General features: G+C 67.3%; 107 protein-coding genes and 1 other RNA gene (1 of these 108 running past the window's edge). 45 read left to right on the forward strand and 63 right to left on the reverse strand.

What is annotated here, in order from left to right; all coding sequences use genetic code 11:
* The first annotated feature begins 276 nt into the window (after positions 1-276).
* Complete coding sequence (locus HAV18_RS34075) at positions 277-1908, forward strand: S41 family peptidase (RefSeq protein ID WP_407062451.1); 1632 nt, start codon at positions 277-279, stop codon at positions 1906-1908.
* 18 nt (positions 1909-1926) lie between these two features.
* Here HAV18_RS34075 and HAV18_RS34080 read toward each other — a convergent pair whose 3' ends face one another.
* The 4 genes from HAV18_RS34080 to HAV18_RS34095 form a co-directional block, all read right to left on the reverse strand.
* A complete protein-coding gene (locus tag HAV18_RS34080) occupies positions 1927-3204 on the reverse strand; it encodes an MFS transporter (RefSeq protein WP_166964727.1) in 1278 nt (425 codons plus the stop codon).
* Positions 3205-3386: 182 nt separating this feature from the next.
* Complete coding sequence (locus HAV18_RS34085) at positions 3387-3968, reverse strand: YceI family protein (RefSeq protein ID WP_021156367.1); 582 nt, start codon at positions 3966-3968, stop codon at positions 3387-3389.
* Positions 3969-4032: 64 nt separating this feature from the next.
* On the reverse strand, positions 4033-4593 hold the full coding sequence (locus HAV18_RS34090; RefSeq protein ID WP_166964729.1) for a YceI family protein: 561 nt from the start codon (positions 4591-4593) through the stop codon (positions 4033-4035).
* 8 nt (positions 4594-4601) lie between these two features.
* A complete protein-coding gene (locus HAV18_RS34095; RefSeq protein WP_166964731.1) occupies positions 4602-5162 on the reverse strand; it encodes a cytochrome b in 561 nt (186 codons plus the stop codon).
* 258 nt (positions 5163-5420) lie between these two features.
* Here HAV18_RS34095 and HAV18_RS34100 point away from each other — a divergent pair, with 258 nt between their 5' ends.
* The 6 genes from HAV18_RS34100 to HAV18_RS34125 all read left to right on the forward strand — a co-directional run bounded on the left by HAV18_RS34100 (position 5421) and on the right by HAV18_RS34125 (position 13108).
* A complete protein-coding gene (locus tag HAV18_RS34100) occupies positions 5421-6083 on the forward strand; it encodes a paraquat-inducible protein A (protein ID WP_166964733.1) in 663 nt (220 codons plus the stop codon).
* Positions 6080-6709, forward strand: a complete 630-nt coding sequence (locus tag HAV18_RS34105; RefSeq protein ID WP_166964735.1) for a paraquat-inducible protein A — start codon at positions 6080-6082, stop codon at positions 6707-6709. Before HAV18_RS34100 ends, HAV18_RS34105 begins: the two co-directional genes overlap by 4 nt.
* On the forward strand, positions 6702-8321 hold the full coding sequence (locus HAV18_RS34110) for an intermembrane transport protein PqiB (protein ID WP_166964737.1): 1620 nt from the start codon (positions 6702-6704) through the stop codon (positions 8319-8321). The genes HAV18_RS34105 and HAV18_RS34110 overlap by 8 nt, the downstream gene beginning before the upstream one ends.
* Positions 8318-9043 (forward strand): membrane integrity-associated transporter subunit PqiC, encoded by a 726-nt coding sequence (locus tag HAV18_RS34115; protein ID WP_166964739.1) that lies wholly within the window; start codon positions 8318-8320, stop codon positions 9041-9043. The genes HAV18_RS34110 and HAV18_RS34115 overlap by 4 nt, the downstream gene beginning before the upstream one ends.
* Before the next feature lie 473 nt (positions 9044-9516).
* Positions 9517-11640: a site-specific recombinase gene (locus HAV18_RS34120; RefSeq protein ID WP_166964740.1), complete on the forward strand. Its 2124-nt coding sequence runs from the start codon at positions 9517-9519 to the stop codon at positions 11638-11640.
* 166 nt (positions 11641-11806) lie between these two features.
* On the forward strand, positions 11807-13108 hold the full coding sequence (locus tag HAV18_RS34125) for a class I SAM-dependent RNA methyltransferase (RefSeq protein ID WP_166964742.1): 1302 nt from the start codon (positions 11807-11809) through the stop codon (positions 13106-13108).
* Positions 13109-13204: 96 nt separating this feature from the next.
* Here the strand turns inward: HAV18_RS34125 and HAV18_RS34130 are convergent, their stop codons facing one another.
* Both HAV18_RS34130 and HAV18_RS34135 read right to left on the reverse strand, forming a co-directional pair.
* Positions 13205-13669, reverse strand: a complete 465-nt coding sequence (locus HAV18_RS34130; protein ID WP_166964744.1) for an SRPBCC family protein — start codon at positions 13667-13669, stop codon at positions 13205-13207.
* Complete coding sequence (locus HAV18_RS34135; protein ID WP_166964746.1) at positions 13662-13994, reverse strand: helix-turn-helix transcriptional regulator; 333 nt, start codon at positions 13992-13994, stop codon at positions 13662-13664. Before HAV18_RS34135 ends, HAV18_RS34130 begins: the two co-directional genes overlap by 8 nt.
* A 169-nt stretch (positions 13995-14163) precedes the next feature.
* On the opposite strand from HAV18_RS34135, the gene HAV18_RS34140 reads away from it, so the two are divergent.
* Positions 14164-14568 carry a VOC family protein gene (locus HAV18_RS34140; protein WP_166964748.1) on the forward strand — a complete coding sequence of 135 codons (405 nt, stop codon included), beginning with the start codon at positions 14164-14166 and terminating at the stop codon, positions 14566-14568.
* A 73-nt stretch (positions 14569-14641) separates the two neighbouring features.
* The gene (locus tag HAV18_RS34145) at positions 14642-15328 is read left to right on the forward strand and encodes a YafY family protein (RefSeq protein ID WP_166964750.1); all 687 of its coding nucleotides are present in this window, start codon (positions 14642-14644) and stop codon (positions 15326-15328) included.
* Positions 15329-15415: 87 nt separating this feature from the next.
* On the opposite strand, the gene HAV18_RS34150 is transcribed toward HAV18_RS34145, so the two are convergent.
* Positions 15416-16339 (reverse strand): carbon-nitrogen hydrolase family protein, encoded by a 924-nt coding sequence (locus tag HAV18_RS34150; RefSeq protein WP_166964752.1) that lies wholly within the window; start codon positions 16337-16339, stop codon positions 15416-15418.
* Positions 16340-16419: 80 nt separating this feature from the next.
* Here HAV18_RS34150 and HAV18_RS34155 point away from each other — a divergent pair, with 80 nt between their 5' ends.
* Positions 16420-17340, forward strand: coding sequence for a LysR family transcriptional regulator (locus HAV18_RS34155; protein WP_166964754.1), 921 nt, complete (start codon positions 16420-16422; stop codon positions 17338-17340).
* A gap of 88 nt (positions 17341-17428) precedes the next feature.
* Here the strand turns inward: HAV18_RS34155 and HAV18_RS34160 are convergent, their stop codons facing one another.
* Genes HAV18_RS34160 through HAV18_RS34165 form a run of 3 tightly spaced genes read right to left on the reverse strand, consistent with a single transcriptional unit; the run spans position 17429 to position 20355 of the window.
* Positions 17429-18883, reverse strand: coding sequence for an NAD(P)(+) transhydrogenase (Re/Si-specific) subunit beta (locus HAV18_RS34160; protein WP_166964755.1), 1455 nt, complete (start codon positions 18881-18883; stop codon positions 17429-17431).
* Entirely contained in the window at positions 18880-19197 is a 318-nt protein-coding gene (locus HAV18_RS39745) for an NAD(P) transhydrogenase subunit alpha (protein ID WP_208102235.1), read from the reverse strand. The genes HAV18_RS34160 and HAV18_RS39745 overlap by 4 nt, the downstream gene beginning before the upstream one ends.
* An 18-nt stretch (positions 19198-19215) precedes the next feature.
* Entirely contained in the window at positions 19216-20355 is a 1140-nt protein-coding gene (locus HAV18_RS34165) for a Re/Si-specific NAD(P)(+) transhydrogenase subunit alpha (protein WP_208102236.1), read from the reverse strand.
* A gap of 276 nt (positions 20356-20631) precedes the next feature.
* On the opposite strand from HAV18_RS34165, the gene HAV18_RS34170 reads away from it, so the two are divergent.
* Entirely contained in the window at positions 20632-21141 is a 510-nt protein-coding gene (locus HAV18_RS34170; protein ID WP_111941371.1) for an NUDIX hydrolase, read from the forward strand.
* On the forward strand, positions 21138-22286 hold the full coding sequence (gene mnmA, locus HAV18_RS34175) for a tRNA 2-thiouridine(34) synthase MnmA (protein ID WP_166964757.1): 1149 nt from the start codon (positions 21138-21140) through the stop codon (positions 22284-22286). The genes HAV18_RS34170 and mnmA overlap by 4 nt, the downstream gene beginning before the upstream one ends.
* 65 nt (positions 22287-22351) lie before the next feature.
* Here mnmA and HAV18_RS34180 read toward each other — a convergent pair whose 3' ends face one another.
* Positions 22352-22726 carry a helix-turn-helix domain-containing protein gene (locus HAV18_RS34180; RefSeq protein WP_166964759.1) on the reverse strand — a complete coding sequence of 125 codons (375 nt, stop codon included), beginning with the start codon at positions 22724-22726 and terminating at the stop codon, positions 22352-22354.
* Between the two features lie 74 nt (positions 22727-22800).
* On the opposite strand from HAV18_RS34180, the gene HAV18_RS34185 reads away from it, so the two are divergent.
* Together HAV18_RS34185 and HAV18_RS34190 are read left to right on the forward strand one after the other, a co-directional pair.
* Positions 22801-23571, forward strand: coding sequence for an NAD(P)H-dependent oxidoreductase (locus HAV18_RS34185; protein ID WP_166964761.1), 771 nt, complete (start codon positions 22801-22803; stop codon positions 23569-23571).
* A gap of 191 nt (positions 23572-23762) precedes the next feature.
* On the forward strand, positions 23763-25382 hold the full coding sequence (locus HAV18_RS34190; RefSeq protein ID WP_166964763.1) for an FMN-binding glutamate synthase family protein: 1620 nt from the start codon (positions 23763-23765) through the stop codon (positions 25380-25382).
* Positions 25383-25490: 108 nt separating this feature from the next.
* On the opposite strand, the gene HAV18_RS34195 is transcribed toward HAV18_RS34190, so the two are convergent.
* A complete protein-coding gene (locus tag HAV18_RS34195) occupies positions 25491-26102 on the reverse strand; it encodes a glutathione S-transferase family protein (RefSeq protein WP_166964995.1) in 612 nt (203 codons plus the stop codon).
* Positions 26103-26287: 185 nt separating this feature from the next.
* Between HAV18_RS34195 and HAV18_RS34200 the strand changes: the two genes are divergently transcribed.
* From HAV18_RS34200 to HAV18_RS34245, 10 genes are all read left to right on the forward strand, one after another.
* Complete coding sequence (locus HAV18_RS34200) at positions 26288-27673, forward strand: aminopeptidase P N-terminal domain-containing protein (RefSeq protein ID WP_166964764.1); 1386 nt, start codon at positions 26288-26290, stop codon at positions 27671-27673.
* A gap of 40 nt (positions 27674-27713) precedes the next feature.
* Positions 27714-28901: a UbiH/UbiF/VisC/COQ6 family ubiquinone biosynthesis hydroxylase gene (locus tag HAV18_RS34205; RefSeq protein WP_166964766.1), complete on the forward strand. Its 1188-nt coding sequence runs from the start codon at positions 27714-27716 to the stop codon at positions 28899-28901.
* Positions 28902-29025: 124 nt separating this feature from the next.
* Complete coding sequence (gene dusB / locus HAV18_RS34210; protein WP_166964768.1) at positions 29026-30093, forward strand: tRNA dihydrouridine synthase DusB; 1068 nt, start codon at positions 29026-29028, stop codon at positions 30091-30093.
* On the forward strand, positions 30090-30323 hold the full coding sequence (locus HAV18_RS34215) for a Fis family transcriptional regulator (protein ID WP_006476892.1): 234 nt from the start codon (positions 30090-30092) through the stop codon (positions 30321-30323). The genes dusB and HAV18_RS34215 overlap by 4 nt, the downstream gene beginning before the upstream one ends.
* 44 nt (positions 30324-30367) lie before the next feature.
* Positions 30368-31933, forward strand: coding sequence for a bifunctional phosphoribosylaminoimidazolecarboxamide formyltransferase/IMP cyclohydrolase (gene purH / locus HAV18_RS34220; RefSeq protein ID WP_166964770.1), 1566 nt, complete (start codon positions 30368-30370; stop codon positions 31931-31933).
* Positions 31934-32084: 151 nt separating this feature from the next.
* Positions 32085-32627, forward strand: a complete 543-nt coding sequence (gene ruvC, locus HAV18_RS34225) for a crossover junction endodeoxyribonuclease RuvC (protein ID WP_085041738.1) — start codon at positions 32085-32087, stop codon at positions 32625-32627.
* 164 nt (positions 32628-32791) lie between these two features.
* A complete protein-coding gene (ruvA, locus tag HAV18_RS34230; RefSeq protein ID WP_166964772.1) occupies positions 32792-33373 on the forward strand; it encodes a Holliday junction branch migration protein RuvA in 582 nt (193 codons plus the stop codon).
* Positions 33374-33481: 108 nt separating this feature from the next.
* Positions 33482-34552 (forward strand): Holliday junction branch migration DNA helicase RuvB, encoded by a 1071-nt coding sequence (gene ruvB, locus HAV18_RS34235; RefSeq protein ID WP_166964774.1) that lies wholly within the window; start codon positions 33482-33484, stop codon positions 34550-34552.
* A 24-nt stretch (positions 34553-34576) separates the two neighbouring features.
* Complete coding sequence (locus tag HAV18_RS34240) at positions 34577-35530, forward strand: oxygenase MpaB family protein (RefSeq protein ID WP_166964776.1); 954 nt, start codon at positions 34577-34579, stop codon at positions 35528-35530.
* Positions 35531-35682: 152 nt separating this feature from the next.
* Positions 35683-36810, forward strand: coding sequence for a ParB/Srx family N-terminal domain-containing protein (locus tag HAV18_RS34245; RefSeq protein WP_166964778.1), 1128 nt, complete (start codon positions 35683-35685; stop codon positions 36808-36810).
* Between the two features lie 67 nt (positions 36811-36877).
* Here the strand turns inward: HAV18_RS34245 and HAV18_RS34250 are convergent, their stop codons facing one another.
* Genes HAV18_RS34250 through tyrS form a run of 3 tightly spaced genes read right to left on the reverse strand, consistent with a single transcriptional unit; the run spans position 36878 to position 39260 of the window.
* Positions 36878-37540 (reverse strand): histidine phosphatase family protein, encoded by a 663-nt coding sequence (locus tag HAV18_RS34250; protein ID WP_166964780.1) that lies wholly within the window; start codon positions 37538-37540, stop codon positions 36878-36880.
* A gap of 23 nt (positions 37541-37563) precedes the next feature.
* Positions 37564-38022: a D-aminoacyl-tRNA deacylase gene (dtd, locus tag HAV18_RS34255; protein WP_166964782.1), complete on the reverse strand. Its 459-nt coding sequence runs from the start codon at positions 38020-38022 to the stop codon at positions 37564-37566.
* On the reverse strand, positions 38019-39260 hold the full coding sequence (gene tyrS, locus HAV18_RS34260) for a tyrosine--tRNA ligase (RefSeq protein ID WP_166964784.1): 1242 nt from the start codon (positions 39258-39260) through the stop codon (positions 38019-38021). The genes dtd and tyrS overlap by 4 nt, the downstream gene beginning before the upstream one ends.
* A gap of 142 nt (positions 39261-39402) precedes the next feature.
* Here tyrS and HAV18_RS34265 point away from each other — a divergent pair, with 142 nt between their 5' ends.
* Complete coding sequence (locus HAV18_RS34265) at positions 39403-40551, forward strand: anhydro-N-acetylmuramic acid kinase (protein WP_166964786.1); 1149 nt, start codon at positions 39403-39405, stop codon at positions 40549-40551.
* Positions 40552-40657: 106 nt separating this feature from the next.
* Here the strand turns inward: HAV18_RS34265 and erpA are convergent, their stop codons facing one another.
* The 3 genes from erpA to rplM all read right to left on the reverse strand — a co-directional run bounded on the left by erpA (position 40658) and on the right by rplM (position 42079).
* Positions 40658-41029 (reverse strand): iron-sulfur cluster insertion protein ErpA, encoded by a 372-nt coding sequence (gene erpA / locus HAV18_RS34270; RefSeq protein WP_011350956.1) that lies wholly within the window; start codon positions 41027-41029, stop codon positions 40658-40660.
* 218 nt (positions 41030-41247) lie between these two features.
* Positions 41248-41640 (reverse strand): 30S ribosomal protein S9, encoded by a 393-nt coding sequence (rpsI, locus tag HAV18_RS34275; RefSeq protein WP_006476904.1) that lies wholly within the window; start codon positions 41638-41640, stop codon positions 41248-41250.
* A 10-nt stretch (positions 41641-41650) separates the two neighbouring features.
* Positions 41651-42079, reverse strand: a complete 429-nt coding sequence (rplM, locus tag HAV18_RS34280; RefSeq protein ID WP_041490553.1) for a 50S ribosomal protein L13 — start codon at positions 42077-42079, stop codon at positions 41651-41653.
* Positions 42080-42390: 311 nt separating this feature from the next.
* Between rplM and HAV18_RS34285 the strand changes: the two genes are divergently transcribed.
* Together HAV18_RS34285 and HAV18_RS34290 are read left to right on the forward strand one after the other, a co-directional pair.
* Positions 42391-42696: a DUF1090 family protein gene (locus HAV18_RS34285; protein ID WP_166964788.1), complete on the forward strand. Its 306-nt coding sequence runs from the start codon at positions 42391-42393 to the stop codon at positions 42694-42696.
* 409 nt (positions 42697-43105) lie between these two features.
* Complete coding sequence (locus HAV18_RS34290) at positions 43106-43570, forward strand: OsmC family protein (RefSeq protein ID WP_166964790.1); 465 nt, start codon at positions 43106-43108, stop codon at positions 43568-43570.
* Between the two features lie 70 nt (positions 43571-43640).
* On the opposite strand, the gene rnpB is transcribed toward HAV18_RS34290, so the two are convergent.
* From rnpB to pyrC, 3 genes are all read right to left on the reverse strand, one after another.
* An RNA gene (gene rnpB, locus HAV18_RS34295) (RNase P RNA component class A) lies at positions 43641-44052 on the reverse strand.
* 12 nt (positions 44053-44064) lie between these two features.
* Entirely contained in the window at positions 44065-44955 is an 891-nt protein-coding gene (locus HAV18_RS34300; RefSeq protein WP_407062449.1) for a DUF3025 domain-containing protein, read from the reverse strand.
* On the reverse strand, positions 44952-46016 hold the full coding sequence (gene pyrC / locus HAV18_RS34305) for a dihydroorotase (RefSeq protein WP_166964792.1): 1065 nt from the start codon (positions 46014-46016) through the stop codon (positions 44952-44954). The genes HAV18_RS34300 and pyrC overlap by 4 nt, the downstream gene beginning before the upstream one ends.
* Before the next feature lie 206 nt (positions 46017-46222).
* Between pyrC and HAV18_RS34310 the strand changes: the two genes are divergently transcribed.
* Both HAV18_RS34310 and HAV18_RS34315 read left to right on the forward strand, forming a co-directional pair.
* Positions 46223-47131 carry a class II glutamine amidotransferase gene (locus HAV18_RS34310; protein WP_166964794.1) on the forward strand — a complete coding sequence of 303 codons (909 nt, stop codon included), beginning with the start codon at positions 46223-46225 and terminating at the stop codon, positions 47129-47131.
* A gap of 643 nt (positions 47132-47774) precedes the next feature.
* Positions 47775-53033, forward strand: a complete 5259-nt coding sequence (locus tag HAV18_RS34315; protein WP_166964796.1) for an autotransporter outer membrane beta-barrel domain-containing protein — start codon at positions 47775-47777, stop codon at positions 53031-53033.
* An 85-nt stretch (positions 53034-53118) separates the two neighbouring features.
* Here the strand turns inward: HAV18_RS34315 and HAV18_RS34320 are convergent, their stop codons facing one another.
* The 6 genes from HAV18_RS34320 to HAV18_RS34345 all read right to left on the reverse strand — a co-directional run bounded on the left by HAV18_RS34320 (position 53119) and on the right by HAV18_RS34345 (position 58972).
* Positions 53119-53844, reverse strand: coding sequence for an amino acid ABC transporter ATP-binding protein (locus HAV18_RS34320; protein ID WP_011350949.1), 726 nt, complete (start codon positions 53842-53844; stop codon positions 53119-53121).
* A complete protein-coding gene (gene gltK / locus HAV18_RS34325) occupies positions 53841-54518 on the reverse strand; it encodes a glutamate/aspartate ABC transporter permease GltK (protein ID WP_166964798.1) in 678 nt (225 codons plus the stop codon). The genes HAV18_RS34320 and gltK overlap by 4 nt, the downstream gene beginning before the upstream one ends.
* Positions 54518-55258, reverse strand: coding sequence for an amino acid ABC transporter permease (locus HAV18_RS34330; RefSeq protein WP_011350947.1), 741 nt, complete (start codon positions 55256-55258; stop codon positions 54518-54520). Before HAV18_RS34330 ends, gltK begins: the two co-directional genes overlap by 1 nt.
* Positions 55259-55342: 84 nt before the next feature.
* Positions 55343-56236, reverse strand: coding sequence for a glutamate/aspartate ABC transporter substrate-binding protein (locus HAV18_RS34335; RefSeq protein WP_166964800.1), 894 nt, complete (start codon positions 56234-56236; stop codon positions 55343-55345).
* A 218-nt stretch (positions 56237-56454) separates the two neighbouring features.
* Positions 56455-57741, reverse strand: coding sequence for a Glu/Leu/Phe/Val dehydrogenase (locus HAV18_RS34340; protein ID WP_166964802.1), 1287 nt, complete (start codon positions 57739-57741; stop codon positions 56455-56457).
* A gap of 277 nt (positions 57742-58018) precedes the next feature.
* Positions 58019-58972 (reverse strand): LysR substrate-binding domain-containing protein, encoded by a 954-nt coding sequence (locus HAV18_RS34345; protein WP_166964804.1) that lies wholly within the window; start codon positions 58970-58972, stop codon positions 58019-58021.
* 231 nt (positions 58973-59203) lie between these two features.
* On the opposite strand from HAV18_RS34345, the gene purB reads away from it, so the two are divergent.
* Positions 59204-60592 (forward strand): adenylosuccinate lyase, encoded by a 1389-nt coding sequence (gene purB / locus HAV18_RS34350; RefSeq protein WP_166964806.1) that lies wholly within the window; start codon positions 59204-59206, stop codon positions 60590-60592.
* A gap of 75 nt (positions 60593-60667) precedes the next feature.
* On the opposite strand, the gene HAV18_RS34355 is transcribed toward purB, so the two are convergent.
* Positions 60668-62089, reverse strand: coding sequence for an FAD-binding oxidoreductase (locus HAV18_RS34355; protein ID WP_166964808.1), 1422 nt, complete (start codon positions 62087-62089; stop codon positions 60668-60670).
* A gap of 276 nt (positions 62090-62365) precedes the next feature.
* On the opposite strand from HAV18_RS34355, the gene HAV18_RS34360 reads away from it, so the two are divergent.
* The 4 genes from HAV18_RS34360 (at position 62366) to HAV18_RS34375 (ending at position 64651) form a co-directional block, all read left to right on the forward strand.
* Positions 62366-63031, forward strand: a complete 666-nt coding sequence (locus tag HAV18_RS34360) for a TetR/AcrR family transcriptional regulator (protein ID WP_166964810.1) — start codon at positions 62366-62368, stop codon at positions 63029-63031.
* 287 nt (positions 63032-63318) lie between these two features.
* Positions 63319-63846 (forward strand): PAAR domain-containing protein, encoded by a 528-nt coding sequence (locus HAV18_RS34365; protein ID WP_166964812.1) that lies wholly within the window; start codon positions 63319-63321, stop codon positions 63844-63846.
* Between the two features lie 3 nt (positions 63847-63849).
* Positions 63850-64395, forward strand: coding sequence for a DUF4105 domain-containing protein (locus tag HAV18_RS34370; protein WP_166964814.1), 546 nt, complete (start codon positions 63850-63852; stop codon positions 64393-64395).
* Positions 64396-64420: 25 nt separating this feature from the next.
* Positions 64421-64651: a hypothetical protein gene (locus tag HAV18_RS34375; RefSeq protein ID WP_243771822.1), complete on the forward strand. Its 231-nt coding sequence runs from the start codon at positions 64421-64423 to the stop codon at positions 64649-64651.
* A 182-nt stretch (positions 64652-64833) separates the two neighbouring features.
* Here the strand turns inward: HAV18_RS34375 and HAV18_RS34380 are convergent, their stop codons facing one another.
* From HAV18_RS34380 to edd, 4 genes are all read right to left on the reverse strand, one after another.
* Positions 64834-65337, reverse strand: a complete 504-nt coding sequence (locus HAV18_RS34380) for a gluconokinase (RefSeq protein WP_166964818.1) — start codon at positions 65335-65337, stop codon at positions 64834-64836.
* A gap of 13 nt (positions 65338-65350) precedes the next feature.
* The gene (locus HAV18_RS34385) at positions 65351-66712 is read right to left on the reverse strand and encodes a GntP family permease (protein WP_166964819.1); all 1362 of its coding nucleotides are present in this window, start codon (positions 66710-66712) and stop codon (positions 65351-65353) included.
* 220 nt (positions 66713-66932) lie between these two features.
* Positions 66933-67559, reverse strand: coding sequence for a bifunctional 4-hydroxy-2-oxoglutarate aldolase/2-dehydro-3-deoxy-phosphogluconate aldolase (gene eda, locus HAV18_RS34395; RefSeq protein ID WP_069247127.1), 627 nt, complete (start codon positions 67557-67559; stop codon positions 66933-66935).
* Between the two features lie 19 nt (positions 67560-67578).
* On the reverse strand, positions 67579-69435 hold the full coding sequence (gene edd, locus HAV18_RS34400; RefSeq protein WP_166964821.1) for a phosphogluconate dehydratase: 1857 nt from the start codon (positions 69433-69435) through the stop codon (positions 67579-67581).
* A 294-nt stretch (positions 69436-69729) separates the two neighbouring features.
* On the opposite strand from edd, the gene HAV18_RS34405 reads away from it, so the two are divergent.
* Entirely contained in the window at positions 69730-70578 is an 849-nt protein-coding gene (locus tag HAV18_RS34405; RefSeq protein ID WP_166964822.1) for a MurR/RpiR family transcriptional regulator, read from the forward strand.
* A gap of 103 nt (positions 70579-70681) precedes the next feature.
* Here HAV18_RS34405 and HAV18_RS34410 read toward each other — a convergent pair whose 3' ends face one another.
* From HAV18_RS34410 to HAV18_RS34450, 9 genes are all read right to left on the reverse strand, one after another.
* On the reverse strand, positions 70682-71104 hold the full coding sequence (locus HAV18_RS34410; protein ID WP_208102237.1) for a CopD family protein: 423 nt from the start codon (positions 71102-71104) through the stop codon (positions 70682-70684).
* Positions 71105-71123: 19 nt separating this feature from the next.
* Positions 71124-72395, reverse strand: a complete 1272-nt coding sequence (locus HAV18_RS34415) for a glutamate-5-semialdehyde dehydrogenase (RefSeq protein WP_166964823.1) — start codon at positions 72393-72395, stop codon at positions 71124-71126.
* Positions 72396-72530: 135 nt separating this feature from the next.
* Positions 72531-73625 carry a DNA polymerase III subunit delta gene (gene holA, locus HAV18_RS34420; protein ID WP_166964825.1) on the reverse strand — a complete coding sequence of 365 codons (1095 nt, stop codon included), beginning with the start codon at positions 73623-73625 and terminating at the stop codon, positions 72531-72533.
* Between the two features lie 18 nt (positions 73626-73643).
* A complete protein-coding gene (gene lptE, locus HAV18_RS34425; RefSeq protein ID WP_166964826.1) occupies positions 73644-74198 on the reverse strand; it encodes an LPS assembly lipoprotein LptE in 555 nt (184 codons plus the stop codon).
* A gap of 38 nt (positions 74199-74236) precedes the next feature.
* Positions 74237-76831 (reverse strand): leucine--tRNA ligase, encoded by a 2595-nt coding sequence (gene leuS / locus HAV18_RS34430; RefSeq protein ID WP_166964827.1) that lies wholly within the window; start codon positions 76829-76831, stop codon positions 74237-74239.
* 292 nt (positions 76832-77123) lie between these two features.
* Entirely contained in the window at positions 77124-77585 is a 462-nt protein-coding gene (locus HAV18_RS34435) for a biopolymer transporter ExbD (RefSeq protein WP_166964829.1), read from the reverse strand.
* A gap of 24 nt (positions 77586-77609) precedes the next feature.
* A complete protein-coding gene (locus HAV18_RS34440) occupies positions 77610-78278 on the reverse strand; it encodes a MotA/TolQ/ExbB proton channel family protein (RefSeq protein WP_166964830.1) in 669 nt (222 codons plus the stop codon).
* Between the two features lie 18 nt (positions 78279-78296).
* Positions 78297-79094, reverse strand: coding sequence for a 4-hydroxy-tetrahydrodipicolinate reductase (gene dapB / locus HAV18_RS34445; protein WP_166964831.1), 798 nt, complete (start codon positions 79092-79094; stop codon positions 78297-78299).
* Between the two features lie 62 nt (positions 79095-79156).
* A complete protein-coding gene (locus HAV18_RS34450; protein ID WP_166964832.1) occupies positions 79157-79957 on the reverse strand; it encodes an outer membrane protein assembly factor BamE in 801 nt (266 codons plus the stop codon).
* Between the two features lie 142 nt (positions 79958-80099).
* Between HAV18_RS34450 and fur the strand changes: the two genes are divergently transcribed.
* Positions 80100-80528: a ferric iron uptake transcriptional regulator gene (fur, locus tag HAV18_RS34455; protein ID WP_034182711.1), complete on the forward strand. Its 429-nt coding sequence runs from the start codon at positions 80100-80102 to the stop codon at positions 80526-80528.
* 232 nt (positions 80529-80760) lie between these two features.
* Here fur and HAV18_RS34460 read toward each other — a convergent pair whose 3' ends face one another.
* The 3 genes from HAV18_RS34460 to HAV18_RS34470 form a co-directional block, all read right to left on the reverse strand.
* The gene (locus tag HAV18_RS34460) at positions 80761-81285 is read right to left on the reverse strand and encodes an ureidoglycolate lyase (protein ID WP_166964833.1); all 525 of its coding nucleotides are present in this window, start codon (positions 81283-81285) and stop codon (positions 80761-80763) included.
* 14 nt (positions 81286-81299) lie between these two features.
* Positions 81300-82307, reverse strand: a complete 1008-nt coding sequence (gene alc / locus HAV18_RS34465) for an allantoicase (protein WP_166964834.1) — start codon at positions 82305-82307, stop codon at positions 81300-81302.
* Positions 82308-82415: 108 nt separating this feature from the next.
* Entirely contained in the window at positions 82416-83738 is a 1323-nt protein-coding gene (locus tag HAV18_RS34470; RefSeq protein WP_166964835.1) for a C4-dicarboxylate transporter DctA, read from the reverse strand.
* A gap of 212 nt (positions 83739-83950) precedes the next feature.
* Between HAV18_RS34470 and HAV18_RS34475 the strand changes: the two genes are divergently transcribed.
* On the forward strand, positions 83951-84673 hold the full coding sequence (locus HAV18_RS34475; protein WP_166964836.1) for a FadR/GntR family transcriptional regulator: 723 nt from the start codon (positions 83951-83953) through the stop codon (positions 84671-84673).
* 45 nt (positions 84674-84718) lie between these two features.
* On the opposite strand, the gene cynR is transcribed toward HAV18_RS34475, so the two are convergent.
* Complete coding sequence (cynR, locus tag HAV18_RS34480) at positions 84719-85609, reverse strand: transcriptional regulator CynR (RefSeq protein ID WP_166964837.1); 891 nt, start codon at positions 85607-85609, stop codon at positions 84719-84721.
* Between the two features lie 313 nt (positions 85610-85922).
* Between cynR and HAV18_RS34485 the strand changes: the two genes are divergently transcribed.
* Positions 85923-87122, forward strand: a complete 1200-nt coding sequence (locus HAV18_RS34485) for an MFS transporter (RefSeq protein ID WP_166964838.1) — start codon at positions 85923-85925, stop codon at positions 87120-87122.
* Positions 87123-87229: 107 nt separating this feature from the next.
* On the opposite strand, the gene HAV18_RS34490 is transcribed toward HAV18_RS34485, so the two are convergent.
* The 4 genes from HAV18_RS34490 to HAV18_RS34505 all read right to left on the reverse strand — a co-directional run bounded on the left by HAV18_RS34490 (position 87230) and on the right by HAV18_RS34505 (position 91689).
* The gene (locus HAV18_RS34490) at positions 87230-88288 is read right to left on the reverse strand and encodes an L-idonate 5-dehydrogenase (RefSeq protein ID WP_166964840.1); all 1059 of its coding nucleotides are present in this window, start codon (positions 88286-88288) and stop codon (positions 87230-87232) included.
* Between the two features lie 10 nt (positions 88289-88298).
* A complete protein-coding gene (locus HAV18_RS34495; protein ID WP_166964841.1) occupies positions 88299-89255 on the reverse strand; it encodes a 2-hydroxyacid dehydrogenase in 957 nt (318 codons plus the stop codon).
* Between the two features lie 69 nt (positions 89256-89324).
* Positions 89325-90773 carry an MFS transporter gene (locus HAV18_RS34500; protein ID WP_166964843.1) on the reverse strand — a complete coding sequence of 483 codons (1449 nt, stop codon included), beginning with the start codon at positions 90771-90773 and terminating at the stop codon, positions 89325-89327.
* Between the two features lie 142 nt (positions 90774-90915).
* The gene (locus tag HAV18_RS34505; protein WP_166964845.1) at positions 90916-91689 is read right to left on the reverse strand and encodes an SDR family NAD(P)-dependent oxidoreductase; all 774 of its coding nucleotides are present in this window, start codon (positions 91687-91689) and stop codon (positions 90916-90918) included.
* 151 nt (positions 91690-91840) lie between these two features.
* Here HAV18_RS34505 and HAV18_RS34510 point away from each other — a divergent pair, with 151 nt between their 5' ends.
* On the forward strand, positions 91841-92731 hold the full coding sequence (locus HAV18_RS34510) for a LysR family transcriptional regulator (RefSeq protein WP_166964847.1): 891 nt from the start codon (positions 91841-91843) through the stop codon (positions 92729-92731).
* Between the two features lie 89 nt (positions 92732-92820).
* On the opposite strand, the gene gap is transcribed toward HAV18_RS34510, so the two are convergent.
* Together gap and tkt are read right to left on the reverse strand one after the other, a co-directional pair.
* The gene (gap, locus tag HAV18_RS34515; protein WP_166964849.1) at positions 92821-93831 is read right to left on the reverse strand and encodes a type I glyceraldehyde-3-phosphate dehydrogenase; all 1011 of its coding nucleotides are present in this window, start codon (positions 93829-93831) and stop codon (positions 92821-92823) included.
* Positions 93832-93918: 87 nt separating this feature from the next.
* Positions 93919-95991: a transketolase gene (gene tkt / locus HAV18_RS34520; protein ID WP_166964851.1), complete on the reverse strand. Its 2073-nt coding sequence runs from the start codon at positions 95989-95991 to the stop codon at positions 93919-93921.
* Between the two features lie 215 nt (positions 95992-96206).
* Here tkt and speE point away from each other — a divergent pair, with 215 nt between their 5' ends.
* From speE to HAV18_RS34535, 3 genes are all read left to right on the forward strand, one after another.
* Positions 96207-97064: a polyamine aminopropyltransferase gene (gene speE / locus HAV18_RS34525; RefSeq protein ID WP_166964853.1), complete on the forward strand. Its 858-nt coding sequence runs from the start codon at positions 96207-96209 to the stop codon at positions 97062-97064.
* A gap of 161 nt (positions 97065-97225) precedes the next feature.
* Positions 97226-97642: a glyoxalase/bleomycin resistance/extradiol dioxygenase family protein gene (locus tag HAV18_RS34530; RefSeq protein WP_166964855.1), complete on the forward strand. Its 417-nt coding sequence runs from the start codon at positions 97226-97228 to the stop codon at positions 97640-97642.
* Positions 97643-97659: 17 nt separating this feature from the next.
* Entirely contained in the window at positions 97660-98427 is a 768-nt protein-coding gene (locus HAV18_RS34535; RefSeq protein WP_166964857.1) for a 16S rRNA (uracil(1498)-N(3))-methyltransferase, read from the forward strand.
* 57 nt (positions 98428-98484) lie between these two features.
* Here the strand turns inward: HAV18_RS34535 and HAV18_RS34540 are convergent, their stop codons facing one another.
* From HAV18_RS34540 to HAV18_RS34565, 6 genes are all read right to left on the reverse strand, one after another.
* A complete protein-coding gene (locus HAV18_RS34540; RefSeq protein ID WP_166964859.1) occupies positions 98485-99315 on the reverse strand; it encodes a hypothetical protein in 831 nt (276 codons plus the stop codon).
* A 62-nt stretch (positions 99316-99377) separates the two neighbouring features.
* Positions 99378-100133, reverse strand: coding sequence for a hypothetical protein (locus tag HAV18_RS34545; RefSeq protein ID WP_243771823.1), 756 nt, complete (start codon positions 100131-100133; stop codon positions 99378-99380).
* Between the two features lie 35 nt (positions 100134-100168).
* Positions 100169-100906, reverse strand: coding sequence for a hypothetical protein (locus HAV18_RS34550; protein ID WP_166964861.1), 738 nt, complete (start codon positions 100904-100906; stop codon positions 100169-100171).
* A gap of 210 nt (positions 100907-101116) precedes the next feature.
* A complete protein-coding gene (locus HAV18_RS34555; RefSeq protein WP_166964863.1) occupies positions 101117-101680 on the reverse strand; it encodes a barstar family protein in 564 nt (187 codons plus the stop codon).
* A 16-nt stretch (positions 101681-101696) separates the two neighbouring features.
* Positions 101697-102128 carry a ribonuclease domain-containing protein gene (locus HAV18_RS34560; RefSeq protein WP_031398890.1) on the reverse strand — a complete coding sequence of 144 codons (432 nt, stop codon included), beginning with the start codon at positions 102126-102128 and terminating at the stop codon, positions 101697-101699.
* Between the two features lie 376 nt (positions 102129-102504).
* Positions 102505-104847 carry an NADP-dependent malic enzyme gene (locus HAV18_RS34565; RefSeq protein WP_279573967.1) on the reverse strand — a complete coding sequence of 781 codons (2343 nt, stop codon included), beginning with the start codon at positions 104845-104847 and terminating at the stop codon, positions 102505-102507.
* 134 nt (positions 104848-104981) lie between these two features.
* Here HAV18_RS34565 and thiL point away from each other — a divergent pair, with 134 nt between their 5' ends.
* Genes thiL through HAV18_RS34580 form a run of 3 tightly spaced genes read left to right on the forward strand, consistent with a single transcriptional unit; the run spans position 104982 to position 107083 of the window.
* On the forward strand, positions 104982-106016 hold the full coding sequence (gene thiL, locus HAV18_RS34570; RefSeq protein WP_166964867.1) for a thiamine-phosphate kinase: 1035 nt from the start codon (positions 104982-104984) through the stop codon (positions 106014-106016).
* The gene (locus tag HAV18_RS34575; RefSeq protein WP_166964869.1) at positions 106006-106551 is read left to right on the forward strand and encodes a phosphatidylglycerophosphatase A; all 546 of its coding nucleotides are present in this window, start codon (positions 106006-106008) and stop codon (positions 106549-106551) included. Before thiL ends, HAV18_RS34575 begins: the two co-directional genes overlap by 11 nt.
* A gap of 31 nt (positions 106552-106582) precedes the next feature.
* A complete protein-coding gene (locus HAV18_RS34580; protein WP_039352991.1) occupies positions 106583-107083 on the forward strand; it encodes a CinA family protein in 501 nt (166 codons plus the stop codon).
* A 36-nt stretch (positions 107084-107119) separates the two neighbouring features.
* Here the strand turns inward: HAV18_RS34580 and HAV18_RS34585 are convergent, their stop codons facing one another.
* From HAV18_RS34585 to araG, 6 genes are all read right to left on the reverse strand, one after another.
* Complete coding sequence (locus tag HAV18_RS34585) at positions 107120-108178, reverse strand: haloacid dehalogenase-like hydrolase (RefSeq protein WP_166964871.1); 1059 nt, start codon at positions 108176-108178, stop codon at positions 107120-107122.
* Between the two features lie 222 nt (positions 108179-108400).
* On the reverse strand, positions 108401-109228 hold the full coding sequence (gene pyrF / locus HAV18_RS34590) for an orotidine-5'-phosphate decarboxylase (protein ID WP_011350899.1): 828 nt from the start codon (positions 109226-109228) through the stop codon (positions 108401-108403).
* A gap of 39 nt (positions 109229-109267) precedes the next feature.
* Positions 109268-110329 (reverse strand): aldose 1-epimerase, encoded by a 1062-nt coding sequence (locus tag HAV18_RS34595; RefSeq protein ID WP_166964873.1) that lies wholly within the window; start codon positions 110327-110329, stop codon positions 109268-109270.
* 49 nt (positions 110330-110378) lie between these two features.
* A complete protein-coding gene (locus tag HAV18_RS34600) occupies positions 110379-111185 on the reverse strand; it encodes an SDR family NAD(P)-dependent oxidoreductase (RefSeq protein WP_166964875.1) in 807 nt (268 codons plus the stop codon).
* Positions 111186-111214: 29 nt separating this feature from the next.
* Positions 111215-112231: an L-arabinose ABC transporter permease AraH gene (araH, locus tag HAV18_RS34605; RefSeq protein WP_166964877.1), complete on the reverse strand. Its 1017-nt coding sequence runs from the start codon at positions 112229-112231 to the stop codon at positions 111215-111217.
* Positions 112232-112301: 70 nt separating this feature from the next.
* On the reverse strand, positions 112302-112577 hold the 3' end of the coding sequence (gene araG / locus HAV18_RS34610) for an L-arabinose ABC transporter ATP-binding protein AraG (protein WP_166964879.1). It continues 1236 nt past the right edge of the window; 276 of the gene's 1512 nt are visible here — the last part of the coding sequence; its start codon lies off the right edge, out of view — the gene reads right to left on this strand; it ends in the stop codon at positions 112302-112304.

Genomic DNA, 112577 nt, shown 5'->3' on the forward strand with positions numbered 1-112577 from the left:
AGCAACCCAGTGCCTGAAGTGCCTTGCGATCGAGCAATTCTGCCTCCTGACCTCCATAAAGTCAGGCATCAGGTTACGCAATCGCTCTCCAAGGCTCCACGGTTTCCTGCGATGAACCTTTTTTTTGCCCGCGCCGCCGCAGTGCATCGCGCAGTCCGCTCGCCCTGCCCCGTCACACGTGTCGGCTACAATCGTGACCGTCCCGCCGCGCTGCACGCCGGCCGCGCGTCGGCGGGACAGCACCTTCGCCCTCCGTTCCAACGTGCGGTCCCGATGATGCCTCCCACGCGTGCCGTTCTTCGCCTTGCCGTTTGCGCAGCCGTCACGGCCGCGCTCCTGCCGTGCGCGTCACCCGTCGATGCGCAACAGCCGGCATCCGCCCCGCCCGCTTCCGCACCCGCCGCACCCGCCGCCTCATCCGCCTCATCCGCCTCATCCGCCTCATCCGCCTCATCCGCCTCATCCGCCTCATCCGCCTCATCCGCCTCATCCGCCTCGCCCGCCACCGCCCACCCGCCTTCGCCCTGCCCGCCCGACTGGGAGCCGCAGATCTGCGAGCTCAAGGCGGCGGTGGAAGTCCTGAAGCGGCAGCACCTGACCGACGTCGACATCGGCGCGCTGCTCGACGCAACGACCCACGCGGGAATCAAGACGCTGCCGTACGCGCGGTTCTTCGATGCGAAGGAGGAGCAGGAGCGGCGAGAAGACGAGCGGCGCGCGCGCGACGGCACGCCCGGCATCGGCATCGTCTTCGAGACGCGGCCCGACGGGCTGCACATCGTCGACGTGATTCCCGACGCGCCCGCGGAAAAGGCCGGCTTGCGCCCCGACGATCTCGTCGTCGCGATGAACGATACGAGCGTCGTCGGCATCGACGCCGGCGATCTGACCCGACTCGCCAAGGGCGACACGGGTGTGCCGCTGAAGCTCACGGTACAGCGCGGCCCGTCACACGCGATGCTGAGCTTCGCGCCCGTGCGGGCGATCATCAAGCCGCATCCGGCGACCGCGAAGCGGCTCGGCGGCGACGTCCTGTACACGCGGCTGTCGAGCTTTCCGGAACCGGCGGTCGGCGACTACATCGACGCGGTGCAGGCCGCCCGCCGCGCGGGGCCGCCAGTGAACGGCCTGATTCTCGACCTGCGCATCAACGGCGGCGGCGCGCTCAATGCGGCGATCGGCATCACCGCGCTGTTCGCGGGCCGCGATCGGACCGCGATGGTGACGGTCGAGCGCGGCGACGCCAACCGCCGCCGCTACACGACCAACTGGCCCGATTACGCGCTGCCGGTCATGCACGGGCAGGATCCGCTCGCGCCGCTGCAGGCCGACGACTGGTGGCGCACCGTGCCGCTCGTCGTGCTCGTCGACGGGCAAAGTGCATCGGCCGCCGAAGCGACCGCGGCCGCGCTGAAGGATCTCGGTCGCGCGAAGCTGCTCGGCATGCCGACCTACGGAAAGGGGCTCGCGCAGACGGGCGTCGACCTGATCGACGGCACGCGCCTGAATTTCACGTTCGCGCGCAACCTGCGGCCGAACGGCTGCCCGATGGACGGCTACGGCGTCGTGCCGGACTGGCTTGTGCCGCCGCGCCGCGACTCGGACGTCGATGGCGTGCTGCTGTGGTACCGGGAAGCCGATCTCGCCCGCGCGCCGTATGCGGACCGGCTGGCGCCCGATCCGTTCGCGAAGGTGCGCAAGGAGCGGCAGAAGCTGCGCGAGCAGCGCGCGCTTGCGAAGATCGATACGGCGAAGAGCGCGGCGCTGCCGCAGCGCGAATTCGGCACGGCAACCGACTGGCAGCTCGAGCAGGCGCTTGCCGCGCTCGCGGGGCGGACGGTGCGCACCGTCGACGCGCCGACGCAGCTGATGCCGACGCAGCCCGTGTGCGAGCGCGGTGGCAGCTGACGCGCGCCGCCGGCCCCCTTACCGGAAACCGAACCGCCGGCGCAGCACGAACAGCGCCGCGAGGCTCAACACGGCCGCGAACATCAGGTAGAAGCTCGGCGCGGTCTTCATCCCGGTCGCCGTGATCAGCCACGCGATGATGAACGGCCCGAAGCCGCCGAAGATCGTCACCGCGACGTTGTACGCGAGCGACATCCCGGTCGTGCGCGTCTGCACCGGGAACACCTCGGACAACAAGCCTGGCAGCGCCGCGAAGTAGCCCGTCATCAGGAACGCGAGCAGCACCTGCAGGGCGATCAGCGTGCCGAAGCCCGGATGGGCGACCAGGTACGCGAATGCCGGATAGATCAGCACGAGGAAGCCGACGGCCGGCGCGATCATCACGCGCACGCGGCCGTAAGTGTCCGACCAGTGGCCGACGAGCGGTGCGAATACCATCTGGATCACGCCGACGACGAGGATCGCCGCGAACGCGGCCGACGGCGCGAGGCCGAGCTGCTTCACGCCGTAGGTCGGCATGAACAGCACGAGATAGGTGGCGACGGTGCCGAGCACGACCACGCCCATCGCGGCGACGAGACGCGCCTTGTGCGACGTGAACGTGTCGCGCAGCGGGTTCGCGGTGCCTTCCGCCGCGAGGAATTCGGGCGTCTCGTCGACCTTCGTGCGGATGTAGTACGCGACCGGCCCGAGCAGCAGGCCAAAGAAGAACGGCACGCGCCAGCCCCACGACGCCATCTGCGCGGCCGAGAGCTGCGCGTTCAGCACGGTGCCGAAGCCGGCGGCGAGCAGCGTCGTGAGCCCCTGGCTCGCGACCTGCCAGCTCGCGAAGAAGCCGCGCCGGCCCGGCACGTGTTCGGCGAGGAACGCAGTCGCGCTGCCGAACTCGCCGCCGGCCGAGAAACCCTGCATCAGCCGCGCGGCGACGAGGATCACCGGCGCCGCGACGCCGATCGTCCCGTAGGTCGGCAGCACCGCGATGATCAGCGTGCCGGCCATCATCAGCAGGATCGACAGCGTGAGCGCGGCCTTTCGCCCCACGCGGTCGGCATACGCGCCGAGCACGATCGCGCCGAGCGGGCGCATGAAGAACGACACGCCGAACGTGCCGAGCGTGAGCAGCAGCGACACGGTGTCGTTGCCGGCCGGGAAGAACAGCTTCGAGATCGTCACCGCGAAGAAGCCGTAGACGACGAGATCGAACCACTCGAGCGCATTGCCGATCGACGCGGCGACCACCGCGCGCCACACGCGCGGCGACGAGGCAATGGAACGGGACTGCGTGACGGCATGCATCGGCGATCTCCTTGTCGTTGTACGTTCTGTTCGAGGCGGCCGCGCGCGCCGTCGGCCTGCCCGGCGCCGCGCACGGCGCTCGGGCGATTATAGGCGCGCAAAAAAACCGCCGCGCCCGTGGAACGGGAACGCGGCGGTTGGCGCGCGACGGGCCGGCGCGGCGGCCGGCCCGGCCGGCGGCGTTACTGCTGCTTGACGGCTTCGGCCGTGATCAGCAGCTTCGTCTTCATCTTGAAGCCGTACTGCTTGCCGTAGTCGAGGCCGAAATCGTCGCGGCTGAATTCGCCGACCGCGTCGACGCCGCACACTTCACGCTTGAGCATCGGATGCGGCATGCACTTGAACGAGTCGATCTTCAGCGTCACCGGCTTCGTGACGCCATGCAGCGTCAGGTTGCCGACCACCGACACCGGCTTGTCGCCGTCGAACTTGATCGTGCCCTTGTAGTTCGCTTGCGGGAACTTCGCGACGTCGAAGAATTCGTTCGTCTGCAGGTGCTCGTCGAGCTTCGCGCTGCCGGTGTGGATCGACGCGATGTCGGTCGTCACGTCGACCGTACCCGTCTTCGCCGCGCGATCGAGCGTCACGGTGCCGCTCGACTTGTCGAACTTGCCGCGCCAGACCGACAGGCCGCCGAAGTGGTCGGCCTCGAAGCTCGGGTACGTGTGGGACGGATCGAACTGGTAGGTCGCGCTGTCGGCGAATGCCGAGAACGACAGCGTGGCAGCCAGTGCGCCCGCGGCGATCATCAGATGCTTTTTCAACTCTTTCTCCTTGGAACGGCGCCGCGCCCTCGCGCGGCATTCGGGTGATGCGATGGTCCGCCGCTTACTTCGTGGCGACGAGATGGAACTTGATCTGCACTTCGTCCGCGACGACCGACGTGTCCTTCCACTCGCCGGTGCCGACGCTGAACGTCGAACGCTTGATCGGCAGCACGCCGTCGAAGGTCTGCGTCGCGCCGCTCTGCGTGACCGTGACGGGCACCGTGACGGTTTCGGCCTTGCCCTTGATCGTCAGCTTGCCGGTCACGTTGTACTTGTTGCCGCCGGCCGGCGCGATCGCCGACGACACGAACGTCGCCTGCGGGTAAGTCTTCGCGTCGAACCAGTCCTTGCCGGCGACCTGGTCGTTGTACATCTTGTCGCCGAGGTCATAGCTCGCGACGTCGATCGTCATTTGCGCGCTGCCCTGCGCGGCTTTCGCCGGATCGAACTTCACCTGCGCGGAAAACTTCTTGAACGCGCCTTCGGTCGGCACATTCATCTGCTTCGACACGGCGGACACCTTGCTCTTCGCGAGATCGACATCGGCGAGCGCCGCGCCCGACGCGACAAGTGACACCGCGGCGAACGCGGTCAGCATGGAGCGGGAGAAAGACACTTTCATGGGATCCTTCATTTGGCAAAGGGAAGCATCCGCGACAGCAGGCCGTCGCGGTCCAACAACTGGTGCTTGAGCGCCGCGACCACGTGCAGCGAGACGAGCGCAAGCAAAATGTAATTCAATGACACGTGAAGTGTCTTGAAGGTTTCCTTCAGCACCGGATCGGGGTCGATCAGGCGCGGGAGCGGCACGATGCCCAGGTAGACGACCGGGATGTTCGACGCCGAGCTGTACAGGTAGCCCGTCACCGGAATCACGATCATCAGCACGTACAGCAGGATGTGCACGCCATGCGACGCCGCACGCTGCCACGCCGGCGTACCGCCCGGCAGCGCCGGCGGCACGTGGGTCGCACGCCACAGCACGCGGACGACGACCAGCGCGAATATCGTCACGCCCATCCACTTGTGCCACGAGAAGTACTTCAGCTTGGTCGGCGTGAAGCCGGGGATGTCGGTCATCACCCAGCCCATCGCGAACGCACAGACGATCAGCAGCGCGATCAGCCAGTGCAGCGCGATCGCCGTCTGCGTATAGCGTACCGGCCTGGCCGGCAGCGATTTCGATGCCATCTTGGATTCCTCAGTTCAGCGAACGGCCGCGCCGGAAGTTCGTCCGACGCTTGTCAAGGGCGCCATGCTACCGCAACCTTTTGACATGCGCGGACTCTGAAGACAGGCACGCCAGCCGGCTGACGGTTCCCTGTCATGTTACCGACCAGTCACCGAATTAGCGATCGTTGACACGCCGAAAAAGGCCTTTTGGTAAGATTGGCGCGGGTTCCGGCCCCGTCGACGCGTCTCCCCAGCCGTCGCACAACTGCCTTTTCCATGCAACGAAACGACCTGATTGCCTGTCACGAGTGCGACGCACTGTTGCACAAACCGCGCCTGAGCGGACGTGAATCCGCGCGCTGTCCGCGCTGCGATGCGCTGCTCTATCGCAACAGCGCAGCGCAGATCGAGCGGATCTGCGCGCTCGCGCTCGCGGCGCTGATCACGTTCACGATCGCGCAAGTGTTCCCGATTCTCGAAATGGACGTGAACGGCAATCGCGTGCAAACGACGCTGATCGGCGCGATCGACTCGCTGTGGCATCAGGACATGGCGATCGTCGGCGTGATGGTGTTCTGTTCGACCGTGCTGTTCCCGCTCGTCGAGATGGCCGCGCTGCTGTACCTGCTGCTGCCGATACGGCGCGGCGTCGTGCCGCCGGGCTTCAACCTGGTGCTGCATGCGATCGAGCTCGTGCGGCCCTGGGGGATGATCGAGGTATTCATGCTCGGGATCCTCGTCACGATCGTGAAGATGGTGAGCCTCGCGCGCGTCGTGCCCGATGCCGCGCTGTTCGCGTTCGCCGCGCTCACGCTGATGATCGCCGTCGTGCTGATGTTCGATCCGCGCACGCTGTGGGATATCGCCGACGACCTGCGCGCCGGGCGCTCGCCCGAGCAACCCGACGACGCCCCGTTGCCGGAAGCCGCCCGCCGATGACGATCCCGACCGCCGCCCGCGAGGGCTACGCCAGCTGTCACACGTGCGGGCTCGTGCAGACGCTCGACCATCCGCACGCGCATTGCGCGCGCTGCGGCAGCGCGCTCCATTTCCGCACGCCGAACAGCCTGATGCGCACGTGGGCGCTGCTGCTCGCGGCCGCGATCCTGTACATTCCGGCGAACCTGCTGCCGATCATGCGCACCGCGTCGATCGTCGGCTCGCAGGAAGACACGATCATGAGCGGCGTGATCTATTTCTGGATATCCGGCGACTGGCCGCTCGCCGTCGTCGTGTTCGTCGCGAGCATTCTCGTGCCGATGCTCAAGCTCGGCGTGCTGCTGATCCTCGTGATCAGCGCGCAGCGCCGCACCGCCTGGCGGCCACTGCAGCGCACGCGCCTGTTCCGGATCGTCGAGCGCATCGGCCGCTGGTCGATGCTCGACATCTTCGTCGTGACGCTGACCGTCGCGCTTGTCCATTTTCGTTCGCTCGCCACCATCACGGCCGGCCCCGGCGCGCTCGCGTTCGGTTCCGTCGTAATCCTGACGATGCTCGCGTCGATGCAGTTCGATCCCCGCCTGATCTGGGATCCAGTCGAAACCTCAGGGAATCACCATGAATAGTCCACAAGGCCCGCAGCACGACGCGCCCCGGCCGCCCGATCCGACGATCTCGACGAAAAGCGGCTGGCTGCCGTCGCTCGTCTGGCTCGTGCCGCTGATCGCCGCGCTGATCGGCATCGGCCTCGTGATCAAGTCCGTGCGCGAGCGCGGCCCGGAAATCACGATCAGCTTCCACAGCGCCGAAGGGCTCGAGCCCGGCAAGACCCAGGTCAAGTACAAGGACGTTGAGATCGGCATGGTCAAGACGATCAAGCTGTCGAAAGACCTGTCGCGCGTGCTCGTCCAGGTGCAGCTCAAGAAGGAAGCCGAGAACTTCGCGGTCAAGGGCTCGCGCTTCTGGATCGTGCGGCCGCGCGTCGGCGCGACCGGCGTGTCGGGGCTCGGCACGCTGCTGTCGGGCGCGTACATCGGCGTCGACGCCGGGCGCTCGGACGATACGCTGACCGATTTCACGGGCCTCGAGACGCCGCCCGCCGTCACGGGCGACCAGAAGGGCACGCAATACGTGCTGCGCGGCGATTCGCTCGGCTCGGTCGATATCGGCTCGCCGGTGTACTACCGCCGCGTGCAGGTCGGCCAGGTGGTCGGCTTCTCGCTCGACAAGGACGGCACGGGCGTCACGTTCAACGTGTTCGTCAATGCGCCGTACGACCAGTACGTCGGCGTGAACTCGCGCTGGTGGCAAGCAAGCGGCGTCGACCTGCGGCTGGACTCGAGCGGCCTGAAGCTGAACACGCAGTCGCTCGCGACGGTCATCCTCGGCGGCATCGCGTTCCAGACGCCGCCGAACCAGGGCTCCGGCACGACGGCGCCGAACAACACGACGTTCCGCCTCGCGTCCGACGAGGGCGACGCGATGCGCGACCCGGACGGCCAGCCGCTGCAGGTCGTGATGAACTTCAACCAGTCGCTGCGCGGGCTCGCCGTCGGCGCGACGGTCGACTTCCGCGGCATCGTGCTCGGCGAAGTGACGAACATCGGCATCGACTTCGATCCGAAGACGAAGAACTTCCTGATGCCGGTGACGATGAACGTGTATCCGGAACGTCTCGGCCGGCGCTTCCGCGAAACGATCGAGAGCAAGGGCGAACCGGCCCGCCGCGAGATCGTCGAGCGGCTCGTCCAGCACGGGCTGCGCGGCCAGTTGCGCACCGGCAACCTGCTGACGAGCCAGCTGTACGTCGCGCTCGACTTCTTCCCGAAGGCCCCGGTCGTGAAAATCGACACCACGCGCCAGCCGCTCGAGCTGCCGACCGTGCCGAACACGCTCGACGAGCTGCAGCTGCAGGTCGCCGACATCGCGAAGAAGCTCGACAAGGTGCCGTTCGACCAGATCGGCGCGAACCTGAACAGCGCGCTGTCGAACGCCGACAAGCTGTTCAAGCAGCTCGACACGCAGGTTGCGCCGGAAGCGCGCGACACGCTGTCGGCCGCGAAGCAGACCTTCTCGACCGCCGAGGCGACGCTGCAGCAGGATTCGCCGCTGCAGTCCGACGTGCGCGGCGCGCTGAAGGAGCTCACGCGTACGCTGCAATCGCTGAACGCGCTCGCCGACTACCTCGAGCGTCACCCCGAATCGCTGCTCAAGGGCAAGCCAGGAGATCAACAATGACGACACGCGTGAACGGTTTCGCGAGCGGCGCGGCGGCGGCAGTCGCCGCCCTCGCGCTCGCCGCGTGCAGCTCGCCGCCCGCGCGGTTCTACACGCTCAGCCCGGCCGACGCCGCAACGCCGCTGCGCACCGCGCCGGCCAACCCGGCATTCCTGATCGAAGTGCCATCCGTCGGCGTGCCCGAGCAGGTCGCGAAGAACCAGCTGGTCGTGCAGAAGAACGCCGCGCAGGTCGACGTGCTCGAGCAGGAACGCTGGGCGTCGCCGCCCGCCGACGAGATCCGCCGCGCGCTGTCGGACGATCTCGCCACGCGGCTCGGCACGATCGACGTCGCGAATTCCGCCTACCCGCCCGGCGTGCCCGTGTATCGCATCAGTGTGAACGTGCAGCGCTTCGAGTCGTGGCCAGCCAAGCGCGCAGCGATCGACGCCGTGTGGAGCGTGCGCTCGCTCGCCACGCAGGCCGTGATGACCTGCCGCACGAGCGTCGCTGAACCGGTCGCCGACGGCTACGACGCACTCGTCGCCGGCCACCGGCGCGCGCTCGACGTGATCGCCGCGCAAGCCGCGGCCGGCGTGCGCGCGATGGCCGCGCGCCGCGGCGCACCGGCTGCCACGGCGCCCGCGGCCGGCGCCAAGACGGCCGCCGCGCCGGTCGTACCGTGCCCGGCCAATCCGGCGCCGGGCGGCGACGCCGGCGCGACGGGCAAGTCCGGCGCGTAAGCGTGTGGCGCGCAGGCGAACGCTCCAGGGCGTGCCCGCTTGCGCGGCTTCGTCGGGCGCGGCGCGTCCGCTAGCGCGCGCCGGCCACCGCTGGCGTTGTCCTGCCGCAGCCGGCCTCGCATCGCGCGCCCCGGCCGAACGGCTATTTGCATTGTTTGTCAAAATCGGCCGGAACCGGCTTCGTGCAACGCGGTCGGCTTGCGTTTTCCGGCCCGATTGACGATCCTACGCACTTTCAGGCTCGCGCCGCTCGTCGTGCGCGCCAGCTAGCGGCGCCGGGCCGCGTTCGGCCCGACCGCCGTGCCTCCCGGCGCCCGCACGCATTCGGCGTGCACCGCAGCGGGGCAGCCGCATCGCGGGTCGTCGCGCATCGTCCGGCAACCGGCCCCGTCTCACCCGTTCTCCCCGGCGCCGCGCCGTTTCCCCGGCCGGCATCCCGAACCCGCCCGCCGAGGGCTTTCGCTATTCCGTTTATGTTTCGTTCCCTGACGACCCTGATCAAGAAGTGGCGCGCGTCGCGCAATGCCGGTCACCAGCTCGATGCGCTGCTCGCGCACGCCGACGCCGATGCGTCGTACGCCGAGCGCAGCGAATGGCTGATCGAGCTCGCGCACTGGCTGCGCCGCACCGGCACGATGCAGGCCGCGCAGGACACCCCTGCCGATCGAGACGCCGATGCGCGCGCGTATCCGGCCCATGCGCGGTTGCGCTACCTGTTCCACGTGCTCGATCGCAACCCCGCATGGAAAGCGCACGCCGCGCGCATCCTGCGCGGCATCCTGCGCGAGTGCGACGGCATCTCGCTCCTGTGCGACGCCGGCATGCCCGTGCACTCGGGCTTCTTCGGCGCGCTGTTCGAGCGGATCGACTCGTCGCTGATCCCGCCGGCGCCGAACCGCCGCGAGCTGTCGGCGCTCTTCACGCTGATGTTCCCGACGCCCGAAGACGCGCAATGGATCGACACGCTGCCCGACGATCTCCTTGCGCGCCTCGCCGACCTGTTCTCGTTCGACATCACCGACGAAGAGCGCCACGAGCCGGGCTCGTTCTCGCGCGACCTGCTGGCCGCGCTGCACAACCTGACCTGCCAGATCAGCTCGACCGGCCTGTCGCAGACGGTGCGCAGCCGGCTCTCCGACGACGATGCCCGCAAGCCGCTCGAAACGCAGCCGTTCTACCGCCTCACGCGCGCGATGCTCGCGGTCGAGACCGCGCACGCTGCCGTCGAGGACGGCGGCGACCCGAGCAAGCTGCTGCACGAGGTGAACTACCTGCGCGTGCTGCTCGACGAATGCCGGATCGCCGTCGATGAAGTGTTCTCGCACCTGTACCGCAACGGCGTGTCGGTCGACATCGTGTTCCAGGTCGAGCGGATGCGCATGCGCATCCTGCGCGCCGAGATGCTGCTCAACGCGTGGATGGCGCGCGACGACCTGCACGGGATGGCGCACCTGACGGCCGAGCTCATCGACGCGAACCACAACAGCCAGAGCGTGTCGCACCTCGTGCGCAGCAACTTCTCGCTGTTCGCGCGCAAGCTCGTCGAAACCAACGCGGACACCGGCGAGCACTACATCTCGCGCGGCCGAGCCGAGTACCTGAAGATGCTGCGGATGGCCGCGGGCGGCGGCCTCGTCACCGTCGTGACGGTGTGCGTGAAGTTCGCGATCACGGGCGCGCACCTGCAGTCGATGCTCGAAGGCCTGCTCGCGGGCGTCAACTACGCGGCCAGCTTCATGCTGATGCACTTCCTGCACTTCACGCTCGCGACCAAGCAGCCTGCGATGACCGCGCCGACGCTCGCGCGCGAGCTCGACGACACGGGCCACGAGGAAGGCGTGAAGGCGTTCGTTTCATCGGTGATCGCACTGATCCGCACGCAGGCCGCCGCGATTTCCGGCAACGTGCTCGTCGTGCTGCCCGTGTGCCTGCTGGTGCAGCTGTTCGCGGGCAACGTGCTGCATGCGAACCTGATCTCGCCGGAGAAAGCGCACGCGACGCTGCACTCGTTCTCGCTGCTCGGCCCGACACCGTTCTACGCGGCGCTGACCGGCGTGCTGCTGTGGGCATCGAGCCTGCTTGCGGGCTGGGCCGACAACTGGTTCGTGCTGCACCGGGTCGGCGACGCGCTCACGTACAACCGCCGGCTGCGCCTCACGCTCGGCGCGGCCGGCGCCGCGAAGCTTGCGCATTTCTGCCGGTCGAACGTGGCCGGCGTGGTCGCGAACGTCGGCCTCGGCCTGATGCTCGGCCTCATTCCGGCGATCGTCACCGTGTTCATGTTCCCGTTCGAGGTCCGGCACGTGACGCTGTCGGCCGGCTCGATCGGGATCGCGCTCGGCGTGCTGGGCAAGGACGCGCTCGGCACGCCCGAACTGTGGTGGGCCGGCGCCGGCGTGCTCAGCATGGCGATCCTCAACGTGCTCGTGAGCTTCGCGCTCGCGTTCACGATGGCCGTGCGCTCGCGCAGCCTGCGCCCGACCAAGGTGCGCGCGCTCGTCGCCGCGATCGTCCGCACGGTGCTGTCGAACCCGCTCGCGCTGTTCTGGCCGGGCAGCGGCCAGGCCGCGCGCGCCGGCCAGCCGGGCTCGCACTGAGCCCGCGGCGGCATGGCGGTGCCCGCCGGGGCGCCGCCAAGCCGGCCTCCCGGCACGCATGCGCGGCGTCCGGGCCCGCGCCGCAGCACCGAAACACGACGCAACGCCGGCCCCGGCCGCCCGCGCCGCGTACAATAGTGGACTTTTGCACGTCCTCCCCCGCCTTATGTCCTCGCCCACCCTGTACGAATTCTTCGCCCCCTGCCCGCGCGGCCTCGAAGCGGCGCTTGCCGCCGAGCTGGCCGAAATCGCCGGCCGCCACCTGAACGGCGCGCCGTTCACCGCGGGCGCGCAGGTGCCGGGCGGCGTCCACTTCAGCGGCGGCTGGGCCGCCGGCATGGCCGCGAACCTTCATTCGCGGATCGCGAGCCGGGTCCTGCTGAAGATCGCGCACCGCGCCTACCGCACCGAGCAGGACGTCTACGCACTCGCGCTCGAGCAGCCGTGGGAGCGCTGGTTCGCGGCGACGCAGACGCTGCGCGTCGACATCACCGCGATCAAGTCGCCGCTGAAGAGCCTCGAATTCGCGACGTTGCGCGTGAAGGACGCGATCTGCGACCGGATGCGCGACAAGACCGGCGCGCGCCCGAGCATCGATACCGGTGCGCCGGACGTACGCGTGTTCGCCTTCCTGACGGCCAACGAGTGCACGCTTTACCTCGACACGTCGGGCGAGCCGCTGTTCAAGCGCGGCTGGCGTCTCGACAAGGGCGCGGCACCGCTGCGCGAGAACCTCGCGGCCGGCATCCTGCGCCTGACGGGCTGGACGCCCGGCACGGCGCTGTACGACCCGATGTGCGGCAGCGGCACGTTTCTCGCGGAAGCCGCGCAGATCGCGCTCGGCGTGGCACCCGGCGTCGAGCGCCGGTTCGGCTTCGAGAAACTCAAGCAATACGACATCACCGCATGGCAGGGGCTGAAGGTCCCGGCGCTGGACGCGAAGCGCGCGGCGCGCGGCAAACGCGGCGAAGCGCTCGGCGTATACGGCAGCGACATCTCCGGCGACATGCTCGAGAAGGCGCGCGCGAACCTCGAGCGCGCGGGCGTGCCGTCGGTATGGCTCAAGCAGGTCGACGCGCGCGGGATGACGCCGCCGTGCGACGGCCCGGGCATCATCCTCGCGAACCCGCCGTACGGCGAGCGGATCGAGGTGCGTGGCCGCAGCGCGCGCGGCGAGGTGCGCGAGACGGGCCGCAACCGCGGCAACGACGACGCCTTCCGCCGCACCCACACCGACGCACCGGACAGCGAGTTCTTCAACGCGCTCGGCGATGCGCTGAAGCAGCGCTTCACGGGCTGGCAAGCGTTCCTGCTGACGTCCGACCGTTCGCTGCCGGGCCAGCTGCGGCTGCGCGAATCGGCGAAGACGCCGCTGTTCAACGGCGCGCTCGAATGCCGGCTGTTCCGCTTCGACCTGATCGCCGGCAGCGTGAAGGCGCGCCCGGCCACGCCGGAAGGCGACGCGTAATTCGCATCATGGTCGCGCTGGGGCCGCCGATACGGCCCCAGCGCGGCAACCGGAACGCCGCCGTTACCGCACCCGCGGCAACGGCGGCGTTTCGTTTCAGTGCTTCGAGCACTCCCAGCGCCCCATCGTGAACGGCAGCGCCTGCCCCGTCTCGAGCAGCGTCTTGAGGCTCGACAGCACGACCGGCCACCCGCCGCGAATCCCGCGATCCATCTCCGAGCCCGGCACCAGCCCGTCGTGGGTGACCGTCAGCTTCACGACGCCCTCGTGCGGCTCGACGACGTAGGTCACGCGCGATTCCCCGCTCTCCCCCGACGGCGAGCGCCACGTGACGACCAGGCGGCGCGGCGGATCGTTCTCCACCACTTCGCCGACGATGTCGACCCGCGACGGATCGTCGTAGTCCTGATGTTCCCAGCGCGAGCCCGGCCGCCAGTCGGGCGACGCGTTGCGGTGCCGCACCCAGTAGTCCTTCGTCAGCTCGGCGTTGGTCAGCGCGTCGAACACGCGCTCGGGCGTCGATGCAATGAACGTCACGTACACAAAGGCGGGATTACTCATCGTCGTCTCCAGAATCGCGGGCCGCTTCCAGCCCGCGCTTGAGATCCGCCAGCGCCTGCAGGCGCTGACGCTCGAACTTGCCGATCCAGCGTTCCGCGATGTCGTGGATCGGCACCGGATTCAGGTAATGCAGCTTCTCCCTGCCGCGCCACGTCGTCGCGACGAGATTCGCGGCCTCGAGCAGCGCGAGATGCTTGCTCGCGGCCTGCCGGCTCATCGCGAGCCCGTCGCACAGCTCGGAGAGCGTCTGTCCGCTTTTCGCACGCAGCAGGTCGAGCAACTGACGGCGCGTGGCATCGGCCAGCGCCTTGAAAACGAGATCCATGCCGCTCCCGGGTCAATGGCCTTATTATGCAACCAAATAGTTGCATGTCAAGGATGACAACTCTACTGACAATACGGTGTCAGCAGGCCGCGATCACACTGCAATCCCGGCGCAATGCAAGGCTGGTTTCCGCACCGAACCCGAACAACAACGCAACAAGGAGCTCGTCATGACATCCGCAACTGCCACTGCCACCCTGGAGCGCGCGATCGCGTGGTTCGACATTCCGTCCCTCGATTTCGACCGGGCGATCCGCTTTTACGAAACCGTGCTGCAAACGACGCTGCAGCGCGAAGTCATCGGCGGCGTGCCGATGGCCACGTTCGACCGCGACGCATCGAGCACGGGCGGCAGCATCGTGTTCGATCCTCAGCAGATCAAGCCGAGCGCGAACGGCGTGCTCGTCTACCTGAACGCCGGCGAATCGGTCGTCGCGGCGCTCGAACGCGCGAAGCGCGCGGGCGGCGTCGTGCAGGGCTCGGTCGTCGAGCTGCCGAACAACTACGGCTACGTCGGCTACCTGATCGACACCGAAGGCAACCGCGTCGGCCTGCACGCGCCGAAATGCCACTGAGCGCAGCGGCCATCGGACTCGCGCGGCGCTATCATCGCGAAGTCCCCACTGCCGTTGGAGCCGAGGTGCCGTCATGACGCGCCGTGCCGACCGCCTGTTCCAGATCGCCGAGCTCTTGCGCGGACGTCGTCTCACGACCGCGCAGCAGCTGGCCGACTGGCTGTCGGTGTCGCCGCGCACGGTCTATCGCGACGTGCGCGACCTGCAACTGTCAGGGGTGCCGATCGAAGGCGAAGCCGGCATCGGCTACCGGCTGAACCGCAACGCGAGCCTGCCGCCGCTCACGTTTACGGCCGAGGAGCTCGCGGCGCTCGCCACCGGCGCGCGCATGCTCGAAACCTGGGGCGGTGCGCGCTTCGCGAGCGGTGTGCGCTCGGCGCTCGCGAAGATCGCGTCGGCCATGCCGGCCGACAAGCGCGCCGCGCTCGACCGCCTGCCCGTGTTCGCGCCGTCGTTCCACATCGACGAGACGTTTTGCGCGAAGGTCGATGCGATCCACCAGGCCATCGACACGCGCCACGTCGTCAGCTTCGACTACCGCGACCGGCTCGGCGCGCATTCGCAACGCCGCGTGTGGCCGCTCGGGCTCGTCTACTGGGGCGGTCGCTGGACGATCGGCGCGTGGTGCGAGCTGCGCGGCGATTTCCGTACCTTCGACATCGCGCGGATGGGCGACATCATCGTGCACGAACAGTTTCCGGACATGGAAGGACGGCGGATCGCCGATTACATGCGGATCGCGGAAGCGCCGATGCGCTGACGCGGTACGACGGCACGCGCACCGCGCGCGGCACGCCGTCGACGTCCATGTTCCGGGCGGCCGTGCGGCGCCCGGCCCTGCCTTTCCCTACGCGCCGAACACCACCGTCCGCTTCGGCCGCTCGTCGACGTGCAGCGAGAACACGTCGGGCCGCGCGTAATGCCCGACCACGTCGAAGTCGTAGCGCGCCCGCACGAGTTCGTCGGTATCGATACGCGCGGTCACGAGCCCGGCCGTGCCGATCAGCGGCTCCGTCAGCAGGTCGCCGAGCGGCCCGACGATCACGCTGCCGCCGCGGATCAGCGGCCGCTCCGGATCCCAACCCGGCACGTCGATGCCGAGCGCGCGCGGCGACGGCTGCACCTGGCACGCGCTGACGACGAAGCAGCGCCCCTCGTGCGCGATATGCCGCATCGAACTCTGCCAGACATCGCGCTCGTCGACGGTCGGCGCGCACCAGATCTGTACGCCCTTCGCGTACATCGCGCAGCGCAGCAGCGGCATGTGGTTCTCCCAGCAGATCGCGGCACCCGCGCGGCCCGCGGCCGTGTCGACGACAGGCAGCGTCGAGCCGTCACCCTGGCCCCAGATCAGCCGCTCGGTGCCGGTCGGCATCAGCTTGCGGTGCTTCGCGACGAGCCCGTCGCGCGGATCGAAGAACAGCGCCGTGCAGTACAGCGTGCTGCCGCCGCGCTCGATCACGCCGACCACGAGGCTCGCGCCCGTGCGCTGCGACAGCGCGGCCAGCTCGTCGGTTTCCGGCCCCGGCACGTCGATCGCCTGCGCGGCGTAGCGCGCATACGCGTCGCGCCCTTCGGGCAGCCGGTAGCCGAGCCGCGTGCCGAAGATCTCGCCTTTCGGATAGCCGCCCAGCACGGCCTCGGGCAGCACGACGAGCGACGCGCCGCTGTCGCGGATCGCGGTTTCGTAGCCGAGGATCGTATCGAGCGTGGCGCGCGTGCCGGCGGGCGATGCGCCGATCTGCAGCGCGGCGATGACTGACGTGGACATGAAGGCGTCTCCGGTGAATGGGGTAACGCCATCTTTATCGATATGATGTCATCGATCAAATCGATAGAACGATAAGTGTCATGAATGCAGATGATATCGCCGGCCTCGACCTGAACCTGCTGAAAGTGTTCGAGGCGCTGTACGAGGAAGGCGGCGCGAGCCGGGCGGCGCTGCGGCTCGGCCTCACGCAGTCGGCGGTGAGCGCGGCGCTCGCGCGGCTGCGCGTGATCTATGCCGCTCCGCTGTTCGTGCGCACCGGCCGCGGGCTCGCGCCGACGCCGCGCGCGGACGAACTGAAACCGATCCTGTCCGACGCGCTCGACCGTTGCCGCGAAAGCCTCGCGATCGCGGCCGACGGCGGCGACCGCATCGGCCGCACGATCTCGATCGGGCTGTCGGACGACTTCGAGATCGCGCTCGGCCGCGCGCTGATCGACGCCGTTGCGCGGGAGGCCGCCGGCATCCGGCTGATCTTCCGGCAAACCCACAGCGGCATCGCCGGTGACGCGCTGCTGCGCCACGGCGTCGACCTTGCGATCGCATCGGGCGGCTTCTCGGCGAACGGGCTCAGCCGGCGCGCAATCGCGACGGGCGGCTATGCGTGCCTGATCGACCCGGCCGCACGCCCACGGTCGCCGCGCACGCTCACGCTCGCCGATTTCCTGCGGCGCGACCACCTGCTCGTGTCGTCGGGCGGCGTGATCGGAATCGTCGACGAGGCACTGGCCACGCTCGGCCACAAGCGGCGCGTCGCGGCGTCGACCACGCATTTCGCCGCGTTGCCGTACCTGCTCGCCGGCTCCGACGCGGTGGCGACGATTCCCGCGCACGCGGCGCGCGTGATCGCGCACTCCACCCCGCTGCGCGCGCTCGCCTGCCCGGTCGACTTGCCGCACTACCCGGTCGAAATCGGCTGGCGCACGAGCACGCAGCGCGACCCGGCGATCGTGCGCGTGCGCGACACGATCGCCGCGTGCGTCGCGAACCTCGTCGCACCATGAAAACGGCCCGGCCGGCTTGCGCCGGTCGGGCCTGTCCTTTGAGGTTGCCCGTGAATCGAGGCGCGCAGCCGCGTAGCCGGCGCGTGCGTCAGTCGACCGCCTTCACCATGTCCTCGATGACCTTCTTCGCATCACCGAACACCATCATCGTCTTGTCCATGTAGAAGAGATCGTTGTCGAGGCCCGCGTAGCCGGCCGCCATCGAGCGTTTGTTGACGATCACCGTGCGCGCCTTGTACGCCTCGATGATCGGCATCCCCGCGATCGGCGATGCCGGGTCGTTCTTCGCGGCCGGATTCACGACATCGTTCGCACCGAGCACGAGCACGACGTCGACCTGGCCGAATGCGCCGTTGATGTCGTCCATCTCGAATACGATCTCGTAGGGCACTTCCGCTTCCGCGAGCAGCACGTTCATGTGGCCCGGCATCCGCCCCGCGACCGGATGGATCGCATACTTCACGTCGATGCCCTTTTCGACCAGCTTGTCGGTCAACTCCTTCAGCGCGTGCTGCGCACGGGCGACGGCCAACCCATAACCCGGCACGATCACGACCGTTTCCGCGTTGCCGAGCATGAACGCCGCGTCTTCGGCCGAGCCCGATTTCACCGGCCGCTGCTCCTTCGCACCTGCTGCGCCGCCCGCCGCCGCCTCGCCGCCGAAGCCACCGAGGATCACGTTGAAGAACGAACGGTTCATCGCGTGGCACATGATGTACGACAGGATCGCGCCCGACGAGCCGACCAGCGAGCCCGCGATGATCAGCATCGCGTTGTTCAGCGAGAAGCCGATGCCGGCCGCTGCCCACCCCGAGTACGAGTTCAGCATCGACACGACCACCGGCATGTCCGCGCCGCCGATCGGGATGATGATCAGCACACCGAGCGCGAACGCGATCGCCGTCATGACGATGAACGGCAGCCACGACTGCGTGATGAAGAACAGGATGCCGAAGCCGAGCATCGCGAGCGCGAGCATCAGGTTGAGCAGGTGCTGGCCCGCATACACGACCGGGGCGCCCTGGAACAGCCGGAACGTGTACTTGCCCGACAGCTTGCCGAACGCGATCACCGAACCGGAGAACGTGATCGCACCGACGAACGTGCCGATGAACAGCTCGACGCGGTTGCCGTACGGGATGAAGTTCGCCGCGACGGCATCCTGCGGCACGAGCCCGAACGCTTCCGGCTCCGATACCACAGCGTACGCGATGCACACGGCCGCGAGACCGATCAGCGAGTGCATCGCCGCGACGAGCTCCGGCATCTTCGTCATCTCGACGCGCGCGGCGACGAACGCCCCCACGCCGCCGCCGACAATCAGCGCACCGAGCACCAGCGCGAGGCCGAGCGGCAGGTTCGCGTCGAGCCACGCCGCCTGCTTGACGATCAGCGCGATCGTCGTGAGGATCGCGATGGCCATCCCGGCCATCCCGAACAGGTTGCCGCGCCGCGCGTTCTTCGGGTTCGACAGGCCCTTCAGAGCCTGGATGAAGCACACCGACGCGACGAGGTACAGCAGCGTGACGACGTTCATGCTCATCGCGCGCCCTCCTTCGCCGGCTTCGGCGCCTTCTTGCGAAACATCTCGAGCATGCGCCTCGTCACGAGGAAGCCGCCGAACACGTTGACGGCCGCGAGCGCGACCGCGAGCGTCCCGAACACCTTGCCGGCCGTGCCGACGGTGAGCGCCGCCGCGAGCATCGCGCCGACGATCACGATCGCCGAGATCGCGTTGGTTACGGCCATCAGCGGCGTATGCAGCGCCGGCGTGACGTTCCACACCACGTGGTAGCCGACGTACACCGCCAGCACGAAGATGATCACGTCGATCACCGTGTGATTGATGACTTCCATGGTCGCCTCCTCCCCCGGTTACTTGCGCGCGACTTCGCCGTCGCGGCACAAGAGCGTCGCGGCGACGATGTCGTCGGTCAGGTCGATGTTCAGCGTGCCTTCCTTCGTGACGATCAGCTTCATGAAGTCGAGCAGGTTGCGCGCATACAGCGCCGACGCGTCCGACGCGACCATCGCCGCGAGATTCGTGTAGCCGGCGATCGTCACGCCGTGGTGCACGATCACCTGGTCGGCGACCGTCAGCGGGCAGTTGCCGCTCTTGCGACCGTCGAATTCCGGGCCGCGGCCGGCCGCGAGATCGACCAGCACCGAGCCCGGCTTCATCGACTGCACGGTTTCGACCGAGATCAACGTCGGCGCCGGACGCCCGGGAATCAGCGCGGTGGTGATCACGATGTCGGCCTGCCTCGCGCGCTCGTGCACGAGCGCGGCCTGGCGGCCGAGCCACGACGGTGGCATCGGGCGCGCATAACCGCCGACACCCTGCGCAGCCTCGCGCTCTGCGTCGGTTTCGTACGGGACGTCGAGGAATTTCGCGCCGAGCGACTCGATCTGCTCCTTCACGGCCGGCCGCACGTCGGACGCCTCGATCACCGCGCCCAGCCGCTTCGCGGTCGCGATCGCCTGCAGGCCCGCGACGCCCGCGCCGAGGATCAGCACGCGCGCGGCCTTCACGGTGCCCGCGGCCGTCATCAGCATTGGAAAGAAGCGCGGATACAGCGCCGCGGCAACCAGCACGGCCTTGTAGCCCGCGATGTTCGCCTGCGACGACAACACGTCGAGACTCTGCGCGCGCGTCGTGCGCGGCGCGGCTTCGAGCGCGAAACCGGTCACGCCGGCCGCGGCGAGCTTCGCCGCCTGCTCGCCGTTGAACGGGTCAAGCATGCCGACCAGCACGGCGCCACGCTTGAGCAACGGCAGCTCGGCGTCGGTGGGCGCCTGGACCTTCAGCACGATGTCGACGTCGAAAGCGGCCGACTGGCCGGTCAGTTCGGCACCGGCGGCCGCATAGGCTTCGTCGGGATAACTGGCTGCGATGCCGGCCCCTTTCGCGATACTGACCCGATGCCCGGCCGCCGCGTATTTCTTCACGGTTTCCGGCGTCGCGGCCACACGCGCCTCGTTCGCCCGCGTCTCGGCAGGCACGCCAATATGCATCGCCGGTCCCTCCAGTCATCGCCGGTATGTCGTTTCTTGCGATTTCTGCTGCGCAACGAGCCGGGCAGGCTGACGACCGGCTCACGAGCAACGGCATTCACGTTTCACTTTAGGCGAAAGCGACGGTCGCGCCAGCCTTTGCGCACGATCGTGCGAGATCGAGGCGTCGGCCCGGCCGGCGTTGCCGCACATCGGCGGGACGGACGATTACGAGGGTCGGATTCGTCTGACCGAACGCCCGGCAGCGTTCGGGCGCAACCGGTAAAATGCCGAACCATGAAACCCGAAATCTGGACCCCGCATGTGACGGTCGCGGCGCTCGTCGAGCATGCCGGCCGCTTTCTCGTGATCGAGGAAGAAACCTCGTCGGGCCTGCGCATCAACCAGCCGGCAGGCCATCTCGAAGCCGGCGAAACGCTGGCCGACGCCGTGATTCGAGAGACGCTCGAGGAAACCGCGCACCCGTTCACGCCCGACGCGCTGGTCGGCGTCTATCTGGCGCACTACGACCGTCCCGGCACCGCCGGCGCGACCTACCTGCGCTTCACGTTCTGCGGCACGGCCGGCGAGCCGATCGCGGGCCACGCGCTCGACGACGGCATCGTCCGCACGCTGTGGATGACCGCCGACGAACTGCGCGCGTGCAGCGAGCGCCATCGCTCGCCCGCGGTGATGCGCTGTGTCGACGATTACCTCGCCGGGCGGCGCATTCCGCTCGATTTCGTGCACACGCATTCGGTCGCGCCGCGCCCCGAGGCATTCGAACGTCAGGCGGTCAACAAATGAGCAAGCGCCGTGTAGTGGTGGGCATGTCGGGCGGCGTCGATTCGTCGGTGACCGCGTGGCTGCTGAAGGAACAGGGTTACGACGTGGTCGGCCTGTTCATGAAGAACTGGGAAGACGACGACGACGGCGAATACTGCTCGACGCGCCAGGACTGGATCGACGTCGTGTCGGTGGCCGACCTGATCGGCATTGACGTGGAAGCCGTCAACTTCGCGGCGGAATACAAGGATCGCGTGTTCGCCGAATTCCTGCGCGAATACTCGGCCGGCCGCACGCCGAACCCCGACGTGCTGTGCAACGCCGAAATCAAGTTCAAGGCGTTCCTCGATCACGCGATGTCGCTCGACGCGGAAATGATCGCGACGGGCCACTATGCGCGCGTGCGCGAGCGTGACGGACGTTTCGAGCTGCTGAAGGCCTTCGATCATACGAAAGACCAGTCGTATTTCCTGCACCGGCTGAACCAGGCGCAACTGTCGAAGACGATGTTCCCGCTCGGCGAGATCCCGAAGACCAAGGTGCGCGAGATCGCCGCGCAGATCGGGCTGCCGAACGCGAAGAAGAAGGATTCGACCGGCATCTGCTTCATCGGTGAACGGCCGTTCCGCGATTTCCTGAACCGCTATCTGCCGACCCAACCCGGCCCGATGAAGACGCCGGACGGCAAGGTCGTCGGCGAGCACATCGGCCTCGCGTTCTACACGTTCGGCCAGCGCAAGGGCATCGGCCTCGGCGGCAGCAAGAGCGGTAGCGGCGAACCGTGGTTCGTCGCCGCGAAGGACATCGCGTCGAACACGCTGTACGTCGTGCAGGGCCACGATCATCCGTGGCTGCTGGCGCGCGAGCTCGTCGCCGGCAACGTGAGCTGGGTCGCCGGCGAGCCGCCGGCCGACGGCTTCGCGTGCGGCGCGAAGACGCGCTACCGGCAGGCCGACGCGGCATGCGCATTCGGCGCCGCCGCGCCGGGCCCGGCAGGCGAAGCACGCTTCTCGCTCGCGTTCGACGACGCGCAGTGGGCGGTCACGCCCGGCCAGTCGGCCGTGTTGTACGACGGCGAGATCTGTCTCGGCGGCGGCATCATCGAAAGCGCGGCGACCGGCGACCGACAGGCGCTCGACGTGCCGGCGCTCGCGGCCGCACGCTGACGCGCTGCCGGTGCCGCGCGAGCGGCGCCGGCAGAAAGCGGCCGCGCCCGCGGCCGCCCGCCTTTTCAACGCATCTGCTGCACGGCCGCATCGTAGCGCTCGCGCGCCGCGTCGAGCACGGGGAAATGCCGCTCGGCCCAGCGATCGAGCGCCGCGAGCGTGTCCACCAGCGATTCCGCCACCGGCGTCAGCCGGTACTCGACATGCGCGCGCCGCGCGGCGATCGCAATGCGTTCGATCAGCCCGTTGCGCTCCAGCTCGCGCAGTGTCTGCGTGAGCACCTTCTGCGAAATACCGCCGATGCGCCGCAGCAGCTCGCCGTTGCGCAGCGGCCGCCCGGCCAGCGCCGGCAGGATCAGCAGCGTCCATTTGCCGGCGATCAGCGCGAGCGCGTCGCGCGCCGAACAGTCCGCCGCGTAGACGTCGCCGGGAAAAGCCATGGTTACCTCCGGGTGCGTGATTGCGCGGCCCCGCTGCCGCCGGCCATCATCGTCGCATACTCACGGAGCCCGCCATGCATGCGCTGATCGTCGTCGCCCATCCCGAACCGCAGTCGTTCAACGCGGCTCTCTCCCATGCGGCGGCCGACGCATGGCGGGCGGCCGGCCATACCGCAACCATCGCGGACCTGTACGCCGACGCGTTCGACCCGAGCGAGGCGCCGCGCCATTACGCAGACCGGCTCGACACGACGCGTTTCGACGCGCAACGCGAGCAGCGCCACCACTGGGAACGCGGCACGCTCGCACCGGAGGTCGGGCATCACGTCGGGCTGCTGCAGCGGGCCGACGCGCTGATCCTGCAGTTCCCGCTGTGGTGGTTCGGCGCGCCGGCGATCCTGAAGGGCTGGATGGATCGCGTGTTCGTCTACGGCGGCCTCTACAGCAGCCGCCGGCGCCATGACAGCGGCGTGCTGCACGGGCGCCGCGCGCTGCTGAGCGTGACGACCGGATCGTCGGCTGACGCCTGCGCGCCCAACGGCCGCGAGGGCGACACGCGCCTGCTGCTGTGGCCGCTCATGTATGCGCTGCGCTACGTCGGCTTCGACGTGCTCGAACCGCACCTGATCCACGAGGTCCGTGGCGATCTGGCCGGCGACGCCGCACGGCACCGCGATGCGCGCCTCGCGCAAGCGCTCGCGGACTACCGCGCGCGACTGCGCGCCTGGCACACGTGGCCGCGGGTGCCGTTCAACCGCGACACGGACTTCGAAGCCGGCGTCACGCTGAAGCCCGACGCGCCCGCGTACGGCCCGTTCATCCGCCACGCCGGCACCGGACGCTGAGCGCGAACTCGGCAACGCGAGCTTCACTGGACCCGTAGTAGACTCTCGACCATCGTGGGCGCCGGCGGCGGCCAGGCACGGCTCGGGCACCCCGCCCGCCGGCCCGGCGCGACGTAGCGGGCGCCGACCTGCCGGCCGCCGCGCGACCGCTCGCGAGCGGTGGCCATCCAGATAATTACGACGGAGTCCCCATGTTTTCCCGACGCTATCTCGCGATGTGGTGCGCGGTCGTGCTGTTCGTGGCCGTCGCGGCGCTCGCCGCGCGGCACACGATCGCGTGGCTGTGGATCCTGATTCCCGCCGCCCTCGTCGCACTCGGCCTGTACGACCTGAAGCAGGACCGCCACGCAATCCTGCGCAACTACCCGCTCTGGGGCCACTTCCGCTTCCTGTTCGAATTCATCCGACCTGAAATCCGCCAGTATTTCGTCGAGGACGACACCGACGAGAAGCCGTTCTCGCGCGCACAGCGCAGCCTCGTTTACCAGCGCGCGAAGAACGTCGCGGACAACCGCCCGTACGGCACCGAGCTGAACGTGAAGGCCGTCGCGCACGAATGGATCAGCCACTCGCTCGCGCCGACGAAGCTGCCGAACCACGATTTCCGCGTCCGCGTCGGCGCGAATCGCGCGCAACCGTACGACATTTCGATTTTCAACATCTCGGCGATGAGCTTCGGTTCGCTGTCCGCGAACGCGATCCGCTCGCTGAACCTCGGTGCGAAGAAAGGCGGTTTCGCGCACGACACGGGCGAAGGCTCGCTGTCGAAGTACCACCGCGAGAACGGCGGCGACATCATCTGGGAAATCGCGTCCGGCTACTTCGGCTGCCGCAACGACGACGGTACCTTCAACCCCGACAAGTTCGCGAAGCAGGCCGCCGATCCGCAGGTCAAGATGATCGAGGTCAAGCTGTCGCAGGGGGCGAAGCCCGGCCACGGCGGCGTGCTGCCGGCCGCGAAGATCACGCCGGAAATCGCCGAGACGCGCGGTGTGCCGATGGGCAAGGATTGCATCTCGCCCGCGACGCACTCGGAATTCTCGACGCCGCGCGGGCTGCTCGAATTCGTCGAACGGCTGCGCACGCTGTCGGGCGGCAAGCCGACCGGCTTCAAGCTGTGCGTCGGCCATCCGTGGGAATTCTTCGGGATCGCGAAGGCGATGCTCGAGACCGGCATCGTGCCGGACTTCATCGTCGTCGACGGCGCAGAAGGCGGCACGGGCGCGGCGCCGCTCGAATTCACCGACCACGTCGGCGTGCCGCTGCAGGAAGGGCTGCTGCTCGTGCACAACACGCTCGTGGGAATCGGCGTGCGCGATCGCGTGAAGATCGGCGCGAGCGGCAAGATCATCACCGCGTTCGACGTCGCCCGCACGCTCGCGATCGGCGCGGACTGGGTGAACTCGGCGCGCGGCTTCATGTTCGCGGTCGGCTGCATCCAGGCGCAGACCTGCCACACGGGCCGCTGCCCGACCGGCGTCGCCACGCAGGACCCGGTGCGCCAGCGCGCGCTCGTCGTGCCCGACAAGGCCGACCGCGTGTACAACTTCCACCGCAACACGCTGCACGCGCTGCAGGAGCTCGTGCAGGCGGCCGGCCTCGCGCATCCGTCGGAGCTGCGCGCGCATCACATCGTGCAGCGCATCGCGCCGCACGAGGTCCGGCTGATGTCGCAGTTGCTGAAGTACCTGAAGCCCGGCGCGCTGCTCGACGGCAACACCTGCGGCTTTACGCTGTACGACAAGTGGTGGCCGATTGCACGCAGCGATTCGTTCACGCTGGGCGAGGCCGTGTACGCGTCGATCGAATGAAGCGAGCGCCCCCGCCGCGGGGCGGTCCGGCAAAAAGAAAAGCGCCCCGCGGGGCGCTTTTCTTTTGTCTGCCGAATGCGTAAATGCGTGTATGCGGCGTGGTGCGGCTCAGTTCTGCGGCAGCGTGTCGGCGAACGACGGCCGCTGCAGCAGCTTCACGAAGTGCTTGTCGAGGTTCGGGTGACGATCGCGCCAGTTGAGCTCGGGCATCCGGAAGTCGAGATAGCCGAGCGCGCAGCCGAGTGCGATGTCGGCGAGCGTGTAATGATTACCGACGCACCACGTCTTGCCGCCGAGCCCCTGCGACATCGCGACGAGAGCGTCGTCGATCTTGCGCTGCTGGCGCGCGATCCAGCTCGCGCTGCGCTGCGCTTCGTCACGCAGTGTGTATTCGAGGCGAATCGCCACGGCCGCGTCGAGCACGCCGTCGCCCAGCGCTTCCCAGCAGCGTACTTCGACGCGCTCGCGCCCCGACGGCGGAATCAGTTTGCCGACCGGCGACAGCGTATCGACGTATTCACAGATCACGCGGGAATCGAACACCGCGGCACCATCCTCCATCACGAGGCACGGGACCTTGCCGAGCGGATTCGATGCATGAATATCCGTCTCCGGCGCCCACACGTTCTCGAGCTCCAGCTTGTAGTCGATCTTCTTTTCAGCAAGCACGATCCGCGCCTTGCGGACGTACGGGCTGCCGAGCGAACCGATTAATTTCATCATCTGCCTTTTTTGGGGAACCGCCGAGAGTATACGTTGTCGCCGATCATAACCGGCCAGCGTCGCGTGATAGAAAATCGCCCGGCCGGCCTGTGGATGGTTTGCAACAGCCTCCGCGCGGGCCTCCCGGCGCGGCTTCCCGCCCCTCTCTCACGCGCGGCGCCCCGCGGCGCTACAATCGCACGATGAATGCGCCCCTCGATACCGCCATCGCCGTCGACGTCTACCGCCAGCGCCGTGAACGCGTGCTTGCCGCACTGCGTGCCGCCGGCGGCGGCGTCGCCATCGTTCCCACCGCGCCGGAACTGCTGCGCAACCGCGATACGACGTACCCGTACCGGTTCGACAGCTACTTCCACTACCTGACGGGCTTCACCGAGCCGGATGCCGTGCTCGTGCTGAACGCGGCCGCGCCGCACGGCGCGCCGGAGTCGATCCTGTTCTGCCGCGGCAAGAATGCCGACCGCGAGATCTGGGAAGGCTTCCATTACGGGCCCGAAGCCGCGCGCGACGCGTTCGGCTTCGACGCGGCGTTCGCGGTCGACGTGATCGATACCGAGATGCCGCGCCTGCTCGCCGACTCGGGCACCGTGCACTACCGGTTCGGCGCATCGGCCGACTTCGAGCGCCAGCTCGCGGGCTGGATCGATGCGGTGCGCGCACTGGCACGCACGGGCGTCGCCGCGCCGGACGCGATGCTCGACCTCACGCCGCTCGTCGACGACATGCGGCTCGTGAAGGACGAGCACGAGCTGGCGATCATGATGCGCGCCGCGCACATTTCCGCGCTCGCACACCGCCGCGCGATGCAGGCGTGCCGCCCCGGCATGCGCGAATACGAACTCGAGGCCGAGCTGCTGTATGTGTTCCGCAAGCACGGTGCGCAATCGCCCGCGTACGGCTCGATCGTCGCGGCCGGCGCGAATGCGTGCGTGCTGCACTACCCGGCCGGCAACGCAACCGCGAAGGACGGCGACCTGATCCTGATCGACGCCGCGTGCGAACTCGACGGCTACGCGTCGGACATCACGCGCACGTTCCCGGCCAACGGGCGCTTCTCGCCCGCGCAGCGCACGCTGTACGACATCGTGCTCGCCGCCCAGGAGGCCGCAATCGATGCGACGCGCGCCGGCGTGCCGTTCGAGGCGCCGCACGACGCCGCCGTGCGCGTGCTCGCGCAGGGGCTGCTCGACACCGGCATCATCCCGAAAACGCGCTTCTCGAACGTCGACGACGTGATCGCCGAGCGTGCGTACACGCGCTTCTACATGCACCGTACCGGCCACTGGATCGGCATGGACGTGCACGATTGCGGCGACTACCGCGAACGGCTCGCCGAGCGCGACGGCAACGGCGCGCTGCCGTGGCGCACGCTGAAGGCCGGCATGACGCTGACGGTCGAACCCGGCCTGTACGTGCGCGCAGCCGACGACGTGCCGCCCGAGTACTGGAACATCGGCATCCGTATCGAGGACGACGCGATCGTGCGCGAGCAGGGCTGCGAGCTGATCACGCGCGGCGTGCCCGTCGCGGCCGACGAGATCGAAGCGCTGATGCGCTCGCTCGCATGACCGGCTGCCGCCGACCGTTACCTCCGTTTCACGAATCAAGATGACGACCGCTTCCTCCCCGGCCACGCCGGACTACGACCTCGCCATCGTCGGCGCGGGCCCCGTCGGGCTCGCGATCGCCGGCTGGCTCGCGCGCCGCAGCGCCACGCAACACGCATCGATCGCGCTGATCGATGCGCGTGAACCGGCCGCGAGCGCAAACGATCCGCGCGCAATCGCCGTATCGCACGGCAGCCGCGTGTTGCTCGACACACTCGCGTGGCCCTCCGACGCGACACCGATCGAACATATCCACGTATCGCAGCGCGGCCATTTCGGCCGCACGCTGATCGACCGCGACGAGCACGACGTCGCCGCGCTCGGCTATGTCGTGCGCTACGGCTCGCTCGTGCAGGCGCTCGCGGGCGCCGTGCGCGGCACCCGCGTCGACTGGCTCACGTCGACCACCTCGCGCGCGCCGCAGCAGGATGCCGACGGCGTCACGCTGACGCTCGATGGCCCGCAAGGCGAACGCACGCTGCGCGCACGCATCGTCATCAATGCCGAAGGCGGGCTGTTCCACGAACAGCAGGACGATGCGGCCAAGCATCGCCGCGACTACGGACAGACCGCGCTCGTCGGCACGGTCACGGTATCGGCGCCGCGCCCGAACGTCGCATGGGAACGCTTCACGCACGAAGGCCCGCTCGCACTGCTGCCGCTCGGCGGGCCGCGCCAGGCCGAGTACGCGCTCGTCTGGTGCTGCACGCCCGACGAAGCGGCGCGCCGCGCCGCGCTGCCGGACGACGCGTTCCTGCGCGAGCTCGGCAGCGCATTCGGCGAACGCATGGGCGACTTCGTCGCGATCGCGGGCCGCGCGTCTTTCCCGCTCGGCCTGAATGCCGCGCAGACGCTCGTCAACGGCCGCGTCGCGATCGTCGGCAATGCCGCGCAAACCCTGCACCCCGTCGCGGGCCAGGGGCTCAACCTCGGGCTGCGCGATGCGCACACGCTCGTCGACACGCTGTCCGCGCAAGGCTTCGAAGCGACCGCGCTCGCCACCTTCAACGCGCGCCGCGCACTCGACCGGCGCTTCACGATCGGCGCGACCGACACGCTGGCACGCCTCTTCACGATCGACTCGGGCCCGCTCCCGCTGCTGCGCGGCGCCGCGCTCACCGCGCTCGAGTTCGTTCCACCGCTCAAGAAGGCGATCGCGCGCCAGATGATGTTCGGCCAGCGCAACTGACGCGCGGCGCGCACAGTCGCGCCGCTCAAACCGGGTCAAATCGGCGGGGCATGGGAATACGGTAAAATGCGCGTTTCCGTCTGCCCTTTCCCTGCCCGCGCCCGTCGCGGGCGGTGCCATTGCGATGCCCGTTATCGGCCCTCACGTATTGCGTAACAACCTGTTCGTCGCCCCGATGGCCGGCGTGACGGATCGACCGTTCCGCCAGCTCTGCAAGCGGATGGGGGCCGGTTACGCCGTGTCCGAGATGGTCGCGTCCAACGCGCAGCTGTGGAAAAGCGCGAAGACGATGCGGCGCGCGAACCACGAAGGCGAGGTGGAGCCGATCGCGGTCCAGATCGCGGGCGCCGATCCGGCGATGATGGCCGAAGCGGCCCGCTACAACGTCGACAACGGCGCGCAGATCATCGACATCAACATGGGCTGCCCGGCGAAGAAGGTCTGCAACGTCGCGGCCGGCTCCGCGCTGCTGCAGAACGAGCCGCTCGTGCAGCGCATCGTCGAGGCGGTCGTCGCGGCGGTCGGCACGGGGCCCGATGCGGTGCCCGTCACGCTGAAGATCCGCACGGGCTGGGATCGCGAGCACAAGAACGCGATCACGGTCGCGCGCCTGGCCGAAGCCGCCGGCATTTCGATGCTCACCGTGCACGGCCGCACGCGCGCCGACCTGTACCGCGGCGACGCCGAATACGAAACCATCGCGGCCGTGAAGGCGGCGGTGCGGATTCCGGTGGTCGCGAACGGCGACATCACGTCGCCCGCGAAGGCGAAGGCCGTGCTCGACGCAACCGGCGCCGATGCACTGATGATCGGTCGTGCCGCGCAAGGTCGGCCGTGGCTGTTCCGCGAAATCGATCATTTCCTGCAAACCGGCGAGCTGCTGCCCCCGCCGTTGATCGACGAGATCCAGCACGTGATGAACGAACACCTGGAAGACCACTACGCCTTCTATGGTGAATTCACGGGAGTCCGTACTGCGCGCAAGCACATCGGCTGGTACACTCGCGGCCTTTCCGGTGCCAACGGGTTCCGGCACAGGATGAACACGCTCGATTCCTCCCGCGAGCAGCTCGCCGCCGTCAATGCATTCTTCGAGGCGCAAAAGGCGCTGTCGGACCACCTCGTCTACGTCGATGACGAAGAGGAAAACGGCCAGGGCGAGTCGGACGACCATAACCAGTTAGCAGCATGAGCAAGCACAACATCGAACAATGTGTCCGCGAGAGCCTGGACGTGTATTTCCGGGATCTAGACGGCTCCAATCCGCACGACGTCTATGAAATGGTGATGTCCTGCGTCGAAAAGCCGATGCTCGAGGTCGTGCTCGTACAGGCAGGCGGCAACCAGTCGCTCGCCGCGGAGTACCTCGGCATCAATCGCAATACGCTGCGCAAGAAGCTGCAGCAGCACGGCCTGCTGTAGGCGGCCGTCCCGTCCCCGTTTCCCTGGCTATTGGTGGTTCCATCATGATCAAGCAAGCGCTCATTTCCGTTTCCGACAAGACCGGCATCGTCGACTTCGCGAAGTCGCTGTCCGACCTCGGCGTCAAGCTGCTGTCGACGGGCGGCACCGCGAAACTGCTCGCCGACGCCGGCCTGCCCGTTACCGAAGTGGCCGATTACACGGGCTTCCCGGAAATGCTCGATGGGCGCGTGAAGACGCTCCACCCGAAGGTGCACGGCGGCATCCTGGCCCGCCGCGACCTGCCCGAGCACATGCAGGCGCTGGAACAGCACGGCATCCCGACGATCGACCTGCTCGTCGTGAACCTGTACCCGTTCGTCGCGACGATCGCGAAGGACGACTGCACGCTCGCCGACGCGATCGAGAACATCGACATCGGCGGCCCGACGATGCTGCGCTCGGCCGCGAAGAACCACCGCGACGTGACGGTGGTCGTCGATCCGGCCGACTACGCGGTCGTGCTCGATGAAATGAAGACGAACGGCAATGCGGTGGGTTACGCGACCAACTTCCGCCTCGCGACGAAGGTGTTCGCACACACCGCGCAATACGACGGCGCGATCACGAACTACCTGACGAGCCTGACCGACGAGCTGAAGCACGCATCGCGCAGCGCGTACCCGGCCACGCTGAACATGGCGTTCGACAAGGTGCAGGACCTGCGCTACGGCGAGAACCCGCACCAGAGCGCCGCGTTCTACCGCGACCTCGCGACGCCGGCCGGCGCGCTGGCAAACTACCGCCAGCTGCAGGGCAAGGAACTGTCGTACAACAACATCGCGGATTCCGACGCGGCATGGGAATGCGTGAAGACGTTCGACGCGCCGGCCTGCGTGATCATCAAGCATGCGAACCCGTGCGGCGTCGCGGTCGGCAACGATTCGGCCGACGCGTACGCGAAGGCGTTCCAGACGGATCCGACGTCGGCCTTCGGCGGCATCATCGCGTTCAACCGCGAAGTCGACGAAGCGGCCGCGCAAGCGGTGGCGAAGCAGTTCGTCGAAGTGCTGATCGCACCGTCGTTCTCCGACGCCGCGAAGCAGGTGTTCGCCGCGAAGCAGAACGTGCGCCTGCTCGAGATCGCACTGGGCGACGGCCATAACGCATTCGACCTGAAGCGCGTGGGCGGCGGCCTGCTCGTGCAGTCGCTCGATTCGAAGAACGTGCAACCGAGCGAGCTGCGCGTCGTCACGAAGCGCCAGCCGACCGCGAAGGAAATGGACGACCTGCTGTTCGCGTGGCGCGTCGCGAAGTACGTGAAGTCGAACGCGATCGTGTTCTGCGGCAACGGCATGACGCTCGGCGTCGGCGCAGGCCAGATGAGCCGCGTCGATTCCGCGCGCATCGCGAGCATCAAGGCGCAGAACGCGGGCCTCACGCTGGCCGGTTCGGCCGTCGCGTCGGATGCGTTCTTCCCGTTCCGTGACGGCCTCGACGTCGTCGTGGCAGCCGGCGCGACCTGCGTGATCCATCCGGGCGGCTCGATGCGCGACGACGAAGTGATCGCGGCAGCCGACGAGCACGGCATCGCGATGATCCTGACGGGCGTGCGCCACTTCCGTCACTGATCGCATGCGGCCCGCGCGGCCGCGGCACGACAACCCGGCGGCGTCGCACCCGCCGGGTTTTTTATTGCGCGACGCCCTCGTACGCGAACGTGCGGCCGGCGCACCGCACCATTCGTTGTAGTATCGCTGCATCAGGTTTCTCTCCTCACTCATGCGAATTCTCGGCATCGACCCCGGCCTGCGCGTCACCGGCTTCGGCATCATCGACGTCAGCGGCCACCGGCTCGCCTATGTCGCGAGCGGCGTGATCCGCACGCCGACCGCCGACCTGGCCACCCGGCTCGGCACGATCTTCCAGGGCGTCTCGACCATCGTGCGCGAGCACGCACCCGATCAAGCCGCGATCGAAAAGGTATTCGTCAACGTGAACCCGCAGTCGACGCTGCTGCTCGGCCAGGCGCGCGGCGCCGCGATCTGCGGCCTCGTCGCGGGCGGCCTGCCCGTCGCCGAATACACGGCGCTGCAGCTCAAGCAGGCGGTGGTCGGCTACGGCCGCGCGACCAAGACGCAGATGCAGGAAATGGTCACGCGGCTGCTCAATCTCTCCGGCCAACCGGGCTCCGACGCGGCCGACGCGCTCGGCATGGCGATCTGCCACGCGCACGGCGGCAACACGCTCAGCACGCTCGGCGGCCTCGCGCCCGCGCTCGCGAAGAAAGGGCTGCGCGTGCGGCGCGGGCGGCTGGTCGGCTGACACCGCGCGTGCCGGTGTGCGGTGCACCGCATCGGGCGTGTTGACCGATTCGACCGCACGCGGCACGCCCACCACAGCCATTGCCCCGGCCTGACGGCCGATCCCGTCGGCATTGCGCCGCACGTGCGCTACACTCGCGCTTTATTCCTCGCATCCCGTCCTCCATGATCGGTCGCATCGCCGGCATCCTGCTCGAAAAGAACCCGCCTCATCTGCTCGTCGACTGCAACGGCGTCGGCTACGAAATCGACGTGCCGATGAGCACCTTCTACAACCTGCCGCAAACGAGTGAACGCGTCGTGCTGCTCACGCAGCAGATCGTCCGCGAGGACGCGCACCTGCTGTACGGCTTCCTCACGCCGCAGGAGCGCACGACCTTCCGCGAGCTGCTGAAGATCACCGGCATCGGCGCGCGCATGGCGCTCGCCGTGCTGTCCGGCATGAGCGTGCAGGAACTCGCGCAGGCCGTGACGATGCAGGACGCCGCGCGCCTCACGCGCCTGCCCGGCATCGGCAAGAAGACGGCCGAACGCCTGCTGCTCGAACTGAAGGGCAAACTCGGCGCCGATCTCGGTGCGCTCGCCGGCGCCGCGTCGCCGTCCGACCACGCGACCGACATCCTCAACGCGCTGCTTGCGCTCGGCTATTCCGAAAAGGAAGGCCTTGCCGCGATCAAGAACGTGCCGGCCGGCACCGGTGTATCCGAAGGCATCAAGCTCGCGCTGAAGGCGTTGTCGAAGGTGTAACGCGCGTTCAATCCGGCTGTTGAAACCAGTGTCGCGCGGCGCCGCACCGCGCGCCAGTCGGCCGTTCGGCCAGGTGGGCCGGAACGCGTCGCGCGGTACAATGGCCGCATGATTGAAACCGACAAACTCGCCACCGAGCAGCGGATCATCGCCGCCACGCCCACCTCGTCGCACGAGGAGGTGTTCGAACGTGCGCTGCGGCCGCGCCAGCTCGACGACTACGTCGGCCAGGAAAAGGTGCGCGGCCAGCTCGAGATCTTCATCGAAGCCGCCAAGCGCCGCTCCGAACCGCTCGACCACGTGCTGCTGTTCGGGCCGCCGGGCCTCGGCAAGACGACACTCGCGCACATCATCGCGCGGGAGATGGGCGTGAACCTGCGCCAGACATCGGGCCCCGTGCTCGAACGCGCGGGCGATCTCGCCGCGCTGCTGACGAACCTCGAGGCGAACGACGTGCTGTTCATCGACGAAATTCACCGGCTGTCGCCGGTCGTCGAGGAAATCCTGTATCCGGCACTCGAGGATTACCAGATCGACATCATGATCGGCGAAGGCCCGGCCGCGCGCAGCGTGAAGCTCGACCTGCAGCCGTTCACGCTGGTCGGCGCCACCACCCGCGCCGGGATGCTGACCAACCCGCTGCGCGATCGTTTCGGGATCGTCGCGCGCCTGGAGTTCTACGACGCCGAGCAGTTGTCGCGCATCGTGCGGCGCTCGGCGTCGTTGCTGAACGCGCAGATCGATCCGAACGGTGCGCTGGAAATCGCGAAGCGCGCGCGCGGCACGCCGCGGATTGCAAACCGGCTGCTGCGCCGCGTGCGCGACTTCGCGGAAGTGAAGGCCGATGGCCAGATCACCGCGGCCGTCGCCGATGCCGCGCTCGCGATGCTCGACGTCGATCCGGTCGGCTTCGACCTGATGGACCGCAAGCTGCTCGAGGCGATCCTGTACAAGTTCGACGGCGGCCCGGTCGGTATCGACAACCTCGCGGCGGCGATCGGCGAAGAGCGCGACACGATCGAGGACGTACTCGAACCGTACCTGATCCAGCAGGGCTTCCTGCAGCGCACGCCGCGCGGGCGCGTCGCGACGCTGCTCACGTATCGCCACTTCGGGCTTTCCGTGCCCGACACCGGCCGCACCGAACGCGGCGAGTGGGATACCCCCGACGGGAAGTAACCCGTCGCCCGAGCCGCACCCGCCATGACGACGCCGCCCAGCCGCCACCCCGCCGCACCCGCACCGGGCCCGCGCTGGGCCGAGCCGATCCGCAAGCGGCTCGTGGCCGGCGTCACGCACCTGACGGCGGGCGGCGGCGGCCCGTCGCTCGACCTCTCCTCTCCGCCGGGAGACCCGGGGCTGTTCGGCCCCGACGCCGTCTGCTGGCGCGTGCATGCCGACTTCACGTCGATGATGACGGGCGGCATCGCCGCGCTGCTGCTGCAGGCGCTCCATCCGCTCGCCCTCGCGGGCGTCTGGGATCACTCGTCGTTCCGCACCGACATCCTGGGCCGCTTGCGGCGCACCGCCACGTTCATCACCGGTACGACGTTCGGTAGTCGCGCGGACGCACTCGCGCTGATCGAGCGCGTGAAATCGATCCACGCGCACATATCGGGCACCGCGCCGGACGGCCGGCCGTACCGCGCCGACGATCCGGCGTTGCTGACCTGGGTGCATGTCGCGGAAGTGTCGAGTTTCCTCGCCGCGCATCTGCGCTACGTGAATCCGGCCCTGCCGGGCGAGTTGCAGGACCGCTACTACGCCGAAACCGCATTGATCGCCGAACTGCTCGGCGCACACGAGGTTCCCCGTTCGCGTGCCGAGGTGGCCGCGTATCTCGCGCGCATGCAGCCCGAACTCGAGGCCGGGCCGCGTACCTTCGACGTGATGTCCATCCTGCTGAACGTGCCGGTCGCGAAGCCCGCGCTGCGGCCGGCCGCGTCGCTGGTGATGCATGCCGGGATCGACCTGCTGCCCCCGTGGGCGCAGCGCATGCTCGGTGTGTCGGCGTTCGCGCCGCTGCGACGCGCGGTGGTCCGGCCCGGAATATGGGTCGTCGCACCCGTGCTGCGCTGGGCGCTCGTAAACGGCGCGTCAAAGCGTGCGCGCCGCCGCGCCACGGCAACACCGCCCGACGGCACTCCGCCAGCCTGACGATTCGCTTCCTCCTATCATTTCAATTTACTGTCAAATACCTGTGACAAGCTGACGGGCTTGCACCCGCGCACGGTCGCATGCGCCGTACGTCCCGCCTGCCCGTGACCCGCGCGGTGTCCCGCCAACCCGACCGACACCCGATGCCCGCGATGCCACGCCTGCCGATCCGTTTTGCCCTTGCCGCCAGCCTGTCCGCCGTCTTCGCCCTCAGCGCCTGCGGAGGTGACGATGTCGCCGCCGTCGCGCGTTCGGACGCGCAAACGCCGTCCGGCGGCACCCCGACCACGCCTGCCCCGACGCCGCCCGCCACCGTCACGCCGCAACCGGGCAAGTGGAAGGCCGCCCGTGCGGGCGACCTGATCGACGTGACGCTCGGCGACCTCCATCCGACGCAAGGTGCAATCGGCTATGACCAGATCTACTACAAGCTCGGCCGCTACGAACTGCAGCCCGACAAGAAATTCGACGACTTCTGCGCGGACGAAGGCCTGGGTGGCATCGCTTCGGCTGGCTACACGGCCAAGTCGGTGCTGCGCGAGCCCGCGAGCTACATGTGCACGACGACCGACGCAAACGCCCGCGACCGCTCGGTGCTGAACCCGGTCGTGATCGGCCCGAACGGCGATGCGCTGTACCTGACCGACGGCCACCACGGCCTGTCGACCTACTACGAGACGCCCGACGGCGGCCCGGCGCTGCACGTGCACGTCGTCGTCAAGGACAACCTCAGCAACTACTCGGGCGACGCGTTCTGGCAGCAGATGCAGAACCGCGGCTATCTGCGCCTCAAGAACGGTGAAGGCAAGCCGATCACGAGCGCCCAGCTGCCGACCGGGCTCGGCCTGAAACTCGGGATGACGAACGACCGCTACCGCTCGCTCGTCTATTTCACGCGCGACATCGCCTACAGCAAGCCCGCACAAGCCACCGACTACCTCGAGTTCTACTGGGCCGACTGGCTGCGCGCGCAACCGGGCACGTTCTCGCTCGCCGGCTATGACCTGACGCGCGCCGGCGCAACCGACCCCGATCCGGCGAAGGCCGACACGGGCTATCTGAATGCGGTCTGGAATGCATCGACGCGCATGGTCGCGGCCACGGATCCCGTGATCGACGGCAAGACGGGCGCCGACCTCGGGCGCGCGGACGCGATCAACGGAGGGAAGAAATACAACAAGGGGGAATTCGACAAGCTGCGCCAGCCGATCGCGGCGGACAAGCCCGGCAAGATCGCGTACGCGCTCGACTACAAGACGCGCCACGCGCTACCGCAGTAAGCAGCCAGCACCACACCGGAACGCAGGAAGGGAGCCCGGCCGGCCATGCCGGACGGGGCCCGCTGGCTCAGAGCACCTTTCGGTACCCGTCGTCGTCGCTTGCGGCATCCAGGTGCGATACGTCGGCCCACTGCACGACCTGCGCGCGGCCATCCACGTAGTCGACGACGTTGATGCTCGTGTTGAGCAGTTGATAATTGCGCGGCGCCGAGAGTTCAATGCCGTTCGCAAACCGGTACACGCTGTCGAGCACGCCGCCGTGCGCGACACACGCGATCCGGCCGCCCGGGTGCGCGGCCACGATCGGCTCGAGCGCATGCAGCACACGATGATAGAACTCACGCTGCGACTCGCCGCCTTCCGGCGCGAAGCCCGGATCGCGCGTCTGCCACACCGCGTATGCGTCCGGAAACAGCACCTCGATCTCGGTGCTGTCGTGCCCCTGGAATGCGCCGTACGAGCGTTCGCGCAGCCCTTCCCGCAGCAGCAGCGGCAACCCGAGCGCATCGGCGAAGGGCTGCGCGGTCTGTTGCGCGCGCATCAGGTCGCTCGAATAGACCGCGTCGATCCGCGCACCGTCACGCGCGTCGCGTGCGAGCCGCGCGGCCAGCTTTTGCGCCTGCGCGAGCCCCGTGTCGGCCAGCGGAATGTCGATATGACCCTGGATGCGCTTGATGCGATTCCAGGCCGTCTCGCCATGGCGGATGAAAAGAATCTGCGTGGTGGCCATCGCGGCGCGTCTCCGGGGAAGAATCAGGGCCGCACTTGCAGCCAGAATGTCACGGGGCCGTCGTTGACGAGCGAAACCTGCATGTCGGCGCCGAACTCGCCCGTCTCGACGACCGGATGGCGCGCACGCGCTGCCGCGACAAAATAGTCGAACAGCCGCGCACCTTCGTCGGGCGGCGCGGCCGGCGTGAAGCTCGGACGCAGCCCGCTGTTGGTATCGGCCGCCAGCGTGAACTGCGACACGAGCAGCAGGCCGCCTGCGCGGCCTTCACCGTCGATATTCGACACCGGCAGGTTCATCTTGCCGGCGGCGTCGCTGAACACACGGTAGCCGAGCATTTTCGCGACCAGTTTGTCGGCCGCCGCGTCGGTGTCGCCGCGCTCCGCGCAGACGAGCGCGAGCAGGCCCGCGCCGATCTCGCCCGTCGTGCGGTCGCCGACGCGCACGTCGGCGCGCTTCACGCGCTGGATCAGCGCGATCATGCGGTCAGCGTGACACGCGCGAAGCGGCGCTTGCCGACCTGCACGACGAACTCGCCGGCCTCGACCTTCAGGCCCTTGTCCGACACGGTCGCACCATCGATCTTCACGCCGCCCTGCTCGATGTTGCGCAGCGCTTCGCTCGTCGACGGCACGAGGCCGGCCTGCTTCAGCAGTTGGCCGATCGCGAGCGGCGCGCCCGCGAGCGTGACCGACGGAATGTCGTCCGGCACGCCGCCCTTCGCGCGGTGGTTGAAGTCCTCGAGCGCACGCTCGGCGTCGGCCTGCGAGTGGAACCGCGCGACGATTTCCTGCGCGAGCAGCACCTTGAAGTCGCGCGGGTTGCGGCCGCCTTCGGCCTCGCGCTTGAAGCCGGCGATCTCGTCCATGCTGCGGAACGACAGCAACTCGAAGTAACGCCACATCAGCGTGTCCGAGATGCTCATCAGCTTGCCGAACATGTCGGTCGGCTGCTCGCTGATGCCGACATAGTTGCCCTTCGACTTCGACATCTTCTCGACGCCGTCGAGGCCTTCAAGCAGCGGCATCGTGAGAATGCACTGCTGTTCCTGGCCGTACTGCTTCTGCAGTTCGCGGCCGACCAGCAGGTTGAACTTCTGGTCGGTGCCGCCGAGCTCGAGGTCGGCGTTCAGCGCGACCGAATCGTAGCCCTGCATCAGCGGGTACAGGAATTCGTGGATCGAGATCGGCACGCCGCCCTGGAAGCGCTTCGTGAAATCCTCGCGCTCGAGGATCCGCGCGACCGTGTAGCGCGACGCAAGCTTGATCATCCCGTCCGCGCCGAGCGGCATCGACCATTCGCTGTTGTAGCGGATTTCGGTCTTGTCGCGATCGAGCACGAGCGCGGCTTGTTCGAAGTAGGTCTTCGCGTTCGACTCGATCTGCTCGCGCGTGAGCGGCGGGCGCGTCGCGTTGCGGCCCGACGGATCGCCGATCAGCGACGTGAAGTCGCCGATCAGGAAGATCACCGTGTGGCCGAGGTCCTGAAGCTGACGCATCTTGTTCAGCACGACCGTATGGCCGATGTGGATGTCGGGTGCGGTCGGGTCGAGGCCGAGCTTGATGCGAAGCGGCGTGCCCGTCGCCGCGCTGCGCGCGAGCTTCTGCGCGAACTCTTCCTCGACCAGCAGCTCGTCGACGCCGCGCTTCGTGACGGCGAGCGCATGCCGGACTTCGTCAGTGATCGGGAAAACGGGCTTGGAACTGGGTTCGGTGCTCATCGGTGCCAGGAAGAATGTCGCAAAAACAGGGATTTTCCCATAACTTGCGCGCCCATCGCTTAACGGCGCGTCGCGTTGCGCGGATAATCGGGCGCAAGGCGCGCGGCACCGGCTCGCGCCGCACGATCCAGGAGAACCCAACGTGCCGCAACGACAGCCGCAAAACGCCCATCCGGCCGACGGCATCTACTTCGGGCTGATGTCGGGAACCAGCATGGACGGCGTCGATGGCGTCGCCGTGCGTTTCGAGGCCGGCAAGGCGCCGGTCGTGCTCGCGGAAGCGTTCGTCGGCTTCGCACAATCACTGCGCGACGCATTGTTCGCGCTGCAACAGCCCGGTGACGACGAGATCGACCGCGAATCGCTCGCCGCGAACGCGCTGGTCGCGCGCTACGCGGTGTGCTGCCACGAATTGCAGCGCACGGCCGGGCTGTCGCGCGACGAGATTCGCGCGATCGGCGTGCACGGCCAGACCGTACGCCATCGCCCCGAGCGCGGCTATACGCGGCAGCTCAACAACCCGGCGCTGCTCGCCGAGCTGACCCAGGTCGACGTGATCGCCGATTTTCGCAGCCGCGATGTCGCGGCAGGCGGCCACGGGGCACCGCTCGCGCCGGCCTTCCACGCAACGGTGTTCGGCGCACCGGGCGAGACGCGCGTCGTCTGCAATCTCGGCGGGATCAGCAACATCACAATCCTGCCCGGCGAAGGCGGTGACGTGCGCGGGTTCGACTGCGGCCCCGCGAACGCGCTGCTCGACGAATGGGCGACCCGCCATCTGGGCAAGCCGTACGACGACGGCGGCAAGTTCGCCGCGCGTGGCACCGTCCACGCACCGCTGCTCGACGCGCTGCTCGACGAGCCGTATTTCGCCGCACTGCCGCCGAAAAGCACCGGGCGCGACCTGTTCAATCCCGCCTGGCTCGACGCGAAGCTCGCGACGTTTGCACAAGTCGCGCCGCAGGATGTGCAGGCGACCCTCACCGCGCTCACCGCCGTTTCGGTCGCGCGCGAGATCGCACGGCACGCAGCGGGCTGCAAGGCCGTGTTTGTATGCGGCGGCGGCGCCCGCAATCCGGTGCTGCTCGACGCGCTCCGGCACGCGCTGGCCGAGGCTGGCGTGACGGCCACGGTCGATACGACGGCTGCGCTTGGCGTGCCGCCTCAGCAGGTCGAGGCACTCGCGTTCGCGTGGCTCGCGTACCGTTTCACCGCGCGCCAGCCCGGCAATCTCGCGACGGTCACCGGCGCGGCCGGCAACCGCGTGCTCGGCGCGCTCTATCCGCGCTGACGCGATACCTGCCGCGCGGCGGGCGCCGCATGGCAAACGGGCATAAAAAACGGGGCATGAAGCCCCGTTTTTCTTTCCGGCGAACCGGTGTGGACCTGTCGTGCGCTCAGACCGAGAACGACGAGCCGCACCCGCAGGTGGTGCTCGCGTTCGGGTTCTTGATCACGAACTGGGCGCCGTTGAGGTCGTCCTTGTAGTCGATCTCGGCGCCGACCAGGTACTGGTAGCTCATCGAGTCGATCAGGAGCTGGACACCGTTCTTGTTCATCACGGTGTCGTCCTCGTTGACTTCCTCGTCGAACGTGAAGCCGTACTGGAAGCCGGAGCAGCCGCCGCCCTGCACGAACACGCGCAGCTTCAGGTCGGGATTGCCCTCTTCGTCGATCAGTTGCTTGACCTTGTCGGCCGCGGCGTCGGTGAAGACGAACGGAACCGGCATTTCGGCCGTCGTTGCTGCGGATTCGGTAACAGCGTTCATTGCGAACTCTCCAAAAAGCTTTAGCCGCTATTGTAGGGCCGATCAGAAGATCGTGCTGAAGTCCATGAAATCAATAGGTTCTTGTCGAATTCATCAAGCACGCACGCGCGGGCCGCGGCAGCACGCGCCTGGAAACGGACATAAAAAAACCGCCAGCGCGAAAGCTGGCGGTTTTTCCGGCGGACGCCGCCCGGGAGCGGCGAGGCCATGAAGCGAAATTAACGCTTCGAGAACTGCTTTGCGCGACGTGCCTTGCGCAGACCAACCTTCTTACGCTCGACTTCACGCGCATCGCGCGTGACGAAACCAGCGCTCGACAGCGACGGCTTCAGCGTTGCGTCGTAGTCGATCAGTGCACGGGTGATGCCGTGGCGCACTGCGCCTGCCTGGCCCGTTTCACCGCCGCCATTGACGTTCACCTTGATGTCGAACGTCTGGCCGTGGTTCGTGAGTTCCAGCGGTTGACGCACGATCATCAGCGACGTTTCGCGCGAGAAGTAGTCAGCGATGGGCTTGCCGTTGACGATGATATCGCCCTTGCCAGCCTTGATGAAGACACGTGCGACTGCGCTCTTGCGGCGGCCCGTACCGTAGTTCCAGTTACCGATCATGTGGGTCCCCTTAGATCTCGAGCGCCTTCGGCTGTTGAGCCGAGTGCGGATGCGTCGCTTCTGCGTAGACCTTCAGCTTCTTGATCATCGCGTAGCCGAGCGGGCCCTTCGGCAGCATGCCCTTGACCGCCTTCTCGAGCGCACGGCCCGGGAAGCGTTCTTGCATCTTGCCGAACGTCGTTTCATAGATACCGCCCGGGTAGCCCGAGTGACGGTAGTACTTCTTGTCCAGCGTCTTGTTGCCCGTGACTTTCAACTTGCTCGCGTTGACGATGATGATGAAATCACCGGTGTCGACGTGCGGAGTGAACTCAGGCTTGTGCTTGCCGCGCAGACGGCGTGCCACTTCGCTGGCAACACGGCCGAGAACCTTATCCGTCGCGTCAATCACGTACCATTCGCGCGTCACCTCATGGGCTTTTGCGGAAAACGTCTTCATGATCGATCCAAAAAAAATGCTTTGCCCGAAGTATTCGTCCTGCTTGTCTATGTGCGCTTCGAGGCGCGGTGCAGGCTCTCCCTGTTCTTTTTCCGTGGGCATGAATGCGGAAAAGCCCTGAATTATAAAGGAAATACGGCAAGGCGGTCAAAGGGAATCCACTTCCCCTGCGCACGGCGGCCGAAATGGGCCAAAATCCGGTCGTGCCCCGACAAGCCAGGCGAACCGAGCGCCCGGGGAGGCACCCATCGACGCGCGGCACGTGACCTTGCCGCGCCAGACCGGCCGAATACGGAAAACAACAAACTAGCATGATGAATCAACGACTTACGCCCATCCTTGCGGCCGCATTGCTGGCCGCCGCGGCACCTGCCGTCGCCGCCCGCGCCGACTGCGAAGCCAAGCTCGATGCACTCGATACACGCCTTGCCGAAGCCCGCGCCGCCCATGCCGAGGATCGCGTCGCCCGCCTGCGCGCGGTGCGCGAACGCGTCCGCCACTTCTGCGCACGCGGGCACGGCCATGCGTCGGCCGTCCACGCGCCGGCGCCTGACGCGCGCTCGCGCGGCACACCGCTCGACGCGGCATCGCAGCCGGCCGCCAGGCAGCCCGCGTGACCCTGTCGGGGCGCGCAAACCGCGCGCCGATGTTTGCATGGGACGAAAAAAAGCCCGAACGGCTGGTTCGGGCTTAATCCACCATAGGAGGAGGTGGAGGAGACATTCGGAGGTTGCCGCAGCGCGACAACCAATGAGGCTCATTATACGAACGCGTCGCCGACTTCACAAGAAAATTTGCATTACGAAATCAAACACCATTATGTGAAATTTATGGCGGCACGTTTGAATAGTCGATTTTCTCTTTGAAATCAAGCATCTGATCCCGACAGGCACGATCGGGAACCGCCCTCGGCTAGAGTAAAACCCCTAAGTCCGGAGGGAAATTGGCCGTCCGGCGCGCCGCCCGGGCGGCGCCTGCATTGCGCGTCGTGCACCGCATCAGCCGACCGTTGCGCTGCGGGCTACAATGCCGGATCGAATCCGAATCAGGCAACGCGGGAGTGCAAGCATGGAATGCAAAGTAAGCTGGATGGGTCAGGACGGCATGGCGTTTTCGGCCGAGACCGGCAGCGGCCACCTCGTCACGATGGATGGTGCGCCCGAAGGCGGCGGCCACAACCTCGCGCCGCGCCCGATGGAGATGGTGCTGCTCGGCACCGGCGGCTGCACGGCGTATGACGTCGTGCTGATCCTGAAGAAGAGCCGCCAGGAAGTCAGCGGCTGCTCGGTCACGCTGAAGGCCGAACGCGCGAGCGAAGACCCGAAGGTGTTCACGAAAGTGCACTTCCACTTCACCGTCACCGGCCGCAACCTGAACCCGGCCACCGTCGAGCGCGCGATCAACCTGTCGCACGACAAGTATTGCTCCGCGTCGATCATGATCGCGAAGACAGCCGAACTCACGCATTCGTTCGACATCGTCGCCGGCTGAACGCGCGGCAAGTGCACATGAAAAAAGGGCCGGCGCTCCGTTGGGAGCCGCCGGCCCTTTCGTATTCGTACCGCAAAGCAGGCCGATAAGCCGGATTCTGTGCACACTGCGCGCCGAAGCCCGCAACGCGTGGCAGCCATTCCTCTAGGCGCGCCATTGCTGACGCGCTCAAGCTTCCTACCCGCAGACGAGACGGGGGCCCCGTCCTGCATCCGAAAATGCGCGCCTGCCTACTTGGAATTGCTCCGGGTGGAGGTTACCGTGCCGGCGAACGTCGCCGTCGCCGCGGTGCGCTCTTACCGCACCGTTTCACCCTTACCTGATCCCGGCTTGCGCCGGGCCATCGGCGGTTTGCTTTCTGTTGCCCTGTTCCGCGTGTCGCCACGGATGGCCGTTAGCCATCACCCTGCCCTGTGGAGTCCGGACTTTCCTCGCCCCCGCGCGCCCGAAGGCGGCGAGGCCGCGACTGCCTGGCCTGCTTTGCGACGCGCATTCTAGCACTGCGCGCCGCTGTCGGCAGCACGCGAGCGCCGGCCACTGCGAAACACGTCCGGATCGTCGTAGAACGCGGCCTCGGCATTCGCATCGCACCAGCCCGGCACGCCGAGCACCGGGAGCGGCGCGAAATCGCGGCTCGTCAGCGCGCGCGTCGCGAGTTCCGCGGCCACACGTGCGTCGACATGCGCGGTGCGTTGCACGTCGGGCCATGAAAAATAGTCCGCGCTCACTTCGACGATCCACGTGTGCGCGGTGCAGGACTTGTAGGGCGCGACGAGCTTCTCGAGCAGCGCATGGCCGACGAGCCGCGCCTCGCAGCGCGTGCCCCACGCATCGCGCGCGGCAACCAGCAGCCGCGGCCAGTCGAATCGGCGCAGCGCGGCGGCGAGCGCGCGGTCGGCCGTCACGAACAGCGCGGCGTTCTCGTCGAACAGCGTGAGCGCATCGCGCAACGTGCCGCGTACGGGGCCGACACCGCCCGCCTCGTCGATCGCCGCGGCCTGGCGCGCATTCAGTGCGGCCTTGATGCGCGGATACGCGAACCAGACGAGCGCGTTGAAGAAGTCGTGCAGATTGTGGCGGGTCGGGACGCCGCCCGTCTCCGCGATATGGGTCTCGTACGCCACGCCGGGCGGCAACGCGGCCTGCGGCTCGAATCGCAGCGGCCGGCCGCGGCCGCTGATGCGCGGGCCGTCGGGCCCGGTGTCGCTCAACGCGCCGTTCAGCGCGCCAAGCAGCGCGGCCTCGCCCGCCCTTGCCGCCGCCTGTGCAACGCGGCCGGGCTCCGCGTAGGGCGCGAGCCACGGCACGGACCAGTCGATCCGCGCAAAATCCGCCGCCCCGCTGCCGGCCATATGGCCGGGTTCGCGCGGCGGCGCGAAGGTCACGCCAGTTTCCAGCCGATCATCTCGCCGCCGCGCAGCGGCACGACAGGCGTATCGCCCGCGAAGATCTCGCGCGGCAGCTCCCATGCCTCGCGACGCAGCGTGACCGTCTCGGCGCTGCGCGGCAGCCCGTAGAAATCGGCGCCGAAGAAGCTCGCGAAGCCTTCCAGCTTGTCGAGCGCACCGGCCGTGTCGAACGCTTCCGCGTACAGTTCGAGCGCGTGCAGCGCCGTGTAGCAGCCTGCGCAGCCGCACGCGGTTTCCTTCGCGTCGCGCGCATGCGGCGCGCTGTCGGTGCCGAGGAAGAAGCGCGGATTGCCCGACGTCGCAGCCTCGACCAGCGCCACGCGATGCGTCTCGCGCTTCAGCACGGGCAGGCAGTAGTAATGCGGGCGAATCCCGCCGACGAACAGCGCATTGCGGTTGTACAGCAGGTGATGCGCGGTGATGGTCGCGCCGAGCAGGCCGGGCGCCGCATCGGCTTCGCGCACGTAGTCGGCCGCGTCCTTCGTCGTGATGTGTTCGAACACGACCTTCAGGCCCGGGAAATCGCGGCGCAGCGGCGTCATCACGCGGTCGATGAAAACCTTCTCGCGGTCGAACAGGTCGATCGACGCATCGGTCACTTCGCCGTGCACGAGCAGCGGCATGCCGGTTTCCTGCATCGCCTCGAGCGTCTTCGCGCACTTCGCGAGATCGGTGACGCCGTGGTCGGAATTCGTCGTAGCGCCTGCCGGATACAGCTTCACGCCGTGCACGAAGCCGCTTTCGCGCGCGCGGCGGATCTCGTCGGGCGGCGTGTTGTCGGTCAGGTACAGCGTCATCAGCGGCTCGAACGTCATCCCGGCCGGCAGCGCGGCGAGGATCCGCTCGCGATAGGCCTGCGCCTGCGCGGTGGTCGTCACCGGCGGCTTCAGGTTCGGCATGACGATCGCGCGGCCGAACTGGCGCGCGGTGTGCGGCAGCACGGCGGCCAGCATGTCGCCGTCTCGCAGGTGCAGGTGCCAGTCGTCGGGACGGGCGAGCGAGAGCGTCGCCGGGGAGGAAGCGTTCGAGGCAGTCATAGGAGGCGTCGTGAGGAACGTGCTTGCCGTCGGCGGGGCCGGAACACGCGTGCGCGGGCCGACTGACGGCAAACCGCAACACGGGGCCTTTGGCCAGCGGAATCCGCTTTTTACCGCTCAGGGCTCGGTGATATGCTAGAAGCCGCATTGTACCGGGGTTCGCCCGGTTCGTTACCCCGCCGCTTCAGCCTGCCGCCCCAAGTAAAATGTGCCAACTCTTAGGAATGAACTGCGCCGCGCCGACGGACGTCACATTCTCCTTCACAGGTTTCGCGGCCCGGGGTGGGCTCACCGATCACCATGCCGACGGCTGGGGTATCGCGTTCTTCGAAGACAAGGCCTGCCGCCTGTTCATCGATCACCAGGCATCGGCCACGTCGCCGATCGCCGAAATGGTGAAGCGCTACCCGATCAAGTCCAAGAACACGATCGCGCACATCCGCAAGGCGACGCAAGGCCACATCCTGCTCGAGAACAGCCATCCGTTCATGCGCGAGCTGTGGGGCCGGCACTGGATCTTCGCGCATAACGGCGACCTCCAGGACTACGCGCCGGACATGGACGGCAGCGTCTACCATCCGGTCGGCACGACCGACAGCGAACAGGCGTTCTGCGTGCTGATGCAGGGGCTGCGCGAAGCGTTCCCCGGCGCGCAGCCGCCGTTGCCCGAACTGTTCGAGCGTGTCGGCGAGCTGACGCGCGGCATCACCGATCACGGCGTATTCAACTTCCTGATGTCGAACGGCCAGGCGCTCTTCGCGCATTGCTCGACGCGGCTGCACTATCTCGTGCGGCGCTGGCCGTTCTCGACCGCACATCTCGTCGACGAAGACCTGTCGATCGACTTCGCAAAATATACGACGCCCGAGGATCGCGTCGCGGTGATCGCGACACAGCCGCTCACCGACAACGAAGTCTGGACCGCGTTCGAGCCGGGCGAACTGATCATGTTCCAGTGCGGCGACGTCGCCGCGCGGATGCGGATCCCGGTGCCTGAACGCGTGCTCGAGAAGCTGCGCAATCCGGCGCTCGACGCATCGGCGTCGGCGCCGCGCGACGCACGCGAGGCGCTTGCCGCCGCCGACGTCGATTCAGACGACGCGCTCGACTTCTGAGCCCACGCGCGCCAGCACCTGCTCCTCTCCGCTGCCAGTCACTGTTCGGCAGGCATGCCGCTGGCTCGCCACGCCCGGTCGCGGCGGGCTGTTTCGCGCACACGATACCGTGACGCTTGCCGCCGGGCCATATCGCTCGCCCCGTGCCAACCCAGTTTCATCCGGCCACATTCCGGTATATCGAAGCGACGTCTCTCAATACTCGCCCGACTCAATTCATTTCCAATGGAAAATGATTGAAACAAGAAGCGAATAAATCGCTCAATCAAAATGCAGACATTCCGGAAACCACATTCTAAAGCACCGACCTGACGTAAACCGTGCGCCACCCCACCGATCCGGCGATCACGAGGTCGCACGCAAGAATCGACCAAACCCTTATCCACAAAGGTTTTCAGTTCGATTCATCGCACAATCCGAAAATACCAAATGAAAGCGGCACTATTGCCGCATTTGTAAGCTTCCCGACAATCGATCCCCTTCCCGGTCAGTAGAGTCCGCTCATCCTCGGTGTAACGAATCGCGATTGGCGGAGAAACGGCCACGGCCGCCGCACACCCATTCACGCCATTCCCTCACCGCGGATCGAGATTTCACTGCACCGCGGTGAAAGCCACGTCAAAACAAATGAGAGGGGCTTGTCGTGAATCATTCATTTCGATCGATATGGAGCGAGACCACCGGCTGCTGGGTCGCTGCTGCGGAAACGGCGCGGGCGCGCGGCAAGCGTGCGGGCAGCCCGTCCGGCGCAGGCCGCTGTGCCGCACACGTGGCAGTGTGTGGAGCACCGCTTCGCGTCGCGGCACTCGGCGCTGCGCTGGCCGTGCTGTCGGCCGGCTCCGCGTATGCATCGACGTGCGGCAACGGCGCGGCCGTCGCGAGCGGCGGCACCTGTGCGCTCGGCAGCTTCAGCCCCACCGTCAACGACGACCTCGCCGGCGCCACGACCGTGTCGGGCGGCGACCGGGTCAGCCTGACGGGCGCCTGGACCGGCGCGACCGGCGACATGGGCTACACGCCGATGCCGCTCGGCAACACGTCCATCATTTCGGGCAACCCGAATCAGCCGTTGGTGACGCTCGGCGGCAAGACGCAAAGTGTCGGCACCCCGGACTCGATCACGGGCGGCCGCACGTCGGTCGCCACCTACGATTCGTCCGCGTTCGTCCCGTCGAACGCAGGCTCGACCATCGTGCAGGTCTACCACGACGTGAACGGCAACCAGTACGTGAACACGCGGATCGGTACGGTCGCGAACTCGGGCGGCACGCTCGACGTATCGATCGGCAACCCGGCGAACGCGCCCGCGGCGGCCGGCAATGTGATCACGATCGCGGCCAAGCAGACCGACCTCACCTACGCGGACGGCACCGGCTCGGCACCGAGCGTCATCAACTGGAATTCGCGCAACCAGATCTGGTTCATCACCGGCGACTATCTCGCGAGCGGCGGCCCCGTCGGCAGCGTCGAGCTCGACGTGCCGACCTACGCGGGCACCTTCACCGCGTTCGACGGCAGCAGGTGGACCGTCACCGACGCCGCGTCGCTGGCCGCGTACAACAACTTTCTCGTGCATTCGGTCCAGAACGGCGCACTCGGCTCGCAGGCAGCCTACGACAATGCGTTCGGCCAGGCCGTGACGTTCGCCACGCAAACCTTCGAGTATGCGAACAACGTGTCGCCGGACGACAAGAACGCGCTGCCCAGGAACTACCCGACCGCGATGCACGGCACGGGCGCAAACGCGACGCTGCACATCGGCAAGGACGGCCAGATCGACTTCCGCGGCTCCAACACGATCGACGCGAGCGCTGCCGTCGTCGCGGAGAACGGTGCGCACTTCATCAACGACGGGCGCCTGTCGGGCGACTTTACGCTGGTGCGCCTGCTGAGCGGCGCGAGCGGCGTCAACAACGGCGCGATTTCATCCGGCTATACGTCCGGCGACAACGTCAACACGAGCACCGCGCAGCCCGACAACTTCGGGCTCGACACGGTCGTCGAAGGCAGCGGCGTGTACGCAAACGGCGCAGGCACCACGTTCGTCAACAACGGCGTGATGAACGTCGGCGCGTGGGATCTCATCCGCAACCGGCTCGACCTGCAGAACTACGCGGTGGCCGCGACCGACGGCGCGAGCGCATCGAACGCCGGCACGATCAACGTCGGCGTCAACGCGACGACGCTCGACAGCCAGGTGATCGGCGGCCTCGTCGCCGGCGGCAGCTTCACGAACGAAGCCGGCGGCACGATCTACCTCGGCCGCGCGGCCCAGTACGATGCCGGCGCACCGGAAGCCGCAAACGACGTCGCGCTGTCCGCGCACGCGTACGGCATCCTGCTCGGCGCATCGGGCACCGCGAGCAACCTCGGCACGATCGTGATCGGCTCGCAGACGCAGAACGGCGCCGCGCTGGCGAGCATCGGCTCGTCATCCGGTACGCTGACCAACGCGGGCGCGATCGTCGTCAACGGCGCGGCGTCCGGCACGCCGCTCGCCAACGTCGGCATGCTCGCGGCCAACACGGCCGCGACCGTGACCAACACCGGCACCATCACGCTGAACGGCGTCAACGGCATCGGCATCATGGTCGTCGGGACCGGCACGACCGCGACGGCCGCAACCTCGACCGGCACGATCAACGTGGCCGGCGGCCTCGATCCCGCATCGGGCACGCGCAACTACGGCGTGTGGGCCGAGGGGCCGCTCGCGAAAGCCACGCTCGACGGCGAGCTCAACCTGACGGGCACCGGCGCGATCGGCGTGCACGCGCGCTCGGGCGCGACGATCGACGTCGGCGCCAATGCCGTGCCCGCCTTCATGTCGGGCACCAACCAGATCGGCTTCTACGCATATGGCGCGGGCTCGAAGATCAACGTCGCCGCGCAGCACCTCAGCGTCGACACCGACAATTCGACGCTGTTCCGCGTCGCGGGCGGCGCGACGTACACGGGCGCGTCGGCGGCCGGCACCCTGACGACCGACGTCAACGGCCAGCGCGCGCACGGCGTGCTCGCGACCGACGCCGGCACCGTGCTGTCGACCGGCAATGCGATCTACAACATCAACGGCGCGAACGGCATCGCGATCGCGGTCGAAGGCGGCGCGCAAGGCACGATCGACGCGGGCGCGACGATCAACCTGAACGCGGCCGGCGCGATCGCGGGTGTCGTCGACGGCCAGGCGCACGACCTCACCGGCGCGAATGCCGGCGCACCGGTCGCGACGACGCTCACCAACAACGCCGCCGTCACGTCATCGACTGGCGGCGTGACGGGCTTCGTCGCGCAGAACCTTGGCACACTCGAGAACCGCGACACGGTGCTGCTGACGGGCGCCGGTTCGACAGGGGTCGTGGTCGGCACGCTCGGCACGGTGAACAACGCGTCGACGATCCGCGTATCCGACGGCACCGGCGCGCTCGTGCAGGGCGCTTCGGCGACGCTCGCCAACACGGGTTCGATCGAAGCCGACGACGGCATCGCGGGCGTCCACCTGACGGGCGCCGGCGCATCGGTCGCACTGTCGGGCACCGGCACCGTGATCGCGAACGGCAGCGCCGACGGTGTGCTGATCGACTCGACTGTGACGGGCGGCGGGCTCGCGGCTGGTGCGACTTCTATCGCGGTCGGTGGCTCGGGCAAGGGGATCGACAACCAGGGGACGAACGCGACGATCGCACTGTCCGGCACGCAGATCGGCACGACCGGCAGTGGCGCCGACGGCCTGTCGTCGACGGGCGCCGGTGCGACGATCGGGATGGACGCGGCGACGACCATCCGGACGGCCGGCAGCAACGCGCGCGGTGCGTTCGTCTCCGGCACGGGCTCGACCTTGACGGCCAACGGCACGACCATCGCAACGAGCGGCTCGGGTTCGGCCGCGATCGTGACGAACGGCGGCGCGACCGCGCTGCTGTCGGGCGCGAAAATCACCGCGGCCGGCACGGCGGCCGACGGCCTCGTCGCGCAGAACGGCGGCCGCATCGGCGATACGGGCTCGACGATCGCCAGCGCCGCCGGCAACGGCGCGACCGCCGACAGCGGCAGCGTGCTCGCGTTGACCGGCACGATGCTCAAGGGCGCGACGGCCGGCGTGCTGACCTCCGATACGCTCGCAAACGGCGCGACGAGTTCGGTGCTCGTCGACGGCGGCAGCGTCACGTCCGCCACCGGCCCGGCCTTCGCCGCGCGCGGCGGCACGGCCGACATCGCCGTGCGCAACGGCACGGTCGTGACGGCCGGCAACGGCACGCTGCTCGACCTGTCGAACGGCAGCAACACCACCTTCACCGCATCGGCCGTGAACCTGGCCGGCGACATCGCCTCCGACGCATCGAGCACCGGCAACGTGCTCCTCGCGAACGGCACGACACTGACCGGCAAGATCGACCCGGTCGCACTGACCGTCGACCCCACCAGCACGTGGCGCATGACGGGCAGCTCCGTGCTGAGCAGCCTGAACAACGCGGGCCTGGTCGCATTCGCCGCACCGACCGGTTCGCCGACGCTCGCGGGCAGCTACAAGACGCTCACGACCGGCAGCTACGTCGGCAACGGCGGCACGATCGCGCTCAACACGTTCCTCGGCGCAGACGCATCGCCGACCGATCGGGTGATCGTGAACGGCGGCACCGCGAGCGGCACGACGGGCCTGAAGATCGCCAACACGGCCGGCACCGGCGCGCAGACGAAGGGCGACGGGATTCCGGTGGTCGTCACGACCAACGGCGGCACGACCACCGCATCGGCATTCCAGCTCGCAGGGCCCGTGCAGGCGGGCGCGTACGAATACCGGCTCTATCGCGGCGGGCAAGGCGACGCGAACAGCTGGTACCTGCGCTCGCAACTCGATCCGTCGGACCCCGGCGACCCGATCCACCCGTCCGGTGGCGGCGACGGCGGCGGGAACGGCAACGGCGGGACGCTCGCGTATCGCCCCGGTGTCGCCGGCTATGCGCTCACACCGCTGTTGAACGCCGACTACGGCTTCTCGACGCTCGGCAAGCTGCACGAGCGCGTCGGCGACATCTACAACGTCGAGAAGCAGCAGCCCGGCAATCGCGACGGCTTATGGGGGCGCATCGGCGGCCAGAGCCTCGATGCAAACGCGGGCCGCTTCGCGGCCGACGAGCGTACGTTCTTCGCGCAGTTCGGCAAGGACTGGACACTCGACCAGGCGCCAAACGGCGGCGGCAGCACGCATGCGGGCGTGACGGCCAGCATCGGCGTGTCGAACGCGAGCTTCAGCGACATGGCGCGCGCGGATACGGCCAACCTGTCGACGTCGACAGGCTCGGTCGAGATGCACGCGCAGAGCGTCGGCGGCTACTGGACGAAGTACCTGTCCGACGGCACGTACTTCGACAGCGTCGGGCAGGTCACGCACTACGGCAACCGCTATCGCGACAGCTACGGCAACGAAGCGTCGCAGAACGGCTTCGGCATCGCGCTGTCGCAGGAAGCCGGCAAGCCCTTCGCGATCGGCAGCCTGCCGGTCGCGATCGAGCCGCAGGCGCAGCTGATGTATCAGTACCTGAAGCTGAACGGGTTCAACGACAACGTGTCGGCCGTATCGGGCACGACGACAAACGCGCTGCGCGGCCGCGTCGGCGTGCGCATCTTCCGGCCGAACCTCCAGTCGGATTCGGGCGGCGGCGCTGCCACGCCGTACTTCACGGCCGACGTGCTGCACGACTTCCTGTCGCCGGGCCAGACCGTCGTCGGCGGCACGCCGTTCGCGACGCATCTCGGCCGCACGTGGTACGAGCTCGGCGTCGGCGTGACCGCGGGTTTCGGCAAGTCGGGCGAGCTGTACGCGAACGCGAAGATCGCGCGCAACATCGGCGGCGACTATCGGCGCGGCATCGTCGGGCAGGTCGGCTACCGCTACAGCTGGTAACGTCCGCGGCCAACGGACGAAAAAAAAACCGCCCGGCGCTCGGCCGGGCGGTTTTTGCATCGACGCGCGTGAAGCGCGCGAACGCTCAGTGCAGGATCTTCGCGAGGAAGTCCTTCGCGCGTTCCGATTTCGGATTCGAGAAGAAATCGTCCTTGCGGTCGTCCTCGACGATTGCGCCCTTGTCCATGAAGATCACGCGATGGGCCACCTTCTTCGCGAAGCCCATCTCGTGCGTGACGACCATCATCGTCATCCCTTCCTGCGCGAGTTCGACCATCACGTCGAGCACTTCGTTGATCATCTCGGGATCGAGCGCGGACGTCGGTTCGTCGAACAGCATCGCGATCGGGTCCATCGACAGCGCGCGCGCGATCGCGACACGCTGCTGCTGGCCGCCCGACAACTGGCCCGGAAACTTGTGCGCATGCGCCTTCAGGCCGACGCGGTCGAGCAGCTTCATGCCCTTCTCGTTCGCCTCGTCCTTGCCGCGGCCAAGCACCTTGACCTGCGCGAGCGTCAGGTTCTCGGTGATCGACAGGTGCGGGAACAGCTCGAAATGCTGGAACACCATCCCGACCTTCGAGCGCAGCTTCGACAGGTTCGTCTTCTTGTCGCCGACCGACTGGCCGTTCACGAGGATCTCGCCCTGCTGGAACGGCTCGAGGCCGTTCACGGTCTTGATCAGCGTCGACTTGCCCGAGCCCGACGGGCCGCACACGACGACCACTTCACCTTTCTTGACCTCGGTCGTGCAGTCGGTGAGGACCTGAAACTGGCCGTACCACTTCGAAACGTTCTTGATGGAAATCATCTTGTGACCTTTTTCTGGAGACCCTTGACGAGAGCAGACGCCAACGTGCAAATCACGAAATAGCATGCGCCGGCGAACAGGACCATCTCGACGGTCGTGCCGTCGCGATCGCCGATGTTGGCCGCCGTGCGGAAGAAGTCCGCCAGACTGATCACGTACACGAGCGACGTATCCTGGAACAGGACGATCGCCTGCGTGAGCAGCAGCGGCACCATCGCGCGGAACGCCTGCGGCAGGATCACGAGGCGCATCGCATGCGCGTAGTTCATGCCGAGTGCGAACGCGGCATTCGCCTGCCCGCGCGGCACCGCCTGGATGCCGGCGCGGATGATCTCGGAATAATACGCGGCTTCGAACAGCGAGAACGCGACCATCGCCGACGCGAGACGAATGTCGATCGTCGGCGACAGACCGAGCACGCCCTGCAGCAACTGCGGCACGATCAGGAAGAACCACAGCAGCACCATCACGAGCGGGATCGAGCGGAACACCGTCACGTAGCCCTGCGCGAACCACGCGAGCGGCTTGACGCCCGACAGCCGCATCAGCGCCAGCAGCGTGCCCCAGACGATCCCGACCACGATCGCGATCAGCGTGATCTGGAACGTGACGACCGCCCCCGTCCACAGCGTCGGCAGCGCGCCGGGAATACTACTCCAGTCGAACTGATGCATCACTTGCCTCCGATATAGCCGGGCAGCCGCGTACGGCCTTCGATCCAGCGCATGAACGACATCACGACAAGGTTGATGATCACGTATGCGAGCGTGACCGCGATGAACGATTCATACGTCTGCGCGGTGTAGTCGACGAGCTGGCGCGCTTGCGCGGACAGGTCGAGCAGGCCGATCGTCGACGCGACGGCGGAGTTCTTGAAGATGTTCAGGAATTCCGACGTGAGCGGCGGCACGATGATCCGGTACGCGACGGGCAGCAGCACGTAGCGATACGTCTGCCATTGCGTGAAGCCCATCGCGAGACCGGCGGCGCGCTGACCCTTCGGCAGCGCGTTGATCCCCGAGCGCACCTGTTCGCACACGCGCGCGCCCGTGAACAGGCCGAGACAGATGATCGACGCGGTAAAGAACTGCGTAGTGGGCGGCAACTGCTTGATCCAGGTGCCGATCGATGCGGGCAGCAGCTCGGGTATCACGAGATACCAGACGAAGAACTGCACGATCAGCGGAATGTTCCGGAAGATCGACACGTACAGGGTGCCAATCGCGGACAGCCATTTGTTCGGCACGGTGCGCAGCACGCCGAACAGCGAACCGACGATCAGCGCGATGACCCAGGCGACGAGCGACACTTCGATCGTCACCCAGAAGCCGGACATCAGCCATCCGAAATAAGTCGTCGGCTCGCCGGTCGACACGGGGCTCAGGAAGATGCCCCAGTTCCAGTGGTAAGACATGGGCAAGACTCCAGCAAAAAGAGACGGAAGAAGCGTGGCCTCTTCCGTCTCATTAGCGTCATTTCTGCATCAACGGCCGTGCGGTCAGTCGAGCGCCTTGTCGTTCGGGTTCGCGTACAGCTTCTTCATCGAATCGGACAGCGGGAAGTTCAGGTTCAGCCCCTTCGGCGGGATCGGGTTCTCGAACCACTTCGCATAGATCTTCGCGGCTTCGCCCGACTTCTCGACTTGCGAGACCGCATCGTCGACAACCTTCTTGAAGTCCGCATCGCCCTTGCGCATCATGCAGCCGTACGCTTCTTCCGATTGCGGCGTACCGACGATCACCCAGTCGCCCGGCTTCTTCGCCTTCGCGCGCTCGCCCGCGAGCAGCGCATCATCCATCATGAACGCGACCGCGCGGCCCGATTCCAGCGTATTGAACGAATCGCCGTGATCCTTCGCGCTGATGATGTTCATGCCCATCTGCTTTTCGTTGTTCATCTTGCGCAGCAGGCGCTCGGACGTCGTGCCGGCAGTGGTCACGACCGTCTTGCCCTTCAGGTCGGCGAAATCCTTGATGCCCGAATCGTTCTTCGTCATCAGGCGCGTGCCGATCACGAAGATCGTGTCGGAGAACGCGGCCTGCTGCTGGCGCTCGGCGTTGTTGGTCGTCGAGCCGCACTCGATGTCGACCGTGCCGTTCTGCACCAGCGGAATGCGGTTCTGCGACGTGACCGGGATGTTCTTCACCTGCAGGTTCGGCAGGTTCAGCTTCTTCTTCACCGCGTCGACCACCTTCAGCTGGAATTCGCGCGAATAGCCGACCACCTGCTGCTTTTCGTCATAGTAGGAGAACGGGATCGACGACTCGCGGTGCCCCAGCGCGATCACGCCCGTGTCCTTGATCTTCTTCAGCGTGCCCGTCTCCTGAGCATGCGCGCCGCTTGCGAACGCGCAAAGCGCCGCGAACATCAGGACTGCCTTTTGGTATTTCATTTTGGTCATCTCCTTGGCTAAAACCCGCGCCAGTGTATCAAAGTAATATTTTTGAAAGTAGTGTTGTTTACCGCACGTCGCGGCGCCTTTGGCGAAGCCTTCCTCCCGGCTCCGGGCGCCCCGAATGCGCGCGCGGGCGATGCCGGATCCGGCACCGCCCGCGAGGGTTCATATCCGCAATCGGGTGGATTGCGTCATGAATTGATCATAGTCAACGATCAGGGGTAGAGGCCACGCATTTCACGCGCCATCAGGATGCGCTTGCACGCAACGATGAACGCCGCCGTACGCACCGACACCTTGTGCTCTTCCGCGACCGCCCACACGCCGGAGAATGCTTCGCGCATCACGCGCTCGAGACGGTGGTTGATCTCGTCTTCCGTCCAGAAGAAGCTCGAGAAATCCTGCACCCACTCGAAGTACGACACGGTCACGCCGCCCGCGTTCGCGATCACGTCCGGGATCACGAGCACGCCGTTCGCGCTCAGGATGTCGTCCGCTGCCGTCGTCGTCGGGCCGTTCGCGCCTTCGACGATGATCTTCGTGCGGATCTTCGCTGCGTTCTTCTCGGTGATCTGGTTTTCCAGTGCCGCCGGGATCAGGATGTCGGTTTCGACCGTCCAGAACTCGTCGTTCGGCATCGGCTCCGCGCCTTCGAAGCCCGCGACGCCGCCCGTGCGTGCGACGTGGTCGAGCAGCTTGTTCGAATCGAGGCCGGCCGGCTGGTAGATCGTGCCCGTGTGATCCTGCACCGCGATCACCTTCGAACCCGCTTCCTGGAACAGCTTCGCCGCGATGCCGCCGACGTTGCCGAAGCCCTGCACCGCGATGCGTGCGCCTTCGATCTCGAGGCCCTTCTTCTTCGCCGCTTCGCAGCCGACGACGAACACGCCGCGGCCCGTTGCTTCCTTGCGGCCGAGCGAGCCGCCGAGCGCGATCGGCTTGCCGGTCACGACGCCGGTCGACGTCTGGCCCTGGTTCATCGAGTAGGTGTCCATCATCCACGCCATCACCTGTTCGTTGGTGTTGACGTCCGGCGCCGGAATGTCGGTGTTCGGGCCGATGATGATGCCGATTTCGCTGGTGTAGCGGCGCGTCACGCGCTCGAGCTCACCGCGCGACAGCTTGCGCGGGTCGACGCGGATACCGCCCTTCGCACCGCCGTACGGCACGTTCACGGCCGCGTTCTTCACCGACATCCATGCGGACAGTGCCATCACTTCCGACAGCGTCACGTCCTGGTGGTAGCGCACGCCGCCCTTGCCCGGGCCGCGCGACACGTTGTGCTGCACACGATAGCCTTCGAAGTGCGCGACGGTGCCGTTGTCGAGCTCGATGGGGCAGTCGACGATCAGGATGCGCTTCGGACGCTTCAGCGTCTCGAGCCAGCGCGACAGCGAGCCGAGGTACGGCGCGACGCGATCGACTTGCTGAAGGTAGTTGCCCCACGGGCCGAGATCGTCGGCGTGCAGGTAGGACGGGATGGACTGCAATTGCGAAGACATGGATGCTCCAACGGTCAACAGGTGCGCACATTGTCGAAAAACCCGTTTTTTTTATCCAATGCCGTTTGCTTATTCGATTATGCGTTTCTTGCATGATCGCGATTTTTCGCAAATCTGCGGTCGATTTGCGCAAGAACGCACGCGATCGATCGTGCATCGCGTGCGTGAAAATTCGTGTTTCCCGGGCACGGGCCGGCCGCCGGACAGGCGCCCGACAGGCGTCGCAAGCTTGACGACAGCCGGCCGGGCCGGCTGGCCGACGGTTAACCGCCCACGGTTAACCTGCGGTTTCGCGCAGTTCGTCGCGCACGACGTCCCACAGCCCACGCACGAGTTTCTGTCGCGGATCGTCGCCCTGCAGCGCGAGCTTGTCGCAGTACAGCCGGATTTCCATCGTCAGCGTGAACGGATGCGCGCCGCCACGCACCGACCGGTCGAGCCGGATCAGGCGGCCGCCCGCAACCGCATCCTCGACCGCGCTGTGCGGCAGGAACGCGATGCCGTGGCCCGCGAGTGCCATCGCCTTCAGCCCTTCGGCCATGTCGGTTTCATAGACGCGATCGAGGAACAGCGGCGTCGACGCATTCGCGATGATGACCTCCGTCATCCGGCCGAGATACGCGTTCGGCGTATATGACAGGTACGGCACGCGCGCATCGGCCGTGCCAGGCAGCGTGTAGCGCGGCCGCCCCGCGCGGCCCGGCGCCGAGAACGGGCTGATCGGCTCGCTGCCGAGGATCAGCATGTCGTAACGCGCCGGATCGAGCGCGACGGGATGGCTCGGGTGGTGGTAGCCCATCACGAGATCGCAGCCGCCCTCGACGAGCGACAGCACCGCGTCGTGCACGTTCAGCGCGCGCAGCCGCGTGTGGACCTGGCCCATCTTCGCCTCGATCCGCTGCAGCCAGCGCGGGAAATACGTGAGCGACAGCGTGTGCGGCACCGCGAACTCGATCGTCGGCACCGGCGCGCCGACGTGGCCGCGCAGCAGCGTGCGCGCCTCGTGCGCCTGCGACAGCATCGTCAGCGCCTGCTCGTAGAAGATCTGCCCGGCCTGCGTGAGCCGCGTCGGATAGACCGAACGATCGATCAGTTCCGTCGCGAGCCATGCCTCGAGCGCCTGGATGCGCCGCGAAAATGCCGGTTGCGACACGTGCCGCAGTTCCGCGGACCGGCTAAAGCTGCGCGTTTCCGCGAGCGAGACGAAGTCTTCGAGCCATTTCAGTTCCATGCAGGCGGGCGCGGCGGGCGGCGGTCGGGAAGAAGCCTGCATTCTACCGGCGGGCGGGCCCGGCCGGCGGCGCGGCGAGCGGCCCGGCGCCCCGCCGGGAACGGGCTCCGGCTCGACATCCGCACGCGGTGGTGCCCGCCCGCCGCGCGCGACCGGGATCGTCCCGCGCCGATGGTAAAATACCGGATTCTCCTTCCCCTCGCTCGACCCGGCCCCAAGGCCCGCCCGATCATGTCCGACACTCGTCCCGATACGCTTTTCGCCCTCACCGCGCTTTCGCCCATCGATGGCCGCTACGCCAGCAAGACCGAAGCACTGCGCGACTGGCTCTCCGAAGCCGCCTTCATGCGCCACCGCGTCACCGTCGAGGTGCACTGGCTGATCGCGCTGTCGCGCGCCGGCTTCGCGGAAGTCCCGCGCTTCTCCGATGCGTCCGAACAATTCCTGCTGCAGCTCGCCGAGCGCTTCACCGCGCACGACGCCGCCCGCATCAAGGAAATCGAGCGCGTGACGAACCACGACGTGAAGGCCGTCGAATACTGGCTGAAGGAATCGGTGAAGGGCCAGGAAGAACTCGAAAAGGCCAGCGAATTCATCCACTTCGCGTGCACGTCGGAAGACATCAACAACACGTCGCACGGGATGATGCTCGCCGGCGCGCGCGAACACGTGATCCTGCCGGCGCTTCGCACCGTCTACCAGCGCCTCGTCGCGCTCTCGCACGCGCATGCCGAACAGCCGATGCTGTCGCGCACGCACGGCCAGCCGGCCAGCCCGACGACGCTCGGCAAGGAACTCGCGAACGTCGCCGCGCGTCTCGCCCGTGCGATCACCCGCATCGAGAAGGTCGAGATCCTCGGCAAGATGAACGGCGCGGTCGGCAACTTCAACGCCCACCTGTCCGCGTATCCGGAATTCGACTGGGAAGCGTTCTCGCGCGACGTGATCGAAACCCGCCTGAAGCTCACGTTCAACCCGTACACGATCCAGATCGAGCCGCACGACTACATGGCCGAGCTGTTCGACGCCGTGGCGCGCGCGAACACGATCCTGCTCGACCTCGACCGCGACGTGTGGGGCTACATCTCGGTCGGCTACTTCAAGCAGAAGACGAAAGCCGGTGAAATCGGCTCGTCGACGATGCCGCACAAGGTCAACCCGATCGACTTCGAGAACTCGGAAGGCAACCTCGGCCTCGCGAACGCGACGCTGCGCCACCTCGCCGACAAGCTGCCGGTGTCGCGCTGGCAGCGCGACCTGACCGACTCGACGGTGCTGCGCAACATGGGCGTCGCGCTCGGCTACTCGCTGCTCGCGTACGACTCGCTGATCCGCGGCCTCGACAAGCTCGAAGTGAACCCGCAGCGCCTGAACGAAGACCTCGACAACTGCTGGGAAGTGCTGGCCGAGCCGGTGCAGACGGTGATGCGCCGCTACGGCATCGAGAACCCGTACGAGCAGCTGAAGGAATTGACGCGCGGCAAGGGCATCACGCGCGAAGCGCTGCAGCAGTTCGTCGGCACGCTCGCGATCCCGCAGGACGCGAAGGATCGCCTGCTCGCGATGACGCCTGCGTCGTACATCGGCAAGGCCATCGAACTCGCGAAGCGGATCGCGTAAGCGCCCGTCTCCGACCGTAAAAAAGCCCGATGCGAGCAATCGCATCGGGCTTTTTCATTGCGTGCCGCAGTCCGATCAGAACGAAATCATCCGCCCGGGGTTGAGCGCGCTCATCACGCTCATCGCGGCCTTCGCGGCCGGGATCGCGATCGGCGACAACTGGCGGCCAAGCGGAATCGCGCGATGGTCGATGCCGGTCAGCATCGAGAAATCGTCGTTGCGTCCGACGAAATCGTCGCAGATCGCCTTGCCGATCCGAACCGTCTGCGCGACGCCGTGGCCGCTCCAGCCCTGCACCATGTACATCGGCACGCGGCCGTCGGTCTTGCGGCTGTCGGTCGCGCCGTTCAGCGTGAAGTCGCTGACGCCGCTCCAGCAGTAGTCGAGCGCGAAGCTGCCGTCGACCTGCGGGAACACCGTGTTCAGCCGCGTCAGCAGATACGCGTTGACGTCGGGCTGCGCCCAGCACGTGCCGGTGCCCTGCCCGCCGAACAGCAGACGGTTGCCGCGTACCGGCCGGTAGTAGTCGATCTGGAACTGCGTGTCGTACACGGGCATGCCGGCCGGCATCAGCGTCGCGACGTCGACATCCAGCGGCTGCGTGACGCTCACGTACGTGAAGAACGGCACGGTCGTCGCCGCACCGTCGTCGAGCAGCCGGAACGTCGTGTTGTGCAGCGCAAGTACGACGCCCTTGCGCGCCGTGATCGTGCCGCCCGGCGTCGTCGCGACGACGCCTTCCGGCGTCTCGTCGAGCTCGAGCACCTCGGTACCCTCGAACAGCACGCCGCCGTTCAGCTGGAAGCCGTGCGCGAGGCCGCGCACGAGCGCGAGCGGATGGATCTGCCCGCCAACCGCATCGATCGCCGCGCCGTGATACAGCCCCGAGCGCACGTATTCGTCATGCAGCTGATGACGGCCGACGAGTGTCACGCCGGCGTCGCCGAGATGGCGGCGCGCATCTGCGCCGTCCAGCAGCGCGCTCATGTGGCCGGGGTGGACGGCCGCCGTGATGTGGCCGCGTTTGCGGTCGAGTTCGAGCGCGTAACGTGCGCCGATCGCATCGATCAGGTCCATCGACTCGGCCGACGCGAAGCGCCACAGCCGCTTCGCGTCGTCGTGCGACAGGTGGTCGATCATGTCGGCGGCTTCCCAGCGCGCGAGGCCGGGCGTGAGCTGCCCGCCGTTGCGGCCCGACGCGGCCGAGCCGACGTGATGCTTGTCGACGAGGATCGTATCGACGCCCGCTTCCGCGAGATGCAGCGCGGCCGATGCGCCGAGCAGGCCCGCGCCGATCACGAGCACGTCGCATACGGCATCGTGCGCGAGCGGCGCGCCGTTCGCGTGGCGCGACAGCGACGCCTCGTACCAGTTCGCCGGGCGCTCGCCGTCGTAGCGGGCCGGGTCGCACCAGTTCCAGTTGTCTTTTTCGATGTTCAGTTGCGTCTGTTCGAAACGCGATTCGCCCTGGATCAGGGGTTGGTTGTTGAAAGTCATGATTGCACTTGCATGGTCTTGGGCCGCCTGTCGAAGAGCCTTCTGGCTTCGCGGGTGGGGCAGCCGGTTCCACATGGGTGTCAACGAGAAAAGGGGCGCGATGGCCCGTGTTGACGGCGGGCACGCTCGTGCCGCCTGAATCCCGGACTGTGCGAAAGCACGTATTGAAAGGTGCCGGGACACCCAATTTCTACACCGCAGAAATAATTCTACAGTGTAGAATTTACTTTCGTCAAGTTTACAGCCGGTACCGCACCGGCACGCCAGTCCGTATCGATGAAAGACAAACCCGCCCAGGGCCCGCGCGGCCTCGACAAGGATGCAATCGTCGCAGCCGCGCTCGCGCTGCTCGAAGACGTCGGCGAAGCCGCGTTCAGCGTGCGCAAGCTCGCGCAGTCGGTCGGCTGCGATCCGATGAGCGTGCTGTACCACTTCAAGTCGAAGGAGGGCCTGAGCCGCGCGATCGCGAACGCGCTGTCGCGCTCGCTCGTGCCGGTCGACGCCACACTGCCGTGGCCCGAACGGCTGCGCGACCTCGCGCGCCAGTACCGCGCGCTCGCGCTGCGCTACCCGGCCGCGTTCGCACTCCTGCAGCGGCACATGAGTACCGGGCCCGCCGATCTCGCGCACATCGAAGCCGTGCATCGCGCGCTGGCCGACGCCGGCATCCCGCGCGCGGCGCTGCCATCGGTATGCGTCGGCTGGTATGCGAGCGTGATCGGGCTTGCCGCCGCGGAGGCCGGCGGCCTCACGCGCGCCGCGAACGACGTTGAGCTGGCGGAAATGGAAGCGCTGTCGGACGCCGAGCATCCGCTCGTCAAAGCGGCCGCCCCGCTCTATGCGCAGCTCGATCCGGCAGCCGTGCACGACACGATGCTGGATGTGCTGCTCGACGGCATCGCGCTACGAGCACGCGGCGCCCCTGTCGGTGGCAATAAGTAATCCACGCACGCGTGATGCCGATTGCGCGTGCAGGACCCGTCTTAAGGGAAGATTAGCTATTTCAGAATAGGCATACTTGATAAAGCGCACTGCCAACCTCCTAGATAAGCATTATCTTATCAGGCATGCCACCCAAAAATTAAATAAAAAATACAGACAATCCCAATCTGAATTTTGCATTTCAACAATTTTTAACGCATTAACACTTCACAACAACCCCCTCATCAACAACAGGCATCTCAATAAAAATCATGGCAGTCTATACACAATGATTTCCAGGATATTTCATGAGACGCCATTTCATTCGAATCGATGACAAAACAACAGCCGGCGGAACGGTAATACAGGGAGAAAATTCGTTTAAGCATCACGGCAAAGCCGTTGCCTACAATGGCGCAGAAATTTATTGCAATGCATGCAAATCGGTAGGCCGAATTGCAAATGTTCAACCGTATCGCACCATGCTGCTGATGGGTAAACAGATTGCGCTCGAAAATGACATCTGCATCTGCAAGTGCGCCCCACCTCCAAGGCTGATTGCCTCCCAATCCACGGGTTCCATGTCGTTCGAAGGTCATGAGTTGGCGCAACTTGGTTTTCGTGCAGATCAGAACCTCACATCTCCGATCGGTTCAGCATGCTTCGACGACCGATTCAAGCTTTTTAATACTACTTCGGGCATGCCACTGATAAATACGGAATACGCAATCTTGCGTGCAAACGGCAAGATTGAGCACGGTGTTACAGATGGCGATGGTCATACGCACTTGCTTTCGTCGACAGTCGATTCCGAAGACGTGCACATTTACATTTAAAAAATGGATACGATCATATCAAGGACTGGCAAGCTGCTCATCAAGGCGGCGATGAAGACAACCACGCCCACCACAAACACCGGTGCAAAAGAGGTGTTCGCGCATACGAGCCGCGAAACCGTCGAAATCATCGTCAGCGATTCTCGGCTAATTTCCAGAGGATCACAGTTCGGTCATACGGCAATCATCGTAGATGGCCGAGAATATGGGCGCGCTCCGGCACGATGGGACATCGACACGAAGGAGCATTACTTGCACCGCCAGCAGGTTGACATGCAACGGGACTCATGGGGATATGTACTGAAGGTAACCGCCGCGGAAAAGCAAAAAATTCTTGCCGAGATTCACAAACGAATCGCCGCCAACGAGCCATATTCTTTGCTCGAAAACAGTTGCTCTTCAAATATTGCCGAGATACTTGAATCCGCAGGTATACAGGCATACGATCGTCGCTGGTCATTCGCGGACACCATTTCCCCTGCCGATCTCATGACAGGATTAAAGCACTCACGACGACTCGTTGCCGAGCATGTTTATCCGAAGAAATAGCATCATCCCGTTGCTGGCGACTCTAATGATCGGCTGTACCGCGCACCCTGATGAAACCTGGATTGCGGAAGATCGCATTCCTGTTTATGACAGTATCGACGGAAAGATCGCCTTTTTCCTTCAACCGTCAGATGGCTGTGAGCCCGGCATGGACATGGCTGGCAAAGTCGACATGTACACCAAGGTCAAGTGCCAGGCTGGCGAAGGTTGGGTGACGGGTGGGAAATTCAAAAAACTTCCCCGCAACAAAAACTGATTCTGCAGCGGGTAACGCGACGCGTCCGAGCCGTCACCTGCAGGAACGCACATCACCAAATGAAAAGGGCTGAGGCCCTGTAACACAGGACTCAGCCCTTGGGCTCGCAGTCTCTGAATCCCAATTCAATTGCAGGATCAGTTCATCGACGCCCTTGCTTGTCGGACTCCCGCGACCCGCGCTCAGTGCTGCTGCGCGATGCCGATCTTCAGCATGACCTGATCGACGATCTGTTCGGGCGTCAGCTCGATGCTGACCTCGATCGCTTCGTCCGGGCCCGGCTCCTCGAGCGTATCGAGCTGGCTCTTCAGCAGCGACGGATCGAAGAAATGGCCGGTGCGGCTCTTCAGGCGCTCGTGCAACACCTCGAACGAACCCTTCAGATACACGAACCGCACGTCGGTGTCGGTGCCGCGCAGCACGTCACGGTACGAGCGCTTCAGCGACGAGCACGTGAACACGGCCGTCTCGCCCGCGCGCTGCTTTTCCTCGATGGCCTCGCGGATCGTACGCAGCCACGGCCAGCGGTCGTCGTCGGTCAGCGGAATGCCCTGGTGCATCTTTTCCTTGTTCGCCGCGCTGTGAAACGCGTCGCCGTCGGTATAGGTGCACGACAGGCGTTCCGCCAGCATTTCGCCGATTCGCGACTTGCCCGCGCCCGACACGCCCATTGCGATCAGAATCATTGACTACCCCTTGTTACAGAACCATGCTCAGCAGCAACGTGAAACTGAGACCGAGCACCGAGATGATGGTTTCGAGCAACGACCAGGTCTTGAACGTCTGACCGACCGTCATCCCGAAGTATTCCTTGATCAGCCAGAAGCCGCCGTCGTTCACGTGCGAGAAGATCAGCGAGCCCGAGCCCGTGGCGAGCACCAGCAGCTCCGGGCTGACCGTCGTGCCGGCCGCCGCCGCGATCGGCGCGACGATGCCGCAGGCGGTCGTCATCGCGACCGTCGCCGAACCCGTTGCGAGACGCATCAGCGCCGCGACGAACCAGCCGAGCAGCAACGGCGACAGGTGCGCGTGCTTCGCGGTCTCGACGATCTGCTGCGAGATCCCGCTGTCACGCAGGACGCCGCCGAAGCCGCCGCCCGCACCGACGATCAGCGTGATGCCGGCGATCGGTGCCAGGCACTCGCTGCAGAACTTCTGGATCTGGTCGCGGTTGAAGCCCTGCAGCTTGCCGAACGTGAAGAAGCTCACGAGCACGGCGATCAGCAGCGCGACGTCCGAGTTGCCGGCGAAGCGCAGCAGGTTGTTCGGCAGCGACTTCGGCGTGAACAGCAGGTCGGCCCAGCTGCCGACGAGCATCAGCACGACGGGCAGCAGGATCGTGAACAGCGTGATGCCGAAGCTCGGCAGTTCGCGCTTGCTGCCATCCGTGCGCGAATCGACGAATTGCGCGGCAAGCGGGTTGTTTTCCGGCAGCTTCACGAACTTCGAGATCGTCAGCGCGAACAGCGGGCCCGCGATGATCGCGGTCGGCACGCCGACGAGCAGGCCGAACGCGATCGTCTTGCCGATATCGGCGCCGTATTGCTGAACGGCCAGCAGCGCGGCCGGGTGCGGCGGGATCAGCCCGTGCACGACGGACAGGCCGGCCACCATCGGCAGGCCGACGACGAGCAGCGACTTGCCGGTGCGCTTCGCGACGTTGAACGCGATCGGGATCAGCAGCACGAAGCCGACTTCGAAGAACACCGGCAGGCCGACGATGATCGCGACGAACATCATCGCCCAGTGGATGTTCTTTTCACCGAACCAGTCGATCAGCGTGGTCGCGATCCGTTCGGCGCCGCCCGATTCGGCCATCATCTTGCCGAGCATCGTGCCGAGGCCGACGACGATCGCAATGTGGCCGAGCGTGCCACCGGTGCCCGCCTCGAACGACTTTACGATCTTGTCCATCGGCATGCCGACGACGAGACCGAGGCCGAGCGAAACGATGATCAGCACCAGGAACGGGTAGATCTTGTAGCGCGCGATCATCAGGATCAGCGCGGCAATCGCGATCAGCGTGAATACGAGCAGCATGCTGCCTTGGACAGCCCCCATGTGGCACTCCTCCTAGAATTGTTCGAACCGGGCGAGTTGTTGCGAGTATGCCCGGCTATGCAGGTCTCCGGAACACGGGGGGTACCCACCCCGTCAGGACGCTGAATTTTACTTATCTTTACGGCCCGCGGATAGAACCGGTTCCATCAGCAAAAACCCTCGGTAAAACAAGCACTAAGCGCCTGATTTCCGAGGGTCAAATCGTCATTTCGTACAAGTCTTAACGGGGCAGCTGGCTCGCGGCTTGCGCGAGGCGCGTGACTTCGGCCCAGTCCTGCGCAGCGAGCGCGGCTTTCGGCGTGAGCCACGAGCCGCCGACGCACACGACATTCGGCAGTTTCAGGAAATTCGGCGCGGTGTCGACCGTGATGCCACCGGTCGGGCAGAACTTCAGCGCCGGGAACGGGCCGTGGAACGCCTGCAGCATCGGCACGCCGCCCGCCTGCTGCGCGGGGAAGAACTTCACGATCTCGTAGCCGAATTCGAGCGCCTGGATGATGTCGCTCGGCGTCATCACGCCCGGCAGCAGCGGCAGGCCCGCGTCGAGCGACGCGAGGTGCAGCTCTTTCGTCAGGCCCGGCGACACACCGAACTTCGCGCCCGCGCGCTTCGCCTGCTCGCAATGCTCGGGCTTCGTGATCGTGCCGACGCCGACGACGATGTCGTCCGCGAGTTGGCTCGCGCGCTGGATCGCTTCCAGGCCGGCCGGCGTGCGCAGCGTGATCTCGAGCACCTTCACGCCGCCCGCGTGCAACGCGCGCGACACGTGTTCGCCCTGCTCGACCGAGTCGAATGCGAGCACCGGGATGACCGGGCCCAGCTTCACGATTTCAGCAATCGTCTTCATTGAATTGGCTCCTTGAAATTCATGCGGCGACGTGGGCGGCCGTTTCGCCGACCAGCGTGCCGAAAACCGATGCGCCCTGCTCGGCCGGCGCGGCGGCCGCGCGGAACACGCCGAACAGTTCACGCCCGAAACCCACCTCGTTCTCGGCCTGGTGCAGCGGCTGCGCGACCGGACGCGCCTGCCACTCGGCGGCGTCGACCTCGATGTCGAGCACGCCGGCGTCAGCATCGATCACGAGCGTATCGCCCGTCTTCACCTTGCCGAGCGGGCCGGCCAGCAGCGCCTCCGGCGACACGTGGATCACGGCCGGCACCTTGCCCGACGCACCCGACATGCGGCCGTCGGTGACGAGCGCGACATGGAAGCCCTGATCCTGCAGCACGCCGAGCAGCGGCGTCAAACGGTGCAGCTCGGGCATCCCGTTCGCGCGCGCGCCCTGGAAGCGTACGACCGCGACGAAATCGCGCTTCAGCTCGCCGCGATCGAACGCTGCCTGCACGGCTTCCTGTGAATCGAACACGATCGCGGGTGCCGTCACCTTGCGGTGCTCGGGCGCGACCGCCGAAATCTTGATCACGCCGCGGCCGAGCCGGCCCTGCATCAGCCGCAGGCCGCCGTCCGGCTGGAACGGGTCGCGGATGCCGCGCAGCACCTTCGTGTCGTGGCTCTCGGCCGTGCCGTCGACCCACGTCAGCTTGCCGTCGATCAGCTTCGGTTCCTTCGTGTAGTGCGACAGGCCCTTGCCCGCGACCGTCGTCACGTCCTCGTGCAGCAGCCCGCCTTCGAGCAGGTTGCGCACCAGGAAGGCCACACCGCCCGCCGCGTGGAAGTGGTTCACGTCGGCCTTGCCGTTCGGGTAGATCTTCGCGAGCAGCGGCACGACGGCCGACAGTTCGTCGAAGTCGTTCCAGTCGATCAGGATGCCGGCCGCGCGCGCGATCGCGACGAGGTGCAGCGTGTGGTTGGTCGAGCCGCCCGTCGCGAGCAGCGCGACGATCCCGTTGACGATCGCCTTCTCGTCGATCACATGGCCGATCGGCGTGTAGTGGCCGCGCTCGACGGTCAGGTCGAGCACGCGGCGCGCGGCCTCGGCCGTCAGCGCAGTGCGCAGCGGGGTGTGCGGATGGACGAATGCCGAACCCGGCAGGTGCAGCCCCATCAGCTCCATCAGCATCTGGTTGCTGTTGGCGGTGCCGTAGAACGTGCAGGTGCCGTGGCCGTGATACGCGGCCGATTCGGCTTCGAGCAGCGCGTCGCGGCCGACCTGGCCGGTCGCGAATTGCTGGCGGATCTTCGCCTTGTCGTCGTTCGACAGGCCGCTCGTCATCGGGCCGGCCGGCACGAAGATCGTCGGCAGGTGGCCGAACTGCAGCGCGCCGATCAGGAGGCCCGGCACGATCTTGTCGCAGATGCCGAGGCAAAGCGCGGCGTCGAACATGTTGTGCGTGAGCGCGATTGCCGTGCCCATCGCGATCGCCTCGCGCGAGAACAGCGACAGCTCCATCCCCGGGTTGCCCTGCGTGACGCCGTCGCACATCGCCGGCACGCCGCCCGCGAACTGCGCGACACCGCCGTTCTCGCGCGCGGCCGCCTTGATGATCTCGGGGAAATCTTTGTACGGCGCATGCGCGGACAGCATCTCGTTGTACGAGGAAACAATGCCGATGTTCGGCTCGCGAATCGCCTTGATCGAGAACTTGTCGTTGCCCTCGAGGCCGGCGAAGCCGTGCGCGAGGTTCGCGCACGACAGCGCCCCACGTGCCGGGAACTTGCCCTGCGCGCCGTCGATGCGCTGCAGATAGGCGGAACGGGTCGATTGGCTGCGGGCGATCACGCGTTCGGTGACCTTCGCCAGAGTGGGGTGCAGCGACGTCATGCTGGGCGCTCCTGTATGCCGGCCGACACCGGCGGTTGGAATCGTGGGGACGATCGACTGCGTCGAACGAACGAAGTCAGTCTAGTAGAAAAACTACACGCGTGCAATGTCGAACAGCATGCGCGCAACCCTTATTCCCGCCACCAGTAAGGCTTTACCTAGTGAAAAACCCTAATCGTCGATACCCCGATCACCATGAATCGTCGATAATGAAGCTAGTAATTTCATGTAGATTTTCTACAATTCGATTGCGATACACTCGCTCATCCGAACCCGATTCCTGCCTGCCGTCCCATGCTGCCCCGCATTGAAGCGATCCGCGCCGAGTTGCGCCCGTCCGAGCGCAAGCTCGCCGACTACATCCTCGCCGCGCCGCGCGAGGTGCTCGACCTCGCGATGACCGAGTTGTCGACGCGCGCGGGCGTCAGCCAGCCGACGATTGCGCGCTTCTGCCAGGCGCTCGGCTGCAGCGGCTTTCGCGAGTTCAAGATCCGGCTCGCGCAGAGCGTCGCGCCGGGCGTGTCGTCGGTGTATCGCGACGTCGAGCCCGACGAGCCCGCGCCCGGCATTATCGGCAAGGTATTCGACCGCACGATCGGCGCGCTGATCGAGGTGCGCAACAGCCTGTCGGCCGGCAGCGTCGCCGATGCGATCGCGCTGCTGTCGAACGCATCGCGGATCGAGTTCTACGGCGCCGGCGGCTCCGGCATCGCCGCGCAGGACATCCAGCACAAGTTCTTCCGGCTCGGCGTGCCGAGCGTCGCGTATTCGGATCCGCACACGTTCTCGATGTCGTCCGCGCTGCTTGGGCCCCACGACGTCGTCGTCGCGATCTCGAACACCGGCCGCACGCGCGACATCGTCGACGCCGCGCGCTCCGCGATCGCGTGCGGCGCGAAGGTCGTCGCAATCACGCAGAGCCATTCGCCGCTCGCGAAGCTCGCGACGGTGAGTCTCGCGTCGAACGTTGCGGAGGAAACGGACGTGTTTTCGCCGATGACGTCGCGGATGTCGCATCTCGCGATCGGCGACATCCTAGCGGTCGGCGTCGCGCTGTCGCGCGGCCCCGCGCTGATGGAACGGGTCGGGCGCGCGAAGGAAGCAATCACGCGCCGCCGGATCGACGACGGCGCGAAGGATTGAGCAGGCACCGCGCGAAACGAAACAGCACGTAAACGAACAACGGCGCCCCGCGGGGCGCCGTTTTGCATGATTCGAAGCGGTACGTGCCCGCCGGCCGCGTCGCTCAAAACGGCTTGATCACGACCAGCGCGACCGCCGCGAGCATGCCGAGCACCGGCAGCTCGTTGAATACGCGGTACCACTTGTCGGTGCGCTTGTTCTCGCCGCGCTCGAACACCCGCAGCAGGTGCCCGCAATATGCGTGATAGACGATGAGCAGCAGCACGACCGTCACCTTCGCATGGATCCAGCCCTGCCCCTGCCCGATGCCGATCGAGAGCCAGAGCCACAGCCCGCAGGCCAGCGCCGGCACCGCGATCATCGTCATGAAGCGGAACAGCTTGCGCGCCATCAACAACAGGCGCCGCACGGCAGCCGGATCGGTTTCCATCGCCAGGTTCACGTAGATACGCGGCAGGTAGAAAAGCCCCGCGAACCACGCGGCAATCAGAACGATATGAAACGTCTTGACCCAGAGCATCGCCATCGGTTGTGTGCCTCGCTTTTTACTGGCGGCCTTCGCCGTGTCCGAGCACGACGTACTTCAGCGACGTCAGCCCTTCCAGGCCGACGGGGCCGCGTGCGTGCAGCTTGTCGTTCGAGATGCCGATTTCCGCGCCGAGGCCGAATTCGAAACCGTCTGCAAAACGCGTCGACGCGTTGACCATCACGCTCGCCGAATCGACCTCGCGCAGGAACCGCATCGCACGGTCGTGATCCTCGGTGACGATCGCGTCCGTGTGGTGCGAGCCGTAGTGGTTGATGTGCTCGATCGCGGCGTCGAGGCCGTCGACGACCTTGATCGCGAGCACCGGCGCGAGATACTCGGTGTGCCAGTCTTCCTCGGTTGCATCGACGAGCGGGCCGACGCCCGCGTCGGCGAGCACCGCGCGCGCGGCTGCGTCGACACGCAGTTCGACCTGCTTGTCGCGATACAGCTTGCCGAGCGGCGGCAGCAGTTTCGCCGCGACACCGCTCGCGACGAGCAGCGTCTCCATCGTGTTGCAGGTGCCGTAGCGGTGCGTCTTCGCGTTGTCGCAGACGGTCAGCGCCTTGGCGAGATCAGCGCGATCGTCGACGTACACGTGGCAGATACCGTCGAGGTGCTTGATCATCGGCACGCGCGCCTCGTTGATCAGGCGTTCGATCAGGCTCTTGCCGCCGCGCGGCACGATCACGTCGACGTATTCGGTCATCGTGATCAGCTTGCCGACCGCCGCGCGATCGGCGGTCGCGACGACCTGCACCGCGTCCTGCGGCAGGCCGGCTGCCTCGAGCCCTTCGCCGATCAGCTTCGCGAGCGCCGCGTTCGATTCGAGCGCTTCGGAGCCGCCGCGCAGGATCGTCGCGTTGCCCGACTTCAGGCACAGCGCAGCCGCGTCGATCGTCACGTTCGGGCGCGATTCGTAGATGATGCCGATCACCCCGAGCGGCACACGCATCTGGCCCACCTGGATTCCGCTCGGGCGGTACTTGAGGTTGCTGATCTCGCCGATCGGATCGGCCAGCGACGCGACCTGGCGCAAGCCCTCGACCATCGTCTGCAGCGCCTTGTCCGACAGCGTCAGGCGATCGACGAACGCCGCATCGAGCCCCTTTTCACGGGCACGGGCGACATCGCGGGCATTCGCGTCCTTCAGCGCCTGCGCGTCGCGTTCGATTGCGCGCGCCACGGCGTCGAGCGCCGCGTTCTTCGCGGCCGTGCTGGCGCGCGCCATCGCGCGGGAGGCGTGCCGGGCGCGGCGGCCCAGGTCGGTCATGTACTGATCGATATCCATCGTGTGACTCGAGAAGCGCGCCGCGCTCGGCGGCATGAATTCGTGGGGAAGCGTGGGCGGCGGACGAAGCGCCGCGCCAGCGATCGAAATATTGTAAGCGGGTTGCGCAGCGCGCGCTGAAGGCCCGGACGGGACTTAGCGTCGCACGCGACCCGCGGTCGGCGGTCGCTCGCCACGGGCACCGGCCACCGTCATCGCGAGCTGGAACAGCCCGTCCCACGGATCGGGCGGCGGTTCGTCCTGCGTGCGGCGGCCCGGCACGACGGCCGTGAGCCCCTTGACCTGCCGGTCGAGCTTCGCGGCAAACGCCAGCGCCTTCTCGAGCATGGGTTCCGACACGCGGTTCAGCGCAGGGCCGATCAGCCGCTCGCGCGGCCCCCACACACGGTTCTCGCGCAGCAGCGTCGCCAGCGGCTTGCCGGCCGTCGTGCCGCGCTTGATCCGCAGCAGCGTGCGCAACTCCTCGACGACGGCCCACATCACGAGCACGATCGCCTCGCCCTCGCCCTTCAGCCCGTCGATCATCCGTGCGAGCCGCGCGGCGTCGCCGGCGAGCATCGCTTCGTTCAGCTTGAAGACGTCGTAACGCGCGACGTTCAGCACCGCGTCGTGCACCTGCTCGAACGACAGCGCGCCCTGCGGATACAGCAGCCCGAGCTTCTGGATTTCCTGGTGCGCGGCGAGCAGGTTGCCTTCGACGCGCTCCGCGATGAACTGCAGCGCGCGCCGCCCGTCCTCGCCGGGCGCGGCGCGCTGGCCCTGCATCGCGAGGCGCTGGCCGATCCAGTTCGGCAGCTGCGCGCGGTCGACCGGATCGATCTTCAGCGCGACGCCGCCGTTCTGCAGCGCGGTAAACCACGCGGATTTCTGCGTGGCCGCGTCGAGGCGCGGCAACGTGACGAGCATCAGCGCGTCGGGGTTGGGTGCGGCCGCGAGCGTCTTCAGTGCATCGGCGCCTTCCTTGCCGGGCTTGCCCGACGGAATGCGCAGCTCGATCAGCTGGCGCTCGCCGAACAGCGACATCGCCTGGGTCGCGCCGAGCAGCACACTCCAGTCGAAGCCCCGCTCGACCGTATGCACCGAACGCTCGGTGAAGCCGGCCGCGCGTGCGGCCGCACGAATGCGGTCGCACGCTTCCTGCGCGAGCAGCGGCTCGTCGCCGTAGACGGTATAGAGCCCGGCCAACCCCTTCGCGAGGTGCGGTTCCAGCGCATCAAGTCGCAATTGCATCGGTGCGTGCGCCGTCGATCAGAGCGGCGGCGGCGGCAGCGGCGCGCGCGGCGCAACGCCCGGCACCACGTCTTCCGGCGCCGGCGTCAGCGAGTGGACGATCGCGAGACGCCGCATCAGCTGGTCGACCGCGTCGCTCTGCATGTCGGCGTACAGGAGGTCGGCTTCCTGCGCCTTCGCGTTCGTGTACTGATCGCTATACGTCATCGCGCGGTTCAGCGCGATCACGCTCGGCGGAATCAGCACGGTGCCGTCCTTGCTCGTCAGCGTGTAGTTCAGCGTGTAGAACAGTGCGTATTCCTGCGCCGAGCCATACTTGTTGAGCGTCAGCGTGTTCTGCCCGCGCGACTCCCACATGCGCAGCACGGCGTCGGCGTCGTCCGCCGACTTGACGATCTTCGTGTCGCTGCCGGCCTCGACGAGGCGCACGAACCGCGCCTCGACCGGCGCTGGCGCGCCGACGATCAGCAGGTGCTTGAACGCGTAGTCCTGCTGGCCGCGCAACTGGAAGCCGCATGCCGACAGCGCGACTGCGCTGCCGACGGCGAGCATCAAAAACGATCTGCGGATCACCTTCGCTCCTTCTGGGTACGTCCGACGGCCAGCGGCCGTCAAACGACGATGTTCACGAGGCGGCCCGGCACGACGACGATCTTCTTCGCCGGCTTGCCGTCGCTGAACTTCGCGAACGCGTCGTCGGCCACCGCCGCAGCTTCGATCGCTTCGCGGCTCGCGTCCTTCGCCACCTTCAGCGCGCCGCGCACCTTGCCGTTCACCTGCAGCACCAGTTCGATCTCGGCCTGCTCGAGCGCGGCCTCGTCGACCTTCGGCCACGGCGCGTCGAGCAGCGGGCCGAACTCGTCCGCATAGCCGAGCGCCTTCCACAGCTCGAACGTGACGTGCGGCACGACCGGGTACAGCACGCGCAGCAGCACGCCGTACGTCTCGCGCAGCACGCCGGGCGTCGCGCCCTTCGCGCCGTCGATCGCGTTCAGCATCTTCATCGCGGCCGACACGACCGTGTTGTACTGCAGGCGCTGGTAATCGAAATCGGCCTGCTTCAGCACGCTGTAGATCTCGCGGCGCAGCGCCTTGTCGGCTTCGCCGAGCGCGGCCGCATCGAAGCCCGCGCGCGCGGCGAGCGCTTCGCGGTTGGTCGCACCGAAGCTCCACACGCGGCGCAGGAAGCGGCTCGCGCCCTCGACGCCCGCACCCGACCACTCGAGCTGCTGCTCGGGCGGCGCCGCGAACATCGTGAACAGGCGCGCGGTATCGGCACCGTACTGGTCGATCAGCAGCTGCGGATCGACGCCGTTGTTCTTCGACTTCGACATTTTCTCGATGCCGCCGAGCACGACCGGCTGGCCGTCCGTGTTCAGCGTCGCACCGACCGGGCGGCCCTTATCGTCGTGCGTGACCGTCACGTCGAGCGGGTTGTACCAAGTCTTCTTGCCGGAAGCGTCTTCACGGTAGAACGTCTCGTTCAGCACCATCCCCTGCGTGAGCAGGTTCTTCGCCGGCTCGCCGAACTTCACGAGGCCGAGGTCGCGCATCACCTTGGTCCAGAAGCGCGAATACAGCAGGTGCAGGATCGCGTGCTCGATGCCGCCGATGTATTGATCCATCGGCATCCAGTAATCGGTGCGCGCGTCGACCATCGTGTCGGCGTCCGGCGCCGTGTAGCGCGAGAAGTACCACGACGAATCGACGAAGGTGTCCATCGTGTCGGTTTCGCGCTTCGCGGCCGCGCCGCACTTCGGGCACGCGCAGTTCAGGAACGCTTCCGACTTCGCGAGCGGGTTGCCCGAGCCGTCCGGCACGAGGTCTTCCGGCAGCACGACGGGCAGATCCTGCTCGGGCACCGGCACGTCGCCGCACGACGGGCAGTGGATGATCGGGATCGGCGTGCCCCAGTAGCGCTGGCGCGACACGCCCCAGTCGCGCAGGCGCCACGTGACCTGCTTGTCGCCGAAGCCGCCGGCGTTCAGGTCGGCCGCGACAGCGTCGACGGCTTCCGCATAGCGCAGGCCGTCGTACTTGCCGCTGTTCACGCAGACCGCGGTTTCCTTGTCGCCGTACCACTCCTGCCATGCGTCGAGCGAGTACGCCTGGCCTTCGGCCGAGATCACCTGCTTGATCGGCAGGTCGTATTTCTTCGCGAACGCGAAATCGCGCTCGTCATGGCCCGGCACGCCCATCACCGCGCCTTCGCCATAGCTCATCAGCACGTAGTTGCCGATCCACACCTCGACCGGCTCGCCGGTCAGCGGGTGCGCGACCGAGAAGCCCGTCGCGACGCCCTTCTTCTCCATCGTCGCAACGTCGGCCTCGGCGACACCGCCGCGCTTGCATTCGTCGATGAACGCGAGCAGCTCGGGCTTGTCCTGCGCGAGGCGCGTGGCCAGCGGATGCTCGGCCGCGATCGCGCAGAACGTGACGCCCATGATCGTGTCGGCACGCGTCGTGAACACGCGCAGCAGCTTCTTCTCGCCGTCGAGTTCGTACGGGAAGCCGAAGTTCACGCCGAAGCTCTTGCCGATCCAGTTCTGCTGCATGATCTTCACGCGCTCGGGCCAGCCGAGGCCGTCGAGGTCGTTCAGCAGCTCATCCGCGTACTGCGTGATGCGCAGGTAGTACATCGGGATCTCGCGCTTCTCGACGAGCGCGCCCGAACGCCAGCCGCGGCCGTCGATCACCTGCTCGTTCGCGAGCACGGTCTGGTCGACCGGATCCCAGTTCACGGTGCCCGTCTTCTTGTACGCGATGCCCTTCTCGAGCATCTTCAGGAACAGCCACTGGTTCCATTTGTAGTAGTCGGGCTTGCACGTCGCGATTTCGCGCGACCAATCGATCGCGAGGCCCATCGACTGCATCTGGCGCTTCATGTAGTCGATGTTGTCGTAAGTCCACTTCGCGGGCGGCACGCCGTTTGCCATCGCGGCGTTCTCGGCCGGCATCCCGAACGCGTCCCAGCCCATCGGCATCAGCGTGTTGTAGCCGTTCATCCGCAGATAGCGGTACATCACGTCGTTGATCGTGTAGTTGCGCACGTGACCCATGTGCAGCTTGCCGGACGGGTACGGCAGCATCGACACGCAGTAGAACTTCGGCTTCTGCGAATCTTCCTTCGTCTTGTAGGCATCGGCTGCGCGCCAGTCGCCCTGGGCGGCGGCTTCGACGTCGGCGGGTACGTATCTCTCGTGCATGGTGTGGTTCGGACTAGGCTTTAAGCGGCGCGACGGCGCGCGCGCAGGAGTGGATCGAAAATCGTGCTTGCCCGGCGGACCTGCAGGTTCGCTGTTGCCGGACCTGTTCACGGTTTCCGGGAATTTTCCGGGTAACCCGCAGCATGCCCGGGTAGCCTGGAAAATTCCGGGTTACCTGAAAAAAGCCTGCCAACCGGGAAAAACGTTGATTATACCGCCCGCGCCTGCCCATCCGGCCGGTCTTGCGGCGTGCGGCCCGATCCCGCGGCAGGGACGGGCCCGCCGGATCCGCTCAGCGGTTGGCCGGCACGGCACGCGCCGCCGCGGAACCGCCTGCCTGCGGCGGCACGTCGGTCACGAAGCCGATCCGCGTGAGTCCGGCGGCCTGCGCGGCGCCCATCACCTGCGCAATCACGTCGTAACGGGTGGCGCGCGATGCGCGCAGCCGCAGCTCGGGCGGTGCGCCGCCCGCGGCGGCGGCCCGGAAGCGCGCGGGCAGCGCGTCGAGCGCCACCGGCGCGTCGTCCCAGTACAGCTTGCCCGCGTCGTCGATCGACAAGGTGACGGATTGCGGCGTGTCGCGCGCGACGCTGGCCGCGACCTTCGGCAGGTCGAGCCGGATCGCGTGCGTCATCAGCGGCGCGGTGATGATGAAGATGACGAGCAGCACCAGCATCACGTCGATCAGCGGCGTCATGTTGATCTCCGCCATCGGCGCGGACGTCTTGTGGTGCTCGAGTCCGCCGAATGCCATGGTCGCTCCTCCGGAATGGGCGCGTCAGGCTTCCTGCGCGCACACGAACACGTGCAGATCGCGCGCGAAGCCGTCGAGTTCCTCGGCGAGCTGCCGCACGAGCCGCCCGAGGATGTTGTAGGCCAGCACCGCGGGAATCGCGACCACGAGCCCGAACGCGGTCATGATCAGCGCCTCGCCGACCGGCCCCGCGACGTTCTCGATCTGCGCCTGCCCGCTCGCGGCGATGCTGCCGAGCGCGTGATAGATGCCCCACACGGTGCCGAGCAGCCCGACAAACGGCGCGGTGCTGCCGATCGACGCGAGCAGCACCTGGCCGAATTCGAGACGCCGCTGCGAACGCAGCATCGCGTGCCGCAACGCACGCAGCACGCGTTCGCTGCGCTCGACGCGCGCGGCCAGTGCGGCCGGGTCGTGGTCGTCAGCCGCATCGCGCGCGGCTTCGGCGAGCGGCACGAACACGCGCTCGCGATCGGTGCCGGCGAGCGCGGCAATGCCCGCGTCGAGCGACGGCGCGCGCCAGAACGCGGCGAGCGCGCGCGGCCCCTGCCGCTTCGCGCGGACCAGCAGCCAGGCTTTCATGAGGAGGAAGCACCAGCTGGCGACGGACATCGCCAGCAGTACATAAGCAACGGCATGCGTGATCGCATCGCCGCTTTCGAGGTAGTGGACAACGCCGGTGGGTATCGCCATCGGAGTTTCCCCGTGGTGTCAGCGCAGGCCGAGCACGTCCTGCATGTCGAACAGGCCGGCGCCGCGCGCCGACAGGAAGCGGACCGCGCGCAGCGCGCCCTGCGCATACGACACGCGGCTCGACGACTTGTGCGTGATCTCGATGCGCTCACCGATCCCGGCGAACAGCACGGTGTGATCGCCGACGATGTCGCCGCCGCGCACCGCGGCGAAACCGATCGACGACGGATCGCGTTCGCCCGTCACGCCGTGACGGCCGTACACCGCGCAATCGTCGAGCGAGCGCCCAAGCGCACCGGCGACGGCTTCACCCATCATCAGCGCTGTGCCCGACGGCGCGTCGACCTTGTGGCGGTGATGCGCCTCGATGATCTCGATGTCGTAGCCGTGCGAGAAGTGCTTCGCCGCGAATTCGAGCAGCTTCAGCGTGACGTTCACGCCGACGCTCATGTTCGCCGCGAACACGATGCCGGTCTTGCCCGCCGCAGCCTGCAGCTCCGCCTTCTGCTCGGCGGTGAAGCCGGTCGTGCCGATCACGAGCTTCACGTCGTGGCGCAGCGCGGCCTCGATATGGGCCATCGTGCCTTCCGGGCGCGTGAAGTCGATCAGGTAGTCGGCCTGCGCGAACACGGCGTCGAGATCGGCGGTCAGCTTGACCCCGGTTTCCTTGCCGAGGAACGCGCCGGCGTCCTGGCCGAGGAACGGCGAATCGGCACGGTCGAGCGCGCCGACGAGCTGCGCGTCGGAATCGTTGAGAACGGCTTCGATCAGCATCCGGCCCATACGGCCCGATGCGCCGGCAATCGCAATCTTCATGGCTTTCTACACGACAGGTCTAAAGGCGGGCGGCGCATGCCGCCCTGTTTCCGCGCCCGAGCTTACTGCGCCGGCGCGGTGAGCGGCTGGTTCTGCAGGTTGTCCGAGCCTTGCGGTCCGACCGGCGGCGACGCCTCGTTCGACGCGTTCGGCGGCGGCGGACGATGGAACTGGAACTGCGGCTGGATCGCCGGCGCGGCGCCCGGCGGCTGGCCGCCCGGTACCGGCGCGCCGCCCGAAGCCTGCGCGGACGGCGTGAAACGGCGTGCGGCCGAACCCTGACCCGACACCTGGTTGGTCGCGCGGTTCGCCGCGCGGGCAGCCTGCGCGTTCGCATCCTGGTCGACCACCGCGCCGGACGCCGGCACGGCGGACGGGCTGGCGACAGCCTCCGACGCGCTCGCCGCTTGCGCGGCGGCGGCAGCCTCGGCGGCCTTCTTCGCCGCTGCAGCCGCCTTCGCCTTCTTGCCGCCACGGTCGCCGTCGATGTCGGCCAGCAGGTCGAGTTCCGAAGGCAGGTTGTCCGCCCCCGTCCAGCCCGCCAGGCGATCGCCCGAGAACGTCACGACGAGATCGCGCTGCTGGACGACTGCCGTCGAGCCGCGCTTGAAGTAGAAGAGGTAATCCCAGCGGTCGGCGTGGAACATGTCCGCCAGCAGCGGCGTGCCGAGCAGCGCGCGCACCTGCTCGCGCGACATGCCGATCTGCAGCTGCGCGGCCTTCTCCTGCGACACGAAGTTGCCTTGCACGACGGTAATCCGGTAGGGGGTGATGCTCTGCGCGATGCGCTGCGTCACGCTGTCGTACGACGAACAACCAGCCAGCGCGGCAACGGCGGCGGCAGCGATGATGACACTCCGCATGCGGCTCCTCTGAAAGTGCGAAAGAGATTCTGGAATCATTTCCCTCACCGTGCAGGCCCGCATCGCAGGCCGCGCGTGTTTCTGGAACGGCGAAAAGCCGGTAACATTGAAGCCCTGCATTGTACTCTAGGGATGCCTAGCCATGACCAATCCGACGGATCTCAAGAATATCGGGCTAAAGGCCACCCTACCGCGCCTCAAGATTCTCGAGATCTTCCAGCAAAGCCCGGTGCGCCACCTGACCGCAGAAGACGTCTACCGGAACCTGCTCAACGAGCAGCTCGACATCGGGCTTGCCACCGTCTACCGCGTGCTGACGCAGTTCGAGCAGGCCGGCCTGCTGTCGCGCAGCAACTTCGAATCCGGCAAGGCCGTGTTCGAACTGAACGAAGGCTCGCACCACGATCACCTCGTGTGCCTCGATTGCGGCCGCGTCGAGGAATTCTTCGACGCCGAGATCGAAGGCCGCCAGCAGGCGATCGCGAAGGAGCGCGGCTTCCGGCTCCAGGAGCACTCGCTCGCGATGTACGGTTCCTGCACGACCGAGAACTGCCCGCACCGCAAGCACTGAAATCAATCCGCGCGCGGCGCATGCAAGACGGCCCGGACGGCGATTCGCCTTCCGGGCCGTCTTCTTTTCGAGATACGCAAGAGGCACCCGCCGGGGGAAACCGGCGGCGCACCGCCGCCGCACGGGCCGGCCCGCCCAGGCTTTCGAAAACCCTTCGCGTTGCCTGCCCGGGCAGCCCCGGGTGACCCCGGGTGACATCAGGCAGCCGGGGCGACCAGCCTGCCCGCCTCAGTCATGCCGCGCCCGCGCAGGCCGGCTCGAACTCGAGCGCCCATGCCCGCTCGAGCGGGATCTCGTCGCAGTTCGGCTGCGGGCCACCGCGATCGACGATCACGAAATCGCTGACCGCATCGAGCGCGAGCAGCGGATGGTGCCAGACGCCTTTCGCATAGTTCACGCCCTGCCAGCCTTCCGCGAGGAACGCGCGCATCGCGTCGGGCCGGAAATCGCCGGCCGGCGCGACGACGATCGCGTAACGCGACACCGCCGCGAGCGGGATGAACGCCTGGCTGCCGTGTGGATGGCGCTCCATCAGCGTGACCGCGACCGGCAGCGCACGCGGCTGCGCGCGGAACACGCTGACGAGCGGGCGGCCGCCGTCCGCGCACACGTCGATCGTCGCGAGATCGTGAAAGCGCTCGGTCGTGCCGCCGTTGATCGGGAAATGCCGCGCGCCCTCGAGCGCGATCACGTCGCCGAACGGCGCGAACGCTTCGCGGGTCAGGCGCTCGACGCGCAGGATGTGGGATCCGCTCATGTTGTCGCCCTCCTTCAGGCCGGCTCGCCCCACAGACGCAGGCGCGACACGCCGCCGTCCGGGAAGATGTTGAAACGCACGTGCGTGACGGGGCCGAGCGCGGCAAGCTGGTCGAACGTGTGGACGTGGTCCATCGACAGCGTCTGCTCGCCGAGCAGTTCGGCCCAGAACATCGCCTGCGTGACAAGCGAATCGTCGGTGCCGCCCGCGACCCGCGCAGCCTGCAGCGAGCAGCGGTCGGGGAAATTGCCCTTGAAGAATGCGGTATCGACCTCGACGCGCCGGATGATGCCCGGCCGCGCGAGCGCGACGATCGCCCAGTCGTTGCCGGGCTCGCGGCGGCGCCGCGTTTCCCAGCCGTCGCCCATGTTCACGCCGCGCCCCGGCATCAGCATCTGCGATGCCGGGCCGAAATGCTGGTTGTTCGCGGCCACCAGGTAGCCGCCGTTCTCGATCGCCGCGAGATCGACGAGCTCGCCGGCCGGCACCTGGCGCCAGTCGCGCTGCGGCTGGCCGTACACACGCAGCCGCGCGAGGCCGCCGTCCGGGTACAGGTTCACGCGCAGGTGCGTATAGGGTTGCGAATCGTCGACGCTCACGTAGTGATGCGAATTACCCTGCAGCGTCGTCGCCGGGACGATCGGGCGCCATTCGGCGTTGTCGGGCGGCGTGTCGCCTTCGGCGACGCACGCGTCGATCGACGCGGCCGGCGGGAAGTTGCCGGTGAAATGGCTCGTGTCGAGGTCGACGCCGTGGATCACGCCCGGCCGCGCGAGCCGCACCACGCAGAAGTCGTGGCCGGTCGTGCGCTTGCGGCGCGTTTCCCAGCCGTCCATCCACTTGCCGTGGTCGTCGTACTTGCCGGGGATGAACACGGCCGGTTCGGGATTCAGCATGCGCTCCTTCGGCGCGAAGAACTCGTCGCTGGCGAAGAGCGCTTGCGCCCCGAGGCGCGGGTCGGCGAGGTTCATGTAACGCCGCGTAAACGCCGGCGCGTTCGGATCGAGGATGGGGGCTGCCATGTCGTCTCCTGAGGTTCGATGAAGTGCCGGCGCATCGAGGCGCCGGCCACATGAATTCGGTTGCGCGGGACGACCAGGGGAAGCCGCCCCGCGCGGGGGGGGGGGCGCTCAGAGCGCGTGAGCCTGGTCGCCGGCGACCGGCGCCGTGCGGTCTTCCTCTTCGGCCGGCACGTAGCGAAGCTCGCGGTTCAGCACGCGCTTCGCGCGGGCCCGGTCGATGTCGTTCTCCCATACCGCGACGACCACCGTCGCAACGCAGTTGCCGATCAGGTTGGTCAGCGCGCGGGCGATCCCGACGAACCAGTCGACCGGCAGGATCAGCACGAGGCCGAGCACCGGAATCGCGGGGATCGCCGACAGCGTCGCCGCGAGGATCACGATCGCCGAGCCCGGGATCCCGTGCGCGCCCTTCGACGTGACGAGCGATACGAGCAGCACGACGATCAGGTCATGCGTCGACAGCGGCGTGTTGGTGGCCTGCGCGATGAACAGCACCGCGAGCGTCAGGTAGATCGAGAAGCCGTCGAGGTTGAACGAATAACCGGTCGGGATCACGAGGCCGACCGTCGAGTCCTTGATGCCCATGTATTCGAGCTTGCTCATCACCTGCGGCAGCACCGCGTCCGACGAAGCCGTGCCGAGCACGATCGACAGCTCCTCGCGCAGGTAGCGGATCAGCTTGAACACCGAGAAGCCCGCGAGCCGCATCACCGTGCCGAGCACGACCGTGACGAACACGAAGCAGCTCAGGTAGAACACCGCGACCAGATAGCCGAGCTGCTTGAGCGACGCGACGCCGTACTTGCCGGTCGTGAACGCGATCGCGCCGAGCACGCCGAGCGGTGCGAGCTTGATGATGAAACCGATGATCCGGAAGAACACATGCGACAGTTCCTCGATCAGCGAGTTGACGCGCTGCGCCTTGTCGCCGAGCAGCGACAGCGCAGAACCGAACAGCACCGCGAACACGAGGATCTGCAGGATGTCGCCCTTCGCGAACGCGTCGATCGCGGTCTCCGGGATGATCTTCATCAGGTAGCCGGCCGTGTCCTTCAGGCTTTCGGCGTTCTTCGCGTACGACGCGAGCGACGACGCATCGAGCGAGCGCAGGTCGATGTTCATCCCGACGCCCGGGCGCGTGAGCCACGCGAGCACGAGGCCGATGCCGAGCGCGAGCGTGGTCATGATCTCGAAGTAGACGACGGCCTTCAGGCCGACCCGGCCGACCTTCTTCAGGTCGCCCGCGTTCGCCATCCCGCTGACCACGACGCAGAACACGATCGGCCCGATCACCATCTTGATGAGCTTCAGGAAGCCGTCTCCGAGCGGTCGCAACGACTCGGCGAAATGCGGGAAGAACGCGCCTAGCGCGATCCCCAGGATCAATGCGACGACTACCCGGCCAAACAGCGAATTGAGGAATTTCGACACGGCGCTCTCCCGATCCAACGGTTGCAGTTTCGTCTGTTCATACTGGTAAGACCAGTGATGTTATGGTGGATAGTAGGAAGCCGATATAGTGGCGTCAAGGACGGACGAAATAGGGATTTCCCGCCCCTGCCCGCCCGGTTTCGATGCACCGGACAGGGGCAGATCGTGGCTTTCCCGTAGGCCGGCCATGCACCGCCTGCGTGCGGATTACAATGCCGGTCAGACCGGCCAAAGTTCACATCATGAAAAACGTTCCGCATACCGTGACCGACGCCGCCATCGCGACGATCCGCGAACGGATCGAGGCAGGCGTGTATCCGGTCGGCAGCCTGCTGCCGGCCCAGCGCCAGCTCTCCGAGGAGCTGGAGATCAGCCGCGCGTCGCTGCGCGAGGCGCTGTCGACGCTCGAGGCGCTCGGGATGCTGCGCATCCGCGCCGGCAAGGGCGTGTACGTCGAAAGCGCGCAGGCCACGGCTGCGCACGCCTGGCGGTTCGCCGAGCAGTCGTCACCGCCCGACACGTACCAGATGCGCTATGCGCTCGAAGGGTTCGCCGCGCGGATGGCCGCGCACGTCGTCACCGACGACGACATCGCGTGGTTCGAGGACAACCTCGCCCACCTGCACGTCGCGCTCACCGAAAGCGCGCTCGACGAGGCATCGCAGCTCGATTTCGACTTCCACATGCGGATCATCCATCTCGCCGGCAACGCGGCGATCGAATCGATCCTGCGCAGCAGCGCCGACATCATGAAGGAAAGCCAGCGCATGCCGTTCTACCGGCGCGAGCTGCTGCTGTCTACTTGGCACGAACACCGCGCAATCGTCGATGCGCTGATCGCGCGCAATGCGGCCGCCGCGGGCACTGCGATCGAAACGCACATCGCGAATGCCGCGCAGCGCGCGGGCATCTTCTTCCCGACACCGCACACCTGACGGCCCGGGCGGCTGCCCGCCGCGCGCGCCGCCCGGTCGTACCGGTCAACCTCCCGACGGATCGCGATACGCGAGCGCCCGCTCGATGAACGCGCGCGCCGCGACGCTGCGGTACGCGCCCTTGCGTGTCAGCAGCGCCGCCGTGCGCGCGGGCAGCGGCGGATCGATCTCCAGCGCGCACAGATCGGCACTCTCGCGCGCGACCGCGTCGGGCAGCACCGTCGCGAGCCGGCCGCACCGCACGAGCTCCAGCACCGCGCTGACCGTATTCGTCTCGATCGCGATCAACGGCCGCGCGCCGTGCTCGATGAAATACCGGTCGATGCTCTCGCGCGTCGCGAACGCGCGGCTCAGCAGCACCAGCGGCTCGCCGCCGAGCTCGGCCGGCGTCAGCGCGCGGCGGCGCCGCGCGAGACGGTGCGTGCGGCCCGTCACGAGCGCGAGCGGCTCGTCCCACAGCGGCAGCGCGTCGATGTCCGGCGCGCGCGGCGGCATGAACGCGAAGCCCGCGTCGAGCCGGTCGTCGGCGAGCAGCGCCTCGATGCGCTCCTGCGGCATCGCGTCGATCGTCAGCGCGACGTTCGGATGGTCGGCATGGAACGCGTCGATCAGCGAGCCGCTCAGGTAGGCCGCGAAGGTCGGCATCATCGCGAGCCGCAACGACCCGCTACCGAGGCCGGCGACGTCGTGCAGCGCGCGCTGCCCCGTATCGAGCTCGTGCAGCGCGGCGCGCGCATGGCGCGCATAGACCTCGCCGAACTCGGTGAGCTGCACCGTGCGGCCAGAGCGGTCGAACAACTGCACGCCGAGCGTGTCCTCGAGCTGGCGGATCTGCTGCGACAGCGTCGGCTGCGATACGTGCAGCGCATCGGCCGCACGCGTGAAACTGCGCTGCTCGGCGACGGCCAGGAAATAGCGGATGTGGCGGAGTAGCATGGCGGCCAACGTATTGGTTTTATCAATGAGGACCATAACGATCCAGTCTTGGACGCTATGATTCAATTCCCGCATCATACGCACATCCGTTCCCGTGCATCGCACCTGTTCTCCGCACCGGAACGGCCCGCCCGGGCCCGCCCTGCCTGCGCCCGCCGCACGACGATCCGCCGCCCGCCCGATCCGGGCCCGGCTGCGATCCGCCCGGCGCGCATCGGTTCACCGCCGATCCGTTGACGCCGGCCCCGATTTCCGTCACCCCGCGCAGCCGACAGCCCCGTGCCGCCGGCCGGCGCCGCTGTTTTTCGCGACCATGGAACCGCATCACGACACCCATCCTCCCCTGACCCGCGGCATGACGCTGCTGTTCGCCTGCGCGTGCGGCATCGTCATCGGCAACATCTACTACGCGCAGCCGCTGCTCGCCGCGATCGCACGCAGCTTCGGCCGCGCGCCGACCGAACTCGGCTATCTCGTCACGCTGACGCAGCTCGGTTATGCGGCGAGCCTGCTGCTGATCGTCCCGCTCGGCGACGCGGTCAACCGCCACACGCTGATCGTGCGGCTGCTGATGCTCAACGTCGTCGCGCTGGTCGCGGTCACGTTCAGCACGAACTTCACGATGTTCGTCATCGCGAACATCGCGGTCGGCTTCGTTACCTGTTCGACGCAGCTGCTGGTGCCGTTCGCGGCGTCGCTCGCCGACGCGCGCTCGCGCGGCCGCGCGGTCGGCACCGTGATGAGCGGGCTGCTGCTCGGCATCCTGCTCGCGCGCGTCGCGGCCGGTGCGATCGCCGACGGGTTCGGCTGGCGTGCGGTGTACGGCATCGCCGCGGTGATGGTGGCGGCGCTGACCGTCGTGCTCGCCGTGAAGCTGCCGAAGGATCGCCGCGATGCGCGCCTCGACTATGCGGCGCTGATGAAGTCGCTCGTCGCGCTGGTGCGCGCGCAACCGCTGATCGCGCTGCGCTCCATCTACGGCGCGCTCGTGTTCGCGTGCTTCAGCCTGCTGTGGACGGGCCTCACGTTCCTGCTGAGCCAGCCGCCGTACAGCTATTCCGAGGGGCAGATCGGGCTGTTCGGAATCGTCGGCGCGGTGGGCGCGCTCGCGGCGACGTCGGCCGGCCGGCTGGTCGATCGCGGACACGGCAATGCGGCGACCGGGCTGTTCGCGGCGGCCGTACTCGCGTCGTTTGCGCTGATCGCGACCGGCGCGCACTCGCTCGCGGCGCTGATCGCGGGCATCCTGCTGCTCGACGTCGGCGTGCAGGGCATGCACATCTCGAACCAGAGCGTGATCTATGCGCTGGCCGGCAACGCGCGCAGCCGCGTGACGACGATCTACCTGACCAGCTACTTCATCGGCGGCGCCCTCGGCTCGTTCGCGGCGAGCGTCGCGTACGGCATCGACGGCTGGCGCGGCGTGTGCATCGCGGGTGCGGCGCTCGCGGGCGTGCTGATCGCATTGTGGCTCGCGTCGCAGCGCGTCGGCATGCGGCAGCTCACGCAGTAATGCTGCCAGTCGTTTCCTCGTCACCATGAAAAAGGGCACGCTCCGCGAACCGCGGGCGTGCCCTTTTCCTGATGGCGTCGAGACCGTCGCGCGTCAGCGCGTGATCGTTACGCCGCCTCGTCGGCGAAATCGATCAGCACCTTCATCGCGCGCTGCCGGTCGCCGGCCAGTTCGAACGCGAGGTTCACGTCGCGCATCGGAAACACGCGCGTGACGGCCGGCCGCAGGTCGACGCGCCCCGCATTGATGAGCTGCACCGCGAGCGCGAATTCCGCGTGAAAGCGGAACGATCCGCAGATCGACAACTCCTTCGCGACCACGACGTTCTGCGGCAGGCTGACGTCGCCGCCCAGCCCGAGTTGCACGACGACCCCGCGCGGACGCATCACGTCCAGCCCATCGCGTAGCGCACGTGCATTGCCCGAACACTCGATCATCACGTCGAACGTGCCCTTGTCCGCGCTGTAACGCTCGACCCATCCAGCATCGGCCGCCGCATTGATCGTGCGGTCGGCGCCGAGCGCGCTCGCCACTTCCAGCGGCGCCTCGACGACGTCGGTCGCGACGATCTCCGCCGCGCCGTGCACGCGCGCCGCCGCGACGGCCAGCACGCCGATCGGCCCGCAGCCCGACACGAGCACGCGCTTGCCGATCAGCGGGCCCGCACGCGACACCGCATGCAGCCCGACCGCGAACGGTTCGGCGAGCGCCGCGAGCGACAGCGGCACGTGATCGGCAACCCTCACGCACTGCACCGCGTCGCACACGAGCGCGTTGCGGAACGCGCCCTGCACGTGCGGCATGCGCATCGCGCTGCCGTAGAAGCGCATTTCGAGGCACTGGTTCGGCAGCCCTTCGAGGCAGTAGCGGCACGTACCGCACGGCCGGCTCGGATTGACCGCGACGCGATCGCCGACCTTCACCGACGTCACGTCCGGCGCCACTTCCGCGACCGTGCCGGCGACCTCGTGGCCGAGCACCATCGGCTGCTGCAACCGGATCGCGCCGAAGCCGCCGTGCCGGAAGTAATGGAGATCGGAGCCGCAGATGCCGCCCATCGCGACGTCGACGCGCACCTGGCCCGGGCCGATCTCGCCCGCGTCCTGCTCTTCCACCCGCAGGTCGTTCGGCCCGTGGATCACGACACACATGCAACGCATACGCATGACAGCCTCCTCAGACGACCGGCGTGACCAGCGGCGCGCCGGCGAAGTGCGCGGCAAGGTTGTCGCGCACCAGCCAGCCCATCGCCTGGCGCGTCTCGATCGTGCCGCTCGCATGGTGCGGCTGCAGCAGCACGTTCGGCAACGCGAGAAAACGCGGATCGATATGCGGCTCGTTCCAGAATACGTCGAGTGCCGCGCCGGCGATCGCACCGCGCTCGAGCGCGTCGAGCAGCGCCGGTTCGTCGACGGTCGTGCCGCGCGACACGTTCACCAGATAGCCTTGCGGCCCGAGTGCGTCGAGCACGGCGGCGCCGACGAGGTGGCGCGTCGCCGGCCCGCCCGCGAGCGTGACGATCAGCAGGTCGCACCAGCCGGCCAGCTCGGCAAGGTCGCCGAAGAAGCGGTGCGGGCTGTCCACGCGCGGCGCGACGTCGAAGTAGCCGAGTTCGACGTCGAAGCCGGACAGCCGGCGCGCGAGCGTCGAGCCGATCCGGCCGAAGCCGACCACGCCGACGCGCTTGCCATAGAGTCGCGTGACGAGCGGCATGTCGCCGTCGCGCCAGGCGCCGGAGCGCACGTACGCGTCGCCGGCGCCGATGCGGCGCATCATCGCGAGCGCAAGCCCGACGCCGAGGTCGGCCACGTCGCCGGTCAGCACGTCGGGCGTGTTCGTCACGCGGATGCCGCGCTCGCGCGCGGCAGCGAGATCGATCGCGTCGGTGCCGACGCCGTAGCACGCGATGATCTCGAGCTTCGGCAGCGCGGCGATCAGCGCGGCATTCGCGCCGAGATCGCCGCGCGTCGCGATCGCACGTACGCCGGCGCCGTGTTCGGCGAGGAACGCCGCGCGGTCGGCGGCCTCCCACAGCCGGTGGACGTCATAGCCTGCCGACAGCCATGCGTCGTCCCACGGCTGGTAAGGGCCCGTCATCAGCAGTTCGGGCCGCTGGGTCGATTCGTGCGCCATCTGCGCTTGCTCCTGTCGAGATAAGTGGAATGCGAAAGCATGCCGGGCCGCATCGGCCGCCCGGCTCGTTCATGCGTGCCGCGCGAGCGCATCGGCGTCCGGCGCCGGTGCGGCCTGTGCGGCGTCGAGCGGATCGTCGAGATCGCGGTTCAGCGTTTCGGGCATCCGCGACGTCGTGAACAGCGTGATCAGCGTCAGCAGCACCAGGTACGCGGCGATCGGCACCCACGCGCGCACGCCGGCCGTGTGGTCACCGCCGTGCAGCGCGATCACGGTCGCGATGATCATTGCGCCGACGAGCGGCGCAATCCCGCCCGCGAGCACGGCCGACACTTCGCGCGAGAACGACACGCCCATGTAGCGATGGCGCGCGCCGAACAGTTCGGGCAGCAGCGCGGCCTGCGCGCCGAGCATCCCCCAGTTCGCGAAGCCCTGCGCGACCGAGATCGCGATCACGCTCGCGACCACGTTCCCCTGGCTGAAGATCCACCACACCGGGAACGCGAGCGCGAGTTGCAGCCACGCGAACGTGCGGTACACGCGCACACGGCCGAAACGGTCGCTGAGCCGGCCCGCCAGCGGCACCGTACACGCGCCGACGGTCGCCGCGCACACCAGCGCGAGCGCGCCGATCGGCCCCTTCATCCCGATCACGCCCGCGAGATAGCTGACGGCGAGCGCCTGGTAGATCGACGAGCCGCCGTTCTCGGCCATCCGCAGGCCGATGCCGATCAGCAACGAGCGCTTCGAATGCTGCACGGCGCTCTTCAGCGGATTCGCCAGCACCTGCGCGCGCTTCTCGAGCCGCACGAAGGTCGGCGACTCGTGCAACCGCACGCGCATGTAGATCCCGACCGCGACGATCACCGCGCTGAACAGGAACGGCACGCGCCAGCCCCAGCCGTCCGTTACGCGGTCGAGGTTCGCGAGCAGCAGGAAATAGACGGCGGCCGCGAGCACCGTGCCGAGCTGGATGCCGAGAAACGGCAGCGACGCATAGAAGCCGCGCTTGCCCGGCGGCGCGTATTCGGTCATCAGCACCGCGGCGCCGGCCTGCTCCGCGCCGGCGCCGAGGCCCTGCAGGATGCGCAGCAGGATCAGCAGCGCCGGGGCCCAATAGCCTGCCGTCTCGAAGGTCGGCAGCACGCCGATCAGCGTGCTCGCGACGCCCATCAGCAGCACCGTCGCCGTCAGCACGAACTTGCGGCCGATCCGGTCGCCGAGCACGCCGAACACGACGCCGCCGAGCGGGCGCACCGCGAAGCCGACGAAGTAGGTGCCGAAGCTCGCGATCATCCGCATCTCGGCGGTCTGCGCGGGAAAGAACAGTGGCCCGAAGACCAGCGCCGAAGCGAGCGTGTACAACGCGAAATCGTAGTATTCGAGCGCGCTGCCGAGCGAGCAGGTCCATGCCGCGCGGTTGAGCTGCTTCGTGTCGACGCCGCGGCGCTCGACGGTCTCGCCCGGCGCACCGGACCCTGCATCGTGCCGCGCGGGCGGCGGGGAAATGCGATCCATCGTTGTCTCCTGTCTCCTGCCTTCCGTTCCGGAACCCGGCCGCGACTCGCGCGACCGGGACATCGGCCCGCTCGTGCGGCGGGCTCTTCTGGGAATTCGGATGCCGGCCGCAGCCGGCGCAACGGCGCGCTCGCGCCGCCGCTCAGACGGCGCTGGTCAGGCCGCCGTCGACGAACAGCGTCTGGCCGTTCACGAAATCGGACGCGGCCGACGCGAGGAAGATCGCCGCGCCGCACAGCTCGTCGACGCGCCCCCAGCGGCCGGCCGGCGTGCGCTTGCACAGCCAGTCCGAGAACGCTGCGTCGTCGACCAGCGCGCGGTTGAGTTCGGTTTCGAAATAGCCGGGCGCGAGGCCGTTCGCCTGGATGCCGTGGCGTGCCCAGTCGGCGCACATCCCTTTCGTCAGCATCCGCACCGCGCCCTTGGTCGCCGCATACGGGGCGATCGTCGGCCGCGCGAGCTCGCTCTGCACCGAGCAGATGTTGATGATCTTCCCGCGGCCGCGCGCGATCATGTGCCGCGCGACGGCCTGCGCGACGTTGAACACGCCGTCGAGGTTCACGCGCATCAGCGCCTGCCAGTCGTCCGGTTCGAATGTGTCGAGCGGCGCGCGGCGCTGGATGCCCGCGTTGTTCACGAGGATGTCGATCGCGCCGACGCGCGCCTCGAAATCGTCGATTGCCGCGCGCACCTGCGCGTGCTCGGCGACGTCGAATACCGCGTAGTCGGCTGTGAAACCTTCCTCGCGCAGGTGCCGCACGAGCGTCGCAGCCTTCTCCTCATTGCGATCGTTGATGACGATCGCCGCTCCGGCTTCGGCCAGCCCGCGGGCGAGCGTCAGCCCGATCCCGCGTCCGGAACCGGTAATCAGTGCGCGGCGGCCGTCGAGGCGGAACCGTTCAAGCGCGTTGGTCATGGATGTCTCCTCGTGCCAGTCGAGCCGGCGGCCCATCGCGGCCGGTCTCGCGTTGACGGTATCTTCGGCCGCCGGCCGGGCCCCGCGCCAATGGTCTTTTTTGATCCGGTTATCATGAAACCTGATTACCGCCCACGGGTGCCCGCCGACCATGGAACTCAAGCAATTGCGCGCCTTCGTCACGCTCGCGGAAGAGCTGCATTTCGGGCGCGCCGCCCAGCGCCTGTTCATCGTGCAGCCCGCGCTGAGCATGCAGATCAAGGCACTCGAGGAAGAACTCGGTGCGCGCCTGTTCGAGCGCGACCGGCACAAGGTCGAACTGAGCGATACGGGGCGCGTGTTCCTGCCCGAGGCACGCGCCACGCTGCAGCAGGCCGCGCGCGCGGAGCAGATGGCGCGGCTGTCGAGCCGCGGCGAGATCGGCACGCTGCGGATTGCGTTCGTGTCGTCGGTGCTGCCCGTGCTGCTGCCGGCCGTGCTGCGCACGATGCGCGAGCGCTATCCGCTGATCACGCTGGAGCTGAAGGACATGCCGACGCCCGACCAGATCGCCGCGCTGCGCGACCGGCGGATCGATTTCGGGATGATCCGGCTGCCGGCCGCGTATGCGGGCATCGACACATGTGTGGTGCTCGAGGAAGGCTTCGTCGTCGCGCTGCCGCTCGACCATCCGCTGGCCGCGCACGACGCAATTTCACCGGCCGCGCTGCGCGGCCAGCCGGCGTTCGTGCTCGCGCGCCGCTACGCGCCGGGCTTTCACGACGACATGCTGCTCGCGCTGAGCCGCGCGGGCACGACGCTCGAGATTGCGCAGGAGTTCGGGGAGTTCACGACGATGCTCGCGCTCGTCGCGGCGGGAATGGGGATCGGGCTGATTCCGGCGGAAGCCGCGAGCGCGCTGCCGCCGAACGTGCTCGCGCGGCCACTCGACCTGGCCGGGCACCGCACCGGCATCGGCCTCGCGTGGACCGATCTCGACAGCCCGCTGAAGCGCGCATTCGTCGCCGCGCTCGAGCAGGTGACGGCAGCGTCAATGCAATAACAACAGGCAACAAAAAAGCCCGGCCGAAAAACCCGGCCGGGCTCGTTCGCTGCGCACGCCGCCTTGCGGCGGCCGCGCAACGTGCGGGATTACTTCGCGTTCGCGAATGCGACAGCCGTATCCAGCATGCGGTTCGAGAAACCCCACTCGTTGTCGTACCAGCTCGACACCTTCACGAGGCGGCCCGACACCTTGGTCAGCGTTGCGTCGAACGTCGACGAAGCCGGGTTGTGGTTGAAGTCGATCGACACCAGCGGTGCTTCGTTGTAGCCGAGGATGCCCTTCAGCGCGCCTTCCGATGCTTCCTTCATGATCGCGTTGACTTCCTCGACCGTCGTGTCGCGCTTCGCGATGAACGACAGGTCGACGATCGACACGTTGATCGTCGGGACGCGGATCGCGTAACCGTCGAGCTTGCCGTTCAGTTCCGGCAGCACGAGGCCGACGGCGGAAGCCGCGCCCGTCTTCGTCGGGATCTGGCTGTGCGTGGCCGAACGCGCGCGGCGCAGGTCTTCGTGATAGACGTCCGTCAGCACCTGGTCGTTCGTGTACGCGTGGATCGTCGTCATCAGGCCGGTTTCGAGGCCGATCTTGTCGTTCAGCGGCTTGACGAGCGGCGCGAGGCAGTTCGTCGTGCACGATGCGTTCGAGATGACGGTGTGCTCGGCCTTCAGCACGTTGTGGTTCACGCCGTAGACGATCGTCGCGTCGACGTCCTTGCCGCCCGGCGCCGAGATGATGACCTTCTTCGCGCCGCCCTTCAGGTGCGCACTCGCCTTTTCCTTCGTCGTGAAGAAGCCCGTGCATTCCATCACGACATCGACGCCCAGCTCGCCCCACGGCAGTTCGGCCGGGTTGCGGTTCGCCAGCACGCGGATCTTGTCGCCGTTCACGACGAGGTAATCGCCGTCGACCGACACTTCGCCCGGGAACTTGCCGTGCGCGGTGTCGTACTGGGTCAGGTGCGCGTTGGTCTTCGCATCGCCCAGGTCGTTGATCGCGACGATCTCGAGATCGTGCTTCTTGCCGTTTTCATAAAACGCGCGCAGCGTGTTGCGGCCGATACGGCCGTAGCCGTTGATTGCGACGCGAATCGTCATGGTCTATCTCCTGATGGCTGAAAAAATTCGTTTCGTGCAGCTTCACGGTGCGACGCGCGCGAGGGGTGGCGCGCGTCGCGAATGCTTTTAGGCCAGTACGGCCTTGGCGGTCTCGACGACGTGCTCGACGGTAAAGCCGAAGTACTTGAACAGCACGCCGGCCGGTGCCGATTCGCCGAACGTGTCGATCCCGACGACGCCGCCTTCGAGGCCGACGTACTTGTGCCAGAACGCGGTCACGCCCGCTTCGATCGCGACGCGGCGCACGCCATGCGGCAGCACGCGTTCACGGTATTCGGCGTCCTGGCGGTCGAACACGTTGGTCGACGGCATCGACACGACGCGTGCCGCGATGCCTTGCTGCGCGAGCGGCTCGACGGCCTTCATCGCGAGTTCGACTTCCGAGCCCGTCGCGATCAGGATGATCTTGCGCGCGACGATCTCTTCGTCCCAGTCCTTCAGCACGTAACCGCCCTTCTCGATGTTCGCGATCTGCGAGTCGGTACGCGGGTTGAACGCGAGGTTCTGGCGGCTGAAGATCAGGCTCGACGGACGGTCGGCTGCGATCGCGTGGGTCCAAGCGACGGCCGTCTCGACCGTATCGGCCGGACGCCACACGTCGTGGTTCGGGATCAGGCGCAGGCTCGACACGTGCTCGATCGACTGGTGCGTCGGGCCGTCTTCGCCGAGGCCGATCGAATCGTGCGTGAACACGAAGATCGACGGCACCTTCATCAGCGCGGCCACGCGCAGCGCGTTGCGGCTGTAGTCGGAGAACGTCAGGAACGTACCGCCGAACGGCTTGTGGCCGCCGTGCAGCGCGAGGCCGTTGATCGCGGCGCTCATGCCGAATTCGCGCACGCCGTAGTTGATGTGGTTACCCAGCTGGACGCCCGGGCCTTCCGGATTCGCACGGACGGCCTTCGATGCCTTCCAGTTGGTCAGGTTCGAGCCGGTCAGGTCGGCCGAGCCGCCGAGCAGTTCCGGCAGTGCAGCGGCCAGGCCTTCGATCGCCTGCTGCGACGCCTTGCGGGTCGCCACCGTCTCGCCGCGCTCGTTCGCGCCGGCGATGATCGCCGCCGCCTTCTGCGCCCAGTCGGCCGGCAGCTGGTTAGCCATCCGGCGCTCGAATTCGGCGGCTTCTGCCGGGAACTTCGCGCGATATGCGGCGAACGTCGCGTCCCATTCGGTCTCGGCGCGCTTGCCGGCTTCCTTCGCATCCCATGCCGCGTAGACTTCCTGCGGAATCACGAACGGCGCCCAGGTCCAGCCGAGCGCTTCGCGCGTCTTCGCGATTTCTTCCGCGCCGAGCGCCGCGCCGTGCACGTCGTGGCCGCCGGCCTTGGTCGCCGCGCCCTGGCCAATCACCGTCTTGCAGCAGATCATCGTCGGCTTGTCCGACAGCTTCGCCTTCGCGATGGCCGCGTCGACCGCGTCGACGTCATGGCCGTTCACGTTCGGGATCACGTTCCAGCCGTAGGCTTCGAAACGCTTCGGGGTATCGTCGTGGAACCAGTTCACGACGTCGCCGTCGATCGAGATGCCGTTGTCGTCGTACAGCGCGATCAGCTTGTTCAGCTTCAGCGTGCCGGCGAGCGAGCAGGCTTCGTGCGAGATGCCTTCCATCAGGCAGCCGTCGCCGAGGAACACGTACGTGTGGTGATCGACGATCTTCGCGCCGTCACGGTTGAACTCGTCGGCCATCAGCGCTTCGCCGAGCGCCATGCCGACCGCGTTCGCGAGACCCTGGCCGAGCGGGCCGGTGGTCGTCTCGACGCCCGGCGTGATGCCGTATTCCGGGTGACCCGGCGTCTTCGAGTGCAGCTGGCGGAAGTTCTTCAGCTCTTCGATCGGCAGGTCGTAGCCGGTCAGGTGCAGCAGCGAGTACAGCAGCATCGAGCCATGGCCGTTCGACAGCACGAAGCGGTCGCGGTCCGCCCAGTGCGGATTCGTCGGGTTGTGCTTCAGGTGGCGCGACCAGAGCGCGACGCCGATTTCGGCCATGCCCATCGGCATGCCGGGGTGGCCGGAGTTCGCTTGCTGGACGGCGTCCATTGCGAGCGCACGGATCGCGTTGGCCATCAGGGTGGTGGAGGCGGGAGACGAAGTCGTCATGTCGAGTCCGAAGAACGAGTCGAGGAAACGGGGGCACGGCGGCATCCGGAAGCTCGAGCGTCAATCGTTCCCGGCGCGCGGTGCGGCGCCTGACGGACGCGAAGCGGACGGAGCCTACGGACGGGGCTGCAAAGCTCGTCATTTTAACAGATGGGCTGACATTTCCCTTGTCGGCGAGTAGTGTTCCGGCACGGTTTTCCGTCAAACCGCCCGCCTCCTATAATTCAGACGTCGGAACTCCTTGCCCTGGCGGCCCGCCCGTGAGCACGACCCTTCTCTTTCATCCCACGCCCGACGCCGCGTACGGCTTCCCGAACGCCCGTCGGCTCGCGCACGTCGCGTCGCCGCATCAGCACATCGAAGTCTGGGAAACCCCGCAGCTCGGCCGGCTGTTTACGCTGGACGGCCGGCCGATGACGTCGGTCGGCGACGAGTACGTCTATCACGAGTGCATGACGCACCCGGCCGCGCTCGCGCACCCGTCGCCGAAGAAGGCGCTCGTGCTCGGCGGCGGCGACGGCGGCGCGGCACGCCAGTTGCTCAAGCATGCGTGCATCGAGCGGATCGTGATTGCGGAACTCGACGACGAGGTGGTCGGGATGGCGCGGCGTTATCTCGACGACGTGCACCAGGGCGCGCTCGACGACCCGCGCGTCGAGGTCGTGATTGGCGACGCCGCGCATTTCGTCGAGTCGACCGTCGAGCATTTCGATCTCGTCGTGTTCGACCTCACCCCGCCCGATTCCCCGGCAGCCGGCCTCTATACACGCGCGTTCTACGCGCGGCTCAAGCGGATCCTGACGCCGTGCGGCGCGATCTCGATGCACCTCGGCTCGCCGGTGTTCCACGCGGCGCGCATCGCCGCGCTGCTCGACGACCTGCGCGCGAGCTTCGCGGTCGTCGATCCGTTGTCCGCGCACGTGCCGCTGTACGGCTCGCAGTGGCTGATGGCGATCGCGAGCGACACGCTCGACGCGGCCGCGCTGTTCGCACACGACATCGACGAACGGCTCGAGGCCCGCCGCGTCCACGGCCTGCGCTACTACGATGCGCGGCTGCATGCGTCCCTCTTTGCCCTGCCGTGCGCGCTGCGCGATACACTGGGCGTTCGCCGCTGAGCGTCAGGGCGGCCGCATCGCTCCGTTTTTCCATCGCGTCTTCGCAGGATTCGTGATGCGCAGCACCGGGGCGACACGCCCCGGACGTCGTGCCGCTCCCTGAATCAACGCCGAAGCATGGAATCAGCGCAAGCGCCGAAGCGCCAACACAGGAGATTTTCATGACCGATCCACGTCCGGCCAACGTGCCTTGGTTGACGCCCTACCTGGCCGTACGCAACGCGCGCACGACCATCGATTTCTTCAAGGCCGCATTCGGCTTCGAGCTGCGCGACGTGCACGACGAGGACGGCGCGATCATGCACGTCGAGATGGTCTACCGCGGCCAGCTGATCGTGATGTTCGCGCCCGAGGGCGCGTTCGGCTCGACCGCGCTCACGCCGAAGCGGGCGAACGCCACCGCGCCGCAATCGTTCTACCTGTATGTCGACGACGTCGACGCCACCTGGCAGCGCGCGCTCGACGCGGGCGCGAAATCGCTGAGCCCGCCGCAGGATCAGTTCTGGGGCGACCGGTTCGCGCAGATCGAGGATCTCGACGGCTACCGATGGGCGCTCGGGCGCCGTCTCGACGCATGACCCCAACCGCTACACGCATGAACGAAGCCACCACCACTGCGGCCGTGCCGCGCTTTTTCGTCGACGCGGCACTGCGCGCCGACGCCACCCTCGCGTTGCCGGCCGATGTCGCGCGCCACGTGCAGGTGCTGCGCCTGCAGCCCGGCGACGTGCTCGCGCTGTTCGACGGCACCGGCGGCCAGTATCGCGCGCGGCTCGTCGAGATCGACAAGCGCAGCGCGCTCGCGCAGATCGACACGTTCGAACCGGCCGAGGCCGAGCCGCCCTATCGCGTGACGCTCGCGCAAGGCATCGCCGGCGGCGACAAGATGGACTGGGTGATCGAGAAAGCCGTCGAGCTCGGCGTTGCGGCGGTCGTGCCGCTGTCGACCGCGCGCGGCGTCGTGAAGCTGTCCGGCGAGCGCGCGGACAAGCGCGTCGCGCACTGGCGCGGCGTCGTGCGCGCGTCGTGCGAGCAATGCGGACGCAACCGCGTGCCCGACGTCGCACCGGTAGCCGGCTTCAACGCGTGGCTCGATGCACTGCCGGCCGCCCCGGCCGACGGCGAGCTGCGGCTGCTGCTGTCGCCGCGCGCGAGCATCCCGTTCGCGTCGTTGCCCGACGCGCCGCCGGCGGCCACCATCACGCTGCTGATCGGACCGGAAGGCGGGCTGTCGCCCGACGAGGAAAACGCGGCCCGCGCACGTGGGTTCACCGCGCTGTCGCTCGGGCCCCGCGTGCTGCGCACCGAGACGGCCGGTGCGGCCGTGCTCGCCGCGCTCGCCGCGCGCTGGGGCGGGTGGTGATGGCTATACGCGGCCGGGCACGCGCCGCGGCATGACGTCGGCGCACGGCGACGCGTGTCAGCGCGCCGCGTTCAACGGCTCGATGTCGATGACGGGGGAAGTCTGGAGCGCCGATGCCAGCGCGTCGAGGTTGTCCGCGTCGAGCGAGAGCGCCGGCGCGGAGATCCGCAGCTTCCGGGCCGGCGGCGTCGCCCGGATCGCCTTGATCAGCGGACCGCGATAGCGCAGGTTCATCATCATCTGCACCGCCTGCACGATGCTGATCGGCCGGCCGTCATGCTGAAACGTGGCCGCATCCACCGTGTCGTTCCAGCCCTGGATGAAGCCGCCGGCGTCGATCCGCGTGTTCAGGTCGATCCATCGCTGCTTCTTCGCGTCCGCACCGTCGTCCGACGCCCGCAGCGCGTCGGACGCGCGGCTCACGTCGGCATCGTGCTTCGCGCGCCACGCCATGTAACCGAGCGCGAACACCATGTTGTCCGGCAGGATGTCGTCGTCCTGCACGTCGTCGAACAACCGTCGCGGCGCCTGGTTCGCGACGAACGCCGGCGTCAGGATCCACACGCTCCCGTTGCGCAACGCGCCGGTCGTCCTGCCGAGCGCGGGCTCGCCGCTGTCGACCGCCACGCGCGTCAACAGACCGGCGTCGACCAGCTCGTCCAGTTGCACCGCCAGCGCCGGCGACGTGTGAATCGCGCCGGCCACGGCTGCATACTGGCCTGGCGTCGAGCGCGTGCGCAGATCGGCCAGCAGCCGCTCGACGGCCGCGTGCGCGGCCGGCGAACCCGGCAGCGGAGTCGGTTCGGCGGCGCTCGCCCCCGCCTCGGCCGCTCCGCACACCGAAACAACCACCGCGGCAACCAGCATCCCTCGTGTGAGGATCCTCATCGTTCACTCCCCGTTCGAATGCGCGGCACGCCGGCCAGGTGCAGCGGCCGCGATCGAGTCGCTTACTTGTCGGCTTCGCCGTCCGCCGAGCCGATCGGACCCAGCAGTGCATCAACCAGCGGCGACAGCACGTCACCCGGAGAACCCGTGAGCCAGCCCTTCTCGTTCGTGCCGTAGAGGTCGACCTGCCCCGTCACGGTGCGGCCCATCGGGGCCTCGTCGTAGACGCGCGCCATACCCGAGAGAAATGCGGCGAGGAAGGCCGTGCGGGCCTTGTCGGTCTTGAGGCTCGGGTTGCCCAGCTTCTCCTTCAGCGCCTTCACGCCGGGCTCCACGTCCACGACACGGCACGAAAAATCGACCGTCGCGATGGATTCGCCCTCCACATACTCGTTCGGCTTCTGCGTCGAACCGGTCGCCTTGCATTCGGAACGGGCCAGCACATGCTGATACGACGTGATCGACGCGCTGACCGGTGCGCGCAACGTCGCACGCGACCTGGCCGGCATCTTCGACAGCAGCGCGGCGACCATGTTGTCGCGCATCGTGTCGCCGAGCTTGGGGATGGCCGCCACGTCGAGCGCGTCCTTGCCCTCGTAGCGCGTGCGCATGGCATCGTTGAACTGCACCGCCTTGGCAACATCGCCGTTGACGAAGGTACCGAGATACAGATCGGTGGTCTGCTCGGGCGTCAGCACCGCCGCGTGCGCGGCACCGGCCGCGACGAGCGCGGACAGCACGGCCGCACGCGTGGCGCGGAGCAACGGAAAACGCGCGCGGCGGCGCGCAGGAAGGGAAACGTTCATCGGTCGGGTCATGTCGGTGTCGAATCGATCGGGCCGGCGCGGCGGCCTCATTGCTGGCTGGCGGCGATCGCCGCGACAACCGGGCCGGACAGCGCGTCGACGACGGGCTTCATCAGGCTTTCGGGGCTGTCGGTCGTCCAGCCCTTGCTGTCCGAACCGACCATCTCCACCTGTCCCGTGATGCGCCGGCTGACCGGTGCGTCGTTGAACGCGCGCGCCAGGCCCGTGAACATCGTTTTGGCCGCCGCGAAGCGCTGCGGGTCGGTTTTCGCGGCCGCGCGCGCTTTCATGGCCTCGTCGCCCGGCGGCGTGACGTCGGCCACCTTGCACTCGAAACTGACCGTGGCGCGTTCCCGCCCCTTCCCGCCTGCGCCCGGCGTGCGCTTTACACCGGTGGCGTTGCATTGCGAGCGCCGCAACGCGCCCGTGTACGCGACCAGCATCGAGTCGAGCGACGGCGCCAGCGCCTCGCGCCCGGATTCCGACAGCGACGCCATCACCTGCCCGAGCATCTGTTCACGCATGTCGCCGTACATGTCGGCCGGCAGCATCATGTTCCCGGCATCCTTCGGATCGGCGCTCGCCCGCACCGAGTCGTTGAATTGCTCGACCTTGCCCGCGTCGTTGTTGACGATGGCGCCCAGATAAATGTCGACGGTCTGTTCGGGTGTGAGCGACGCGGCCTGCACGGCCAGCGGGATGCCGAACGACAGGGTGCACGCGGCCAGCGCGTGCACGAGCGGACGGCACGCACGGGCGGGCGCCGCGAATCGGGTAGCGGTCATGGGATTACGGCCCTCTCTCGAATGATTGGTGTTGTGCGCCCGGGGCGGCGGGCTGCGGCCGGGCTGACCGATTGTCGCGGAAAAAGGTGCGCGATGAAAGGCTTATGTCGGGCCGGAGGCTGCGCGCGCATCACGCGCGGACGCAAAAAAGCCCGCTCGAAGCGGGCTTTTGACGGGTGTTCGCCGGATCGGCCGCTGGCCGACGCGCGCTTACGCGAACGAGTAGAACACGCGGAACGCGACCTTGCGCTCGGCCCAGAACTCGGCCGCCTCGCGGAACACGTCGAGCAGCGTCTCGCGCCCTTCCTTGTCGAACTTCTGCGCGATCGGCAGCCCTTCGAGGACGATCACGAAACCGGGCTGCGCACCGGCCTTCGCGACGAGATCGGTCAGGGAGTCGTACAGCGCATCGTAGTTCTTCCCGAAATGCTTCGGGAACAGAAACGACGTCGCGATCGTTTCCATCACTTCCTGCTTCGACTGCGCGGCGCCGCAATAGGCGTACAGAAAATGCTGGCCGAGCCGGCCGGCTTCGTCGGCAAGATCCTGCACGCGGAACGCGCGGATCGACTGCACGAGATTGGGTCGCACGGTCGTGAAAAGGCTCATAGGCTCCTCGTTCGATGAAAGCCCGGGCTCGGCTTCCTGTTGCGCCGGCGCGCCGACAGCCTGCGCCGCCGCGTGAAGCTGGATCACGCGCTGAAACAGATTGCCGTCGCCGGCTGCGAACAGTTCCGCCGCCGCCGTTTCGTGCGCGTAGATGGAGTCGCTCATGCCATTCGTCCCGAAGTCATTCAACAATACGTTTAAAACTGTTGTAGTGGTCGCCCGTGTAATAACAGTTGTCGATCCGGCGCAATGGCCCGCCACAGACGATCCGGCGCGCACCGCGATTGCGGGCACGCGGCGTCGGTACCGTGTACTCATGGTAGTAGCCGCGCTTCGCTTTTGGCAGGATCCGCTCGCGGTTGCCAAACACGACGCCGTCTTTCTCGTACGGGTAGGGGCCGCCGGCGCCGATCAGGCCCAGCGTGGTCACGGCCTCGCGCGGAAGACGGGCGGTCGGAATCGTATCGAGCCCGCTCGCCGCGACGTCGGCCGGAACGGCCTCCCGTGCGTAAGCGGCGGAAACCAGACTGCCCGTCGGCGTGCCGACGATACCCATCGCGAACATCGCGAAGACGGACGCGAGCGCGCCGTTGCGGAGCCACTTGCGTGCCATGAACCAGGGTTCCCGCTGTTAAATCAAGTAGTTGACGACCAACAAAGGCGTTAGCGTAGCGTTATTGGCCGCGCGAATCAATGTCCGTTTGGGAATCGAAAGCGTCGTGATACCCGGAATTGCGCATTTTTTACCTAAATCGCACTACATTTATCTTACATGAGATAAAATACGGGCGGCATCTCTCGAATGGCAAGACCTGCCTCCTTGCCGCGCTCGCTACCAGGAGTGGAGAGATGCTGCTGTTGCCTTGAGGGAAGCGCGTTTGCGCCCTGCCCGCGGCGTGCCCATTGCGGGCACGCCTCTTTTTGCGTTTGTTTACAATTTCGCCCGACGCGCCACGCCGGTTCGACCGGCCTGGCGCGTTCGTTTTGGTTCAGCGCGTGGCGTTCACGTCGGCGACCAGCAGCGCCGCCATGTTGACGATGCGGCGAACGGTCGCCGATTCGGTCAGCACGTGCACCGGCTGCGCAGCGCCCAGCAGGATCGGCCCGATCGCGATGTTGTTGCCCGCGGCCGTCTTCAGCAGGTTGTACGCGATGTTGGCGGCGTCGATGTTCGGCAGGATCAGCAGGTTCGCTTCGCCTTCCAGCGTCGATTCCGGCAGGATTTCCTTGCGCAGCGCCGCGTCGAGCGCGACATCGCCGTGCATCTCGCCGTCGACCTTCAGCTCCGGCGCACGTTCCTGCAGGATCGCGAGCGTATCGCGCATCTTCTTCGCCGAAGGTGCGTTGCTCGTGCCGAAATTCGAGTGCGACAGCAGCGCGACCTTGGGCTCGATGCCGAAGCGGCGCACTTCTTCCGCGGCCATGATCGTGATCTCGGCCAGCTCTTCCGGGGTCGGATCGACGTTCACGTGCGTATCGACGAGGAAAATCTGGCGGCCCGGCAGCACGAGGCCGTTCATCGCCGCGTACACGCTGCAGCCCGGGCGCTTGCCGATCACCTGGTCGATGAAGTGCAGGTGGCGGTGCGTGGTGCTGATCGTGCCGCAGATCATCCCGTCCGCTTCACCCTTCTTCACCAGCATCGCGCCGATCAGCGTGGTGCGGCGGCGCATCTCGACGCGCGCGAGCTGTTCGCTGATGCCCTTGCGCGCCATCAGCTTGTAGTACGTCTGCCAGAAGTCGCGGTAGCGCTCGTCGTGCTCGGTGTTGACGACCGTGAAGTCGACGCCCGGATTCAGGCGCAGGCCGTAGCGCTGGATACGGTGCTCGATCACCGACGGGCGGCCGATCAGGATCGGCGTCGCGAGTTTTTCGTCGACGATGATCTGAACGGCACGCAACACGCGCTCTTCTTCGCCTTCCGCGAATACCACGCGCTTCTTCTCTTCCGGCGCGGCGCGCGCGATCTGGAAGATCGGCTTCATCGTCGTGCCGCTGTGGTACACGAACTGCTGCAGGTGGACGCGGTACGCCTCCATGTCCTCGATCGGGCGCGTCGCGACGCCGCCGTCCATCGCGGCCTGCGCGACGGCCGGCGCGATCTTCACGATCAGGCGCGGATCGAACGGCTTCGGGATCAGGTATTCGGGCCCGAACGACAGGTCCTGGATGCCGTATGCGGTCGCGACGATGTCGCTCTGCTCGTGCTGCGCGAGCTCGGCGATCGCGTTGACGGCCGCGATCTCCATTTCACGCGTGATCGTCGTCGCGCCGACGTCGAGCGCGCCGCGGAAGATGAACGGGAAGCACAGGACGTTGTTGACCTGATTCGGGTAGTCGGTGCGGCCGGTCGCGAGAATCGCGTCGGGGCGCACTTCGAGCGCCGCTTCCGGCAGGATTTCCGGCGTCGGGTTTGCAAGCGCGAGGATCAGCGGGCGCTCCGCCATGCCCTTCACCATCTCCGGCTTCAGCACGCCGGCAGCCGACAGGCCGAGGAAGATGTCCGCGCCGTCGATCACCTCGGCCAGCGTGCGGGCTTCGGTTTCGCGGGCGAAACGCTCCTTGTCCGGATCCATCAGCTCGGTGCGGCCCTTGTAGACCACGCCGGCCAGGTCGGTCACCGTGATGTTCTCGAGCGGCAGGCCGATGTCGACCAGCAGGTCGAGACACGCGAGCGCGGCAGCACCTGCGCCGGACGCCACGAGCTTGACCTTCTTGATGTCCTTGTTGACGACCTTCAGCCCGTTCGTGACGGCCGCGGCCACGACGATCGCGGTGCCGTGCTGGTCGTCGTGGAACACCGGAATCTTCATCCGCTTGCGGCACTCGCGCTCAACGATGAAGCAATCGGGCGCCTTGATGTCTTCCAGGTTGATCCCGCCGAAGGTCGGCTCCAGCGCGGCGATCACGTCGACGAGCTTGTGCGGGTCCGACTCGTTCAGCTCGATGTCGAACACGTCGATGCCAGCGAACTTCTTGAACAGCACGGCCTTGCCTTCCATCACCGGCTTCGACGCGAGCGGGCCGATGTTGCCGAGACCGAGCACCGCCGTGCCGTTCGTGACGACGCCGACCAGGTTGCTGCGCGCGGTGAAGCGCGCCGCGTTGAGCGGATTCTCGACGATCTCCTCGCACGCGTACGCCACACCCGGCGAATACGCGAGCGCGAGGTCGCGCTGGTTGATCATCTGCTTGGTCGGGGCGATCGCGATTTTCCCGGGGGTCGGGAATTCGTGATAGTCGAGCGCGGCTTCGCGGAGCTTGGCTTTGGAGGAGGCTTGAGTAGACATGTGTCTCGTGGCGGGCGGATTAGAATAACTCTTCGACGGCATTGTAGCGCCAATCATCGGCCGCCAGACCGGCGATTCGGGTGCAACAGCCGCGACAAAAATGGTCCGAACGGTGCAGGAACGCAGCCGCTCGCCTCGTACAATGCCGTTCCTTCAATCGTTTCGGATTACCCGCCGTGCCAGCCGCCCTTTCCGAGTTTTCGCTGATCGAACGCTTCTTCACGCGCCGTGCCGCGCAGGGCGCCCGCGCGTCGACACTCGGCATCGGCGACGATTGCGCGCTGATCACGCCTCGAACCGGGAAATTGCTGGCCATTTCGACGGACATGCTGGTGGAGGGCCGCCACTTCTTCCCCGATGTCGCGCCCGACGCGCTCGGCCACAAGACGCTCGCGGTCAACCTGTCCGACCTCGCGGCAATGGGCGCCGAGCCGCGCGCCTTCACGCTCGCGTGCGCGCTGCCGCGCGCCGACGCGGCGTGGCTCGAGGCCTTCAGCAACGGGCTGTTCGCGCTCGCCGAGCGCTACGGTTGCGAGCTGATCGGCGGCGACACGACGAGCGGCCCGCTGAACCTGTGCGTGACCGTATTCGGCGAAGTCGCGCCCGACGCGGCGCTGCGCCGCGACGCCGCGCGCGACGGCGACGACGTGTGGGTGTCCGGCACACTCGGCGATGCGCGCGCGGGCCTCGGCGTCGCGCGCGGCGAATGGGCGGCCGGCGCGGACGAAGCGGCCGCGTTCCGGCGTGCGCTCGAGCGGCCCGAACCGCGCATCGCGCTCGGCCTGGCGCTTGCCGGCGTCGCGCACGCGGCGCTCGACCTTTCCGACGGTCTCGCCGGAGATCTGCAGCACATCCTGACCCGCTCGAACGTGCGCGCCGAAATCGACGCCGACGCGGTGCCGCGCTCGGCCGCGCTCGTGACGCTGCCGCCCGACGTGCAGCGCCGCTGCACACTGGCGGGCGGCGACGACTACGAACTGTGCTTCACCGCGCCGGCCGCGGCCCGCGCGGCGGTCGAAGCGGCCGGCGCGACGGCCGGGGTGCCGGTCACGCGAATCGGTACAATACGCGCGTTGTCCGCGTTGTCCGCGTTGTCCGCGCCGTCCGCGCCGTCCGCGCCGTCCGCGCAACCCGCGATCACGTGGCACGACGCCGCCGGCGCGCCCCTCGCTCTCACGTTGCACGGCTTCGACCACTTCCATGCAGACTGACCCGACGCCCGCGCACGCCGCGGCCGAGACCGGCGCCGCACCCGATGCGCCGCAGCGCGCGACCGCGCGCTTCATGCTGTCGCACCCGGCGCATATCGTGTCGCTCGGCTTCGGCAGCGGGCTCGCGCCGATCATGCCCGGCACGTTCGGCTCACTGTTCGGCTGGCTCAGTTTCGTCTTGCTCAACCGCTACCTGACGGTGCCCGAATGGTGGGCGCTGATCGCGGTCGGCTTCGTGGCGGGCACGTGGATCACCGGTTTCACCGCGAAGAAGATGGGCACGTCCGATCCGGGCGCCGTCGTCTGGGACGAGATCGTCGCGATCTGGCTCGTGATGCTGTTCGTCACGCCCGCGACCTTCATCGGCCAGCTGTGGGCGTTCGTCGCGTTCCGCTGCTTCGACATGCTCAAGCCGCCACCGATCCGCTATGTCGAGCGCCGCCTCAAAGGCGGGCTCGGCATCATGGTCGACGACCTGGTCGCCGCGTTCATGACGCTGCTCGTGATCGCCCTGTGGCGCTCCGTCGTCGGCTGACCGATTTCCCGACTCCCGTTTCCCGACGCGCATGCCAACCGATTCCGTCGTCCATCAGCTTGCGATCCGCGCAGGCAACAAGCTGCGTGACGAGCACCTCACGCTTGCCACCGCCGAATCCTGCACCGGCGGCATGATCGCCGCCGCGATCACCGACATTTCCGGCAGCAGCCAGTGGTTCGAGCGCGGCTTCGTCACGTACTCGAACCAGGCCAAGATCGAGATGATCGGCGTGCCGCCCGACCTGATCGACAAGCACGGCGCCGTCAGCGAGCCCGTCGCGCGCGCGATGGCCGAAGGCGCGCTGCGCAACAGCCGCGCGCAGGTCGCGCTGTCCGTCACGGGCATTGCGGGCCCGGCCGGCGGCAGCGAAAAGAAGCCGGTCGGCACCGTGTCGTTCGGCTGGAGCAACCGGCTGCATACCGACGTCGAGACGCTCGTGTTCAAGGGCGACCGCGACCAGATCCGCACGCAGGCAGCCGCGCATGCGCTGCGCGGGCTGCTAAAGCTGCTCGACGAACGCGAGGGCTGATCGGGCCGGGGCGCGTCACGCGCCCCGCTTGCCCGCTTACTGAATCGCGTCGGGCTTCACGACGATCCAGTTCTTGTCCGCCGTCACCGGCAGGCCGAGCGACTTCTGCTGCGCGGCCGATTCATCCGCCCACGCGCGGATCTGCGCCATCTGCTTGTCCTTCTTGTTCACCCACACACGCACGCCGCCGCGCGCGACGTCGGTCGCGTTCAGCAGCATGTAGCCGTCGGACGTCGGCGTGTCACCCGCGACGAGCACCGGCTTCTTCCACTGGTCGATCCAGCCGACGATCGAGCCGAGCTTGCCTTCGTACCACGTCATCGGATTCATCAGGAACGGCGTGATCACCAGGCTGCGGTTCGCGGCCTCGTCGTACTTGCCGGCCTTGATCTGCAGGCGCGACGTCGTCAGCGCGCCGGTGGCCGGGTTGCGCAGCAGCGTCGTCACGCCGATCACGTTCTGCGGCTTCACGTTGTAGCCGTACTTCGGGTCGGACAGCACGAGCCGCGCGAGCTCCTCGTGCGCGGCCGTCATCACGTAGACCTCGATGCCGTTCTCGCGCAGCGCGTTGTACAGCTCCTGCATCCCGCGGAAGAAGCGCGGCGGGTTCACCGTGCCGTCGACCACCTTGTCGCCCTGCCAGTAGCGGATCGGGATCGGCTTGCCGTCGGCGAGCATCGCGTCGACGTGGCGCTTCAGGTCGGCCAACGACTGCCCGGCGAACGCCTGCGCGATCCACGGGTAGCAGACGAGATCGTCGATCTCGCACAGCCGGTAGTAATAGCTCGTCAGCGATTCCTTGTAGTCGGCGGAATCCTTGAACGGGATCAGCTTCAGCGACGGGTCGAGCGTGTCGCGCGTCAGCACGCCGCGGTTCTCGAGGTACGGCAGCAGCGACTCCTCGAGGTCGTAGCGGTAGGTCGTGTTGTCGGCGTCGAACACCGCGTATTCGCCGCGGTACGCATGCGCGGCGATCATCGCGTTCAGCGCCTTCGCGCTGTCCGCCGGCCAGTGCGAGAGGTCCGCCGCATGGGCGAAGCTCATGCACAGCGATGCGGCAAGCGCGCTCAGAAAACGTCGGGAAAGCTTGGGCATGGCGTCACTCCCTTTCTTGACAGTTTCGTTACAGATCGATGACAAGCGGGAGCATCGCGCGATTGGCGCGCGGGCATGCAGTGCGGAAACGACGGGAAGTTGCCCGTGCGCGTCAGTGCGGCGGGGGAAAAGGAGGGGGTAAAGCGGAGAAAGCGGCACCGGCCCGCGAACGCGGGCCTGCCGGAACCGGCCGCCCGCGCGGGCAGCCGTTACCAACCGCGATCAGCGATGCGCGTTGATCGTGTCGCGGGTCTTCTGCGCGGCGAGCGCCGCGGCTTCGGCGAAATCCTCGCCCTTGCTCGCGTACAGGATCGCGCGCGACGAGTTGATCATCATGCCGGTGCCGTCGGCCGTGCGGCCTGCGTTGACGGTCGCCTGCACGTCGCCGCCCTGCGCGCCGATGCCGGGAATCAGCAGCGGCATGTCGCCGACGATCCCGCGCACGATCTCGATTTCCTTCGGGAACGTCGCGCCGACCACGAGGCCGAGCTGGCCGTTCTTCGCGTTCCACTTGTTCGCCGCGAGGTCGGCCACGACCTGGTACAGCGGCCGGCCGTTCGTATCGAGGAACTGCAGGTCGGAACCGCCCGGGTTCGACGTGCGGCACAGCACGATCACGCCCTTGCCTTCGTGCTCGAAGTACGGCTCGACCGAGTCGTAACCCATGTACGGGTTCACCGTGACGGCGTCCGCGCGATAACGTTCGAACGCTTCGCGCGCGTATTGCTCGGCCGTGCTGCCGATGTCGCCGCGCTTCGCGTCGAGGATCACGGGCAGGCCCGGATGCTGGAGGTGGATGTGCGCGATCAGCCGCTCGAGCTGGTCTTCCGCGCGATGCGCGGCGAAGTAGGCGATCTGCGGCTTGAACGCGCTCGCGTATTGCGCGGTCGCGTCGACGATCTGCCGGCAGAATTCGAAGATCGCGTCGGGCTGGCCGTCGAACTGCACGGGAAAGCGCGACGGCTCGGGATCGAGGCCGACGCACAGCAGCGAATTCGTGCGCTGCCACGCGGCGCGCAGCGATTCGATGAAAGTAAGCGGGGAAGACATGGCGGGTACTCGCGGCAAACCGTTGGTAGACCGCGTATTTTACCCGCGTCGCCGGCGCTCCTCGCGTGTCGCGGTATTGCTGCGCGCATCGGCGCGCTCGACGGTGAACGCGAACCGCCGCGTCAGCCGCTCGCCGGGCGCGAGCAGCGTCATTCCGTGCGCGGTCGCGCCGCCCGGCAGGTTCACCGCATTGATCGGATGATCGACCGGCTCGAAGCAGAAAAAATCCTCGCCGGGCGGTGTATAGAGCACGTACGCGTCGGCGTCGGCCGCCACTGTCAGCGACAGCCCGCGGCGCGGCCAGCTCACCGTCGCGTGCCCGCCCCAGCCGGTGAACGCGTGATTGACGAGCGCAGCCGGCAGCGGATACGCGACGCCGAACTGCCAGGCCGGCGGCACGCTCACGTGCCGCACCGGCAGGAAATCGGTGCCCGACAACCACAGCCCGCCGGCGGCCGCGGCCAGCTCGGTCGCGGCATCGCGCACGAGGAACGGATGTACGCCAAGCCCGAACGGCAGCCGCGCGCGCCCCGCGTTCTCGATCGTCAGCGCGATCGACAGCGTCGCATCGTCGAGTTCGAACGACTGGATCGCGCGGAACGCATACGGCGCGCCGGCGGTGCGATCGAGCGACAGTTGCAGCGACGTGCCGGTCGCATCGTCCACCTGCCATGGCGCGAGCCAGCCGTCGCCGTGGATCGGCAGCGGCTCGTCGCGGCGGTTGCGCGGCACCGCGACCTTGCGTCCGTCGCATTCGAAGCGCGCGCCGCCGATCCGGTTCGAGTAAGGCAGCAGCGGATAACACGCGAGCTCGTTCGGGTCCGTCGCCGTCTCCGGGTGTTCGCAGCGGCGGAACACCGGCATCAATGCCCCGTTGTCGCCGCGCCAGTCGAAGCGCGCGATGCCGCCGCCGAGATGCGGCAGCACGTCGAGCCGCAACGACGCGTTCGACAGCGTGACGGCCGCCGCATGCGCGGCGCCGACGCCCTGCGCGAAGGCGGCCGTCTGCGGGCCGGGGCTGACCGGCTGCGCGGCGGCGGCCAGGCGCGCGCGGCGCGACTGGCTGGTGGACGACGATGCGCGCGAGGACGTGGCGGTCATGGTGAGCTCCTTTCCTTCGTCGAAGAAACGATGCGGGTCGTGCGAACGGTCAGGCCCAGCCGCCGTCGACGATCACGTCCTGCGCGGTGATCATCCGGCTGTCGTCGGCCGCGAGGAACAACGCCATCCGCGCGAGATCGGCGGGCAGCAATTCGGCGTCGAGGCACTGGCCGGCCTTGATCGCCGCGCGGCCCGCGTCGTCGAGCCACAGCCGGCGCTGCTTGTCGGTCATCACCCAGCCCGGCACCAGCGAATTCACGCGGATGCCGAACGGGCCGAGGTCGCGCGCGAGGCCGCGCGTCAGCCCCTGCACAGCCGCCTTCGCCATCACGTAGACGGGATAGCCGCCGTTCTTCAGCATCCAGCTGATCGAGCCGAGATTGACGATCGCGCCGCCACCCTGCTGCTTCATGTCGTCGATCACCGCCTGCGCGGCAAAGAACTGGTGGCGCAGGTTCACCGCGATGCCCGCGTCGAACGATTCCGGCGTCACGTCGCCGATCGCGTGGCGCGTATCGTTCGCCGCGTTGTTCACGAGCACCGCGATCGCGCCGATGCGCGCGCGGATCGCGTCGATCGCATGGCGCAGCGCGTCGATGTCGGTCAGGTCGCACTGGATGAACAGCGGCGCATGGCGCACGTGCGCGAGGCTGTCCGCCAACGCGGCGCCGGCGGCCGCGTCGAGGTCGACGAACGCGACGCGTGCGCCCTGCGCGGCGAAGTGTTCGACGAACGCCGCGCCGATGCCGGTCGCGCCGCCCGTGATCAGCACCGCGCGATCCTCGAGGCTCGGATACCGTGCATAGCGCGCGTGGCTCGTGGTGTGCGCGTCGTGCGCGGAAGTGTCGATGGTCATGCGGTTCGTCTCCGTCAGAGCAGGTCGGGTCAGTCGCGGACGCCGCGGTTCTTCAACTGGTCGAGCAGCACGGCCGCGAGCAGGATCGCGCCGCGCACGAGGTACTGGTAGAACGCGTCGATGTTCAGCAGGTTCATCACGTTCTCGACGGTGCCCATGATCAGCACGCCGATCACGACGCCCGAGATCGTCGCGCGACCGCCCATCAGCGACACGCCGCCGAGCACGCATGCGGAGATCACGTTCAGCTCGAAGCCCTGCGCGGCGTTCGGCTGGCCCGACGTGATGCGCGATGCGAGGATCACGCCCGCGAGCGCCGTCACCGCACCCTGGATCAGGAAGATGTACACGCGCGTGCGTTCGACGTTGATCCCCGCGAGTCGCGATGCCTCGGGATTGCCGCCGATCGCGAGCGTGTTGCGACCGTACACGGTCTGGTTCAGCAGCACGCCGAACGCGATGAAGCACAGCAGCGTGACCCAGATCGGCAGCGACACACCGAACATCGACAACCCGCCGAGCGCGATGAAAGTATCCGACGACACGCCGACCGCCTGCCCCTTCGACACGATGAAGCCGAGCCCGCGCACGATCTCCATCGTCGCGAGCGTCGTGATCAGCGCGTTGATGCGCAGGTACGCGATCACCGCACCGTTCACGAAGCCGATCGCGGCGCCGGCCGCGACCGCCGCGATGATCGCGACGAACGTGTTGTCGGTCGCGTTCAGCACCATCGCGCACAACACGCCGGAGAACGCGACGGTCGAGCCGATCGACAGGTCGAAGTCGCGCGACGCGAGACAGAACATCATCGTGCACGCGACCATGCCGATCTGCGAGATCGACAGCGCGAGGCCGAGCATGTTGTCGATCGAGAAGAAGTGATCGACGGTCAGCGACATCGTGATGAACATCACCGCGAAGATCGCGATCAGGCTGTATTCGGTCAGATGCTGCCACCACTTCTGGCGGTCGCTCTGCTGCGGAACCAGCGCGTCGGCCGTGGGCTTCACGGCGGCGCTGGCAAGGTTTTCGTTGACTTGCATGATGGTGTCTCCTGCTCCTGCATCGCGCGGCCCGCGCCGCGCGTGTCCGATTCGAATGTCGTGTATCGCGTCAGGCCGCCTCGACCGCGCTCGTCTGCGGCAGCGCGAGGCTCAGCACCGCGTGTTCGTTCGCCTGCTCGCGCGGCAGCTCGCCGGCGATCCGGCCTTCACGCATCACGACGATGCGGTCGGACACGCCGAGCACTTCCGGCAGCTCCGACGACACCATCACGATCGCGCAGCCGCGCTCCGCGAGCCGGTAGATCACGTCGTAGATCTCGTGCTTCGCGCCGACGTCGATCCCGCGCGTCGGTTCGTCGAGAATCACGACCTTCAGGTCGGGCTC

Source organism: Burkholderia sp. D-99 (assembly GCF_011605345.1).
Lineage (GTDB): Bacteria > Pseudomonadota > Gammaproteobacteria > Burkholderiales > Burkholderiaceae > Burkholderia.

What these genes read in the sequence shown, in the direction of transcription:
- HAV18_RS34160 (WP_166964755.1), bottom strand. Translation starts at nt 18,883, where the DNA reads ATGAGCATGAACGTCGTCACGCTGCTGTACCTCGTCGCGTCGGTGTGC.
- HAV18_RS34185 (WP_166964761.1), top strand. Translation starts at nt 22,801, where the DNA reads ATGCATGCGCTGATCGTCGTCGCCCATCCCGAACCGCAGTCGTTCAAC.
- ruvC (WP_085041738.1), top strand. Translation starts at nt 32,085, where the DNA reads ATGCGAATTCTCGGCATCGACCCCGGCCTGCGCGTCACCGGCTTCGGC.
- cynR (WP_166964837.1), bottom strand. Translation starts at nt 85,609, where the DNA reads ATGCTACTCCGCCACATCCGCTATTTCCTGGCCGTCGCCGAGCAGCGC.
- HAV18_RS34250 (WP_166964780.1), bottom strand. Translation starts at nt 37,540, where the DNA reads ATGGCCACCACGCAGATTCTTTTCATCCGCCATGGCGAGACGGCCTGG.
- HAV18_RS34130 (WP_166964744.1), bottom strand. Translation starts at nt 13,669, where the DNA reads ATGAGTAATCCCGCCTTTGTGTACGTGACGTTCATTGCATCGACGCCC.
- HAV18_RS34575 (WP_166964869.1), top strand. Translation starts at nt 106,006, where the DNA reads ATGCAGACTGACCCGACGCCCGCGCACGCCGCGGCCGAGACCGGCGCC.
- HAV18_RS34540 (WP_166964859.1), bottom strand. Translation starts at nt 99,315, where the DNA reads ATGAGGATCCTCACACGAGGGATGCTGGTTGCCGCGGTGGTTGTTTCG.
- HAV18_RS34510 (WP_166964847.1), top strand. Translation starts at nt 91,841, where the DNA reads ATGGAACTCAAGCAATTGCGCGCCTTCGTCACGCTCGCGGAAGAGCTG.
- HAV18_RS34240 (WP_166964776.1), top strand. Translation starts at nt 34,577, where the DNA reads ATGACGACGCCGCCCAGCCGCCACCCCGCCGCACCCGCACCGGGCCCG.
- HAV18_RS34215 (WP_006476892.1), top strand. Translation starts at nt 30,090, where the DNA reads ATGAGCAAGCACAACATCGAACAATGTGTCCGCGAGAGCCTGGACGTG.
- HAV18_RS34375 (WP_243771822.1), top strand. Translation starts at nt 64,421, where the DNA reads ATGATCGGCTGTACCGCGCACCCTGATGAAACCTGGATTGCGGAAGAT.
- dtd (WP_166964782.1), bottom strand. Translation starts at nt 38,022, where the DNA reads ATGATCGCGCTGATCCAGCGCGTGAAGCGCGCCGACGTGCGCGTCGGC.
- HAV18_RS34125 (WP_166964742.1), top strand. Translation starts at nt 11,807, where the DNA reads ATGTCCTCGCCCACCCTGTACGAATTCTTCGCCCCCTGCCCGCGCGGC.
- HAV18_RS34530 (WP_166964855.1), top strand. Translation starts at nt 97,226, where the DNA reads ATGACCGATCCACGTCCGGCCAACGTGCCTTGGTTGACGCCCTACCTG.
- rplM (WP_041490553.1), bottom strand. Translation starts at nt 42,079, where the DNA reads ATGAAGACGTTTTCCGCAAAAGCCCATGAGGTGACGCGCGAATGGTAC.
- HAV18_RS34380 (WP_166964818.1), bottom strand. Translation starts at nt 65,337, where the DNA reads ATGATTCTGATCGCAATGGGCGTGTCGGGCGCGGGCAAGTCGCGAATC.
- HAV18_RS34585 (WP_166964871.1), bottom strand. Translation starts at nt 108,178, where the DNA reads ATGCCCAAGCTTTCCCGACGTTTTCTGAGCGCGCTTGCCGCATCGCTG.
- HAV18_RS34475 (WP_166964836.1), top strand. Translation starts at nt 83,951, where the DNA reads ATGCCGGTCAGACCGGCCAAAGTTCACATCATGAAAAACGTTCCGCAT.
- HAV18_RS34115 (WP_166964739.1), top strand. Translation starts at nt 8,318, where the DNA reads ATGACGACACGCGTGAACGGTTTCGCGAGCGGCGCGGCGGCGGCAGTC.
- HAV18_RS34180 (WP_166964759.1), bottom strand. Translation starts at nt 22,726, where the DNA reads ATGGCTTTTCCCGGCGACGTCTACGCGGCGGACTGTTCGGCGCGCGAC.
- HAV18_RS34335 (WP_166964800.1), bottom strand. Translation starts at nt 56,236, where the DNA reads ATGAAATACCAAAAGGCAGTCCTGATGTTCGCGGCGCTTTGCGCGTTC.
- dapB (WP_166964831.1), bottom strand. Translation starts at nt 79,094, where the DNA reads ATGAAGATTGCGATTGCCGGCGCATCGGGCCGTATGGGCCGGATGCTG.
- HAV18_RS34340 (WP_166964802.1), bottom strand. Translation starts at nt 57,741, where the DNA reads ATGTCTTCGCAATTGCAGTCCATCCCGTCCTACCTGCACGCCGACGAT.
- mnmA (WP_166964757.1), top strand. Translation starts at nt 21,138, where the DNA reads ATGAGCAAGCGCCGTGTAGTGGTGGGCATGTCGGGCGGCGTCGATTCG.
- ruvB (WP_166964774.1), top strand. Translation starts at nt 33,482, where the DNA reads ATGATTGAAACCGACAAACTCGCCACCGAGCAGCGGATCATCGCCGCC.
- HAV18_RS34490 (WP_166964840.1), bottom strand. Translation starts at nt 88,288, where the DNA reads ATGCGTATGCGTTGCATGTGTGTCGTGATCCACGGGCCGAACGACCTG.
- ruvA (WP_166964772.1), top strand. Translation starts at nt 32,792, where the DNA reads ATGATCGGTCGCATCGCCGGCATCCTGCTCGAAAAGAACCCGCCTCAT.
- HAV18_RS34560 (WP_031398890.1), bottom strand. Translation starts at nt 102,128, where the DNA reads ATGGCACGCAAGTGGCTCCGCAACGGCGCGCTCGCGTCCGTCTTCGCG.
- HAV18_RS34320 (WP_011350949.1), bottom strand. Translation starts at nt 53,844, where the DNA reads ATGATTTCCATCAAGAACGTTTCGAAGTGGTACGGCCAGTTTCAGGTC.
- HAV18_RS34330 (WP_011350947.1), bottom strand. Translation starts at nt 55,258, where the DNA reads ATGTCTTACCACTGGAACTGGGGCATCTTCCTGAGCCCCGTGTCGACC.
- HAV18_RS34545 (WP_243771823.1), bottom strand. Translation starts at nt 100,133, where the DNA reads ATGACCCGACCGATGAACGTTTCCCTTCCTGCGCGCCGCCGCGCGCGT.
- HAV18_RS34080 (WP_166964727.1), bottom strand. Translation starts at nt 3,204, where the DNA reads ATGCATGCCGTCACGCAGTCCCGTTCCATTGCCTCGTCGCCGCGCGTG.
- HAV18_RS34345 (WP_166964804.1), bottom strand. Translation starts at nt 58,972, where the DNA reads ATGGAACTGAAATGGCTCGAAGACTTCGTCTCGCTCGCGGAAACGCGC.
- pyrF (WP_011350899.1), bottom strand. Translation starts at nt 109,228, where the DNA reads ATGTCTTCCCCGCTTACTTTCATCGAATCGCTGCGCGCCGCGTGGCAG.
- HAV18_RS34105 (WP_166964735.1), top strand. Translation starts at nt 6,080, where the DNA reads ATGACGATCCCGACCGCCGCCCGCGAGGGCTACGCCAGCTGTCACACG.
- HAV18_RS34285 (WP_166964788.1), top strand. Translation starts at nt 42,391, where the DNA reads ATGATGAATCAACGACTTACGCCCATCCTTGCGGCCGCATTGCTGGCC.
- HAV18_RS34075 (WP_407062451.1), top strand. Translation starts at nt 277, where the DNA reads ATGCCTCCCACGCGTGCCGTTCTTCGCCTTGCCGTTTGCGCAGCCGTC.
- HAV18_RS34495 (WP_166964841.1), bottom strand. Translation starts at nt 89,255, where the DNA reads ATGGCGCACGAATCGACCCAGCGGCCCGAACTGCTGATGACGGGCCCT.
- HAV18_RS34555 (WP_166964863.1), bottom strand. Translation starts at nt 101,680, where the DNA reads ATGAGCGACTCCATCTACGCGCACGAAACGGCGGCGGCGGAACTGTTC.
- gltK (WP_166964798.1), bottom strand. Translation starts at nt 54,518, where the DNA reads ATGCATCAGTTCGACTGGAGTAGTATTCCCGGCGCGCTGCCGACGCTG.
- purB (WP_166964806.1), top strand. Translation starts at nt 59,204, where the DNA reads ATGTCCGACACTCGTCCCGATACGCTTTTCGCCCTCACCGCGCTTTCG.
- HAV18_RS34165 (WP_208102236.1), bottom strand. Translation starts at nt 20,355, where the DNA reads ATGCATATTGGCGTGCCTGCCGAGACGCGGGCGAACGAGGCGCGTGTG.
- HAV18_RS34145 (WP_166964750.1), top strand. Translation starts at nt 14,642, where the DNA reads ATGACGCGCCGTGCCGACCGCCTGTTCCAGATCGCCGAGCTCTTGCGC.
- HAV18_RS34245 (WP_166964778.1), top strand. Translation starts at nt 35,683, where the DNA reads ATGCCACGCCTGCCGATCCGTTTTGCCCTTGCCGCCAGCCTGTCCGCC.
- rpsI (WP_006476904.1), bottom strand. Translation starts at nt 41,640, where the DNA reads ATGATCGGTAACTGGAACTACGGTACGGGCCGCCGCAAGAGCGCAGTC.
- HAV18_RS34440 (WP_166964830.1), bottom strand. Translation starts at nt 78,278, where the DNA reads ATGGCGATACCCACCGGCGTTGTCCACTACCTCGAAAGCGGCGATGCG.
- HAV18_RS34355 (WP_166964808.1), bottom strand. Translation starts at nt 62,089, where the DNA reads ATGACTTTCAACAACCAACCCCTGATCCAGGGCGAATCGCGTTTCGAA.
- HAV18_RS34110 (WP_166964737.1), top strand. Translation starts at nt 6,702, where the DNA reads ATGAATAGTCCACAAGGCCCGCAGCACGACGCGCCCCGGCCGCCCGAT.
- edd (WP_166964821.1), bottom strand. Translation starts at nt 69,435, where the DNA reads ATGACGTCGCTGCACCCCACTCTGGCGAAGGTCACCGAACGCGTGATC.
- pyrC (WP_166964792.1), bottom strand. Translation starts at nt 46,016, where the DNA reads ATGACTGCCTCGAACGCTTCCTCCCCGGCGACGCTCTCGCTCGCCCGT.
- HAV18_RS34435 (WP_166964829.1), bottom strand. Translation starts at nt 77,585, where the DNA reads ATGGCATTCGGCGGACTCGAGCACCACAAGACGTCCGCGCCGATGGCG.
- HAV18_RS34195 (WP_166964995.1), bottom strand. Translation starts at nt 26,102, where the DNA reads ATGAAATTAATCGGTTCGCTCGGCAGCCCGTACGTCCGCAAGGCGCGG.
- HAV18_RS34205 (WP_166964766.1), top strand. Translation starts at nt 27,714, where the DNA reads ATGACGACCGCTTCCTCCCCGGCCACGCCGGACTACGACCTCGCCATC.
- HAV18_RS34360 (WP_166964810.1), top strand. Translation starts at nt 62,366, where the DNA reads ATGAAAGACAAACCCGCCCAGGGCCCGCGCGGCCTCGACAAGGATGCA.
- HAV18_RS34155 (WP_166964754.1), top strand. Translation starts at nt 16,420, where the DNA reads ATGAATGCAGATGATATCGCCGGCCTCGACCTGAACCTGCTGAAAGTG.
- HAV18_RS34580 (WP_039352991.1), top strand. Translation starts at nt 106,583, where the DNA reads ATGCCAACCGATTCCGTCGTCCATCAGCTTGCGATCCGCGCAGGCAAC.
- HAV18_RS34090 (WP_166964729.1), bottom strand. Translation starts at nt 4,593, where the DNA reads ATGAAAGTGTCTTTCTCCCGCTCCATGCTGACCGCGTTCGCCGCGGTG.
- HAV18_RS34150 (WP_166964752.1), bottom strand. Translation starts at nt 16,339, where the DNA reads ATGTCCACGTCAGTCATCGCCGCGCTGCAGATCGGCGCATCGCCCGCC.
- HAV18_RS34460 (WP_166964833.1), bottom strand. Translation starts at nt 81,285, where the DNA reads ATGAGCGGATCCCACATCCTGCGCGTCGAGCGCCTGACCCGCGAAGCG.
- HAV18_RS34310 (WP_166964794.1), top strand. Translation starts at nt 46,223, where the DNA reads ATGTGCCAACTCTTAGGAATGAACTGCGCCGCGCCGACGGACGTCACA.
- tyrS (WP_166964784.1), bottom strand. Translation starts at nt 39,260, where the DNA reads ATGAGCACCGAACCCAGTTCCAAGCCCGTTTTCCCGATCACTGACGAA.
- HAV18_RS34290 (WP_166964790.1), top strand. Translation starts at nt 43,106, where the DNA reads ATGCCGGATCGAATCCGAATCAGGCAACGCGGGAGTGCAAGCATGGAA.
- HAV18_RS34450 (WP_166964832.1), bottom strand. Translation starts at nt 79,957, where the DNA reads ATGCGGAGTGTCATCATCGCTGCCGCCGCCGTTGCCGCGCTGGCTGGT.
- holA (WP_166964825.1), bottom strand. Translation starts at nt 73,625, where the DNA reads ATGCAATTGCGACTTGATGCGCTGGAACCGCACCTCGCGAAGGGGTTG.
- fur (WP_034182711.1), top strand. Translation starts at nt 80,100, where the DNA reads ATGACCAATCCGACGGATCTCAAGAATATCGGGCTAAAGGCCACCCTA.
- dusB (WP_166964768.1), top strand. Translation starts at nt 29,026, where the DNA reads ATGCCCGTTATCGGCCCTCACGTATTGCGTAACAACCTGTTCGTCGCC.
- alc (WP_166964834.1), bottom strand. Translation starts at nt 82,307, where the DNA reads ATGGCAGCCCCCATCCTCGATCCGAACGCGCCGGCGTTTACGCGGCGT.
- HAV18_RS34485 (WP_166964838.1), top strand. Translation starts at nt 85,923, where the DNA reads ATGGAACCGCATCACGACACCCATCCTCCCCTGACCCGCGGCATGACG.
- HAV18_RS34135 (WP_166964746.1), bottom strand. Translation starts at nt 13,994, where the DNA reads ATGGATCTCGTTTTCAAGGCGCTGGCCGATGCCACGCGCCGTCAGTTG.
- HAV18_RS34410 (WP_208102237.1), bottom strand. Translation starts at nt 71,104, where the DNA reads ATGGCGATGCTCTGGGTCAAGACGTTTCATATCGTTCTGATTGCCGCG.
- purH (WP_166964770.1), top strand. Translation starts at nt 30,368, where the DNA reads ATGATCAAGCAAGCGCTCATTTCCGTTTCCGACAAGACCGGCATCGTC.
- leuS (WP_166964827.1), bottom strand. Translation starts at nt 76,831, where the DNA reads ATGCACGAGAGATACGTACCCGCCGACGTCGAAGCCGCCGCCCAGGGC.
- HAV18_RS34365 (WP_166964812.1), top strand. Translation starts at nt 63,319, where the DNA reads ATGAGACGCCATTTCATTCGAATCGATGACAAAACAACAGCCGGCGGA.
- HAV18_RS34190 (WP_166964763.1), top strand. Translation starts at nt 23,763, where the DNA reads ATGTTTTCCCGACGCTATCTCGCGATGTGGTGCGCGGTCGTGCTGTTC.
- HAV18_RS34140 (WP_166964748.1), top strand. Translation starts at nt 14,164, where the DNA reads ATGACATCCGCAACTGCCACTGCCACCCTGGAGCGCGCGATCGCGTGG.
- HAV18_RS34120 (WP_166964740.1), top strand. Translation starts at nt 9,517, where the DNA reads ATGTTTCGTTCCCTGACGACCCTGATCAAGAAGTGGCGCGCGTCGCGC.
- HAV18_RS34200 (WP_166964764.1), top strand. Translation starts at nt 26,288, where the DNA reads ATGAATGCGCCCCTCGATACCGCCATCGCCGTCGACGTCTACCGCCAG.
- erpA (WP_011350956.1), bottom strand. Translation starts at nt 41,029, where the DNA reads ATGAACGCTGTTACCGAATCCGCAGCAACGACGGCCGAAATGCCGGTT.
- HAV18_RS34405 (WP_166964822.1), top strand. Translation starts at nt 69,730, where the DNA reads ATGCTGCCCCGCATTGAAGCGATCCGCGCCGAGTTGCGCCCGTCCGAG.
- HAV18_RS34505 (WP_166964845.1), bottom strand. Translation starts at nt 91,689, where the DNA reads ATGACCAACGCGCTTGAACGGTTCCGCCTCGACGGCCGCCGCGCACTG.
- HAV18_RS34095 (WP_166964731.1), bottom strand. Translation starts at nt 5,162, where the DNA reads ATGGCATCGAAATCGCTGCCGGCCAGGCCGGTACGCTATACGCAGACG.
- HAV18_RS34535 (WP_166964857.1), top strand. Translation starts at nt 97,660, where the DNA reads ATGAACGAAGCCACCACCACTGCGGCCGTGCCGCGCTTTTTCGTCGAC.
- HAV18_RS34170 (WP_111941371.1), top strand. Translation starts at nt 20,632, where the DNA reads ATGAAACCCGAAATCTGGACCCCGCATGTGACGGTCGCGGCGCTCGTC.
- HAV18_RS34600 (WP_166964875.1), bottom strand. Translation starts at nt 111,185, where the DNA reads ATGACCATCGACACTTCCGCGCACGACGCGCACACCACGAGCCACGCG.
- HAV18_RS34100 (WP_166964733.1), top strand. Translation starts at nt 5,421, where the DNA reads ATGCAACGAAACGACCTGATTGCCTGTCACGAGTGCGACGCACTGTTG.
- HAV18_RS34565 (WP_279573967.1), bottom strand. Translation starts at nt 104,847, where the DNA reads ATGCCGTCGAAGAGTTATTCTAATCCGCCCGCCACGAGACACATGTCT.
- HAV18_RS34370 (WP_166964814.1), top strand. Translation starts at nt 63,850, where the DNA reads ATGGATACGATCATATCAAGGACTGGCAAGCTGCTCATCAAGGCGGCG.
- araH (WP_166964877.1), bottom strand. Translation starts at nt 112,231, where the DNA reads ATGCAAGTCAACGAAAACCTTGCCAGCGCCGCCGTGAAGCCCACGGCC.
- gap (WP_166964849.1), bottom strand. Translation starts at nt 93,831, where the DNA reads ATGACGATTCGCGTCGCAATCAACGGCTACGGCCGTATCGGCCGCAAC.
- eda (WP_069247127.1), bottom strand. Translation starts at nt 67,559, where the DNA reads ATGAAGACGATTGCTGAAATCGTGAAGCTGGGCCCGGTCATCCCGGTG.
- tkt (WP_166964851.1), bottom strand. Translation starts at nt 95,991, where the DNA reads ATGCCGCCGTGCCCCCGTTTCCTCGACTCGTTCTTCGGACTCGACATG.
- HAV18_RS39745 (WP_208102235.1), bottom strand. Translation starts at nt 19,197, where the DNA reads ATGGAAGTCATCAATCACACGGTGATCGACGTGATCATCTTCGTGCTG.
- HAV18_RS34415 (WP_166964823.1), bottom strand. Translation starts at nt 72,395, where the DNA reads ATGGATATCGATCAGTACATGACCGACCTGGGCCGCCGCGCCCGGCAC.
- HAV18_RS34595 (WP_166964873.1), bottom strand. Translation starts at nt 110,329, where the DNA reads ATGACCGCCACGTCCTCGCGCGCATCGTCGTCCACCAGCCAGTCGCGC.
- HAV18_RS34500 (WP_166964843.1), bottom strand. Translation starts at nt 90,773, where the DNA reads ATGGATCGCATTTCCCCGCCGCCCGCGCGGCACGATGCAGGGTCCGGT.
- HAV18_RS34385 (WP_166964819.1), bottom strand. Translation starts at nt 66,712, where the DNA reads ATGGGGGCTGTCCAAGGCAGCATGCTGCTCGTATTCACGCTGATCGCG.
- HAV18_RS34550 (WP_166964861.1), bottom strand. Translation starts at nt 100,906, where the DNA reads ATGACCGCTACCCGATTCGCGGCGCCCGCCCGTGCGTGCCGTCCGCTC.